Source organism: Kitasatospora sp. NPDC002551, assembly GCF_040296005.1.
In the GTDB taxonomy this organism is placed as follows: domain Bacteria; phylum Actinomycetota; class Actinomycetes; order Streptomycetales; family Streptomycetaceae; genus Kitasatospora.
In genome coordinates this window covers 15,766-99,688 of the sequence record NZ_JBEOWI010000035.1, presented here as the reverse complement: position 1 = coordinate 99,688, position 83,923 = coordinate 15,766, and the positions used below count along the sequence as shown (strand labels likewise).

The window sequence follows — 83,923 nt, the reverse complement described above, 5'->3', positions numbered from 1 at the left end:
CCGCGGAGACCACCACCGTGTGCGACACCCCGGGGGTGTTGTCCACGAAATTGGTGATCAGCCAGTTCAGGTTCTGTGCGGCCTGGCTCATCTGATTCAACTCAACGCTCCTGATGATCTGCGGCGTTGCCGTCGGTCCGGCCCCCGAAACTATCGAACCCGGGCTGCTGGGCACCATGGTGGAAACCGGCCTGGTTGCCCTGGTTGCCCTGGTCGGCCTGGCCCTGGTTGCCCTGCGCCGGGTTGCCCGGCGCCTGGCCGGCCGCCTGCTCGGCACCGGCCCGGCGGCCCTGCTGGATGCCGCGGCGCAGGTTGGTGAGGCGGCCGCGGACCTCCTCGGGTGCCCGGGAGACCTGCGGACCGGTCAGCGGGGACGCCTCGGCGGTGCCGGAGACCAGGTTGGCCTGCGGGGTGCGCCGGGGCAGGCCCGACATGGTCACCCCGCTGGTCGACGGCTCGCGGACCTGCTCGGCGCGGCGCCAGCGCTCGTCGTTGGCCGACGGGCGCCACGGGGCGTCACCCGGCTGCTGCTGGGCCTGCTGCTGCGGCTGCTGGGTCTGCTGCTGGGTCTGCTGCTGGGTCCGGTCGGCCTGCGGCTGGGTGGCCGGCCGGCCGGGTGCCTGCGGCGGGTGGCCCGGGGCGGTGGTGCCGGGGCGGCGCGGCTGGTACGGCCGCGGCCGGCTCTGCTGCTGGGCCGGGCGGCCCTCCTCGCCGGGCCGGCCCTGCCCGGCCGGGGCCCCGCCGTCGGACGGTCCGGTCGGCAGCGCCATCGGCTCAGGGCGGGCGGGCGGCTGCTGGACCGGCTGCTGCGGGGCCTGCGGCTGCTGCGGCCGGCCGGCCTGCTCCGGACGGACCGGGTTGGGCATGCTCGGCAGCACCGGCTCCACCAGGCCGAGGCCCAGCGGGTCGCGCGGGTCGATGTCGCTGGCCTCGAACCGGGGGCGGGCGAACTGCTGGGTGCTCTCCACCGGGGTGGGCTCGGCCGCCGGCAGCGGCTGGGCCTGCTGGACCTGCGGCAGCGGCTGGGTCTGCTGCTGCGGCTGCTGCCGGTCACCCGGCGCGGGCCGCTGCGGACGGCCGCCCTGGCCCTGCGGGCCCTGCGGACCGCCCTGGGGGCCCTGCGGCGGACGGCCCTGGCCGGGCCGCTGACGCTGCGGCAGCCCCTCCTGCGGACGCTCACCGGGGCGGGCGCCCTGCGGCGCGCCCGGGCGGCCCGACTGGTCGGCCCAGCCGTGCTGGGGCTGCTCGCCGCCGCGGGCGGCGGGGACGCCGTCGCCCTGCGGGCGCTCCTGGCCGGGACGGCGTCCGCCCGGGCCGCCCTGCTGCGGGCCGCCCTGCTGGGCACCGGGCTGCTGGCCGCGGCGGGGCAGGCCGCCGGGGCCGCCCTGCTGCGGGCCCCCTCGGCCCGGGGTGCGCTGCGGCAGGCCGCCCTGCTGGGCGGGACCCTGCTGGTGGGGGGCCTGCTGGGCGGGACCCTGCTGGCCGGGGGCACCCGGCCGCCCGCCCTGCTGCGCCGGGTTCTCGCGCAGCGACTGGCCGGCCTGACGGGTCGGCAGACCGCCGCCCGCGCCCTGTCCGCCCTGTCCGCCCTGTCCGCCGGACGGGCCGGGCCCGCCCTGGCCGAGCTGCGGCCGGCCCTGCGGGGCACCGCCCGCCGGACCCTGGCCGAGCGCCGCCGGGGCGCCGGGGCGCCCGCCCGGACCGGCCGGGACCTGGCGCTGCTGGCGCGGCGTCGGGGTGACCCCGCGCTGCTGCTTGGGCTGGCCGCCACCGGAGCGGCCGGGGCCGCGGCGGTCGGCGGAGTTGGTGACGTCCACCGGGAGCATGACCAGCGCGGTGGTGCCACCGGAGTCGCTGGGGCGCAGCTGGATGCGGATGCCGTGGCGCAGCGACAGGCGGCCGACCACGAACAGGCCCATGCGGCGGGAGACCGAGACGTCCACCGTCGGCGGGTTGGCGAGGCGCTCGTTGATCTCGGCGAGGTCGTCGGGGCTCAGGCCGATGCCGGTGTCGTGGATCTCGACGAGCACCCGGCCGTCCGGCAGCGCGTGGCCGGTGACCCGCACGCGGGTCTGCGGGCTGGAGAACGAGGTGGCGTTCTCCAGCAGCTCGGCGAGCAGGTGGACGAGGTCGTTGACGACGCGGCCGGCGACCTCGGCCGACGGCACGGCGGCGAGCTCGATGCGCTCGTACTGCTCCACCTCGGAGGCGGCGGCGCGCAGCACGTCGACCAGCGGGACGGGGCGGGTCCAGCGGCGGCCCGGGTCCTCACCGGCGAGGACGAGCAGGTTCTCGCCGTTGCGGCGCATGCGGGTGGCGAGGTGGTCCAGCTTGAAGAGGTTGGCCAGCTGGTCCGGGTCGGCCTCGCGGCTCTCCAGCTCGGAGATCAGCGACAGCTGGCGCTGGATGAGGCCCTGGCTGCGGCGCGAGAGGTTGGTGAACATCGCGTTGATGTTGCCGCGCAGCAGGGCCTGCTCGGCGGCGAGGCGGACGGCCTCGCTGTGCACCATGTCGAAGGCGTGCGCCACGTGGCCGATCTCGTCCGCGGAGTCGACGGCGACCGGCTCGACGGTGACGTCCACGTCGTGCGGGTCGGACTCGGAGAGCGTCTTGACCAGCTCGGGCAGCCGCCGCTCGGCGACGTCCTCGGCCGCGGCCTGCAGACGGGTCAGCGAGCGCACCATCGAGCGGGCGATCAGACCGGCACCACCGAGGGCGACGAGCAGCACCAGCGCGACGGCGGCACCGATGATCAGGGCCTCGGTGTCGGCCTGGGACTGGAGCTCCTGGGCCTTGCCGTCGAGGTCCTCGATGAGCTTGGACTCGATCCGGCGCTCGGCGGCGATCTTGGCGGTGGACTGCTCGTACCAGTCCTTGTAGCTGACGGTCTCGGCCTGGCGGATGCCGCTCTGCTGGAGGATCGAGCGCGCGAAGCGGTCGGCCGCGGCGACCACCGAGTTGTAGCTCAGCTGGCCGCGCAGGTTGTCCAGGTCGTGCGAGGTGTAGATGTTGTTGAACCCGGTGAGCGCGTTGTCGTAGGACGACTTCAGCCGGATGCCGAAGGACTCGTCGCTGAGGCTGAGGTCCGGGCCGCCCGGGTTGGCGAGCGCGGCGCTGATCAGCGCGCGCTGCTGCGAGGTGGCGTTCTTGGCGAGCGAGAACTGCTGGAGGGCGCGGGTCGCGCGGACCAGCTCGCGGTTGTTGGACGCGAGCGCGATGTCCTGGGTGATCGACAGCAGGTCGCGGATGATCACGTCGTACGCGGTGATCGTCGCCTGGATGTTCTGGTTGTTCTGGTACGGGTTGCCGCGCGCGTCGGAGACCGAGTTCAGGTCCTTGCGGATCTGGAAGAGCAGCGCCTTTCCGCCGGAGAGTTCGAGGTTCTCGAACTTGTCCGAGGACGCGGTGAAGGTGCGGCTGAGGTCGTCGGTGACCTTGCGGGCGGCGACGATGTCGTCGTCCAGCGGCGCGTTGGGCTTGGCGGTGATCGGGCCCGCGCTGACGTCCCGCTCGTTCTGCAGGGCGTTGGCGAGGTCGGTCGCCTTCTTGGCCAGGTCCGAGAGGTTGGCCATCTGGGCCAACTGCTGCGAGGTCTCGAGCGAGGTCTGGATGCGCAGGCCACCGAGGACCAGCGCGACCAGGACCGGGAGCGCGAGCAGGGCGATGAGCTTGCTGCGGATGCGCCAGTTGCGCATGGCGAGGCGGCTCATGCCCTTGGCGCGCCGGCGGGTCAGGGAGCTGCGGAGCTTGCCGCGGGTCGACTTCCGCTCCGCCCCGTCCTCCTCCGGCCCGCCGACCACGTCGGGTGCCGGTTCGGCCGGGCCGCCGGGGGCCGCCGCCTGCTGGGGGGCTGCCACGGGCTCACGCGACTCCGGGTCACCCGCGGCGCCGCTACCCCTTTTGAAACGTCCCTGCACTGGCGTCGCAACCTCTGGACCGGGCGTCCCGCCGCGTCGCCACGGCCTGGACGGTGTCGAGTTTCCATCCGCACCCCGGCCGGTCCGGGAGAGCGGGTCACCGGGGTGGACAGCTCCCTACCCACGGTCCGTGGCATTCCAGCACAGCCGGGGAATCCCAACAAGGGCGGACGGGGCACACCGGACGGCACTACGCACCGCGCGCGGTAACTCACCGACTGTGCGGCAAACGGACCGGAATACCGCCTTTTTCGGACACTCGCCGGATACATGCCAAGCAGACCCGAGATCAACACGATGGGCGGAGCTTCGGGTATGCCCGATATTTCCGATATGCCAGTAAAGGGCGATGCAGCGATATGTCGGATATCAGAGATATGTTCCGTGTTTTGTGACCAAAATCACAGACGAATGTGTAGCTTTGGTCACGGTGGCTGTGGAAAGAGATCCGTAATCTTGCTGTATCCGGAGCACGGCCCCTGATCAGCCTGCCCAGAATCTCCCCGAATCACTCAGGCCGGTGCCGATCGTGGTCGGTCGCCCGGCCGCGACCTTGAGGTGCTGACGAGATGTCCCAGGCGAAGAAGGCCACCAGGTCCACGCTGACCAGCCGCTCCACGGCGAACCCGCGCCGGACGACGCTGGCCTCGGTCGAGGACTTCGGCCAGATCCCCGGCGCCCGCAAGCCCGAGGACGTCGTGACCTACGCGGCCGAACTGCCGGCCGCCACCGCCAACCCGCGCCGCACCCAGCTGATGGTCGCCCCGGTGGTGAACGTCCCGCAGGACTGAGGCGTTCCGCGTACGCCCCGACGGGCGCCGTCACCCTGGTGACGGCGCCCGTCGTGTCTTCGCCCGCTCGCGGCGGCGGGCCAGGTCAGGGCCCACGCGATAGCCTGGGCAGCGATCGAGCGGGGCCGGGTCCGAAGGGGCCGCGGCACCCACCAGCGCCCGGGCGCGCCCCGGGCGGCCGTCGAAGCGAGGGGTAGCCCAGCCGTGCGCATTGCCAGGTTTTCCGTCCGGGAAGGGAGCCCTGCCGCCGGCAGCGTCTCCTTCGGTGTGGTCGAGGGGGACCCGGCCCGGCCGGAGTCGCTGGTGGTCCACGCGCTGGCCGGCCACCCGTTCGGTCAGCCCCAGCCGACCGGCGAGAGCTACCGCTTCCAGGACGTCCGGCTGCTCAGCCCGATGCTGCCCAACAAGATCGTCGCGGTCGGCCGCAACTACGCCGCGCACGCCGCCGAGCTGGGCAACGACGTCCCGGACGTCCCGCTCACCTTCTTCAAGCCGTCCACCTCGGTGATCGGCCCGACCGAGTCCATCGCCTACCCGCCGTTCTCCTCGGACGTCCAGCACGAGGCCGAACTGGCCGTGGTGATCGGCCGGATGTGCCGCGAGGTGCCGCTGGACCGGGTGCCCGAGGTGATCCTCGGCTACACCTGCGCCAACGACGTCACCGCGCGCGACGTGCAGCAGCGCGAGGGCCAGTGGGCCCGGGCCAAGGGCTTCGACACCTCCTGCCCGCTCGGCCCGTGGATCGAGACCGACCTCGACCCCTCCGACCTCGCCGTCACCTGCACGGTCAACGGCGAGCTGCGGCAGACCGGCCGCACCTCGCTGATGGTCCGCTCGGTCGCCGAGCTGATCGTGCACGTCTCCGAGGCCATGACGCTGCTGCCCGGTGACGTCATCCTCACCGGCACCCCCGCCGGGGTGGGGCCGCTGAACGTCGGCGACGAGGTCGCCGTGACCGTCGAGGGCATCGGCACCCTGGCCAACAAGGTGGTCAAGCGTGGCTGACGCCCCGGCCGTGCGGGTGCGCTTCTGCCCGTCCCCGACCGGCAACCCGCACGTGGGCCTGGTCCGCACCGCCCTGTTCAACTGGGCCTTCGCCCGCCACCACGGCGGCACCCTGGTCTTCCGCATCGAGGACACCGACGCGGCCCGCGACTCCGAGGAGTCCTACGGGCAACTGCTCGACGCGATGAAGTGGCTCGGTTTCGACTGGGACGAGGGCCCGGAGGTCGGCGGCCCGCACGCGCCCTACCGCCAGTCGCAGCGGATGGACGTCTACGCGGACGTCGCCCGCCGGCTGCTGGAGGCCGGCCACGCCTACCACTGCTACTGCTCCACCGAGGAGCTGGACGCCCGCCGCGAGGCCGCCCGCGCGGCCGGCCGGCCCTCCGGCTACGACGGCCACTGCCGCGACCTGACGGACGAGCAGCGCGCCGTCTTCGCGCTGGAGCGCCGCGAGCCGATCCTGCGCTTCCGGATGCCGGACACCACCATCGCCTTCGACGACCTGGTGCGCGGCACGCTCTCGTTCGAGCCGGAGAACGTCCCCGACTACGGCATCGTCCGGGCCAACGGCGCGCCGCTCTACACCCTGGTCAACCCGGTGGACGACGCCCTGATGGGCATCACCCACGTGCTGCGCGGCGAGGACCTGCTCTCCTCGACCCCGCGCCAGATCGCGCTCTACGCCGCGCTCGCCGACATCGGCGTCGGCGACGGCTCCACCCCGCGCTTCGGCCACCTGCCGTACGTCATGGGCGAGGGCAACAAGAAGCTCTCCAAGCGCGACCCGCAGGCCTCGCTCAACCTCTACCGGGAGCGCGGCTTCATCCCCGAGGGCCTGCTCAACTACCTGTCGCTGCTGGGCTGGTCGCTCGCCGAGGACCGCGACGTCTTCACCGTGGACGAGCTGGTCGCGGCCTTCGACATCACCAAGGTCAACTCCAACCCGGCCCGCTTCGACCTGAAGAAGTGCGAGGCGATCAACGCCGAGCACCTGCGCCGGCTGGCCCCGGAGGACTTCGTCCGCCGCCTGGTGCCGTACCTGCAGGCCCCCGGACTGCTGCCGGCCGAGCCGAGCGCCGGGCAGCTGGAGCTGCTGGCGAAGGTGGCGCCGCTCACCCAGGAGCGGATGGTGGTGCTCGGCGAGATCGTCGGCATGGCCGGCTTCCTGTTCGTCGCGCCCGAGGACTTCGCCGTCGACCCGCAGGACGCGGCCAAGGTGCTCACCGCGGACGCCAGGCCGGTGCTGGAGGCGAGCATCGCGGCGCTGGGGACGCTCGGCGACTTCGAGCCGGAGGCGATCCAGGCCGCGCTGCGCGAGGCCCTGGTGGAGGGCCTGGGCATCAAGCCGAAGTTCGCCTTCACCCCGCTGCGGGTGGCGGTGACCGGCCGGCGGGTCTCCCCACCGCTGTTCGAGTCGATGGAGCTGCTCGGACGCCCGGAGACGCTGCGCCGGCTGACCGCCGCCGCGGCGGCCCTGCCGGCGGCCTGACCCCGCCCGCGGGCCCGGTCGCGCGCCGGGCCCGCGGCCTCCCCGGACGTCACCGGACAGCCCCCTGCCCGCTGCCTGGGGTTATCGATTTTGGAGCCGGGGCGGACGTCGGGTAATGTTCTTTCTGCGCCGCCCGGGAGGGCAACGACGAGGGAGCGAAACCCACGCCGGAGCCGGACGGGAGGCGCAAGCCCGAGCGGATCCCCGACAGGGGTTCAACTCTGGTGGGGTATGGTGTAATTGGCAGCACGAGTGATTCTGGTTCATTTAGTCTAGGTTCGAGTCCTGGTACCCCAGCGCAGTACCGCGGTCCACCCGGATCGCACAACAGAAGAGCAAGCCCCCGTTGTGTAGCGGCCTAGCACGCTGCCCTCTCACGGCAGTAGCGCCGGTTCGAATCCGGTCGGGGGTACTGGTCCCGCAAGGGACCGCCTGGAAAGCCCCCGTTGTGTAGCGGCCTAGCACGCCGCCCTCTCAAGGCGGTAGCGCCGGTTCGAATCCGGTCGGGGGTACTGATCTCGCAAGGGATCGCCAGGAAGCCCCCGTTGTGTAGTGGCCTAGCACGCCGCCCTCTCAAGGCGGTAGCGCCGGTTCGAATCCGGTCGGGGGTACCGAAGCGTGAAGCCGATGGGCCAGCTCATCGGCTGATTGCTTTGTTGGGGTATGGTGTAATTGGCAGCACGAGTGATTCTGGTTCATTTAGTCTAGGTTCGAGTCCTGGTACCCCAGCCAGAAAATGAAGGCCCCGGTCCCCGGGGTCTTTCTTGTTTCCCGGCCCGGGAATTCCACCGACCCGAAGGGCCCCGCTCGGCATCGAGCGGGGCCCTTTTCGGTATTCCGTGGGGGAGTGGGGGAAACGGGGAGTGGGGGCGGGGGAAGGGCCGGGGGGTCAGCTGCGGCGCAGGGCCTCGGTGAGGCGGTTGGCGGCCTCGATGATGGCCTGGGCGTGCAGCCGGCCCGGGTGGCGGGTCAGGCGCTCGATCGGGCCGGAGACCGACACGGCGGCCACGACGCGGTTGGAGGGTCCGCGGACCGGCGCGGAGACGGACGCCACGCCCGGCTCCCGCTCGCCGATCGACTGGGCCCAGCCGCGCCGCCGGACGCCGCTGAGCGCGGTGGCGGTGAAGCGGGCGCCCTGCAGGCCCCGGTGGAGCCGCTCGGGCTCCTCCCAGGCGAGCAGGACCTGGGCGGCCGAGCCGGCCTTCATCGGCAGGGTGCTGCCGACCGGGACGGTGTCCCGCAGACCGGAGAGCCGCTCGGCGGCCGCGACGCAGATCCGCATCTCGCCCTGCCGGCGGTAGAGCTGTGCGCTCTCGCCGGTGACGTCGCGCAGGTGGGTCAGGACCGGGCCCGCGGTGGCGAGCAGCCGGTCCTCGCCCGCCGCGGCGGAGAGTTCGGACAGGCGGGGGCCGAGGATGAACCGGCCCTGCATGTCCCTGGTGACCAGACGGTGGTGTTCGAGTGCGACGGCGAGTCTGTGGGCCGTGGGGCGCGCCAGACCGGTGGCGGCGACCAGCCCCGCCAACGTGGCGGGGCCCGACTCCAGTGCGCTCAGCACCAGAGCGGCCTTGTCGAGAACGCCGACGCCGCTAGAGTTGTCCATGCGCTAAGACTGCAGTCTCATTCCGCGAGACGCAAGTTCAATCTTCCGCGAAAAGCGCCACTCTGGATGCAGCAGCCCGGGAGACATCCAGGATGCGGCCCCGGCCGGGTGTCCGCATCGTGGACACCGATCCGGCGTGCAGGTCGCGCGACGCGCCGCACAGGGCGGCGACAGCTTCGACCCCGACGACACGAGAAGGCCGGCAACGCGGCCGGCTGGAGGGAACCCGATGGGACGGACACTCGCAGAGAAGGTCTGGGACGACCACGTCGTCCGGCGCGCGGAGGGCGAGCCCGACCTGCTCTTCATCGACCTGCACCTGCTCCACGAGGTGACCAGCCCGCAGGCCTTCGACGGCCTGCGGCTGGCCGGGCGCACGGTCCGCCGCACCGATCTCACGATCGCCACCGAGGACCACAACACCCCGACCCTGGACATCGACAAGCCGATCGCCGACCCGGTCTCCAGGGTCCAGCTGGAGACCCTGCGCAGGAACGCGGCCGAGTTCGGCGTCCGGATCCACTCGCTGGGCGATGTCGAGCAGGGCGTCGTGCACGTGGTCGGCCCGCAGCTGGGCCTGACCCAGCCCGGCACCACCGTCGTCTGTGGCGATTCCCACACCTCCACCCACGGCGCCTTCGGCGCGCTGGCGTTCGGCATCGGCACCAGCCAGGTCGAGCACGTGCTGGCCACCCAGACCCTGCCGCTGGCCCCGTTCCGGACCATGGCGATCACCGTCGAGGGCGAGCTGCCCGAGGGCGTCACCGCCAAGGACCTGATCCTGGCGATCATCGCCCGGATCGGCACCGGCGGCGGCCAGGGCTACGTCCTGGAGTACCGCGGCTCGGCGATCCGCGGCCTCTCCATGGAGGCCCGGATGACCGTCTGCAACATGTCCATCGAGGCGGGTGCCCGGGCCGGCATGATCGCCCCCGACGAGACCACCTTCGCGTACCTCAAGGGCCGCCCGCACGCCCCGCAGGGCGAGGACTGGGACGCCGCCGTCGAGTACTGGAAGACCCTGGTCACCGACGAGGACGCGGTCTTCGACCACGAGATCTTCATCGACGCCTCCGAGCTGACCCCGTTCGTGACCTGGGGCACCAACCCCGGCCAGGGCGCCCCGCTCGGCTCCGCCGTCCCGGACCCGGCCTCCTTCGCCGACCCGCAGGAGCGGATCGCCGCCGAGAACGCCCTGGCCTACATGGGCCTGGAGGCCGGCACCCCGCTGCGCGAGGTGGAGGTCGACGCGGTCTTCGTCGGCTCCTGCACCAACGGCCGGATCGAGGACCTGCGCGCCGCCGCCGAGCTGCTGCGCGACCGCCGGGTCGCCGACGGCGTGCGGATGCTGGTCGTGCCCGGCTCCGTCCGGGTCGCCCTGCAGGCCGTCGAGGAGGGCCTGGACAAGGTGTTCACCGCGGCCGGCGCCGAGTGGCGGCACGCGGGCTGCTCGATGTGCCTGGGCATGAACCCCGACCAGCTCGCCCCCGGCGAGCGCTGCGCCTCCACCTCGAACCGCAACTTCGAGGGCCGCCAGGGCAAGGGCGGACGCACCCACCTGGTCTCGCCGCAGGTCGCCGCCGCGACCGCCGTCCTGGGGCGCCTGGCGGCCCCCGCCGATCTGGTGGCCGACGCCGCCGTGGAGGTCTGAGCAGCATGGAGAAGTTCACCACCCACACCGGCCGGGCCGTGCCGCTGCGCCGCAGCAACGTCGACACCGACCAGATCATCCCCGCCCACTGGCTCAAGAAGGTCACCCGTTCCGGTTTCGAGGGCGGGCTGTTCGAGGCCTGGCGCAAGGACGAGTCGTTCATCCTCAACCGGCCCGAGCGCCAGGGTGCCACCGTCCTGGTGGCCGGCCCCGAGTTCGGCACCGGCTCCTCCCGCGAGCACGCCGTCTGGGCCCTGCAGAACTACGGCTTCCACGCGGTGATCTCCTCGCGCTTCGCCGACATCTTCCGCGGCAACTCGCTGAAGAACGGCCTGCTGACCGTGGTCCTCCCGCAGGAGACCGTGGAGCGGCTCTGGGAGCTCACCGAGGCCGACCCGGCCGCGGAGATCACCGTCGACCTGGAGGCCCGCGAGGTGCGCGCCGAGGGCGTCACCGCGCCCTTCGAACTGGACGACAACGTGCGGTGGCGGCTGCTCAACGGCCTGGACGACATCAGCATCACCCTGCGGAACGAGGCCGACATCGCCGCGTTCGAGGAGCGTCGTCCCGCGTTCAAGCCGCGTACCCTGCCGGTGGCCTGAGCTCCCCTTCTGAACAAGCATTCTGACGAACCGCCGGATGGCCCGCTCCCCCCTCGGGGGGGCGGGCCATCCGCCGTTCCGGGGCGGGAGTTGTGCCCGCCCGCCGCCCCCGGATTGGGGATTCGGTTTTGCGGCAGAGGGCCCCCGAGCATGCACAACTGCGTGTAGATGGCACAATCAGTGCATGCACCGGCACCATGAACCTCCGTACGCGGGCGGCGAACCCGCGTCACCGGAGTCCACGGGCCGGGGATCCGAACGCCGAATTGACGATCGGCCGGACGCCGCAACCTCACCTGCTGAGGGGCCGGACGACCCGGAAGTCGCAGCGCTCTTCGCGCTTGTGGCCGAGCGGTTGAAGCAAGCTCACGACCGCGTGCATGCGCTGAACGTGTCTGCCGATGCAAAGACCGCTCTCACCCGTCAACTGCTCATCGTCACGGAGACCGCCAAGCGCGATCTTCCGGAGGCGGCGCGGCGGTTGAGTCGCTTTGTGCAGGACCTCGACGAGGGGCGCCCGCCCGTCGACTGAGGTCGCCGACGCGCAAATCCATTGCGACACTAGGGTGATTCGCGCGTTTGGTAATTGAAAGTCCGCAGATACATACCTAACGTGCGAAATGAACGGATGGAATCATCCGGCGCCCGTTTCCGAAGGGGAAGACGTGAACAAGGCTCAGCTTGTCGAAGCGGTGGCCGAGCAGCTGGGCGGTCGCAAGGCTGCCGCAGAGGCCGTCGACGCAGTGCTCGACACCATGGTGCGCGCCGTCGTGGCCGGCGACCGCGTTTCGGTCACCGGTTTCGGCACCTTTGAGAAGGTGGAGCGCTCCGCGCGCTTCGCCCGCAACCCGCAGACCGGCGAGAAGGTCAAGGTCAAGAAGACCTCGGTGCCCCGCTTCCGCCCGGGCCAGGGCTTCAAGGACCTGGTCAGCGGTGCCAAGAAGCTGCCGAAGGAAGGCCCCTCGGTGAAGAAGGCCCCCAAGGGCTCCCTCACCCCGGGCAAGAGCGGCGTCGCCGCGACCCCGGCCGCCAAGCGGGCTGCCACCAAGCGTTCCGCCACGGCCGCCGCCGCTGCCGCCGCCACCCCGGCGAAGAAGGCCGCCGCCAAGAAGGCGACCGCCACCAAGGCCACCGCCACCAAGGCGACCGCCGCCAAGACGGCCACCGCGGCGAAGAAGACCACGGCTGCCGCCAAGAAGGCGGCGACCGCCACCAAGAAGACCACCGCCGCCGCCGCGAAGAAGACCACCGCGGCCGCGACCAAGAAGACCACGGCCGCCGCCAAGAAGACGGCGACCACGGCTGCCGCCAAGAAGACCACCGCGACCGCCAAGAAGGCGACCGCCACGGCCAAGAAGACGGCTCCGGCGAAGAAGACCGCCACCCGCAAGACCACCGCGCGCAAGACCACCGCCAAGTAGTCACCGCGCGTCCGCGCCGGACGGCCTTCGAGAGCCGTGGCACCGCCATCCCCCGGAATTCCGGGCAGGGCGGGGCCACGGCTCTTCGCTTTTCCGGGATTTCCGGGGCGGGCCGGGGAGAGGGGGCCGCGGCGGGCCGGGGATCAGCCCGCGGCCGGGTCCGGGAAGGTCTGCAGCGTCACGAAGACCACCCGGCGGGCCTCGCCGGTGCCCTCGGTGCGGATCCGCACCCGCTGGCCGGGGCGCAGCAGCCGCAGGCCGCCGGCGTCGAAGGCGTCCGCGCCGAACGGCACCGGGGTCCCGTCGTCGAGCAGCACGGAGCCGGCCCGGGTGGCGGGGTCGAAGGTGAACGCGGTGGCCTGCATGGCAGCAGCATAGCGAGGGCCACCGACAGTTCCCCGCGCCGTCTCAGCGGGGCCGCCGCGGGGGCAGGTAGCCGAGCCGGGCCGCCAGGGCGGTGGTGTGCGGGCCGACGCCGAGTGCCAGGGCCTCGGCCAGGTCCTCCCCGGTGTCGACGTCCCGGCGGACCGACTCCACGCGGGGCAGGCGCAGTTCGCGGGCGCCGCCGGCCGCGTGCCGGGCCCGCGAGCCGCCCCCGAACGCGGGGGCGAGCACGCTGCCCGGGGCGCAGGCCAGCAGGGTGGTGCCCACGCCCGGGGCGTCCGCCAGGAAGGCCCGGCCGGTCGCGGGCGCGGCGCCGAGCACCCGGGCCAGCTCGTCCGGGCGCAGCGCCGGCAGGTCCGCCGAGAGCGCGGCCAAGGGCGCGCGGGGCGCGAGCAGCAGCGCGGTCGCCGCGCCGTGCGCCAGTGCCTCGTTGAGGCCGCCCCCGGGCTCGTCGTCGACGATCAGGGCGCCGAGCGCGGCCAGCCGCGCACCGGCCCCGGCGTCCCGGGTCACCACCAGGACCCGGCCGACCCCGGGCGCGGCCAGCGCGGCGCCGACGGTGTCCAGGGCGAAGGAGAGCGCGAGGTCCGGGCGGTGCGGGCCGGCGAACGGGGCCAGCCGGGACTTGGCCCGGGCGAGCGGCTTGAGCGGCAGCACCAGCGACCAGCCGGCGGCGGGTGCGGCGGGCGCGGCGGGCCCGCTGGGGCGTACGGTGTCCTGGGTCATCGGCGTCATTGTGGCGCTGGTCCCGGAGCCCTCGCCAGGCCGTCCGAGCTGTGCGGACGTGCGTTTGATCACGCCCGCGCGGCGGGCGGGCGGGGTTGCTCGACAGCCGGTGAGCGGTCGGGCGAGACTGTTCCGCGCCCGCGCCCCGAGAGGCCGCGGACGCGAGATCGACCGCGGCACCCCGGCGTGCCGCACGGATGAGGAGGATCTGGGGTGGCCCGCCGCTCGTACGCCAGCTTCGGCAATGCCGACTACGGCTTCTGGTACCGCTTTGCGGCCGTGCTGGTGAAGCCGGTGACGACCGCCCTGGTCAAGCCCGACTGGCGGGGCTGGGAGCACCTCCCGAAGGAGGGCGGCTTCATCGCCGCCGTCAACCACAACTCGATCATCGACCCGGTGGTGTACGCGCACTGGCAGTACAACAGCGGGCGGCCGCCGCGGATCCTCGGCAAGTCCTCGCTGTTCTCGGTCCCGTTCATCGGGTTCATGCTCCGCAAGACCGGCCAGATCCCGGTGTTCCGCGAGTCGACCGACGCCGCGCAGGCGTTCCGGGCGGCCATCGACGCGGTCGACCAGGGGCAGTGCGTGCAGTTCTACCCGGAGGGCACGCTCACCCGGGACCCGGACCTGTGGCCGATGACCGGCAAGAGCGGCGTCGCCCGGGTGGCGCTGATGACCGGCGCCCCGGTCATCCCGGTCGCCCACTGGGGCGCCCACGAGATCATCCCGCCGTACGGCAGGGGCGCTTCGGGCAAGGGCAGGTTCAACCTGTTCCCGCGGCACCGGGTGACCGTCGCGGCCGGTCCGGCCGTCGACCTGAGCAAGTACCGGGACCAGGAGCTGACCGCCCAGGTGCTCAGGGACGCCACCGAGGACATCATGACGGCGATCACCGCCGTGCTGGCCGACATCCGCGGCGAGGAGCCGCCCGCCGAGCGGTACGACATGCGGGAGGCCGCCCGCAGACGGGCCGCCGCCGCGGCGGCCCGCCGGCCCGCCGCGGCCCGGGGCACCGACGGCACCGGGGAGGGCGACAAGTGACCCGCTGCGCCGTGTTCGGCACCGGCTCCTGGGGCACCGCGTTCGCGATGATCCTCGCCGACGCCGGCTGCGAGGTGACCCTCTGGGGCCGCCGCCAGGAGCTGGCGGACGCCGTCAACGCCACCCACACCAACCCGGACTACCTGCCCGGCGTCCGGCTGCCCGACTCCGTCCGGGCCACCACCGACCCCGCCGAGGCGCTGGCCGGCGCGGACTTCGCGGTGCTGGCGGTCCCCTCGCAGACGCTGCGCGAGAACCTGGCCGCCTGGGCGCCGCTGCTGGAGCCGCGGACCGTCCTGGTCAGCCTGATGAAGGGCATCGAACTCGGCACCGCCAAGCGGATGACCGAGGTCGTCGCCGAGGTCGCCGGGGTCGGTCCGGAGCGGATCGCCGTGGTCAGCGGACCGAACCTGGCCCGGGAGATCGCCAACCGGCAGCCGGCCGCCAGTGTGGTCGCCTGCACCGACGAGGCGGTCGCCAAGCGGCTCCAGGCGGCCTGCCACACGCCGTACTTCCGGCCGTACACCAACACCGACGTGATCGGCTGCGAGCTCGGCGGGGCGGTCAAGAACGTGATCGGCCTGGCGGTCGGCATGGCCGACGGCATGGGCCTGGGCGACAACACCAAGGCGACGCTGATCACCCGCGGGCTCGCCGAGACCACCCGGCTGGGGCTGGCGCTCGGCGCCGACCCGTACACCTTCGCGGGGCTGGCGGGCATGGGCGACCTGGTGGCGACCTGCTCCTCGCCGCTCTCCCGCAACCACACCTTCGGCGTCAACCTGGGCCGGGGCATGTCGCTCGCGGAGACCATCGCGGCCACCCGGCAGACCGCCGAGGGCGTCAAGTCCTGCGAGTCGGTGCTCGACCTGGCCCGCCGCAACGGCGTCGACATGCCGATCGTCGAGGCGGTGGTGGACGTCGTCCACAGCGGCCGGCCCACCCAGGAGGCGCTGCAGGCGCTGATGTCCCGCTCCGCCAAGCCCGAGCGCAGGTAGCGGGCCGGGTCGGTCACCGGCCGGAAACCCGCCTCGGGGTACCCTTCCTCGCGATATGAGCATCGAACAGACCTCCCAGAACCCGTCCACGAAGCCGCGGGTCGCCGTCGTGTTCGGCGGCCGCAGCTCCGAGCACGCCATCTCGGTCTCGACCGCGGGCAGCGTGCTGAAGGCGATCGACCGCGACAAGTACGAGGTGCTGCCGATCGGCATCACCCAGGAGGGCCGCTGGGCGCTGGTCAGCGACGAGCCGGCCCGGATGGCCATCACCGACGGCCGGCTGCCGAGCGTCGACCACGTCGCCGAGTCCACCGAGGGCCAGGTCGCGCTGCCGGTCGGCCCCGGCAGCCGCGAGGTGGTCTGGAGCGAGCCCGGCAGCGCCCCCAAGGCGCTCGGCGAGGTGGACGTGGTCTTCCCGCTGCTGCACGGGCCGTGGGGCGAGGACGGCACCCTGCAGGGTCTGCTGGAGCTCTCCGGCGTGCCCTACGTCGGCAACGGCGTGCTCGCCAGCGCGGCCGGCATGGACAAGGAGTTCACCAAGCGCCTGCTGGCCTCGCACGGCCTGGGCGTCGGGCGGTACACCGTGGTCCGGCCGCGCGAGTGGGAGACCGAGGAGGGCCGCGCCGCCGTCCGCGAGCGCGCCTCGGGCCTCGGGCTGCCGCTGTTCGTCAAGCCCTGCCGGGCCGGCTCCAGCATGGGCATCACCAAGGTCAAGGACCTCTCCGACCTCGACGCCGCGATCGAGGAGGCCCGCCGGCACGACCCCAAGCTGATCATCGAGGCGGGCGTCTCCGGCCGCGAGATCGAGTGCGCGGTGCTCGAGTTCGAGGACGGCCCGCGCTCCAGCGTGCCGGCCGAGATCCTGGTCGGCGGCGGCTACGAGTTCTACGACTTCGAGGCCAAGTACATCGACTCCTCCGAGGTCCGGATCCCGGCCGAGCTCTCCGCGGAGGAGACCGCCGAGATCCGCCGGCAGGCGATCGCCGCGTTCGAGGCGCTCGGCTGTGAGGGCCTGGCCCGGGTCGACTTCTTCCTGCTGGAGGACGGCGGCTGGATGGTCAACGAGGTCAACACCATGCCCGGCTTCACCCCGATCTCGGCCTACCCGAAGATGTGGGAGGCCACCGGGCTGTCGTACCCCGAGCTGATCGACCGGCTGCTGCAGGCGGCGCTGCGCCGCCCGACCGGCCTGCGCTGACCGCGCGACGACGGACGAGGGCGGTCCCGGAAGCCCGGGACCGCCCTCGGCGCGTGCGGGCCGCGGTCAGGGGATGGTGGCCCTGACCACGTCGGAGAGCGCGGCGGCGGCGTCCAGCGGGATGGCGGTGGCCCCGCCGGGGACGGTCACCTCGACGAAGACGGCGCGCTGGGTGGCGGTGAACCGGTAGCCGCCGTCGCCGAGCGGCTCCGGCCACCAGGTGACCTCGTTGACCGTCGGCGAGATCTCCTTCTGCTTCTCGTCGACCAGCGCCTCGGGGTGCGGCACGCCGCAGCGCAGCACGATGCGCGGCGAGGAGGCCCAGGCGGCGACGTACGGGGAGGCCGGGGAGGGGTCCTTGCGCGGATGGCCGAGCAGTTCCCCCGGCAGGGCGGCGGCGAGCGCCCGGCAGTACTCGGCGGCCTTGCCGCGCGGCTCGGGCGTCTCGACCTTCGGGTCGGCGGGCGCGCTCCAGCTGCCGAGCAGCACCACGACGGTGCAGGCGAGCGCGGTCGGCACCGCCAGCCACCGGACGGGGGCCGGCAGTGCCGCCAGGAAGCGGGGGACGCGCAGTTCTCGGGTCACCCGCCGATGGTATGCGCGTCTTACAGGTGGACGACCGGACAGGTGAGGGTGCGGGTGATGCCCTCGACCTGCTGGACCTTCGCGACCACCAGACGGCCGAGGGCGTCCACGGTGTCCGCCTCGGCCCGGACGATCACGTCGTACGGGCCGGTGACGTCCTCGGCCTGGAGGACTCCGGGGATCTTGGCGATGGAATCGGCGACGGCGCTGGCCTTGCCGACCTCGGTCTGAATCAGGATGTAGGCCTGTACCACGGGGACCTCCCGGCGGCTGGGTACGGGGATCACCGCCGTGATCGCCCGGTCGGGCGTCGGGTGGGGAGAACGGGCTCACGGCAGACTGATCACCACGCTACCTCCCGGCGGGCCGGGGAGGGGAGACCCCTGCGCCTTCGGAGGGCGTACGCTGCGCGCGGAGGCGGCGTGACCGCAGGACGTACGCGCCCGGCCGGGCGCAACCGAGAGGACGGCAGATGCAGGGGACCGTGGGCGAGCTCGGCGAGTTCGGACTCATCAGGGAGCTGACCGCCCGGGTACCGCTCACCGACGCGGTCGACCTCGGCCCGGGTGACGACGCCGCCGTGGTGAAGGCCCCGGACGGCCGGGTGGTGGCCACCACGGACGTGCTGATCGAGAACCGGCACTTCCGCCGGGACTGGTCCACCGCCTACGACGTGGGCCGCAAGGCGGCCGCGCAGAACCTCGCCGACGTGGCCGCGATGGGCGCGGTGCCGACCGCGCTGCTGCTCGGCCTGGTCGCGCCGGCGGACCTGCCGACCACCTGGGCCACCGAGCTGATGGACGGGCTGCGCGACGAGTGCCAGGTGGCCGGCGCGACGGTGGTCGGCGGCGACGTGGTGCGCGGGGACACCATCACGCTGGCCATCACGGCGCTCGGGGACCTCCAGGGGCGCGCGCCGGTGACGCGCGCCGGTGCCCAGGTGGGCGACGTGGTCGCGGTCACCGGCTGGCTCGGCTGGTCCGCGGCCGGACTGACGGTGCTGCAGCGCGGCTTCCGCTCGCCGCGGGCCTTCGTCGAGGCGCACCGCCGCCCGGAGCCGCCGTACCACGCGGGACCGGCCGGGTCGGAGCTGGGCGCCACCTCGATGATCGACGTGAGCGACGGCCTGGTCGCCGACCTCGGGCACGTGGCCGGGGCCAGCGCGGTGGACATCGACCTGCGGGCGGCCGACTTCGACGTGCCCGCGCAGATGGCGGACATCGGCCAGGCGGTCGGGGTCGACCCGCTGGTCTGGGTGCTGTCCGGCGGTGAGGACCACGCGATCGCCGCGACCTTCCCGCGCGGGGTGCAACTGCCCGCCCGCTGGCGGGTGGTGGGCGAGGTCGTCGGCCGGGCCCGGGCGGCCCGCGGCGGCCGGGTGACGGTGGACGGCGAGGCCTGGGACCGGGTCGGCGGCTGGGACCACTTCTCGGAGTGACAACCGGCCCGCGCCGGGCGGCGGTTGACGGTTGCCCGGCCGGGGCGCGGGGCGGCCGGACGGCGTACGGCGGGGCGCGCCGCGGTGGCGTCGCGGCGCGCGGGCGGTCTCGGGGCGGGGGAGTGCGTAGGCTTGACCCACAGCCGGACCGCCCGCTGTTCTCGCGAGTGGTCTGGACCACTGTGGTCTGAACCACTTCGAGCGGGAGAGCCCACCACCATGCGAATCGGAGTCCTGACCAGCGGCGGCGACTGCCCCGGCCTGAACGCGGTGATCCGTTCCGTGGTGCACCGGGGCACCGATGTGCACGGCGACGAGATCATCGGCATCGAGGACGGCTTCCTGGGCCTGATCGAGGGCCGCACCCGCCCGGTCTCGCACGACGACGTCACCGGCCTGCTGACCCTCGGCGGCACCATCCTCGGCTCCGCCCGGGTGCAGCGCGACCGGATCCGGTGGGCGGTGGAGAACGCCAAGACCCTCGCCCGGGACATCGGCATCGACGCGCTGATCGCCATCGGCGGCGAGGGCACCCTGACCGCCGCCCGGTTGTTCAGCGAGGCCGGACTGCCGGTGGTCGGCGTCCCGAAGACCATCGACAACGACATCGACGCCACCGACGTCACCTTCGGCTTCGACACCGCGGTGCACGTCGCCACCGAGGCGATCGACCGGCTCAAGACCACCGCCGAGTCGCACCAGCGCGTCATGGTCGTCGAGTTGATGGGACGCCACACCGGCTGGATCACCCTCACCGCCGGCATGGCGGGCGGCGCGCACGGCATCCTGATCCCGGAGAAGCCGTTCGACATCGAGGCGGTGGCCCGGATGGTCGAGGACCGGTTCGCCCGCGGCAAGAAGTTCGCCATCATCGCCGTCGCGGAGGGGGCCTCCCCGATGCCCGGCACCATGCGCTTCGACCACGGCGAGGTCGACCGGTTCGGGCACCGGACCTTCGGCGGGATCGGCAACCGCCTCGCCCACGAGCTGGAGAACCTGCTCGGCAAGGAGGCCCGCCCGGTCATCCTCGGCCACGTCCAGCGCGGCGGCACCCCCACCGCCCGCGACCGGGTGCTCGCCACCCGGTTCGGCTGGCACGCCGTGGAGGCCGTCCACCGCGGCGCCTTCGGCCACTTCACCGCGCTGCGCCGCAACGACATCCGGCTGGTGCCGATCGCCGACGCGGTGACCCGGCTCAAGACCGTCCCCGAGGACCACTGGGCGGAGTCCGAGGCCGTGCTGTGACCGCGTAGGTTGGGGGCATGTCCACCACCGCACCCCCCCGCGTCCTCACGGTCGCCGGCTCGGACTCCGGCGGCGGCGCCGGGATCCAGGCCGACCTCAAGGCGATGCTCGCCCTCGGCGTCCACGGCATGAGCGTGATCACCGCCGTCACCGCGCAGAACTCGCTCGGCGTCCAGGGCTACTGGGAACTGCCCGCCGAGGCCGTCCGCGCCCAGTTCCGCAGCGTGGCCGACGACATCGGCGTCCAGGCCGTGAAGACCGGCATGCTCGCCTCGACCGAACTGGTCGAGACGGTCTCCGAACTGCTGGCCGGGATCGACGCGCCGGTCGTGGTCGACCCGGTCGGCGTCTCCAAGCACGGCGACGCGCTGCTCGCCGCCGAGGCCGTCGCCACCGTCCGGGAGCGGCTGCTGCCGGTCGCCACCCTCGCCACGCCCAACCTGCACGAGGTGACGCAGCTCACCGGCCGGGTGGTCGAGGACGAGACGCGGATGCTGGACGCCGCGAAGGCGCTGCTCGACCTCGGGCCGCGCTGGGTGCTGGTCAAGGGCGGGCACCTGGCGGGCGAGGCGGCCGACCTGCTGTACGGCGGGGCGGGGGAGGAGCACTGGTACCGGGCGCCGCGCTACGACAACCGGCACACCCACGGCACCGGCTGCACCCTGGCCAGCGCGATCGCGGCCGGTCTGGCCAAGGGCGAGGAACTGCCCGAGGCGGTGGCCTCGGCGAAGGAGTACATCACCGGCGCGATCGCCGGCGGCTTCGCGCTCGGCGCCGGCATCGGACCGGTCGACCACGCCTGGCGCTGGCGCTGAGGCTCCCCGCACACGCCTGTGGGCGGGCCCGAGGGCCCGCCCACATCGGATCGGTCACATGCCGGAACGACAGAAAGCCGGTTCACCCGAGGATGAACCGGCTCACTGGAGGACCGGCATGCCGGTCTGCGCGTCAGCGCGAGACCTTACCGGCCTTGATGCACGAGGTGCAGACGTTGAGCCGCTTCGGCGTCCGCCCAACCACAGCGCGCACCGTCTGGATGTTGGGGTTCCAGCGACGGGGGGTACGGCGGTGCGAGTGGGAGATGCTGTTGCCGAAGCCCGGCCCCTTGCCGCAGACGTCGCAGTTGGCAGCCACAGGAGTCACTCCAAGACTTCAGATCATTTACGTGAGACAACCCCGCCAGACCAGCGGAGCACTCGCGTGAACCGAACCGGACCAAGGGGTGAGCCTGAACCTGTTCCAGGCAACCGGAAGAGCATACAACGCTTGCTTCCGTTCGACGAAACTACCATGACCGGCCGGGTGATCGCTCCGGCCGCCGTGTCCGCCGCCCCCTCCCGGCCCCCGATAACCTGCCGGTACCACCCCTCGCCGTTCACCCTCAGGCCATCACGGCGTCCCACTCCGGAGGAGACCTGGTGCTGCACACGCTCGACGCCCCGGCCGTGCGCAGCTGGTGCCAACTGGCGCTGCGCGCGCTCGGCCAGGCCCGCGAGGAGATCGACGCACTCAACGTCTACCCGGTCCCGGACGGCGACACCGGCACCAACCTGTACCTGACCGTGGAGTCGGCCGCCGCCGAGGTGGAGAGCCGGTTCACCGACCCGGGCCCGGAGCCGGCGCCCGGCCTGGCCGAGACCGCCCGGGCGATGGCCCGCGGCGCCCTGGTCGGCGCCCGCGGCAACTCCGGGGTGATCCTCGCCCAGTGGCTGCGCGGCACCGCCGAGAAGCTCGCCGAGGGCGGCGGCGCCGACCAGTTGCGGGCCGCCCTCCAGCGGGCCTCCGACGCCGCCTACCAGGCCGTCGCCGAACCGGTCGAGGGCACCCTGCTGACCGTCGCCCGGGTCGCCGCCCGGGAGGCCGCCCGGGCCGGCGGCGGGCTCGGGCAGGTCGCCGAGGCCGCCTACCGGGCCGCCCGCGACGCGCTGCGGCACACCCCCGAGCAGCTCCCCGTGCTCGCCGAGAACGGTGTGGTGGACGCCGGCGGCCGCGGCCTGGTCGCCGTCCTCGGGGCGCTCGCCGACGCGGTGGCCGGCCACCAGCCGATGGGGCCGGTCGCGCTGCGCGGCGACGTCGGGCTGGCGGAGAGCTGCGAGCTGCACGTGCGGCCGCCCGGCCCGGGGCACCCGGCGTTCGAGGTGATCTACCTGCTGGACGCCCCCGACGAGGCGCTGCCCGCGCTGCGGACCCGGCTCGGCGAGCTGGGCGACTCGCTGGTGGTCGGCGGCGGCGACGGGCTGTGGAACGTCCACGTCCACGTCGACGACGCGGGCGCCGCCGTCGAGGCCGGGGTCGAGGCCGGGCGCCCGCACCAGATCCGGATCACCCACTTCGCCGAGGCCGCCGCCCGCTCCGGCGCCGCCACCGACCGGGGCGAGCCCGAGCGGCCCGCCCGCGCGGTGCTCTCGGTGGTCTCCGGCGAGGGCCTGGCCGAGCTCTGCGAACAGGCCGGCGCGGTCGTCCTGCACGCCGAGCCCGGCCGTCCGCCGGCCAGCGCCGAACTCACCGCCGCGGTGCGCCGGGCCGCCGCCCGCGAGGTGGTGCTGCTGCTCAACGACCCCGAACTGCGGGCCGCCGCCGGCGCCGCCGCCGACCAGCTGCGCGAGGAGGGCGTGCGGATCGCCGTGCTGCCCACCCGCTCCCCGGTGCAGGGCCTGGCCGCGCTCGCCGTGCACGAGGCCGGGCGGCGCTTCGACGAGGACGTGGTCGCCATGACCTCGGCGGCCGGTGCCACCCGGTACGCCGAACTGGCCGTCGCCGAGGGCGAGTCCTGGACCATGGCCGGGGTCTGCCAGGCCGGTGACGTGCTCGGCCTGATCGACGGGGACGTCGCGGTGATCGGCACCGGCCTGGCCGGGGTCGGCCGCAGCGTGCTGGACCGGATGCTCGGCGGCGGCGGCGAACTGGTCACCCTGATCCTCGGGGAGGGCGCCCCGGAGAGCCTCGCCGAGGGCCTCGTCGCGCACGCCCGGCAGAGCCGGCCCGAGGTGGACGCGGTGGTCTTCCACGGCGGCCAGGAGTCGGCGCCGCTGCTGATCGGCGTGGAGTGAACGCCTGGATTGTCGGTTCGGTGGTGTAAACAGGGGCCTTGATGGGCGCTCTCGATGAACCACTGACCAAGCTCGTCGGCGACCGGACCGCCAAGGTGCTCGCCGACAGCCTGAAGCTGCGCACGGTCGGGGACCTGCTGCACCACTATCCGCGCCGCTACGTCGAACGCGGCCAGCTCACCAGCCTGGACGAGCTGGAGATCGACGAGCACGTCACCGTGCTGGCCCGGATCGAGAAGGTCACCCTGATCCCGTTCCGCGGGCGCAAGGGCGACCGGCTGGAGGTGGTGGTCACCGACGGCCGCAGCCGGCTCTCGCTGGTCTTCTTCAACCAGGGCTGGCGGCAGAAGGAGCTGCGGCCGGGGACGCAGGGCCTGTTCGCGGGCAAGGTCGGGATGTTCAACCGGACCCGCCAACTGGCCTCCCCCGACTACCAGCTGCTCGACGAGACGGACGGCGACAACGCCGCCGCCCAGTTCGCCGGGCGGCTCATCCCGGTCTACCCGGCCAGCGCCCAGATGCCCAGCTGGAAGCTCTCGCTCTGCGTGGAGACGGCGCTCACCAAGCACCTGTCCGACGTCGGCGAGCCGCTGCCCGCCGAACTGCGCGAGCGCCACGGGCTCATCCCGCTGCCCGAGGCGCTCGAACTGATCCACCGCCCGCGCGGCCAGGCCGACCGCGAGCGCGCCCAGGAGCGGCTGCGCTGGGACGAGGCGTTCGTCCTGCAGGTCGCCCTCGCCCAGCGCCGGGCCGCCGACTCCGCCCTGCCCGCCAAGCCGCGCGAGGCCCGCCCGGGCGGCCTGCTGGACGCCTTCGATGCCCGGCTCCCGTTCACCCTCACCGAGGGCCAGCGGAAGGTCTCCGCCGAGATCGCCGCGGACCTCGCGAGCGAGCACCCCATGCACCGCCTCCTCCAGGGCGAGGTCGGCTCCGGCAAGACCCTCGTCGCGCTGCGGGCGATGCTGGCGGTGGTCGACGCGGGCGGCCAGGCGGTGCTGCTGGCGCCCACCGAGGTGCTCGCCCAGCAGCACCACCGGTCGATCGTCGAGATGATGGGCGACCTGGCGGAGGGCGGCATGCTCGGCGGGTCCGACCTGGGGACGCGGGTGGTGCTGCTCACCGGGTCGATGGGCGTCCCGGTCCGGCGGCAGGCACTGCTCGACATGGCCTGCGGGGACGCCGGCATCGCGATTGGCACCCATGCGCTGATCGAGGACAAGGTGCAGTTCCAGGACCTCGGCCTGGTGGTGGTCGACGAGCAGCACCGCTTCGGTGTCGAGCAGCGGGACGCGCTGCGCGCCAAGGGCGAGCAGCCGCCGCACCTGCTGGTGATGACGGCCACCCCGATCCCGCGCACCGTCGCGATGACCGTCTTCGGGGATCTGGAGACCTCCGTCCTGGACCAGCTGCCGGCCGGCCGCTCGCCGATCTCCACCCACGTGGTGCCGGCCGTCGAGAAGCCCAACTTCCTGACCCGCGCCTGGGAACGGGTCCGCGAGGAGGTGGCCAAGGGCCACCAGGCGTACGTGGTCTGCCCGCGGATCGGCGACGAGGAGCCGGACGAGGGGAAGGGCGCCAAGGGCGCGCGGAAGAAGCGCCGCGCCGAGGACCTGGAGGAGCTGCTCGACGACGCGCCGGACGAGGGCGCCGCGGCCGAGGGCGACCGGCGGCCCCCGCTGTCCGTCGTGGAGACCGCCGGGAAGCTGGTCGCCGGCCCGCTGGCCGGGCTGCGGGTGGAGATCCTGCACGGGCGCCTCGCGCCGGAGGCGAAGGACGAGGTGATGCGCCGGTTCGCGGCCGGCGAGGTGGACGTGCTGGTCGCGACCACGGTGATCGAGGTCGGCGTCAACGTCCCGAACTCCACCGCGATGGTGATCATGGACGCGGACCGGTTCGGCGTCTCCCAGCTCCACCAGTTGCGCGGCCGGGTCGGCCGGGGCTCCGCCCCCGGGCTCTGCCTGCTGGTCACCGACATGCCGGCGGCCAGTGCCGCCCGGGCCCGGCTGGACGCGGTGGCGGGCACCCTGGACGGCTTCCAGCTGTCCCGGATCGACCTCGAACAGCGCCGCGAGGGCGATGTGCTGGGCCAGGCGCAGTCCGGGGTGAAGTCCTCGCTCAAGGTGCTCTCGGTGCTGGAGGACGAGGAGGTCATCGTCACCGCCCGCGCCGAGGCCACCCGGCTGGTCGCGGAGGACCCGGACCTCACGGCCCACCCGGACCTGCGCACCGCGCTGGAGAGCCTGCTCGACGAGGACCGCGCGGCCTACATGGAGAAGGGCTGAGGGCACGCAGGAACAGCCCGATTGTCAGACCCCCGGGAGAGAATGAAGGTGTTCAGGGCGCACCCCCAAGGTGCGCTCCTGACACGACACTTGGGGGTTTAGCCATGGCATTCCGTCATCTCAACGAGCTCCCGCTGGGCGACAAGGTCTTCCGGATCGAACTCGCCAGCGACGACGACCGCGAGGTCACCCTCACCCTCACCGGCTGGCGCGAGGGGGCGGCGGCGGCCCCGCTCGCCTCCGGCAAGCTGCGGCTGCCGGTGGAGGACGTCGCCTCGCTGCGGATCGCGCTCAACCGCGCGCTCCGGGCGCTGGCGATCGTCGCCGACGTCTCCGAGCCCATCCCCGACCGCGACGTGCTGCGCGAGCTCTACCCCGGCCACGGCGCCCCCTGGGTGCCGCAGCACGAGGAGGAGCTGGTGCGGCGCTTCCACGAGGGCGAGACCGTCGCCCGGATCGCCGCCCGCTTCGGCCGCACGCCCGACTCCGTCCGCACCAAGCTGCGCGAGCTCGGCCACGACCCGCGCCGCCCCGAGTACTGCCCGCCCGACGGCTGCCTCTCCTGGTCCCGCTACGCCTCGCCGTCGCTGCTGGGCGCGGCCGTCCCGCCCCAGGCGGCCGGATCCGAGGCGAGCTGATCACCCGACCGCGTGAGCGCGGCCCCCGCCGGGCGGACCGGCGGGGGCCACGGCCGTATAGCGTGGTCGGGCAGCGACGAAAGGACCTCCCACCACCATGACCCGCGTGATCGCCGGGGCGGCCGGCGGCCGCCGGCTGGCCGTACCGCCCGGCCGGGGCACCCGCCCGACCTCCGACAAGGCCCGTGAGGCGATGTTCTCCACCCTGGAGGCGCTGCGCGGCACCACCCTGCACGGCGCCCGGATGCTGGACCTGTTCGGCGGATCGGGCGCGGTCGGCCTGGAGGCGCTCTCGCGCGGCGCCGAGCACGTCCTGCTGGTCGAGGCGGACGCCCAGGCGGCCCGGGTGATCCGGGAGAACGTCCGGACGATCGGTCTGCCGGGCGCGCTGGTGAAGGCCGCCAGGGCGGAGAAGGTGATCGCCGGGCCCGCCCCCCAGGCCCCGTACGACCTGGTCTTCCTCGACCCGCCGTACGTCGTCACCGACGACGAGGTGCGCGAGATGCTGATCACAATGTCAGCTGGAGGCTGGCTCGCGGAGGACGCACTCGTCACCGTGGAGCGGAGCACCCGCGGCGGCGAGTTCGGCTGGCCCGAGGGCTTCGAGGTGCTGCGCTCCCGCCGCTACGGCGAGGGCACGCTCTGGTACGGTCGCGCCGCCGCGGAGACCCGCCACCACCCCTAGCGGGCCCGGGCCCGCAGGATTCCCGTCACCCCACGAGGGAGCACACACGCCATGCGCCGCGCCGTCTGCCCCGGGTCGTTCGACCCGATCACCTACGGTCACCTCGACATCATCGGGCGGGCCTCGAAGCTGTACGACGTGGTGCACGTCGCGGTGCTGGTCAACCGGAACAAGCAGGGCATGTTCAGCATCGAGGAGCGGATCGAGCTGATCGAGGAGACCACCGCCCAGTACGGCAACGTGGTGGTCGAGTCGCACCTCGGCCTGCTGGTGGACTTCTGCCGGGAGCGGGAGATCCCGGCGATCATCAAGGGCCTGCGCGCGGTCAGCGACTTCGACTACGAGCTGCAGATGGCCCAGATGAACCACGGCCTGACCGGCGTCGAGACGCTCTTCGTGCCGACCTCGCCGACCTGGAGCTTCCTCTCCTCGACGCTGGTGAAGGAGGTCGCCTCCTACGGCGGCGACGTCTCGCACCTGCTGCCGGAGGTCGCGCACCGCCGACTGGTCGAGCGGATCGCCGAGCGGCGCGCCCAGCAGTAGCCGACCCGGGGTGACCGGCCGTCCGTTTCTGCCGGTTCGTCACGGTTTGCCCGAGGAGTGGAAAGACGGCCGGGTCCGGGCGTTGTGACCTCGCCCGGCAGTGGCCGTACAGTCTGTATTCCAGCCCTGCGGTGACGTCCACCGCGCCGGGCGCTGCCTCCGCCGGACCTCGGCGGCACACGGAAAGACGAAGCCCCGTGGACGTGCAGAACAAGGTCGACGAGATCGTGGCCGCCGTCGAGAACGCCCGCTCGATGCCCATGTCGGCCTCCTGCGTGGTGAACCGTGCCGAGCTGATCGGACTGCTCCAGGAGCTCCGGGCGTCCCTGCCCGCCGAGCTGGCCCAGGCCCAGTCGGTGATGGCCGACCACGAGTCGGTGGTCGCGGACGCCCAGGCCGAGGCCGACCGGATCATCCAGGGCGCGCACGCCGAGCGCGGTTCGCTGATCTCCGACACCGAGGTGGTCCGCCGGGCCCGGGCCGAGGCGGACCGGATCCTCGCCGAGGCCCGCGCCGAGATCGAGACCAAGCGCGCCGAGGCCGACGACTACGTCGACAGCAAGCTCGCCAACTTCGAGGTCGTGCTGACCAAGACGCTCGGCGCGGTCGGCCGGGGCCGCACCAAGCTGCGCGGCGACGCGAGCGTCTTCGAGACCGAGTACGAGGGCGAGACCGACGGCGAGGAGTTCCAGCCGCAGCGGATCAGCCCCAGCCCCGAGGTCGACGAGTACGTCGATGTGAAGCTCGCCACCCTGGAGAACGTGCTCAGCGCGACCCTGGAGGCGGTCGGCAAGGGCCGCGACAAGCTGACCGGCAAGCGGCCCATCGACGAGCTCGGCGCCTACCTGGCCGCCGCCGACGAGGCGCAGCAGGCCAAGGAGCGGGCCGAGGCGGTCGCGGCCGGCTTCGCCGCCGACGCGGACGGCAGCGAGCTGGCCTGGTACCGCGAGGAGGTGCCGCAGCAGCAGTCCTGGCCGGAGCAGACCCCGGCCGCGGCCGGCTGGCAGACGCCCGGCGCGGACCAGTACGCGGCCGCGCAGCAGGGCGGAGCCCAGTACGCCGAGGTGTACGGCGGCGGCTTCGACCCGGCCGGCGGCCAGAGCGCGGACCCGTACGGGGGCCAGTACGGCTACCAGCAGCAGGGGCAGCAGCCCGGGTACGATGCCGGGCAGGGCGCCGGCTACGGCTACCCGCCCCAGCAGCAGCAGGGCTACCCGGAGCAGCAGCAGTACGGCGGCGGCTACGGCTACCCGCAGCAGCCGGCCAACCCGCCCGCGCCCGTGCCGCAGCAGACCCAGGCCGGGCTGGACGAGACCAGTTTCTTCGACACCAGCATGATCGACATGACCCGGCTGCGGGAGCTCGGCGGCCGGTAGCGCCCGGGCACGAAGTTGGGCCTGGCGGGAGACTCGGGTAGTCTGACCACTCCGGCCTCTCCGTGTCGGGCCGTCGGTCTGCCCGCGCATCCTCCGACGAGCAGCGCCGCGCATCGGTACCCCCCCAGGAAGTCAGGACACTTTGAACCGCCTCGACCACCGCGACCCCCTCGTGTTCGACACGCACGAGCTGGGCCGTCGTCCGGGTGCGCTGCGCAAGGTGTCCCGGACCCTGGAGGCCCCCGGGGGCCTCGGGATCATCGACGTGATCGGCGTCCCGGAGAAGAGCGAGATCACCCTGGACCTCCGCCTGGAGTCCGTGGTCGAGGGCGTGCTGGTCACCGGCACCGCCGAGACCCGGGTCGAGGGCGAGTGCGTCCGGTGCCTGGAGCCCGTCGAGTTCGACCTCGACGTGGACTTCCAGGAGCTGTACTACTACCCGGAGTCCGACGAGCGTCACCGCGCCCGGACCGCCGGGGCGGAGGACCTCGAAGAGGACTCCGAGGAAGAGACTTACCGCCTGGAGGGCGATTACTTCGACCTCCAGCCGGTGCTGCGTGACGCGGTGGTGCTCGCACTGCCGCTGCAGCCGGTGTGCCAGGAAGACTGCCTGGGCCTGTGCTCCGAGTGCGGAGCGCGCCTGAGTGACGACCCGGCCCACCACCACGATGCCGCCGACCCCCGGTGGGCGGCTCTGCAGGGACTCTCCGCCGCCCACGGCGACGAGGGTGACGGAATCAAGTACAGCGACACCCGTGAGGGTCTCGCCGAGAACCAGGAGAAGTAGCCGTGGCTGTTCCGAAGCGGAAGATGTCGCGCAGCAACACGCGCCACCGCCGGTCCAACTGGAAGGCCGTTGCCCCGGCCCTCGTGGCGTGCGACCGCTGCCACGAGCCGAAGCTCTCGCACATCGCGTGCCCGAGCTGCGGCACGTACAACCGCCGCCAGGTCCTCTCGGTCTGATCGGCGGGGTGTACGGATCGATGTCGGACGGTAACTCCTCCCGCAAGGCGACCGCGGTCCCGAAGGCTCCTTCGGGCGGCGGCAAGGCCGGCGGGCCGGCTTCGACCGAATACGACGTTCTGGAAGGGCGCCTCGGGTACTCGCTCGAGCGCGCCCTTCTGGTACGCGCCCTGACCCACCGCTCGTACGCGTACGAGAACGGTGGTCTGCCCACCAACGAGCGCCTGGAGTTCCTCGGCGACTCGGTGCTGGGCCTGGTGGTGACCGACACCCTCTACCGCGTCCACCCGGACGTCCCGGAGGGAACGCTCGCCAAGCTGCGCGCCGCGGTGGTCAACTCGCGCGCGCTCGCCGACGTCGGCCGCGGCCTGGAGCTGGGCGCGTTCATCCGGCTCGGCAAGGGCGAGGAGGGCACCGGCGGCCGCGACAAGTCGTCGATCCTCGCCGACACGGTCGAGGCGGTCATCGGCGCGGTCTACCTGGACCGGGGCCTGGACGCCGCCACCGAGTTCGTCCACCGGCTGTTCGACCCGCTGATCGAGGAGTCCTCTCAGCTGGGTGCCGGTCTGGACTGGAAGACCAGCCTCCAGGAGCTCACCGCCTCGGTGGGCATCGGAGTGCCGGAGTACGTGGTCGAGGAGTCCGGTCCGGACCACGAGAAGACCTTCACCGCCGCGGCCCGGGTGGCCGGCGAGGACTTCGGCAGCGGCGTCGGCCGCTCGAAGAAGGAAGCCGAGCAGAAGGCGGCGGAGAGCGCCTGGCGGGCGATCAAGGAGAAGTACGCCGACCGCCTGCCGAGCGGCGCCTGACCACGCAGTAGCCTTCCTCCTGCAGAGCCGAGTCGTTGTGCTGGAGGCGTGTTTCCCGTGCCCGAACTTCCCGAGGTCGAGGTCGTCCGCCGCGGTCTGGCGAACTGGGTCGCCGGGCGGACCGTCGCCGGCGTCGAGGTGCTGCACCCCCGTGCGGTGCGCCGCCAGCCGGCCGGCGCCGCGGACTTCACGGCCCGGCTCACCGGCACCACCCTCGGCGCGGCGCAGCGCCGCGGCAAGTACCTCTGGGTCCCGCTGGCCGGTACGGGTGAGGGCTTCTCGCTGATCGGCCACCTCGGGATGAGCGGCCAACTGCTGGTCCAGGACCCGGCGGTGCCGGACGAGACGCACCTGCGGGTGCGGCTGCGGTTCACCGACGGCGGGCGCGAGCTGCGCTTCGTCGACCAGCGGACCTTCGGCGGGCTGGCCGTCGAGGAGGCCGAGGACGGCGATCCGGAGGGCACCCCGGTGTCCATCGCGCACATCGCCCGTGATCCGCTCGACCCCCGCTTCGACGACGCCGCCTTCGCGGCGGCGCTGCGCGCCCGGCGCACCACGGTCAAGCGGGCGCTGCTGGACCAGACGCTGATCAGCGGGGTCGGCAACATCTACGCCGACGAGGCGCTGTGGCGCTCCCGGCTGCACTACGACCGGCCGACCGCGACGCTGACCCGGCCGCAGGCGCTGCTGCTGCTGGCCAGCGCCCGGGACGTGATGACGGCGGCGCTGGCCGTCGGCGGCACCAGCTTCGACAGCCTGTACGTGAACGTGAACGGCGAGAGCGGCTACTTCTCCCGCGACCTGGACGCCTACGGGCGGGAGCACGAGCCCTGCCGGCGCTGCGGCACCGCCATGCGGCGGGCCGCCTGGATGAACCGCTCCAGCTACTTCTGCCCCCGCTGCCAGCGCGTTCCGCGCGTGCGCAGCGGGGGCTGAACCCGCGCCGGGGCCGAACCCGGGAGCTCAGCTCCTGGCGAGCTCCGGTTCGGCCGGTTCGGCCTCCGGCAGTCCGCCGTGGGTGTCCTGGCCGAAGTAGGCGACGCCGACCGCCGCGACCACCGCGAGCAGGAAGCCGGCCACGCCGAGCCAGCCCAGCCCGGCCTTGGAGGAGTCGCCGAGCCAGAGCACGCCGACCGCGCCGGGCAGCACCGTCTCGCCGACCACCAGGGCGGCGGTGGCACCGTTCACCGAGCCGATCTGCAGGGCCACGGTGTGCACGTACATCCCGCCGATGCCGCCGACCAGGATCGCGTACAGGGCCGGGTCGGAGAGCAGCGCGCCGAGGTCGAACGGCTCCACGCCGTTGAGGATGCGCACGCCGACGCCGAGCGCGCCGAAGCCGAGGCCGGAGAGCAGACCGGCGACGATCGCGCCGTTGGAGCCCATCCGGCGCACCAGCAGGGCGCCGCCGACCAGCAGCACGGTGGTGACCGCCAGCAGCCACCAGTGGAACGCCATCGCGGCGTGGTGGCCGCCCTCGGGCCCGGCGGAGACCGCGAGCAGCACCAGCGCCGAGCAGAGCACGCCGATCGAGGCCCACTCCAGCTGCTTGAGCCGGATGCCGAGCAGCTTGATCGAGAGCACCGCGGTGATCACCAGGTTGGCGCTGATGATCGTCTGGGAGAGGAACAGCGGCAGCAGCCGGGCGGCCAGCGCCCCGAGCCCGAAGCCGATGAAGTCCAGCACCGTGCCGAGGATGAACTCCCAGGTCACGGCGGCCTTGGCGGTGGAGGCGAGGCTGGGCCCGCCGTGCGCGGTGGTGCCGGCGGAGCCACCGCCCTTGGCGGCCTCCTCGCGGGCGGAGCGCCGGGAGCCGACCGCCTGCAGGACCGAACCGGTGCCGTAGCAGGCGGAGGCCGCCACGGCGGTGACGAGGCCGATCAACACGCGGAGCTCCGATCAGGGGGTGGTGCGGATGGTCAAGAGAAGGTCATGGCGGGGCGGTACGGCCCCTACTATGCCCGGTCGCGCGGTACGGTCGGGACGCCTGCCCGGGCGGCCTGCCCGGTCCGGTTTCCGCCGGGAGGTACGCGCGGGGCCGGTGACCGGGTTCCCGTCCCGGGGGCGCCTCAGGGGCGGCCGGTCGGAAGATCATCCCGCAGGAGGGGGCCCACCCCGGCGGACGGTGGGGGTGCCCGGCCGCGCGGTGCCCGGCCGGTATGCCGGTGAGCGGGGCCGTTCGGGGTAGCGTCGAGATATGAGAACCCTTGCACGACGACGTTCCCGGGGCGCCGGGCCGCTGGCACTGGTGTCGGCGCTGCTCGGGCTGCTGCTCCTGCTGGCACCGGCGGCCTCGGCGGCCGGCGGTCTCGACGACGCGGCCGCGACGCTCAAGCAGGGCCGGGTGTACGTCGACCCGGCGATGGCGGGCCGGTTCGGCCAGGGCCAGGCCGACGCCCTGACCGAGAAGATCCGCGAGGCGGACAAGCCGATCTTCGTGGCGGTCGTCCCGGCCGCCGATCCGTACGGCGCCAGGACGGTCTTCGAGGACCTGCGCACCAAGGTCGGCATCACCGGCACCTACGCGGTCTGGCGCGGCGACCAGTTCCAGGCCCGCTCCGACAAGGCCGCGCTGCCCAGCGCCAGCGCCGAGCGGATCGCCGGCGCCGCCTTCCGCTCGCACCCCGGCGACATCGACGCCACCCTGAACGACTTCGTCGACACCGCCGCCCCGCAGATCAAGGGGCACGCGGTGAACAGCGACAAGGGCGGGGTCTCCACCGCCGCGGTGGTCGTCCCGCTGGCTCTGCTGGCGCTCGCCGGCACCGGCGTCTTCCTGCTGTTCCGGCGGGCCAAGCGGCGCAAGGAGGAGCAGCGCCGGGCCGAGCTGGCGCAGCTGCGCCAGGTGGTCGACGAGGACATCACCGCCTACGGCGAGGAGCTGGACCGGCTCGACTTCGCCCCCTCCGCGCCGGACGCCGACGACGTGCAGCGCGGCGACTACACCCACGCCCTGGACTCGTACGAGAAGGCCAAGCGGCTGATGGACGAGGCCAGGGGGCCGGAGGACGTGCGGCCGGTCACCGAGGCGCTGGAGGACGGCCGGTTCGCGCTGGCCACCCTGGCGGCCCGGCGGGAGAAGCGGCCGCTGCCCGAGCGCCGCCCGCCGTGCTTCTTCGACCCCCGGCACGGCCCCTCCGTGGTGGACGCCGAGTGGTCCCCGGCGGGCGGGGCGGCGCGCTCCGTGCCGGTCTGCCGGGCCGACGCGGACCGGCTGGCCACCGGCCTGGCCCCGGACGTCCGGACCGTCCCGACCGAGCACGGCCCGCAGCCGTACTGGAACGCTGGCCCGGCCTACGGCCCCTGGGCCGGCGGCTACTTCGGCGGCTTCGGCGGCGGCGGCCTGCTGCCGGGGCTGCTGGTCGGCACCATGCTCGGCTCGATGATGGCCACCCCGGCGTACGCGGCCGGCCCGGTCGACGCGGGCTCCGGCTACGACGGCGGCGACTACTCCGGCGCCGACTACAACTCCTCCGACTTCGGTGGCGGCTTCGACGACGGCGGCGGCGGTGGGGACTTCGGTGGCGGCGGCGACTTCGGTGGCGGTTTCTGACCCTGTCCCGCACCCCCGGTCGATGCGATGATCGGCCCACGGCCCCCGCCGGGCGACCGGCGGGGGCCGTGGTGTGTCGGGGACATCGTGTGCCGGGGCGTCGTCGGAGGGGGCGGGGAAATGGCACCGGACCGTGCACTGGCGGAGCCGTGGCTACGGGCGGGGGAGGAACTGCTCGGGCTGGTCGAGGTCCGGCTGAGCGCGCTGGTCCCGCGGCCCCCGAAGCCGTACCGGCAGCACGGGCGCGACGTGGACACCGGGGCGGAGATCGCGCTGAACCACGGTCTCGACGTCCTGGACCCCGAGGGCCTGGTGGTCCTGGCGGGTCTGACCGTCGCCCTGGTCGGCGGGCGGCTGTTCACGCCCCCGGTGCGGGGCGGCTGGGAGAGCACCGCGGGCCGGTTCGCCGCCGCGGCCCGCGAGGCCGAGCTCTCCCGCACCTCGGAAACCTTCGGCTGCGTGCTGCTCGCCGTCACCGACCGCCGGACGCTGCTGCTCAAGCGGCGCGGCGCGCTGGGGACGGACCACCTGGTCGACCTCGGCCCGTTCCGGTTGCGCGGCCCGGGTGCCGCGCGTCGGCGGCGCGGCCGTCCCCGACGGGTGGGGCTGCGGTTCACGGACGGGTCGACGGTGGCCGTGCGGGTGGCGCCGGAGCGGCTCAAGGCGCTGGCCGGACTGGCCTTCCTGAGCGGGAGGGGTTGAGAACGAAACCCGCTGGGGCAGGCTGTCGGACATGACCTCCGCCCCGCGCGTCCCGTCCTGCCCGTCCTGCCCGGTCGGCCGTGCTCGATCGCCGCCGCGCTGCACGTGGTGGGGGAGAAGTGGGCGCTGCTCGCGGTGCGGGAGCTGTTCTACGGCAACCACCGCTTCGACCGGATCGCCCGGAACACCGGAGCCCCGCGCGACCGGCTCACCGCGCGGCTGCGGACGCTGGAGGAGGCGGGCGTGGTCGAGCGGCGGGCCTACAGCGAGCGGCCCCCGCGGTACGAGTACCACCTGACCGAGGCCGGCCGCGACCTCGCCCCGCTCACCCAGGCGCTGCTCGTCTGGGGCGACCGCTGGGTGCTGCCCGAGGCGCCGGTGGTCTTCGAGCACCGGCCCGAGGGGCACCCGCCGCACCCGTACGACCCGCGGTGGGTCTGCCGGACCTGCGGCGAGCCGGGGCGCGGCGGCGGGCTGCGGGCCGGGATCCGCAGCCCGGGCTGGACCGCCGAGGGCCCCGCCGGCCCGTGACGCGCGCCGCCGTCCGGGCGGATAGGGTCGGGGGCATGCACGGTCGCGACGCCCACAGTGACGAGCCGGTCCGGGTCACGGCCTGGGTGCGCGGCAGGGTCCAGCAGGTCGGCTTCCGCTGGTGGACCAGGGCACGGGCGCTGGAGATCGGCCTGACCGGCTACGCGAGCAACCTCGGCGACGGCCGGGTGCAGGTGGTCGCCGAGGGCCTCGCCGCGGACTGCGAGCGGCTGCTCGCCCTGCTCAGGGGCCCGGACACCCCGGGCCGGGTCAGCGGGGTGACCGAGATCTGGACCGCCGTCGGGTCCGGCTACGGGACCTTCGAGATCCGCTGAGGGCGCCTGCCGCAACGGCCCCCGGGGGGCCGTGCGGAAATCGATCGGCAACCGGCGGTGTCGTACGGTTGCCATCCGGGCAGACTCGTGGTTGACTCCGCATCGAACGATGATCCACGAGCATGTGGTGGACCCCCCTTCGTGACCGCCCGGCGTGGCGACACCGCCAGGCAGGTGACAGGGGCGCGGTAGCGTGCGGTGATCGTGTTGACCCGTACCGTCTTTGGTGAGACGCTGGAAGCCCGCGCACACGATCGCGTCATCCCGGTAGGCACATGCCCCCGCGAGCGCAGCTCACGGTGGTCGTGTCGTAGTGCCCAGCCAGCACTGCCGGTGCGCGCCGCGCGTGCGTCCCCCTTCCCCCTAGACCTGTACCGTTCCGGTTCGGTCACTCAGCGTGGAGGACCATTCATCATGGCAAAGGCGCTTCTCGGGTACGTCGGCGGCCCCGACCCGCGAATGCTCTCCGAGATGCGACGGCTGCAGCAGCGCGTCCAGGATCTCGAAGCCGAGCTCCTTCGGATGCAGGCTGAGAACGACGCTCTCACCGCTGTCGCCGGCGAGCACTCGCTGCTCAACAGCATCGATCTGGACCAGCGGGAGCCGGCTCTCACCTGAGTCCCGCCCGATCCCCCGATCGACGCCGCTGTGCACTGAGCCGCCCCGAAAGGGACGCAGCTTGCAAGGGACGCCCCGCGTGGCGTCCCTTCGTCGTGTCCGGACGTCGTCGTGTCCGGGGATCGCCGTGTCCGGGCGCCGGTCGCCGGGCCGCCGGGGGATACAGTCGCCGCTGGAGCCCCTGGCGAGCGAGGTGAGGAGACCGGCGCGTGCACCTGAAGAGTCTGACCCTGCGCGGGTTCAAGTCCTTCGCCTCCGCCACCACCCTCCGCTTCGAACCCGGCATCACCTGCGTGGTCGGACCCAACGGCTCCGGCAAGTCCAACGTCGTCGACGCGCTCTCCTGGGTGATGGGCGAGCAGGGGGCCAAGTCGCTGCGCGGCGGCAAGATGGAGGACGTCATCTTCGCCGGGACCAGCGGGCGCGCCCCGCTCGGCCGCGCCGAGGTCAGCCTCACCATCGACAACACCGACGGCGCCCTGCCGATCGAGTACTCCGAGGTGACCATCACCCGGACGATGTTCCGCAACGGCGGCAGCGAGTACGCGCTCAACGGCGACACCTGCCGCCTGCTCGACATCCAGGAGCTGCTCTCCGACTCCGGCATCGGCCGGGAGATGCACGTCATCGTCGGCCAGGGCCGGCTCGACTCCGTCCTGCAGGCCGATCCGATGGGCCGGCGCGCCTTCATCGAGGAGGCGGCCGGCGTCCTCAAGCACCGCAAGCGCAAGGAGAAGGCGCTGCGCAAGCTGGACGCGATGCAGGTCAACCTCAACCGCGTCCAGGACCTGGTGGCCGAGCTGCGCCGCCAGCTCGGTCCGCTCGGCCGGCAGGCCCGGATCGCCCGGCGCGCCGCCGGCATCCAGGCCGACCTGCGCGACGCCCGGCTGCGGCTGCTCGCGGACGACCTGCTCGCGCTGCGCACCGCCGTCGAGGCGGAGATCGCCGACGAACTGGCCCTGCGGCTGCGCCGCTCCACCGTCGAGCAGGAACTCGGCCACGCCATCCGGCGCGAAGCCGTGCTGGAGGCGCAGGTCCAGCAGCTCGGCCCGGGCCTGGAGGCCGCCCGGCAGACCTGGTACCGGCTCTCCGCGCTGGCCGAACGCACCCGCGGCACCATCGGGCTGGCCGAGGCGAAGGCCCGGCACGCCGCCACCGGCGGGCGGACCGAGGAGCGGCCCGGCCGGGACCCGGAGGAGCTGGAGCGCGAGGCCGGGCGGGTCCGGGAGGAGGAGGCCGCGCTGGCCGAGGCCCTGGAGCAGGCCCGGGAGGCGCTCGACGAGGCCGTCGAGGCCAGGACGGAACTGGAACGCGCCCTCGCCGCCGAGGAGCGCCGGCTCAAGGACGCCGCCCGGGCCATCGCCGACCGCCGCGAGGGGCTGGCCCGGCTCCAGGGGCAGGCCGCCGCCGCCCGCTCCAAGGCCGCCGCCGCCGAGGCCGAGACCGGCCGGCTCGCCGAGGCCCGCGACGAGGCGCTGCTGCGGGCCGAGGCCGCCCGGCAGGAGTACGAGGAACTGCGCGCCCGGGTCGGCGACGGCAGGGCGGACGGCGAGCGGGCCGACACCGCGCACGACAGCGCCCGGGAGCGGCTCGCCGCCGTCGAGCAGGAGCTCACCGCCGCGCGCGAGGCCGCCGGCGCCGCCGAGCGCGAACGGGCCGCGCTGACCGCCCGGCACGAGGCGCTGGCGCTCGGCCTGCGCCGCAAGGACGGCAGCGGCGCGCTGCTCGCCGCCGGGGACCGGCTGACCGGACTGCTCGGACCGGGCGCCGCACTGCTGCGCTCGGCCCCCGGCCACGAGACCGCCGTCGCCGCCGCCCTGGGCGCCGCCGCCGACGCGGTGGCCGTCGACTCGCCCGGCTCCGCCGCCGAGGCGCTGCGGCTGCTGCGCAAGGAGGACGCCGGCCGGGCCGCCCTGCTGATCGCCGACGCCCCCGAACCGGCCGGACCGGCGGGGGAGTTGCCGCCCGGCGCTCGCTGGGCCGCCGACCTCGTCGACGGACCGGCCGCGCTGCGGGCCGCCGTCGACCGGCTGCTGGCCGGCGTCGCGGTGGTCGACACCCTCGACCAGGCCCTCGCCCTGGTCGCCGCGCACCCCGCGCTGAGCGCCGTCACCGCCGACGGCGACCGGCTCGGCTCCGGCTTCGCGCACGGCGGCTCCGGCGCCGCCCCCAGCCTGCTGGAGACCCAGGCCGCGGTGGACGAGGCCGCCCGGGCGATCGCCGAACTCGACGTCCACTGCGCCGAGTCGGCCGGGCGACTGGCCGAACTCACCGAACGGCGCCGGGAGTCGGCCGCCGAACTGGAGCAACTCGCCGTCCGGCGGCGGCAGCTGGAACGCGAACGGGCCGAGGTGGCGGGCACCCTGGGCCGGCTCGGCGGACAGGCCCGGGCCGCCGCCGGCGAGGCCGAACGGCTGACCGCGGCCGCCGGCCGCGCCGAGGACGGCCTGGCCCAGCTGCTCGCCACCGCCGAGGAGCTGGCCGAGCGGCTGGAGGTCGCCGAGGAGACGGCCGCCGACGGGGAGGACGAGCCGGACGCCGCCGAACAGCAGCGGCTGGCCGGGGCCGCCACCGCCGCCCGGCAGAGCGAACTGGAGGCCCGGCTCGCGGTGCGCACCCACGAGGAGCGGGTCCGCGCCCTGGCCGGCCGGGCCGACCAGCTGGACCGGGCCGCCCGCGCCGAGCGCGAGGCGCGCGCCCGGGCCGCCGAGCGCCACCGGCGCGCCGAGCACGACGCCGCCGTCGCGGGCGCCGTCGCCGCGGGCGCCCGGCAGCTGCTCGCCTGCCTGGAGGTGTCGCTGGCCCGCGCGGACGCCGAACGGGCCGCCGTCGAGCAGGCGCGGACGGCGCGCGAGGCGGAGCTGAAGGAGCACCGCGAGCAGGGGCGCGCGCTCAAGGACGAGCTGGACAAGCTGGTCGACGCCGGCCACCGCGACGAGGTGCTGCGGGCCGAGAAGCGGCTGCGGATCGAGCAGCTGGAGGGCCGGGCGCTGGAGGAGTTCGGCATCGAGGGCTCCGAGCTGCTGGCCTCCTACGGGCCGGACCGGCCGGTTCCCCCGTCCACGCCGGAGGAGGGGCAGGAGCCGGGCGAGCCGCGGCCCTACGTCCGCGCCGAGCAGGAGCAGCGGCTGCGCGCGGCCGAGCGGGCGTACCAGCAGCTGGGCAAGGTCAACCCGCTGGCGCTGGAGGAGTTCGCCGCGCTGGAGGAGCGCCACACCTTCCTCGGCGAGCAGCTGGACGACCTCAAGCGCAGCCGGCGCGACCTGCTCGACATCGTCAGGGACGTCGACCAGCGGGTCGAGCAGCTGTTCACCGCGGCCTACCACGACACCGCCGCCCAGTTCGAGGGCGTGTTCTCCCGGCTCTTCCCGGGCGGCGAGGGCCGGCTGGTGCTCACCGACCCGGAGTCCATGCTGACCACCGGCGTCGAGGTGGAGGCCCGCCCGCCCGGCAAGAAGGTCAAGCGGCTGTCGCTGCTCTCCGGCGGCGAGCGCTCGCTGACCGCGGTGGCGCTGCTGGTCTCGATCTTCAAGGCCCGGCCCAGCCCGTTCTACGTCATGGACGAGGTGGAGGCGGCGCTGGACGAGACCAACCTGCGCCGGCTGATCGCGATCATGGAGGAGCTGCGGGAGAGCTCCCAGCTGATCGTGATCACCCACCAGAAGCTGACCATGGAGTCCGCCGACGCCCTGTACGGGGTGACCATGAAGGGCGACGGCATCTCGCAGGTGATCAGCCAGCGGCTGCGGGAGGACCGGAAGGAACGGCGGCCCTGACCGGTTCCGGATCCATCCGGCGGCCTGCGGTCCGCGCGGACCGGTGTCGCGGATACTGGTTGGGTTATGGAATACGTGATTCTTGCCGTAGTCATCGCGGTGATCGCCGTAGGCGCGATCGCCGGACTCGTCGTTTCCGGCAGACGACGCCAGCAGCTGCCCCCGAAGTCGCAGGCGCCCGTCATCACGGCGCCCCCGACCCCGCGCGAGCCCGCCGTCGGCGAGGAGGCCGCGCCGCCCACCGAGGAACCGCGCCGCACCGTCGAGGAGGTGGAGCTCCCGGCCGCCCCCGAGGAGGTGGAGGAGGCCGCGCCCGCCGAGCCGGCGGCCCCCGCCATCGAGGTCCCCGAGCCCACCGCCGGCCGTCTGGTCCGGCTGCGCTCGCGGCTCTCCCGTTCGCAGAACTCGCTCGGCAAGGGCCTGCTCTCGCTGCTCTCCCGCGAGCACCTCGACGAGGACACCTGGGAGGAGATCGAGGAGACCCTGCTGACCGCCGACGTCGGCGTGGCCCCCACCCAGGAGCTGGTCGAGCGGCTGCGCACCCGGGTCAAGGTGCTCGGCACCCGCACCCCGGACGAGCTGCGCAGCCTGCTGCGCGAGGAGCTCGTCGAGCTGATCGGCAAGGACGCCGACCGCACCGTGCACTCCACCAAGCACGAGGAGGGCCCCGCGGTCGTCCTGGTCGTCGGTGTCAACGGCGTCGGCAAGACCACCACCACCGGCAAGCTGGCCCGGGTGCTGGTCGCCGACGGCCGTACGGTGGTGCTCGGCGCGGCCGACACCTTCCGTGCCGCCGCCGCCGACCAGCTGCAGACCTGGGGCGAGCGGGTCGGCGCGCGCACCGTGCGCGGGCCCGAGGGCGGCGACCCGGCGTCGATCGCCTTCGACGCGGTCAAGGAGGGCATCGCCGAGGGTGCGGACACCGTGCTGGTGGACACCGCCGGGCGTCTGCACACCAAGACCGGCCTGATGGACGAGCTGGGCAAGGTCAAGCGGGTCGTCGAGAAGCACGGCCCGGTGGACGAGGTGCTGCTGGTGCTGGACGCCACCACCGGTCAGAACGGGCTCATCCAGGCCCGGGTCTTCGCCGAGGTGGTCGACATCACCGGCATCGTGCTGACCAAGCTGGACGGCACGGCCAAGGGCGGCATCGTCGTCGCCGTCCAGCGCGAGCTGGGCGTGCCGGTCAAGCTGATCGGCCTCGGCGAGGGTGCCGACGACCTGGCGCCGTTCGAGCCGGGCGCGTTCGTGGACGCGCTGATCGGGGACTGAGCACCGCCCGGTGCCACCGGTGAAGGGTCCGCTCCCGCAAGGGGCGGGCCCTTCGGCGTTCCCGCCGGGGCGACCGGCGACTCAAGCGATCCAGGCGGGTTCGCGGGTGCGTTCGCGGCCGCGGTGGCAGGCGTAGGCGAGGGTGCCGAGCAGCAGGCGGGCCTCGGGCGGGCAGCCGGCGTTGTCGCGGGTGGGGCGGCGCAGCCAGCGGACCGGGCCGAGCCCGGCGAGCACGGTGGGCGGCGCGGCGACGAAGCTGCCCTCGCCGTGGCAGGTGAGGTCGAGCGCGGCGTCGTCCCAGCCCATCCGGTAGAGCAGGTCCGGCAGCCGGCGGGCGGTGCCGGGCGCGACCAGGAACTGCAGCCGCCCGGTGGGCGAGGAGAGCACCGGGCCGACCTGGGTGCCCATCCGCTCCAGCCGGACCAGCGCCTGCAGGCCGGCCGACTCGGGGACGTCGAGGACGTCGAAGGCGCGTCCGGTGGGGAACAGCACCGAGACCTCGCTGCCGGGGCGGGCGGCCGGTCCGGCGCCGGGGACGGGGTGCAGGCCGGGGGCGGCGCAGCGCGGCGTGCCGCAGTGGCAGCGGTCCGGGGTGCCGGCCGTGCGGGCGGGCTCGCCGACGACGACGGCCCAGCCCCAGCGGCCGGTGTACTCCGCGGCGGCCTGGCGAGCGGTGGCGCGGGTGCGGCGGCGCGCTCCCAGCGGTGACAGCCGCAGGTGCCCCAGTCGAAGTTCGCCGAACAGGTTCTCCATGCCTCCCCCAACAGGTTCTCGTTGCCGATGGTTACGGGACGGTGACTGTGTGTTGCTTTTTCTGTGCGTGGTGCGTGGTGCGGTAGCGGCGCGCAGCGCGCGGTGTGCGCCAGTTGCCCTGGTGCGCCCCGAGCGCCGCCTTGTGGTCGGCGGCGTCGATGCCGGATCGTCTGTGCGCGGGAGGGTCGTCGGTCGGTGCGGGTGCGAAATCCGCCCGTGGCGGCGGCGGTTCGCCTGAAAAGCCGGGTACCGTCGGGGACTTGGCGGCCTGCATATGCCGGGCCGCCGGGACTTCCCAGTGAACCGCCTGCGGGCTGGGTTCGGTTCACTCATGGGGGTGGCGAAAGGTGGCGTTTCGCCAGGGCCGCTCCCCGGGGCGGTGCGCGGGCGTTACGTTCAGCACACGGACCTCGTCGGCGAGTCCGCTTCCGGCCATGGCGGGCCGGGAGTTGGTGAACTGACGGTCCGTCTGTGGCGGCAGCGCCGCAGTCCGGTACGAAACACGTCTGGCAAGAGCCCGCAACCGTCGGGCGGTCACGATCGGGGCCCCGGGGGCCCGGGCGGGATGGGGACGGACCCATGGCAGAGAAGCAACCCAACGAGAAGCTGACCACGTGGTTCGCCCGTAGCGGCTGGTCCAAGGGGGAGTTGGCCCGCCAGGTCAACCGCCGGGCCCGGCAGATCGGGGCCCACCACGTCTCCACGGACACCTCGCGGGTGCGGCGCTGGCTCGACGGCGAACAGCCGCGCGAGCCGATCCCGAAGATCATGTCCGAACTGTTCTCCGAGCGGTTCGGCTCGGTGGTCTCCATCGAGGACCTCGGCCTGCGCGCCGCCGTGCCGGTCTCCACCGTCGGCGGCGGCGTCGACCTGCCGTGGAGCGCGCCGCAGACCGTCCAGCTGATCAGCGACTACTCGCGCAGCGACCTCATGCTCAACCGGCGCGGCTTCCTGGGCACCTCGCTCGCCCTGACCGCCGGCGCCGCGCTGATCGAGCCGATGCAGCGCTGGCTGGCGCCCGGCCCGACCGGCACCCCCACCCCGATCCTCACCGCGGCCAACGGCGGCGAGCCGTTCACCGGCCGGCTCTCCGAGCCCGAGCTGGAACTGCTCGAGCAGACCACCGTCATGTTCCGGCAGTGGGACGCGCAGAACGGCGGCGGACTGCGCCGCAAGGCCGTGGTCGGCCAGCTCCACGAGGTCACCGACCTGCTCCAGGAGACCTACCCCGAGGCGACCACCAAGCGGCTGTTCCGGCTCACCGCCGAGCTGGCGCACCTGGCCGGCTGGATGTCCTACGACGTCGGCATGCACCCGAGCGCGCAGAAGTACTACGTGCTGGCGCTGCACGCCGCCAAGGAGGCCGGCGACCGCCCGTTCGGCGCCCTGATCCTCACCGACATGAGCCGGCAGATGATCCACCTCAACCGGGGCGAGGACGCGCTGGAGCTGATCCACCTCGCCCAGTACGGCAGCCGTGACACCGCCACCCCGCGCCAGCAGTCCCTGCTGTACGCGATGGAGGCGCGGGCGTACGCCACGATCGGCGAGGTGAACCGGTGCGCCCGGGCGATCCGGCTGGCCGAGGACACCTTCACCGACATCCGCGAGGGCGACGCCGACCCGGACTGGCTGAAGTTCTTCTCGCCGGCCGAGCTGAACGCGGAGAACGCGCACTCCTTCCGCGACCTCGCCTACCACTCGGACAACGCCGAGCTGTACGCCTCGATGTCGGCGCCGGTGATGGAGCGCGCGGTCGACCTGTTCCGGCAGGACGGCGACCACGTCCGCTCGTACGCCTTCAACCTGGTCGGCATGGCCAGCGTGCACCTGCTGCAGAAGGAGCCGGAGCAGGCGGCGGTCTTCGCCGAGCAGGCGGTGGACATCGCCACCAAGGTCCGCTCCGAGCGGCTCAACTCGCGGGTCCGCAAGACCACCGAGGCCGCCGCCTCCCGCTTCAAGGGCGTGGACGCGGTCAGCCGGCTCAAGGAGCGGGTGGTCCAGGACATCCCCGAGTACGTCTCGGTGGTCTGAGCCCCACCGCGACACCCCTCACCGACCGTGCCGGCCGCCGACGGCACGGTCGGTGCCGTGTTCACGCGGGCGTAACCCCGCGGTCGCCCTCGTCACGGAGGTGAAACACCCGGCCGCATCGGCCGAAACCGGCCTTCGGCACGCTCCTGGTCAACGCCGACGCCCCGGGCGCAACGGGACAGCACCCGGGTGCGGATCGGCTTCCAGTCAGGAGGAGAGGCCGATGCCGGACGGTTTCAGCGCGGGCGACACCGCCTTCGTACTCATCAGTGCCGCCCTGGTCATGGTGATGACCCCGGGGCTGGCGTTCTTCTACGGGGGGATGGTCCGGGCCAAGAGCACCCTGAACATGCTGGCGATGAGCTTCCTGTCACTGGGCATCGTCAGCGTGCTGTGGGTCCTCTACGGCTACTCGCTCAGCTTCGGGCCCGACGCGGGCGCCGGCCTGATCGGCAACCTGGACTTCCTCGGGATGCGCGGCGTCGGCCTCACCGACCTCACCGGGACGATCCCGGTGACCGCCTTCTCCGCCTTCCAGCTGATGTTCGCGGTCATCACCCCGGCGCTGATCAGCGGGGCGATCGCGGATCGCGCGAGATTCGCGGCCTGGGGCCTGTTCGTGGCGCTCTGGGTGACCGTGGTGTACTTCCCGGTCGCCCACTGGGTGTTCTTCTTCGACGGCGGCCACGGCGGCTGGCTCGGCGACCGCAACGGTGTGATCGACTTCGCCGGCGGCACGGCCGTCCACATCAACGCCGGGGTCGCGGGCCTGGCGCTCTGCCTGGTGCTCGGCAAGCGGATCGGCTTCCGCAAGGACCCGATGCGCCCGCACTCGCTGCCGCTGGTGATGCTGGGCTCCGGGCTGCTCTGGTTCGGCTGGTTCGGCTTCAACGCCGGCTCGGCGCTGGCCGCCAACGGCGTGGCGGCGATGGCCCTGCTCAACACCCAGATCGCCACCGGCGCCGCGCTGGTCGGCTGGCTGGTCTACGAGAAGCTGCGGCACGGCGCGTTCACCACACTGGGCGCCGCCTCCGGCGCGGTGGCCGGACTGGTGGCCGTCACCCCGGCCTGCGGCTCGGTCTCCCCGCTCGGCGCGGTGGCGATCGGCCTGGTCGCCGGTGCCGTCTGCGCGGCCGCGATCAGCCTCAAGTACCGCTGGGGCTTCGACGACTCGCTCGACGTGGTCGGCGTGCACGCCGTCGGCGGGGCGATCGGCTCGCTGCTGGTCGGCCTGTTCGCGACCGGGACGGTCGGCCAGAGCGCCAAGGGCCTGTTCTACGGCGGCGGGTTCGGGCAGCTGGGCAAGCAGGCGATGGGCGTGGCGGTGGTCGCCGTCTACTCCTTCGTGCTCTCCTGGCTGCTGGCCAAGGCGGTCGACCGGGTGATCGGCTTCCGGGTCGCCGAGGAGGTCGAGCTGGCCGGCATCGACCAGGCCGAGCACGCGGAGTCCGCGTACGACTTCAGCGCGCTGGGCTCGGGTCTCGGCCGGACGGCCGCCCCGGCCGCGGCCCTGGTCGCCGCGGCGACGGCCGCCGTGCCCGCCCCCGTACCCACTGCCGTGCCGACGGCGAACAGCACCGAGAAGACCGAGGTGGACGCCCGATGAAGCTCATCACCGCCGTCATCAAGCCCTACCGCCTGGACGAGGTGAAGGCCGCCCTGCAGGCCTTCGGCGTGCACGGCCTGACCGTCTCCGAGGCCAGCGGCTACGGCCGGCAGCGCGGCCACACCGAGGTCTACCGGGGCGCGGAGTACACCGTGGACCTGGTGCCCAAGGTCAGAGTCGAGGTCCTGGCCGAGGACGAGGACGTCGAGCCGCTGATCGACGTCCTGGTCGACGCGGCCCGGACCGGCAAGATCGGCGACGGCAAGGTGTGGGCGGTGCCGGTCGACACGGCCGTGCGGGTCCGCACCGGCGAACGCGGCCCCGACGCCCTCTGAGGCCCGGGCGCATGGCCACCGCACCCGACGCCCCCGGGCCCGGCCCCGCCGCCGCGGCCCGGGCCCGGCTGCTCGCCGCTCCCGGCCCCGGCGGCCGGGAGCGCCGCGCCGCGCTGTCCGCGCTCACCGACGACTGGCTGGCCGGCCTGTTCGCCGAGGCCGGCGCCCCCGCCGGGGTCGCGGTGGTCGCGGTCGGCGGCTACGGGCGCGGCGAGCTCTCCCCGCGCAGCGACCTCGACGTCCTGCTGCTGCACGAGGGCCGGCTGGACCCGGCCCTGCCCGAGCGCCTCTGGTACCCGGTGTGGGACTCCGGGGCCTCGCTCGACCACGCGGTGCGCACCCCGGCCGAGGCCCGGTCGGTGGCCGCCGCCGACCTGAAGGCCCAGCTCGGGCTGCTGGACGCCCGGCACGTGGCGGGCGACCCGGCGCTCACCGCCGCGCTGCGCTCCGCCGTCCTCGCCGACTGGCGGGCGGGCGCCCCGCGCCGGCTGCCCGAGTTGCGCGAGCTGGGCCGGGAGCGCGCCGAGCGGCACGGCGAGCTGTCCTTCCTGCTGGAGCCCGACCTGAAGGAGGCCCGCGGCGGCCTGCGCGACGTCGTCGCGCTCGGCGCGATCGCCGCGAGCTGGCTGGCCGACGCGCCCCGGGAGGGTCTGGACGCCGCCGCGCTCCGGCTGGCGGACGTCCGGGACGCCCTGCACCTGGTCACCGGCCGGTCCACCGAGCGGCTCTCCCTCCAGGACCAGGACCAGGTCGCCGAGCGACTGGGCGTGCCGGACGCGGACGCCCTGCTGCGCCGGGTCTACCGGGCGGCGCGGACCGTGGCCTACGCCTCCGACCTCGCCTGGCGCTCGGTGGAGCGGGTGCTGGCCGCCCGCTCGGGCCGGGGCCGCCGACCGCACCGGCGCTTCCCGTTCGGAGGCCCGTTCGCCGGCCCCGGCCGGGGCGCGGTGGCCCGGGGAGCGGTGGAGCGCCGGCCGCTCGCCGAGGGCGTCGTCGAGCAGGACGGCGAGGCGGTGCTCGCCCAGGGCGTCCGCCCGGCCGCCGACCCGGTGCTGCCGCTGCGCGCCGCGGCCGCCGCCGCGCAGAACGGCCTCCCGCTCTCGCACGCGACGGTGCGCCGGCTGGCGGCGGAGTGCCGGCCGCTGCCGGTGCCCTGGCCGGACGAGGCGCGCGAGCAGCTGGTCACCCTGCTCGGCGCGGGCGAGGCCTGCCTGCCGGTCTGGGAGGCGCTGGAGTCGCAGGGGCTGGTCACCCGGCTGCTGCCGGACTGGGAATGGGTGCGCTGCCGGCCGCAGCGCAACGCGGTGCACCGCTGGACGGTCGACCGGCACCTGGTGGAGACCGCGGTGCGGGCCGCCGCGATGACCCGCCGGGTGGCCCGGCCGGACCTGCTGCTGGTCGCCGCGCTGCTGCACGACATCGGCAAGGGCCGGCCGGGTGACCACAGCGAGGCGGGCGAGGCGGTCGTCCGTGCCCTGGCCGCCCGGATGGGCTTCGACCCGGAGTCGGTGGAGACCCTGGCGGTGCTGGTCCGCCACCATCTGACCCTGGTGGACACCGCGACCCGGCGGGACCCGGACGACCCGGCCACCGTGGAGGCCGTCACCAAGGCGGTCGGCTCGGTGCCCCGGCTGGAGCTGCTGCGGGCGCTGACCGAGGCGGACGCGCTGGCCACCGGGCCGGCCGCGTGGAGCGGCTGGCGGGCCTCGCTGGTGGACGGCCTGACCGCCCGGGCCGCCGCCGTGCTGACCGGGGCGGGCGGCGGCCGGCCCGGCCCCGTCGAGGCCGAGCCGACCGCCGAGCAGGAGCGGCTGGCGGTGGAGGCGGCCAGGACCGGCGGCCCGGCGCTGTCGCTGTCGGCCCGCAGCGAGTCGGCCGCGGCCGGCACCGGGCCGATGGGTGTGCGGCTGCTGCTGGCCGTCCCGGACCGCCCGGGGCTGCTGGGCACCGTCGCCGGGGTGCTGGCCCTGCACCGGCTGGCGGTCCGCTCGGCGGGGCTGCGCGAGCTGGACCCGATCGGCGCCGGGCCGGTGCTGCTGCTCTCCTGGACGGTGGCCGCGGAGTTCGGTGAGCTTCCGGAGGCGGCGCGGCTGCGGGCGGACCTGCGCCGGGCGCTGGACGGCTCGCTGGACGTCGCCCGGCGGCTGGCCGAGCGGGACGCGGCGGCCCCGCGGCGGCGGGGCGTGCCCGCGCCGCCGCCGGTGGTCGTGGTGGCGCCGCCGGTGGCCTCGGCGAGCGCGACGGTACTGGAGGTGCGCGCGCACGACGCCCCCGGGCTGCTGCACCGGATCGGCCGGGCGCTGGACGGCGCCGGGGTGCGGGTGCGGACCGCGCACGTCTCCACGCTCGGCGCGGACGCCGTCGACGCCTTCTACCTGACCGACGCGGCGGGCCGCCCGCTCGGCGCGCGGAGGGCGGGGGAGGTGGCGGACGCGGTCCGGGCGGCGCTGGGCTGAGGCCGTTCGCGGGGCCGTCCGCGAGACCGCTCCCGAGGCCCGCCGGAGACCGGTCGAACCCGGGTGGAGACCGTCACCGGGGCGGACGGATACCCTTGGGGACGACGACCGTACTCACACCGATGCCGCAGAGGACCCGCGACGACGTGTTCGACACCCTTTCCGATCGCCTCGCAGCGACGTTCAAGAACCTCCGGGGCAAGGGCCGCCTCAGCGAGGCGGACATCGACGCCACCGCCCGCGAGATCCGCATCGCGCTGCTGGAGGCGGACGTCGCGCTGCCGGTCGTCCGGGCCTTCATCAAGCAGGTCAAGGACCGCGCGCTCGGCGTCGAGGTCTCCGGCGCGCTGAACCCGGCACAGCAGATCATCAAGATCGTCAACGAGGAGCTCATCGCCATCCTCGGTGGCGAGACCCGCCGGGTGCGGTTCGCCAAGAACGGCCCGACGGTGATCATGCTCGCCGGTCTCCAGGGTGCCGGTAAGACCACCCTCGCCGGCAAGCTCGGCCACTGGCTCAAGAAGCAGAAGCACACCCCGCTGCTGGTCGCCTGCGACCTCCAGCGCCCCAACGCCGTCAACCAGCTGCAGGTCGTCGCCGAGCGCGCGGGCGTCGCGTTCTACGGCCCCCAGCCGGGCAACGGCGTCGGCGACCCGGTCCAGGTGGCCCGGGACTCGATCGAGTACGCCAAGCAGAAGCAGCACGACGTCGTCATCGTCGACACCGCCGGCCGCCTGGGCATCGACGCCGAGCTGATGCAGCAGGCCGCCGACATCCGGGCCGCCGTCAACCCGGACGAGGTCCTGTTCGTCGTCGACGCGATGATCGGCCAGGACGCGGTCACCACCGCGCAGGCCTTCCTCGAGGGCGTCGACTTCACCGGTGTGGTGCTCTCCAAGCTCGACGGCGACGCCCGCGGCGGTGCCGCGCTCTCGGTCGCGCACGTCACCGGCCGGCAGATCATGTTCGCCTCCAACGGCGAGAAGGTCGACGACTTCGACGCCTTCCACCCGGACCGGATGGCCTCGCGCATCCTGGGCATGGGTGACGTCCTCTCGCTGATCGAGAAGGCCGAGCAGACCTTCTCGCAGGCCGAGGCCGAGAAGATCGCCGCCAAGCTGCGCGGCGGCCCGAAGCAGTTCACCCTGGACGACTTCCTGTCCCAGCTGGAGCAGGTCCAGAAGATGGGCTCGATCTCCAAGCTGCTGGGCATGCTGCCGGGGATGGGCCAGATCCGCGAGCAGATCAACAACATCGACGACAAGGACGTCAACCGCGTCGGCGCGATCATCAAGTCGATGACCCCCACCGAGCGCGCCGAGCCGGAGCTGATCAACGGCTCCCGGCGGGCCCGCATCGCCAAGGGTTCGGGTGTCCAGGTCGGCGAGGTGAAGAACCTGGTCGAGCGGTTCTTCGAGGCCCGCAAGATGATGTCGGCGATGGCCTCCGGCAAGGGCGTCCCCGGGATGCCGGGCATCCCGGGCATGGGCGGCGGCGGCAAGAAGTCCGCCAAGAAGGCCCCGGTCGCCAAGGGCAAGCGCAAGAGCGGCAACCCGCTGAAGCGGGCGCAGGAGGAGGCCGCGGCCGCCGAGCGCCGCGCGCTCGGTGGCGGTCAGGCGCCCGCCGAGGGCGGCGCGTTCGGCCTCGGCGCGGGCAAGGGCCCGGCCGACTTCGAGCTGCCCAAGGAGTTCAAGGACCTGCTGTAGCCGGTCCTGCCGCAGTCCCGCCGCCGTGCCGGCGGCCCCGCACGGTCCCGGAACGGGCCGCGGGAACGGCCTGCGGGAACGGCCCGCCGCCCGGTTGTCCCCGGGCGGCGGGCCGTTCGCACGCCCGGTGGGCATCCGAGATGATGGTCCGATGCGAGTGACGATCAGGGCCCCGCGGGTCGGGGACGAGGCGGCGTACGCCGAGGCGGTCCGCCGGTCCGCCGAGCACATCGGCCGGTGGAACCCGGTGGAGCCGGACGCGCTGCCGGATCTGATGGAGCGCCAGGGGCCGTCCTTGCGGACCTACCTGATCGTGGACCGGGAGACCGGTGGACTGGTCGGCAAGGTCAACGTGGCCAACATCGTGATGGGCCGGTTCTGCAACGGCGCGCTCGGCTACGACTCGTTCCTGCCGTTCGCCGGCACCGGGCGGATGACCGAGGGCATGCGGCTGGTGCTGGACCGCTGCTTCGCCCCCCTGACGGAGGGCGGGCTCGGGCTGCACCGGCTGGAGATCAACGTCCAGCCCGACAACGACCGGTCGATCGCGCTGGCCAAGCGGCTGGGCTTCCGGCACGAGGGGTTCACCCCGCGGATGCTGTTCCTCCAGGGCTCCTGGCGGGACCACGAGCGGTTCGCGCTGACCGCCGAGGAGTGGCCGGCGCCGGCCGACGCGGAGGAACGGGACTGAGCGGGATTGATCGGGACCGAGCGGCGCCGCGCGGGGACGGGCGCCCCGTCCCGCGGGCGCCCCGCCCGGTCCCGCGTGCCCGGGCGGGGCGGCGTTGCGCTTGGAGGTGCCGAGCGGATGTCCGTATTGTCCGATGGGTGACTGATCCCGTGCCACCGCGCCAGACCCCCGACCAGCCGTGGCGATCCGAGGGCGCCCCGCCCCCGCCGCCCCCGCGGCGCAAGATGCCCGGCGGCTGGCTGGGTCTCGTCCTCACCGCCCTCGTGGTGTTCCTGATCAGCGACGTGCTGCTGTCCTTCTTCGGCCCCGGCGGCGCCACCACGATCTCCTACACCGAGTTCAACAACCAGCTGAACAAGGGCAACATCACCAAGATCTACTCCAAGGGCGACGCGATCGAGGGCACCCTCAAGAACGCCGAACCGAAGCCGGACGGCGGCAAGGGGACGTACACCGAGTTCGACACCCAGCGGCCGGTCTTCGCCGGGGACAACCTCTGGACCACCCTCCAGCAGCAGGGCGTCGAGGTCACCGCCGAACCGGTGGTCCAGCAGCGCAGCTTCCTCGCCAACCTGCTCATCTCGCTGGCCCCGATGCTGCTGCTGATCCTGGTCTGGGTGCTGCTCGCCCGGCGAATGGCCGGCGGGCTCGGCGGCGGGGCGCTCGGCCGCAAGGCCCCGCCCAAGCCGGTCGCCGAGGCCGGCCGTCGCACCACCTTCGCCGACGTGGCCGGCATCGACGAGGTCGAGGCCGAGCTCACCGAGGTGGTCGACTTCCTGAAGAACCCGGACCACTACCGCCGGCTCGGCGCCAAGATGCCGCGCGGCGTGCTGCTCAGCGGCCCGCCCGGCACCGGCAAGACCCTGCTGGCCCGGGCCGTCGCCGGCGAGGCGGACGTGCCGTTCTTCTCCGCCTCCGCCTCCGAGTTCATCGAGATGATCGTCGGCGTCGGCGCCAGCCGGGTGCGCGAGCTGTTCGCCGAGGCCCGCAAGGTCGCCCCGGCGATCATCTTCATCGACGAGATCGACACCATCGGCCGCCAGCGCGGCGGCGGCGGTGGCCTGGGCGGTCACGACGAGCGCGAGCAGACGCTCAACCAGATCCTCACCGAGATGGACGGCTTCACCGGCTCCGAGGGCGTCATCGTCATCGCCGCCACCAACCGGGCCGACGTGCTCGACCCGGCGCTGCTGCGCCCCGGCCGCTTCGACCGGCGGATCACCGTCAGCCCGCCGGACCGCGACGGCCGCGCGGCGATCCTGCGCATCCACGCCCGGCAGGTCCCGCTGGCCGGCGACGCCGACCTGAACCAGCTCGCCAAGGTCACCCCCGGGATGACCGGCGCCGAACTGGCCAACCTGGTCAACGAGGCCGCCCTGCTCGCGGTCAAGCGCCGCCAGGACGCGGTGAACGAGCGGGACCTCTCCGACGCGCTGGAGAAGGTCCAGCTCGGCGCCGTCCGGCCGCTGGTCATGCCGCAGGCCGAGCGGGAGCGGACGGCGTACCACGAGAGCGGCCACGCCCTGCTCGGCATGCTCCAGCCGGGCGCCGACCCGGTCCGCAAGATCACCATCGTGCCGCGCGGCCGCGCCCTCGGCGTCACCCTCTCCACCCCGGAGACCGACCGGTACTCCTACACCGAGCCCTACCTGCGCGGCCGGATCATCGGCGCGCTCGGCGGGATGGCCGCCGAGCAGGTGGTCTACGGGGTCATCACCACCGGCGCGGAGAGCGACCTGGAGCAGGTCACCAACATCGCCCGCGGCATGGCCGGGCGCTGGGGCATGAGCGAGCGGGTCGGCCGGCTCACCGCCGTCCCCTCCGACCCGCAGGGCGCGTACGGGCTCTCCGCGGCGCCGACCACGCTGGACGCGGTGGACGAGGAGGCCCGGCGGATCGTCGCGGAGTGCTACGAGGAGGCGGTGCGGCTGCTGACCGAGCAGCGGGCCCGGCTGGACGCGCTGGCGGCGGCGCTGCTGGAGGCGGAGACGCTGGACGAGGAGGCGGCCTACCGCGCGGCGGGGGTGCCCCGGAAGGCGCTCGACCAGGCCTGAGGGCCCGAAGGCCTGAGGCCGGGCGCCCGGGGTCGGGGGCCGGCGGGTCGGGGCCGGCGGGCCGGACGGCCGGATCGAGGGGCGCATGCCATGTCGGCGCGCGCCCCTCGGCCGTCGCGTGCCACGGCCGGGCCGATGCGCCGCCCGGCCCCGCGCGCGTCCGGCTCAGCGGGGCCGTTCGGCGATCAGGTAGCGGAAGACGTTGGTCATCCGCACCGCGCCGTCCGGCCGCAGGTAGGGCTGCAGCGACTCCTCCAGCTCCTTCGTCACCAGCGCCGGCCCGGAGAACTCCGCCGCCGCGTCGTACAGCCCGGTGGAGAGCAGCCCGCGCACCGCGCTCTCCAGGTCCGGGTAGGCGAACGGGCAGCCGACCCGGCCGCCGCCGGCCGGGCGCAGGCCGGTCCCGGCGAGCAGGTCCTCCAGCGCGCCGGGCGGGCTCAGCTCGAAGGGGTCGCGCGCCCCGCTGCGCCGGGCCATCCGCCGGGCGACGTCCAGCACGGCCGCGCTCTCGCAGCGCTCCCGCGGCCCCCAGGCGGCCAGCACCACGTGCCCGCCGGGCAGGACCAGCCGGGCCGCCCGGGCCACCGTCCGGCGCGGTTCGGCGCCCGTCGGCGGCTGCTCGAAAACGGTGACCAGCGAATAGGCCGAGCGGGCGACCTCCGGCTGCGGCCGGTGGTCCGCGCCGACCCGCAGCCGGCGCTCCCGGGCCAGCCCGCGCAGCTCGTCGTCGGGCTCGAGTCCGGCCACCTGCGCGCCCCGGCCGGCGGCCAGCAGCAGGGCGAGGCCGGAGCGGCAGCCCAGGCCCAGCACGCTGGTCGCCGGACCGACCTCCAGGCGGTCGTGGACGGCCTCGTAGAGCGGCACCAGCATCCGCTCCTGGATCTCCGCCCAGTCCCGTGCCCGGGCGGCGGCCCGCCCGGTGCCGGGGGGTGCTGCGGTCGTGCCGGTCACCCGCGCTGAAGCCATCGCGGCCTCCCATCCGGTCCTTCGGTGTGCTGCTCCGACCCCCCTCGACGTCCCGCCCCCACTCCAGCGAACAGCGGCTCGGGCCCGGCGTCCAGAGGGGTGGGGGGTGGTGCGCGCGTGTCGGGGGCGTGCGCCCCCGGCGGGTCGCCGGGCGGAACGGATTCGAAGTCCGGGGCCCGCTCCCCGTACGATTCGCCCATGGCTAAGGCACCCGTTCTCACCCCCCAGGCGGAAGACTTCCCGCGCTGGTACCAGGACCTCATCAACAAGGCCGAGCTGGCCGACAACGGTCCGGTGCGCGGCACCATGGTCATCCGACCGTACGGCTACGGTCTGTGGGAGCGGATGCAGCAGGAGATGGACGCCCGGATCAAGAAGGCCGGCGCCCAGAACGCCTACTTCCCGATGTTCATCCCGCAGTCCTACCTGACCAAGGAGGCGGAGCACGTCGAGGGCTTCGCCCCCGAGCTCGCGGTGGTCACGCACGGCGGCGGCAAGCAGCTGGACGAGCCGGTCGTGGTCCGGCCGACCTCCGAGACGATCATCAACGAGTACTTCTCGAAGTGGGTCCAGAGCCACCGGGACCTGCCCCTGCTGATCAACCAGTGGGCGAACGTGGTCCGCTGGGAGCTGCGCCCGCGCGTCTTCCTGCGCACCACCGAGTTCCTCTGGCAGGAGGGCCACACCGCCCACGCCACGTACGAGGACGCCCGTGACTACGCCTCGATGATCCACACCGAGGTCTACGGCGACTTCATGACCAACGTGCTCGGCATCGACGTCGTGCTCGGCCGCAAGACCGCCAAGGAGCGCTTCGCGGGCGCCATCAACACCCTCACCCTCGAGGGCATGATGGGCGACGGCAAGGCGCTGCAGATGGGCACCAGCCACGAGCTGGGCCAGAACTTCGCCAAGGCGTTCAACACCACCTACCAGCTGCAGGGCGCCGAGCGCGAGTACGTCTGGCAGACCTCCTGGGGCGTCTCGACCCGCATGGTCGGCGGCCTGATCATGTCCCACGGCGACGACAGCGGCCTGCGCGTCCCGCCGCGGCTGGCGGCCGTCCAGGCCGTCGTCCTCGCCATCAAGGGCGACGACGCGGTGATCGCCAAGGTCCGTGAGATCGGCGCCGCGCTGGAGGCCGCCGGCGTCCGCGTGGTCGTCGACGACCGCACCGACACCCCGTTCGGCCGCCGGGCCGTCGACTGGGAGCTCAAGGGCGTGCCGCTGCGGATCGAGGTCGGCCCGCGCGACCTGGAGAACGGCACCGCGATGCTGGCCCGCCGGATCCCGGGCGGCAAGGAGCCGGTCTCGATCGACTCCCTGGCGGCGACCCTCCCGGGGATCCTGGAGGAGGACCAGGCCCTGCTGCTGCGTCAGTCGCGCGAGCGCCGCGAGGCCCGCACGGTCGACGTCAAGACCATCGACGAGGCCGTCGAGGCCGCCTCCACCGGCTGGGGCCGGATCTCCTGGGCCGAGCTGGGCGCGGAGGGCGAGGCCAAGCTGGCCGAGCAGGGCGTCTCGGTGCGCTGCATCGTGGCCGCCGACGGCTCGGTCCCGCAGACGGACGACCAGGAGGGCAACGTCGCGCTCGTGGCGCGTGCCTACTGACCGTTCGGTGGCTTCCGCGGGAGCGGACGATCACGAAGGATGTCGCCGCAAAACGATGTCCGACGACGTGTTCTGACGGCCGCTGACCTGCCTGACGGGAAATTCGGACGGCCGATGACCGGCGTTGTTCCGAACATGTCTCACATGCCGACATCCCTACTGGTCGGTCAACTGCCGGTATTAACGGAATAGCGGTACGGTGTACGGCCCGTGGCCCTGTCAACTCGGCAGGACCACGGGCCGTACGTCCTGGGGGCGACAGCCCGCCCCCGGGCGGAATTGACGAGCCCGCCGCGCCGGCGGGCCCAAACCTGCAGGGGGTTGGTCTTGCGTCAGATCCGGAACGCGCATTTCGCGCGTAGTCGCACATTCCTGAGAGTTTCCTGGGAATTCCCGGGGAACCGGAACGCGCGGAACATCAGCTCCTACTCCATCGTTGGTCTAGCGTGAGCACGACACAGCCCCTCGTTCTCGCGGCCGAACTGGCCGCCGCCTGGAGTGACATCCAGGCCTATCATCAGGACCTCCCCGACCTCGCCTCGCCCGAGGCGCTGATCGGCGAGTCCTCCTCGGCCTGTGGCACCCGGCTCGGTTTCGAGCGGCTCCTCCACGAGGCTGCCCATGGTCTGGCCGCGGCCCGGGACATCCGGGACACCTCGCGGGCCGGCCGCTACCACAACCGGCGCTTCCTGCTCCTGGCCTCCGAGCTGGGCCTGGCGCACCCGGTCGAGCCGCACGCCAGCAGCGGCTTCTCCCAGGTGACCATGCTCAAGGAGACCCGCGAGCGGTACGCCGAGACCATCGAGCGCCTGGACCGCGCCCTCGGCGCGCACCAGGAGGCGGTGGCCGGCGAGGGATCCTCGCGCGCCTTCCGCGGCCCGGCGGCCCGGCACGGCTCCTCCGGGGGAGGCGTCCGGGTCAAGGCGGTCTGCGGATGCGGGCGCAACGTCCGGGTGGTGCCGTCGGTGCTCGCGCAGGCGTCCATCGTCTGCGGCGCGTGCCAGCAGCCGTTCAAGATCGCGTAGTTTCGGTTCGCACCTCGTCGCACGAACCCGGGGAGCCTCACGGCTCGGGGAACCGGGGGAGACCGGCGGGCGGCTGTGCGGGCAGTGGCCCGACCGGAGCGATCCACCACCACCGATCCACCGATCCACTGATCCACTGATCCACCGATCCACACCAATGCACCACTGATCCACCGATGATTCGCCAGTGAGGTGCACCGCGCAGGTGCGAGTTGGGCTGACCGGGAGCGGGGGCTCCCGGTCGACCTGTTTTCGGGGGGCGGCGCCCCGTGTGGCAGAATGGACCGCTGAGTACTCGGCAGCCGGGCAGGACCCCTCTCTCCTTCGGCTGGCGTGTCCCTTGAACGGCCCACCGCGCAACCCCACGCGAGGGCGGGGCCGCTCACCCACGTCAACACCAGGAGATTCCACTCCCGTGGCAGTCAAGATCAAGCTGAAGCGTCTCGGCAAGATTCGCTCCCCGCACTACCGCATCATCGTCGCCGACGCCCGCACCAAGCGTGACGGCCGTGCGATCGAGGAGATCGGCATCTACCAGCCGACCTACAACCCCTCGAAGATCGAGGTCGACGGCGACCGCGCCCAGTACTGGCTGTCCGTCGGCGCCCAGCCGACCGAGCCGGTGCTCGCCATCCTGAAGCTGACCGGCGACTGGCAGAAGTTCAAGGGCCTGCCGGCTCCGGAGCCGCTGAAGGTCGCCGAGCCGAAGGTCGAGGACTTCTCGCACCTGTTCGCCAAGGCCGTCGCCGGCTTCGAGGACGCCACCACCGGTGTCGCCATCACCCCGAAGGCCAAGAAGTCGGACAAGGCCGAGGCTGAGGCCGACGCCGCCGCCGAGGCCTGAGCGTGATCGAGGACGCCCTCGACCACCTGGTGAAGGGCATCGTCGAGCACCCCGACGAGGTGCAGGTGCGCTCGCGCAACCTGCGTCGGGGCAACACCATCGAGGTGCGGGTGCACCCCGATGACCTCGGCAAGGTGATCGGCCGGGGTGGCCGCACGGCGCGCGCCCTGCGCACCGTGGTCGGCGCCCTCGGCGGTCGCAACGTCCGGGTCGACCTGGTCGACGTGGACAACATTCGCTGACCAGGCTGCTCGTTCAGCCGTCAGGGTTTTCGAGGCCGGCCGGGACGCATGTCGTCCCGGCCGGCCTTCGCCGTTCTCGCGGCATCCGCAGCATGTGCGGCACCCTTCCGCACCCGCAGCACTCCGCAGCACCAGTACTTTGCAGCACCAGTACTTTGCAGCACCAGCACTCCGTAGCACTCCGAGCACTCATCCAGGAGAACGATCACCGTGCAGCTCGTCGTCGGCAAGATCGGCCGCGCCCACGGCATCAGGGGGGACGTCAGCGTCGAGGTCCGTACCGACGAGCCGGAGCTCCGGCTCGGCCCCGGTGCCGTCCTGCTCACCGACCCGGCCTCGGCCGGCCCGCTGACCGTCGAGTCCGGCAAGGTGCACAGCGGGCGGCTGCTGCTGCGGTTCGCCGGCGTCAAGGACCGCAACGCCGCCGAGGCGCTGCGTGGCACGATCCTGATCGCCGAGGTCGACCCGGAGGAGCGTCCGGACGACCCGGAGGAGTACTACGACCACCAGCTGATCGGCCTGGACGTGGTCCTGCTCGACGGCACCCCGGTCGGTGAGCTCACCGAGGTGGTCCACCTGCCCTACCAGGACCTGCTCACCGTGAAGAAGCCGGACGGGACGGAGGTGCTGGTGCCCTTCGTCAGCAGGATCGTGCCGACCGTCGACCTGGAGAACCAGCGCGCCGTCATCGACCCGCCGGCCGGCCTGATCGACCCCGAGGACGCCGAGGTCGTGCGCGGCGAGGCGGAGCCGGGCGCGGAGGACGCGGAGGACGCGCGGTGAGCTCCGAGGAGGCCGTGGAGACCACGGAGGCCGTCGAGAGTGCCGAGGCCGTGGAGACTGCGGAGGCCGTCGAGGCTTCGGCGCCGGCCGTGCGGCACGGGATGCGGATCGACGTCGTGTCGATCTTCCCCGAGTACCTGGAGCCGCTGAACATCTCGCTGGTCGGCAAGGCGCGCGCCCGCGGCCAGCTCGACGTGCACGTCCACGACCTGCGCGACTGGACGCACGACGTGCACCGGACCGTCGACGACAGCCCGTACGGCGGCGGCCCCGGCATGGTGATGAAGCCCGAGCCGTGGGGCGAGGCCCTCGACGCGGTGCTCGCCCGGGGGCCGGAGGGGGAGGTGCCGACCCTGGTGGTGCCCACCCCCAGCGGCCGGCCGTTCACCCAGGAGCTCGCGCAGGAACTGGCCGGCCGCCCCTGGCTGGCGTTCACCCCGGCCCGGTACGAGGGCATCGACCGGCGGGTGATCGAGGAGGCGGCCACCCGGATGCCGGTGGTCGAGGCGTCGATCGGCGACTACGTGCTGGCCGGCGGCGAGGTCGCGGTGCTGGTCATGGTCGAGGCGATCGCCCGGCTGCTGCCCGGCGTGCTCGGCAACGCCGAGTCCCACCGGGACGACTCCTTCGCGCCCGGCGCGATGGCCGACCTGCTGGAGGGCCCGGTCTACACCAAGCCCGCCGAATGGCGCGGCCGCACGGTGCCGGACATCCTGCTGAGCGGCAACCACGGCAAGATCGCCCGCTGGCGCCGCGACCAGGCCTTCGCCCGCACCCTGGCCAACCGGCCCGATCTGGTGGCGCGCTGGCGGAACGCGGACTTCGACAAGAAGGACCGTGCGGCGCTCGCCGGGCTCGGCCTCGCCTGGGACGAGGAGCTCGGCCGATTTCGGTCCGCGGCCGGTGGTGTGGAAGAATAGGCCGCTGCTGTCTGTCGCTGGGCTCCTCCCGCAGGGGTCACGTGGTTCGGCGCCCCCGCCACGGGGGGATCGCCGGTAGCCGGTGCGGCCCGCAGCAGACCCCATTTCTGACGACTTCCGTGGGCGGCCCGTGGCGCCTGCGATGGAGAGCAACATGAGCAACAAGCTCGCTGCTGTCGACGCGGCCTCGCTGCGTAGCGACATTCCGGCGTTCCGCGCCGGTGACACCCTGAAGGTGCACGTCCGGGTCATCGAGGGCAACCGCTCCCGTGTCCAGGTCTTCCAGGGCGTCGTCATCCGCCGCCACGGCGCCGGCGTCGGTGAGACCTTCACCGTTCGCAAGGTCAGCTTCAACGTCGGTGTCGAGCGCACCTTCCCGGTGCACACCCCGGTCGTCGAGAAGATCGAGGTCGTGACCCGCGGTGCGGTCCGCCGCGCCAAGCTGTACTACCTGCGTGACCTCCGCGGCAAGGCCGCGAAGATCAAGGAGAAGCGCGACCGCTGATCCACCGGCCCCCGGTACCGCCGGGGGATCGGATCGCTCTGGGGGGCCGGGCTGCCGCACGGTAAGCTCAGCCCCCGATGAGCACGCACGAACCACCCGCGGACCGCGACGGCCGTCCCGCACCCATCGGTGCGGGTTCGCCGACGCGGTCCGCGGTCGTTTCCGCGGCCCGCTCCGAGGAGGACGCTGCCGCGGGGACCGACACCCCCGCCGGCGCCGAGTCCGAGTCCGAGTCCGAGTCCGATTCTTACGTCGAGGGTGACACCGACACGGATACCGACGTCGAGGCCGAGACCGGCGCGGAGGGGGCGGGCAGGGGCTCGCGCTCGCGGGACCTGCTGGTGCTCACCGCGATCTGCCTGTTCGTGCTGCTGCTGGTGAACGCCTTCGTGGCGCGTCCGTTCTCGGTGCCCTCCGGGTCGATGGAGAACACCCTGCGCCCGGGCGACCGCCTGGTCGTGAACCAGCTGTCCTACGCCTTCGGCGGCCACCCGCAGCGCGGTGACGTGGTGGTGTTCGACGGTACGGGCTCCTTCCTCCGCAAGCCGCTGGAGCGCGACGGCCTCTGGAAGTCGCTGCGCTCCTTCGGCCGTGACATCGGACTGGTCCCGGCCGGTGACTCGGTCTACGTGAAGCGGGTCATCGGCGTCGGCGGCGACCGGGTCACCAGCGCCGGCCCGGGCCACCCGCTCACCGTCAACGGTGTGCCGGTCGACGAGTCCGGCTACCTGTACCCCGGCGACGAGCCGTCCGCCGTGGCCTTCGACGTGGTGGTGCCGCCCGGCAAGCTCTTCGTGATGGGCGACCACCGCAGCGCCTCCCGGGACTCCCGCGACCATCTCGGCGACCCCGGCGGCGGGTTCGTCCCCGAGTCCAGGGTGATCGGCCGGGCCGCCTGGGTGGTCTACCCGGTCGGGCACTGGGCCGCTGTGGACCGGCCGGCGGCCTTTGCCGCGACAGGGGGGACCGGTGGCCATGGGGACCAGAGGTAGGGGGCGGCTCGCCGACCACCCGCCCGCCGGACCCGCGTCCGGCTCCCCGACCGGCCCGGCGGACGACTCGGCGACCGGATCGGCGACCGGCCCGGGGAACGACTCGGGGAGTGCCCCGGGGAGCGGCCCCGCGCCCGGGGCGACGGAGGGGACCGCGCCCGCCCCGGTGGCGCGCGGGCGCGCCGAACGCCGGCGTACCGCCCGCCGTGCCGCCCGCCGCCGCAGACGCTCCCGCCTGCGCGAGATCCCGCTGGTCGTCGTGGTGGCGCTGCTCGTGGCGCTGGTGATGAAGACCTTCCTGGTGCAGGTCTTCGTCATCCCCTCCGGCTCGATGGAGCAGACCATCCAGGTCGGGGACCGGGTACTGGTGGACAAGTTCACCCCCTGGTTCGGCGCCGAGCCGGAGCGCGGCGAGGTGGTGGTGTTCAAGGATCCGGGCGGCTGGCTGGAGAACGCGCACGGATCCTCGACGGACGGGGTGGTCCTGCGGGCGGCCAAGCAGGTGCTGACCTTCGTCGGGCTGCTGCCCTCCGACAGCGAGCAGGACCTCATCAAGCGGGTGATCGGGGTCGGTGGTGACACCGTCGAGTGCTGCGACGAGCGGGGCAGGGTCAGCCTCAACGGCAGTCCGCTGGACGAGCCCTACCTCGCGCCGGGCAACCCGCCGTCCCGGCAGCCGTTCAAGGTGAAGGTGCCGCAGGGCCGGCTCTGGGTGATGGGCGACCACCGGGACGTCTCCGCCGACTCCCGTTTCCACATGGGCAATCCGGGGCAGGGCACCATCCCGGTGAGCGGTGTGGTGGGAAGGGCGTTCATGATCGCCTGGCCCCTCGGCCGGGTTCATCAACTTGAGGTGCCGGTTTCACTCTCCTCGGTGGCACGGGCTCCGGCGCACGGCGCGACCGCGCCGGACTCGCCGGGCAGGGGGCCGGTTCCTGAGGAACCTCCGCTCGTTATGGGTGTGTTGGGCATCCTTCCGCTCGTCGGCCGCCGGGTGGGGCGGGTCAGGTCGTAGGCCCGGGCGGCCGTTCGCAGGCGGGACCGCGCGTGTGGGACCGCGAGCCGGATGCCCGGGAGTGATAGAGAAGTGCTGGGTGCGGCCGACTCCTGTCGGGGGGCCGTGCCCGAAGGCCGCGCCGGTGTCAGGCGGACCCGTCCGGGGCCGTTCCTGGCGGGTGTGGCCGGCGGTGGAGCGTGGTGCCCGCTGTGCGGCACTGTGAGCGCGGACGCACAGGCGTCCGCACAGCAGGGAGGAGACGTTGTGGGGGATTTGGTGATCGGCGCCCGCTCAGGCGCCGGCGAGCCCGAGGGCTCCGGCGCCCGGGCGGCCCGGTCCGCGGAGGCCTCGGCGCCCTCGGCTTCGGCCGAGGAGGCGGCGGCCCAGTCCGCGGACGGGCACGGCGACGGTTCGGGCGAAGCCCCGCCGCCCCTCCCGGGAGCCTCCGGACCGGCGGACGGTACCGAGGAGCAGCCGCCACCGAGCGAGCGCAAGCCGCGTTCGTTCTGGAAGGAGCTGCCGATCCTCATCGGCATCGCCCTCGTCCTGGCGCTGGTGATCAAGACGTTCTTCGTCCAGGCGTTCTCCATTCCGTCGGAGTCGATGCAGAACACGCTGCAGGTCGGTGACCGCGTCCTGGTGGACAAGCTCACCCCGTGGTTCGGCGCCGAGCCCGAGCGCGGCGAGGTCGTCGTGTTCCACGACCCGGGCGGCTGGCTGGCCGACGAGCCCACCAAGGAGAGCAGCAACTCCTTCGTCCGGGGCGTCCAGGACGTGCTGAGCTTCGTCGGCCTGATGCCCTCCGACAACGAGAAGGACCTCATCAAGCGGGTCATCGCGGTCGGCGGGGACACCGTCGAGTGCGAGGGCGAGGGCCCGGTGAAGGTCAACGGGGTCGCGCTCGACGAGCCCTACGTCTACCCCGGCAACACCCCGTGCGGGACGAAGCCGTTCGGCCCGTTGAAGGTTCCCGACGGCCGGATCTGGGTGATGGGTGACCACCGCGCGGACTCGCTCGACTCGCGCTTCCACATGGACCAGCCGGGCGGTGGCTCCGTCCCGGTGGACGAGGTGATCGGGCGCGCCTTCGTGGTGGCCTGGCCGGTCAACCACTGGTCGACGCTGCCGGTTCCGGACACCTTCGACCAGAAGGGCCTGGCGGCGGCCGTGCCGGCGGTGCCCGCCGCGGCCGGTGCCGTGGGCGCCGTCGCCCTGCTCCCGCTGGTCCGCCGACTGCGGAACCGGCCGGACCGCGACCGGCGGTCCTGACCCCGGCCGGGGGCTCCCGGGTCTTGCGCGGGCCGTGGTACCGACGAGTAATCTGCTCGGACGTGCCACGGCCCGCCGGGTTTTCCGCCCGTGGCCCGAGCGCGCCGCCATGAGCGTTTCCGGGTCGGTCGGGGTTTGGACGGTGTCGATGAGCAGTGCCGTGGAACGGACGACCGACGACCGACCGGCCGCCGCCCGCCCCCGGCGCGGACCCGGAGCCGTCGCCCAGGGCGTGCTGCTCGCCCTCGGACTGGTCCTGCTGATCGGCGGCTTCGCGGTGATCGCCGCGAGCTACCGGCCGTACAGCATCCCCACCGCCTCGATGGAGCCCGCCCTCCAGGCCGGCGACACCGTCCTGGCCCGCAGGACCGACGGCGGGGACGTCCGGCGCGGTGACGTGGTGGTCTTCCGCGACCAGGCCTGGGGCGGCCGGCTCATGGTCAAGCGCGTGGTCGCGGTCGGTGGTGACACGGTCGCCGTCGGCGGCGGCGACCAGCGGCTGACCGTCAACGGCAAGCCGGTGGACGAGCCCTACCTCGCGGACCAGGGCGCCCAGGGCGCCGCCTTCAGCGTGGAGGTCCCGCCGGGCCGTCTCTTCCTGCTCGGCGACAACCGGCTCGGCTCGCTCGACTCCCGCGTCCACCTGGAGGTCGACGGCGGGACCGTCCCGGCCACCGAGGTGCAGGCCAGGGTCGAGGCCACCGTGCTTCCGCTCGGCCGGGCGGGGTTGCTGGCCGGCACCTCGGCGTTCGAAGCGGTCGGCGGGGACCGCTCGGCGGGCCCGGGACCGCTGGAGCCCGCGTTCTGGGCGAGCGTTGTAGGCGCGGCGACGATCCTCGTGACCACGGCGGTGAGCGGGGTGGCGGGCCTGGTGCACCGTCGCCGCCGCGCGGTCTGACTCCGGCCGGCCCGGTGCGCGCCGGGACCGCTCTTCCCAACCTCGCCCCGGACGACCGCGCCGGGTGGCAGGATCGGGGGAGCGACCGGGGCGGACGAAGGGAGCGTGGAGGCTCGTCATGGCGGCACAGCGGCGCAGGGCCTCGCGGATCCTGCTGCTCGACGGGCAGGACCGGCTGCTGCTCTTCCACGGCTCGGACCCCGCGGTCCCCGGCGTGACCTGGTGGTTCACCCCCGGCGGCGGCTTGGAACCGGGGGAGGACGTCCGGGAGGCCGCCGAGCGCGAGCTCCTGGAGGAGACCGGGCTGCACGGCGTGGAGCTGGGACCGGTGGTGGCGTACGGCAAGGCTTCGTTCTCCTATCGGGGGCGGCGCTACGAGCAGGATCAGTGGTTCCACCTGGCCCGCACGGCGGAGACGGCGCTGGACCACTCCGGCATGGGCGAGGACGAACACGCCCAGTTGCTCGCGGCACGCTGGTGGACGGTCGGGGAATTGCGGGCCACCGCCGAGACGGTCTATCCGGTCGGGTTGGTGGACTTTCTGGAGCGGCTGTTGACCGAGGGGCCGCCGGCTTCCCCGGTGAGGCTCTGAGGGTGAGTGCGGTGGTCCACAATGGGTGGACGTGACAAGTTGAGGGGACGCCTGGATGAGTGCCGAAGATCTCGAAAAGTACGAGACCGAGATGGAGCTCAAGCTCTACCGGGAGTACCGGGACGTCGTCGGCCTGTTCAAGTACGTGATCGAGACCGAGCGACGGTTCTACCTCACCAATGACTACGAGCTGCAGGTGCACTCGGTGCAGGGCGAGGTGTTCTTCGAGGTGTCGATGGCGGATGCGTGGGTCTGGGACATGTACCGGCCGGCCCGGTTCGTCCGCAAGGTCCGGGTGCTGACCTTCAAGGACGTGAACATCGAGGAACTCGCGAAGAGCGACCTGGAGCTGCCCTCGGACGAGTCCGGCTTCGGGAACTGACGGTGGACCGCCCGGTCCCCGGATGTCCAGGGGAATTTCGGGTATTCCGGGATAATCACCCCCGAGGGTGACAGGAGTTATCCACAGGCCCGGGTTTTCCACAGGCGAGAACAACTCTCTGGTCCGCTTCCGGACCGCACGGCAACCTCCACGGCGGAGGTGGTCACCGTGCAGGAGATCGAGCGCGCCACGCGCAAGCAGACCGCGAAGGCCCGGCGGGAGGGGCAGCCGCGCCGGAGGGCGACGCGGGCCCCGGCGGGCGGCCCGCCCCCGCCGCCCGGGCCGGGACCGGAGCGGCCGACCAACACCGGCCTCGGCCGCTACGGCGAGCAGGTCGCCGCCCGCCGGCTCGCCGAGGACGGGCTGCGCATCCTCGACCGCAACTGGCGCTGCGTCGAGGGCGAACTGGACATCGTCGCCCTCGACGGCGACACCGTGGCGGTCTGCGAGGTCAAGACCCGCTCCGAGCGGGGCTTCCAGCAGCCCAGCGAGGCCATCGGCCCGACCAAGGCGGACCGGCTGCGCCGTCTGGCCGAGCGCTGGATGGCCGAGCGCTGGCCGGGCCACTTCGCCCGGCTGGCCGGCCCCGAGTACCGGCCCGGCAGTACCGACCCGCCGTGGGCGCCCGTCCCGCCCGGCGGCGTCCGGATCGACCTGATCGCCGTCATCAACCGGACCCGTGGCGCCGCCTCGGTCGACCACCTGCGGGGGGTGGTCTGAGATGGCCTTCGCCCGGACGTGTTCCGTGGCCCTGGTCGGCGTCGACGGGGTGATCGTCGAGGTCCAGGCCGATCTGGAGCCCGGGGTGGCGGCGTTCACCCTGGTCGGCCTGCCCGACAAGGCGCTCTCCGAGGCCCGCGACCGGGTGCGCGCGGCGGTCGTCAACAGCGGCGAGGCCTGGCCGCAGCGGAAGCTGACCGTCGGGCTGAGCCCGGCCTCGGTGCCCAAGAGCGGCAGCGGCTTCGACCTCGCGGTGGCCTGCGCCGTGCTGGCCGCCGCCGAACGGCTCGACCCCTCCTCGATCGCCGACCTGCTGCTGATCGGCGAACTCGGGCTGGACGGGCGGGTGCGCCCGGTGCGCGGGGTGCTCCCGTCGGTGCTGGCCGCCGCCGACGCCGGCTACCGGCGCGTCGTGGTCGCCGACCAGACCGCCGCCGAGGCCGAGCTGGTCCCCGGGGTGACCGTCCTCGGCGTGCGGAGCCTGCGCCAGCTGATGGCCGTGCTCACCGGTGCCCCGGAACCGGAGGAGCCCGCCGACCGCCCCGGCGGGCACCCCGACCCGTTGATGGCGGGCCTGATGCTCCCCAGCGCGGGGGTGCGCGGCCTGCCCGACGAGGCGAGCGCCCGCACCGACCTCGCCGACGTGGCCGGCCAGTACGAGGCCCGCCGGGCCCTGGAGATCGCCGCCGCCGGCGGCCACCACCTCTATCTCAAGGGACCGCCCGGCGCGGGCAAGACCATGCTGGCGGAGCGGCTGCCGTCGCTGCTCCCGCCGCTGACCCAGAAGGAGGCACTGGAGGTCACCGCGGTCCACTCGGTCGCGGGGCTGCTCCCGGCCGGGCGGCCGCTGGTCGACCGCGCGCCCTACTGCGCCCCGCACCACTCGACCACCATGCCGGCGATCGTCGGCGGCGGCAGCGGGCTGCCGAGACCGGGTGCGGTCTCGCTGGCCCACCGGGGCGTCCTGTTCCTCGACGAGGCGCCGGAGTTCCCCGTCCGGGTGCTGGACGCACTGCGCCAGCCGCTCGAATCGGGCGAGGTGGTGATCGCCCGGTCGGCCGGATCGATGCGGCTGCCGGCCCGGTTCCTGCTCTGCCTGGCCGCCAACCCCTGCCCGTGCGGGAGGCACTCGCGGCGGGGCGAGGGCTGCGAGTGCACCCCCGCGATGGTCAGCCGCTACCAGGGCCGGCTCTCCGGGCCGCTGCTCGACCGGGTCGACCTCCAGGTCCAGGTCGCCCCGGTGACCAGGGTCGAACTGATGCAGCGCGACGCCTCGGCGGAGACCACCGAGGTCGTCGCGGCCCGGGTGCTGGCGGCCCGCGAGCGCGCGGCCACCCGACTGGCCGGCACACCGTGGCGGACCAACGCCGAGGTCCCCGGCCACGAGCTGCGCACCCGCTGGCAGCTGGCGCCGAACGCGCTGAACGACGCCGCGCGTCAGCTGGAGCGGGGCCTGCTGACCGCCCGCGGCCTGGACCGGGTGCTGCGGGTCGCCTGGACGGTCGCCGACCTGGCCGGCCGGGACCGGCCGGAACAGTGCGACGTCCGGACGGCCCTCGTCCTGCGCACCGGAGTCGAGCAGGGGCTCCCGCTGACGGAGCGCTTCCTCGGCCGACCGGACACCGCCCGGGAGCCGACCGGCGCCCGCTTCGACGACCGGCCCGACGACCGGTCCGAGCGCCGCCCGGCCCGCTCCCGGTCCGCCCCCCGGAAGCCCGATCCGCAGCCCGAACCCGAGGAGGCCGGCCCGTGAACCGCACCATCGACGACCTCGCCCCGGGCCCGCCCGCGGACCCGGGAACCGCCACCCGACCCGGGGCAGCGCCCGAGCCGGCGCCCCGGCCGCAGCCCGGGCCCGAGCCCGAGCACGAATCCGGCCCCGAGCCCGAGCCGGAACCCGCTCCCGAGCCCGAGCGCATCGCACGCGCGGCGCTCAGCCGGCTCAGCGAACCCGGGGACGCCGCCCTCGGCCGCTGGCTCGCCGGCTCCGGCGCCCTCGACGTCGTCCGGGCGATCCGCGACGGTACGGCACCCGGCCGTCCGGGCCCGGACGGCACCCGCCTGGCGGCCTACCGGGCCCGGCTGACCGGCCTCGACCCGGTCGCCGACCTGGAACGGGTGCGGGCGGTCGGCGGACGCTTCATCATTCCGGGCGACACGGAGTGGCCGAGCCAGCTGGACGACCTCGGCGAGACCCGGCCCACCGGCCTCTGGGTGGTCGGCACCGGCTCGCTGCGCCTGCTCGCGCTGCGCTCGGTCGCGGTGGTGGGCGCCCGGGCGTGCACGGCGTACGGCGCGCACGTCGCCGGGGACCTCGCCGCCCAGCTCGCCGAGCGGGGCTGGGTGGTCGTCTCCGGCGGCGCCTACGGCATCGACGCGGCCGCCCACCGGGGCGCGCTGGCGGTCGGCGGCCCGACCGTCGGCGTGCTCGCCTGCGGGGTGGACGTGGCGTACCCGCGGGGCAACACCGGGCTGATCCGCCGGATCGCCGAGCAGGGGCTGCTGCTGAGCGAACTCCCGCCGGGGGAGCACCCGACCAGGTTCCGGTTCGTGCTGCGCAACCGGGTGATCGCGGCGCTGACCCGCGGCACCGTGGTGGTCGAGGCGGCGCTGCGCAGCGGGGCGCTCAGTACCGCCAGACGCGCCCGGGACCTCAACCGGCACACCATGGGCGTGCCCGGCCCGGTGACCTCGGAGCTGTCCGCCGGGGTGCACGCCCTGATCCGCAGCGGCGCCGCCGCCGTGGTGACCGACGCCGCCGAGGTCGCCGAACTGATCGGCGCGATCGGCGAGGACCTGGCGCCGCAGCGCGGCGGCCCGGTGCTGCCGAGGGACCTCCTGGAACCGGCGGCGGCCCGGGTCCTGGAGGCGGTGCCCGCCACTCCGGACGGCGCACCGGTGGAACGGCTGGCCCGGCAGTCCGGGCTCCCGCCGGACGAGGTGCTCCAGCGGCTCTACGAGCTGGGCTCGCTCGGCTACATCGAGCGGCACGGCGCGCACTGGCGCCTGGTGCGCAGGAGGTGACGGCGGCTCCGGAGGCCCGGCGGCGCGGGTGGACCACACGGACGAGTGGGAGGAGGGCCGGGGATTGACGGACCGGGCGGGTGCGGCGCGGCCCGGCGTCCGGCTCGTGGACCTCCGGCGGCCCCGGTGAGGCGGCACGAACGCCACCGGATCGGGGGACGACCGAGTGGCGGTAGCACTGCGCAGTGACTCGGTCACGCTACGCTCGCCATGCCTTCCCTATCAGCACATGACTCGGCAGAACGGCGCAGACCAACGTATGCCCACACACATTCCCGGACACCGAGTGACCGGTGGCGCCCGGTCCTCGGGAGGGCCGCGCACCGAGCGGCGCACCGTGACCGAGTTCCCGCCCAAGGGCACGGGTGGGATGGGGGCCCTCGCACGGCAGGGCGGCCGCCCGGCGCACCCCGGGGCGCACGACGACCGGCCGGACGCGCCCGGCGCTTCCGCCGACACGGCCGCCCCCGGGCCGGCCGAGGCGCCGGGTGTCCGCCGGGAGGCGGGCGGCCGGGAGCGCACGGCGCTCGAGGAGCTCTGGCGCGCCTACAAGGAGACGGCCGACCAGCGGCTGCGGGAGCAGCTGATCCTGCACTACTCACCGCTCGTCAAGTACGTGGCGGGCCGGGTCGGGGTCGGCCTGCCCTCCAACGTCGAGCAGGCGGACTTCGTCTCCTCCGGGGTCTTCGGGCTGATCGACGCGATCGAGAAGTTCGACATCGAACGTGCCATCAAGTTCGAGACCTACGCCATCAGCCGGATCCGCGGCGCGATCATCGACGAGCTGCGGGCACTGGACTGGATCCCGCGCTCGGTGCGGCAGAAGGCGAAGGCGGTCGAGCGCACGTACGCGACGCTGGAGGCCCGGCTGCGGCGGACGCCGAACGAGCCCGAGGTGGCGGCCGAGATGGGCATCGCCATCGAGGACCTGCACGCCATCTTCAGCCAGCTCTCGCTCGCCAACGTGGTGGCGCTCGACGAACTGCTGCACCCGGTCGGCGAGGGCGGCGACCGGCTCAGCCTGATGGACACCCTGGAGGACCACGGCGCCGACGACCCGGTCGAGGTGGCCGAGGACCGCGAGCTGCGCCGGCTGCTGGCGCAGGCCGTGAACACGCTCCCCGAGCGGGAGAAGACCGTGGTGACGCTCTACTACTACGAGGGGCTGACCCTCGCCGAGATCGGCCAGGTGCTCGGCGTGACGGAGAGCCGGGTCAGCCAGATCCACACCAAGTCGGTGCTCCAGTTGCGCGCCAAGCTGTCGGACATCCGATAGCTCCGCGGGGTGCGCCGCGCACGTCCGTACCGCGCCCCGCGCCCCGGTACGCAACCCTCCGCATCGCGGCGGTGCGCGGCACCGTACCGGCGGGATGTAGGGCTCCGTACAGTGGAGTGCGTGCCGAAGATCCGAGCGGCCAGTGTGGCCGAGCACCGTCAGATGCAACGGGCAGCCCTCCTCGACGCTGCCCGCAGTCTCCTCACCGAGGGAGGCACGGAGGCCCTGACCTTCCCCGCGCTCGCCGCTCGCACGGGGCTCGCGCGGTCCTCGGTGTACGAGTACTTCCGCTCGCGGGGGGCCGTGGTCGAGGCGCTCTGCGAGACCGACTTCCCGCTCTGGGCCGCCGAGATCGAGGCCGGGATGGCGAGCCGGGACACCGCGGCCGAGCGGATCGAGGCCTACGTCCGCGGCCAGCTCGCGCTGGCCGCCGACCCGCGCCACCGGGCGGTGGCCGCGATCTCCGCGCTGGAGCTGGACGACGCGGCCCGTGAGCGCATCCGGGCGGCCCACGGGACGCTGGTGGGACTCGTGGTCCAGGCTCTGGAGGACCTCGGCCACGAGCAGCCCCGGCTGGCCGCGGCGCTGCTCCAGGGCATCGTGGAGGCGGCCGTCCGGCAGTCGGAGCAGCGGGCCGCGGGCGGCCGGGCGGAGAGCCCCGAGGTGATCGCGGACGCCGCCGTCGCCCTCGCCCTGCACGGTCTCGGCCCGGGCTGACCCGCCGGGCCGGGTCCTGGGGGAGCGGGTCGGCGAGCGGCAGCAGCCGGGCCCGGCCGGTGCCGAACAGCGCCGGCGGATCGAGGTAGCGCCGCCCGCGCAGCAGGCCCCAGTGCAGGCAGGCGCCGTCGCCGCAGTGCCCGGACCCGCCGGTGAGCCGTCCGATCACCTGGCCCGCCGCCACCGCCGTGCCCACCGGGAGGGTGCCGGTCACCGGGAGATAGGTGGTCCGCAGCGGGGGTGCCGGGGGAGCGCCCGCCGTCGCATGGGTGACCGTGACCACCGGCCGCCCGGCCACCGGCCCGGCGAACGTCACCACCCCGGGAGCCGCCGCCCGGACCTCCGCACCGGGAGCGGCGGCCAGGTCGACACCCCGGTGTCCCGCACCCCACGGCCGCGCCGGTGCCTCGAAGCGGCGGGCCACGGCGCCGGGCCCGCCACCCGGTCCGTCCACCGGCCACGCCCGCCCGGTACCCGCACTCCCGCCCGCCGCGAGCCCGAGCGCCCCGGCCCGCCCGGCCGGCACGAGCACCAGCAGCACGCCCAGCACCAGCACCAGCACCATGACCATCGCCAGGCCTGGGACCAGGAGCGGAGGGACCGGCCGGTCCGGTCGCCGACCGCCCGGCGGAGCGTTTGAGGCCCCCGGCGCCACGGGGCCGGCCGGAACCCGAGCAGCAGCAGTCATGGAGCCGAGGCTCCCCGGCCCGCGCCGGCCCGGCCACCCCCGCCCCGCTTCCTGTGGACAACCGGCCCCTGTGGACGGTGGCTGTCCCTCCAACGGGCGTACCCCGCCGGGTGGACAGGGGCCCAACAGAGCCGTCCGGGCGCCCCGGACCAGGGGTGTCCCCGGCCGCCCGCTCCCCGCGGAGTCGCCCGGCGCTCGGCGCTTCCCGTACACTTCACACGCGACCCGGTCCGCCGGGTCGACTTCGCACGCCCCGCCACCGGTGGTCAGAAGCGGCTCCGCCGCCACCCCTGCCAGGTGCGAGTGCCGCTCGGTCCGCCGAGCCCGGCCGGTCCTCGGACCACCGGGTGGAAGCGGCTCGGCACGTTCGGGGCGTCAGGCGTGGCTGTCACCTGGCCGCCACGGACAAACCGAGCCTGACCCGGCCGTACGCACGCGCCGAGCGGGGAGCGCCACCGCGCGCCGACCGCGACGCCTGCGCCGATGCCGGGCGTAACACCTGAGGAGCACGGCCATGGCCGTCGTCACGATGCGGGAGCTGCTGGAGAGCGGCGTCCACTTCGGTCACCAGACCCGCCGCTGGAACCCGAAGATGAAGCGCTTCATCATCACCGAGCGCAACGGCATCTACATCATCGACCTCCTGCAGTCGCTGAACTACATCGACCGCGCCTTCGAGTTCATCAAGGAGACCGTTGCCCACGGCGGCAGCGTCCTCTTCGTCGGCACGAAGAAGCAGGCCCAGGAGGCCATCGCCGAGCAGGCCACCCGCGTGGGCATGCCCTACGTGAACCAGCGCTGGCTCGGCGGCATGCTGACCAACTTCTCGACCGTCTACAAGCGTCTGCAGCGCCTCAAGGAGCTGGGCGAGCTGGACTTCTCGGACGTGGCCGGCTCCGGCCTCACCAAGAAGGAGCTCCTGGTCCTCCAGCGCGAGCACGACAAGCTGGAGAAGACCCTCGGCGGTATCCGCGACATGCAGCGCGTTCCCAGCGCCGTCTGGATCGTGGACACCAAGAAGGAGCACATCGCGGTCGGCGAGGCCCGGAAGCTCAACATCCCGGTCGTCGCCATCCTCGACACCAACTGCGACCCCGACGAGGTCGACTACAAGATCCCGGGCAACGACGACGCGATCCGCTCCGTCACCCTGCTGACCCGTGTGATCGCCGACGCCGTCGCCGAGGGCCTCAAGTCCCGCGCGGGTGTCGCCAAGGGCGACGTCAAGGCCGAGCCGGGTGCCGACCAGCCGCTGGCCGACTGGGAGAAGGACCTCCTGGAGGGCGAGAAGAAGGCCGACGAGGCCCCCGCCGCTGAGGCCCCCGCCGCCGAGGCGCCGGCCGACGAGGCCCCCGCTGCTGAGGCCCCCGCCGCCGAGGCGCCGGCCGAGCAGGCCTGACGTACCAAGGGTGAGGGGCACCCGCCGGTACGACACCGGTCGGTGCCCCTCTCTCCCGTGCCTGGGCCGAACCACCGGCCCGGGCACTACCCCACGCAGACACGCGAGACGCGAGAAGAGATTCACACCATGGCGAACTTCACCGCCGCGGACGTCAAGAAGCTCCGTGAGCTCACCGGCGCCGGCATGATGGACTGCAAGAAGGCCCTGGACGAGGCCGAGGGCAACGTCGAGAAGGCCGTCGAGATCCTTCGCATCAAGGGCCAGAAGGGCGTTGCCAAGCGCGAGGGCCGCGACGCCTCCAACGGTGCCGTCGCCGCGCTGATCGCCGAGGACAAGAAGTCCGGCGTCCTGGTCGAGCTGAACTGCGAGACCGACTTCGTCGCCAAGGGTGACAACTTCGTCAAGGTCGCCGACGCGATCGCCGCCCACGTCGCCGCCACCGCCCCGGCCGACCTGGACGCCGCCCTCGCCTCCGAGATCGAGGCCGGCAAGACCGTCCAGCAGTTCGTCGACGAGGCCAACGCGACCCTGGGCGAGAAGATCGTCTTCCGCCGCTTCGCGCAGTTCGGCGGCGACGGCTTCGTCGCGGTCTACCTGCACAAGACCAGCCCCGACCTGCCGCCGGCCGTCGGCGTCCTGGTCGAGCTGGACAAGGAGAACGCCGAGGTCGCCAAGGACGTCGCGCAGCACATCGCCGCCTTCGCGCCGAAGTTCCTGTCCCGCGAGGACATCCCGGCCGAGGACCTCGAGAACGAGCGCCGCGTCGCCGAGGCCACCGCTCGCGAGGAGGGCAAGCCGGAGGCCGCCCTGCCGAAGATCGTCGAGGGCCGCGTCACCGGCTTCGTGAAGGAGAACTCCGTCCTGGAGCAGGCCTTCGCGAAGGACAACAAGAAGACCGTCGCCAAGGTCCTCGAGGAGAACGGCGTCGCCCTCAAGCGCTTCGCCCGCTTCCGCGTCGGCGCCTGAGCCACGTTCCACCCGGGCTTCCGGCCGTAGGCTGGAAACCGCCCCCGCCCCGCTGACCGGGGCGGGAGGGAACGCGCCGTACGGGCTCACCCAGCGCCATCCGTCCATGGGCGAGCCACGTCGGCAGCATGAACGACGAGGAGGCCATTGCCGTGCAGGACACCGAACCGGTTCCCGCGGCAGTGGCCTCCTCGCGTGTACGCGCAGGCCGGGGATTCGCACGTCCGCGCCTGTGAACCAGTAGGTGTAGAAGGAGAAGTCCATGCAGGAGACGCAGGAGACCGCGCAGGACACCCACGACGGCACGCGCCGCCGGGTGCTGCTGAAGCTGTCCGGTGAGGCCTTCGCCGGCGGCGGCGGGCTCGGCGTCGATCCGGACGTCGTGCACGCGATCGCCCGCGAGATCGCCACGGTCGTCCGCGCGGGCACCGAGGTCGCCGTGGTGATCGGCGGCGGCAACTTCTTCCGCGGCGCAGAGCTCCAGGTCCGCGGCATGGACCGGGCCCGTTCGGACTACATGGGCATGCTCGGCACGGTCATGAACTGCCTCGCGCTCCAGGACTTCCTGGTCAAGGAGGGCATCGAGACCCGGGTCCAGACCGCCATCACGATGGGCCAGGTCGCCGAGCCGTACCTGCCGCTGCGCGCCGTCCGGCACCTGGAGAAGGGCCGCGTGGTGATCTTCGGTGCCGGTATGGGCATGCCGTACTTCTCGACCGACACCACGGCGGTGCAGCGGGCCCTGGAGATCCACGCCGACATCCTGCTGATGGGCAAGAACGGCGTGGACGGCGTCTACGACGCCGACCCCCGGACCAACCCCGACGCGGTCAAGTTCGACGCGCTGGAGTACTCCGAGGTCATCGCGCGCGACCTCAAGGTCGCCGACCTCACCGCGATCACGCTGTGCAAGGACAACAACCTCCCGATGCTGGTCTTCGAGCTGCTCGCGGAGGGCAATATCGCCCGGGCGGTGAAGAGTGAGAAGATCGGCACACTCATCAGCCAGGATTCTGTCCGGGCCTGAGCAGCCACCAGCCGCACCGGACGGCGCCGCGGCCGCGAGGCCCCGCCGCCGACACCGGTCGGGACAACCGCAGATGAACCGGACAGGGAGATCACAGTGATCGAAGAGACCCTCCTCGACGCCGAGGAGAAGATGGAGAAGGCCGTCGCCCACGCCAAGGACGACTTCGCCGCCATCCGCACCGGCCGCGCGCACCCGGCGATGTTCGCCAAGATCGTCGCGGAGTACTACGGCGCCGTGACGCCGATCAACCAGCTGGCCTCCTTCTCCGTGCCGGAGCCCCGGATGGCGGTCGTCTCGCCGTTCGACAAGACCGCGCTGAAGGCGATCGAGCAGGCGATCCGCGACTCCGACCTGGGCGTCAACCCGTCGAACGACGGCTCCATCATCCGGGTCGTGCTCCCCGAGCTGACCGAGGAGCGCCGCCGCGAGTTCATCAAGATCGCCCGCGGCAAGGGCGAGGACGCCAAGGTCTCGATCCGCGCCGTGCGCCGCAAGGCCAAGGACGCCATCGACAAGCTGGTGAAGGACGGCGAGGTCGGCGAGGACGACGGCCGCCGCGCCGAGAAGGAGCTCGACGACACCACGGCCAAGTACGTGGCCTCCGTCGACGAGCTGCTGAAGCACAAGGAAGCCGAGCTGCTCGAGGTCTGATGAACGACGCCCCTGACGCCCCTGGCTACTGGGGCCCGTCCGACCAGCAGTACCAGCCGTACCGGCCGCACCGGCCTGCGCAGGGACCAGCCGCCCCTGCGCAGGCCTCCGGCATACCCGGGCACCCGGCGCCGCAGCCCGGACCGTACGGGCAGTACGGCGCGGGTGACCCCGGCCACCGAACGGGTCACTCCCAGCAGCCTCCGGTGTACTGGGACCCGGACGCGGAGGAGACTCAGGTCATGCCTCCCGTACCGGCCGACCCGGGCCCCCAGCCCGCGCCCGCGCCCGGGGCCGACCCCGCCGAGGGGCCGGCCCGGGAGGCGGGTCGGCTGAGCGGACCGCTGTTCCGCGACGAGCAGCCCGGGGCGGCGGAGCCGGGTGCGTCGGAGACGGTCGTGCTGCGCGCGATCACCGACGACACCCCGCCCGCCCCCGCGGGCGGGCCGTACCCCGGCACGCCGGGCGGACCGGTGGCGGGGCAGCCCTTCCTCGTGCCGTCGTCCCACCCAGCGCAGGAGACACCCGTGGCCCAGGCCGATCCGCAGCCTCAGCCGCCGCAGCGCAAACAGCGCGGCGGCCGCAACCTCCAGGCCGCGATAGGCGTGGGCGTCGGCCTCGGCGCGGTGATCGTCGCCTCGCTGTTCGTCGTCAAGGCGCTGTTCCTGGTCGTGGTGATCGCGGCGGTGTCGGTCGGCGTCTGGGAGCTGACCAGCAGGCTGGCCGAGCGCAAGGAGATCAAGGCGCCGCTGATCCCGCTGGTCGCGGGTGGCATCGCCATGGTCGCCACCGGTTACTGGTCGGGCATCCAGTGGGCGGCGGCCTCGCTCGCGCTCACCGGGCTCACGGTGATGGTCTGGCGGATGACCGAGCCGCCCGAGAACTACCTGCGGGACATAACGGCGGGCATCTTCACCGCCTTCTACGTCCCGTTCCTCGCGACCTTCGTGGCGATGATGCTGGCCGCCGACGACGGTCCGCAGCGGATCGTGCTCTTCCTCATCGTCACGGTGTGCAGCGACACCGGGGCGTACGCGGTGGGCTACAAGTTCGGCAGGAACAAGCTGGCGCCGACGATCAGCCCGGGAAAGACCCGCGAGGGCCTGGCCGGCGGCATCGGCCTGTCGATGCTGGCGGGCGCGCTGCTGATGGAGCTGATCATCGACGGCGGCAGCTGGTGGCAGGGCCTGATCCTGGGCGGCTGCGCGGCGGTCACCGCGACCCTGGGCGACCTGGGCGAGTCGATGATCAAGCGCGACCTGGGCATCAAGGACATGGGCACCCTGCTGCCCGGCCACGGCGGGATCATGGACCGGCTGGACTCGCTGCTGCCGACCGCCCCGGTGGTCTGGCTGCTGCTGGCGGCCTTCGTCGGCAGCTGAGCCGCCGACCCGCGCCCACGGGCCCCGGACGCACGGCGTCCGGGGCCTTCGCGCGTCTGCGACACTGGAACAACCATGCCTAAGCCCGGAGAACTCACCTTTGTCGCGCCGCGCGGCGCCAAGCCCCCGCGACACCTCGCCGACCTGAGCCCCGCCGAGCGCAAGGAGGCCGTCGCCGAGCTGGGCGAGCAGCCGTTCCGCGCCAAGCAGCTCTCGAACCACTACTTCGGCCGGATGTCGAACGACCCGGCGAGCTGGACGGACATCCCCGCCGCCAGCCGGGAGAAGCTCACCGGGAGCCTGCTGCCCGAGCTGATGTCGGTGGTGCGGCACGTGTCCTGCGACGACGACACCACCCGCAAGACGCTCTGGAAGCTCTTCGACGGCACGCTCGTCGAGTCGGTGCTGATGCGCTACCCGGACCGGGTCACCATGTGCATCAGCTCGCAGGCCGGCTGCGGCATGAACTGCCCGTTCTGCGCCACCGGCCAGGCGGGGCTGACCCGCAACCTGTCCACCGGCGAGATCGTCGAGCAGATCGCCGCCGGGATGCGCGCGCTCAAGGCCGGCGAGATCCCGGGCGGGGAGGCCCGGCTCTCCAACGTGGTCTTCATGGGCATGGGCGAGCCGCTGGCCAACTACAACCGGGTGCTGGCCTCGATCCGCCGGCTGACCGACCCGGCGCCGGACGGCTTCGGCCTCTCCCAGCGCGGCATCACCGTCTCCACCGTCGGCCTGGTCCCGGCGATGCACCGCTTCGCCGACGAGGGGCTCAGCTGCCGCCTGGCGCTGTCGCTGCACGCGCCGGACGACGAGCTGCGCGACGAGCTGGTGCCGGTCAACACCCGCTGGAAGGTCGCCGAGGTGCTGGACGCGGCGTGGAACTACGCCGAGAAGTCCGGCCGCCGGATCTCCATCGAGTACGCCCTGATCAAGGACATCAACGACCAGGCGTGGCGGGCGGACCTGCTCGGCCGGCTGATCAAGAACCAGCGGGTGCACGTCAACCTGATCCCACTGAACCCCACCCCGGGCTCGAAGTGGACGGCCTCCCGGCCCGAGGACGAGCGCGAGTTCGTCCGGCGGCTCCAGTCGCACGGCGTGCCGACCACCGTCCGCGACACCCGCGGCCAGGAGATCGACGGCGCCTGCGGCCAGCTCGCGGCGGCCGGCTGACCGCGAGGCCGTCCGGCGGATCAGGTCAGGACCTGACCTGACCGGACCGGACCCGCCGGGTCAGCACCGGGTCAGTACGGGCGTCAGCGCAGTCCGGCGGCGGCCAGGGCGGCGGTCGCCCCGCCGGTGACCAGCAGGACGGTGCCGGCCATCAGGGTCCGCAGTACGACGGCGCCGACCAGCAGCCGGGGCGCCGTGCCGAGCCGCAGCAGCGCCTCGCAGACGCCCCGGCGCGCGGTGCGCAGCTCGGCCAAGCGGACGGCCACCGCGCCCGCCGCGCAGCCCAGCACCAGGCCGGCCTCGATCGCGGGCAGCACGTCGGCGCTGCCGGGCTCGCCGAGCCAGTAGCGGATGGTGGTGAGCACCATCGCGAGCGCCAGGGTGAGTACGGCCAGCGGCGCACCGAGCCGGCGGGCCTGCGCGGTGAGGCCGCGTCCGGCCAGCAGCCGCAGCGGGGTCGGCCGGCCGACCGCCAGCAGCCGGCCGGCCCAGCCGAGCAACGGGCCGGTGAGCAGGGCGAGGCCGAGCGCGCAGGCCGCCCAGCCGCCGAGCGCGGCGGTGCTGGTGGTGCCGAGACCGGCCGGCAGGTGGATCGGGCGGCCGTCTGCCGCGGCGCCGGGGCGCAGCGCGATGAGTTCCAGGGCGAGCCCGAGCACGACGAGGCCGATCGGAAGGGCGAGCCGCCACGGTCCGAAGCCGGTCGGCTCGGGCCGCGGCCGGCCGGGCAGCGTCTCGGCGTGCGGCACGGCGCCGGCCGCGGCGAGGCCCGCGGTGAGCGGGACGAGCGCGAGCAGGGCGACCGGCGCGGCGGCCGGCAGCGCCACGCCCATGCCGAGTTCGTCGGCGAGAGCGGGGCCGGCGATGTCGTTGCGCAGGATCAGGAAGAGCAGCAGGGTCAGGCCGGCGCCGGTGCCGCAGGCGAGCGCGACCTCGCCGGCGATCAGGGCGCGGATCCGGGCGGCCCCGGCCCCGGCGGTGGTGAGGCCGGTGATCCGTTCGGCCCGCCGGGCGGGCAGCGCGCGGGCGGCGACGGCGGCGAACCAGGCGACCGCGGCCAGCGGGGGCAGGCACCAGAGCAGCCGGACGAGCGCGTCGGAGCCGGCGACCGGGTCGCTCATCGCCCGGCCGAGGGCGCGCAGCAGGAAGGCGGCGACGACGGCCCCGGCCAGGGCGGTCAGCAGCCAGCGGCCGAGGTCGAGGGCCCGGTAGCCGCGGGCCAGACGGAGGTAGAACACGTCCGGCCCCCTCAGTGGCCGGCGGCCGGGACGGCGGTGGTCCCGGCGGTGCCGGGGGCGGCGGGGGCGCGCGGCACGGGTGCGACGGGGCCGGTGAGGCGTCCGTCGACGAGGGCGACGGCGCGGTCCGCGTACCGGACGAGCTCGGGGTCGTGGGTGGCCAGCACGAGGGTGAGCTGGTGGGAGCGGGCCGCGCTGGTCAGTATCCGCAGGACCTGGTCGGCGGTCTCGCGGTGCAGCGGCGCGGTGGGGTCGTCGGCGAAGACGACCGGGGGGAGCGGGGCGAGGGCCCGGGCGACGGCGATCCGCTGGCGCTGGCTCTGCAGCAGCCGGTCGGGCCGGACCTTGGCGAGCTCGCCGATGTCCAGGCGTTCGAGCCACTCGTCGGCGGCGGTGTGGGCGGCCTTGCCGCCGGCACCGGCCAGCAGCAGCGGCAGGGCGACGTTCTCCCGGGCGGTCAGTTCGGGCACCAGGTGGGGCTCGGAGCCGACGAAGCCGAAGCGGTCGCGGCGCAGCCGTTCCCGGCCGGCCCGGCCGAGGGTGTGCACGGGGGCGCTGTTGAACCAGACCTCGCCCTCGTCGACGGGGAGCAGGGCGGAGAGGCAGCCGAGCAGTGTGCTCTTGCCGGAGCCGCGCGGGCCGGTGACGGCGAGGACCTCGCCCTCCCGGACCCCGAGCGAGACGCCGCGCAGGGCGGGGGTGCCGTGATGGGACTTGACGATCCCCCGGGCCCACAGCACGTCGTTGTCAGGAGGGGCCGCTGCCATGAGGTTCCGTCCTGGGGGCCGCAGGGATATGACAGTCGTCAGATTAGAACGATCGGGCCTGGGCGCGGGCGCGGCACACTGCTCCATCCAGGGCAAATCACCCGCAATCAGGCGTGTTTGATCCGAAGAGCGGTCCGAAGAGCGCTCCGAAGAGCGGGTCGGTGGCAGGTGCCGCGGGTGGCCGGGGACCGGGCCGGGAACGCCGCAGGGCGGCCCCGCCGAAGCGGGACCGCCCTGTGACGGAGGGTGGGAAAGGAAAGCCGGGGATCAGAGCTTCGCCCACGCGTCGGTGAGGCTGGTCCGCAGGATCTGCTCGATCTCGTCGAAGGTCGACTGGTCGGAGATCAGCGGCGGGGCCAGCTGGACGACCGGGTCGCCACGGTCGTCGGCGCGGCAGTACAGGCCGTTGTCGAAGAGGGCCTTCGACAGGAAGCCGTAGAGGACGCGCTCGACCTCATCGTCGTTGAAGGACTCCTTGGTGACCTTGTCCTTCACGAGCTCGATGCCGTAGAAGTACCCGTTGCCGCGGACGTCGCCGACGATCGGCAGGTCGCGCAGCTTGCTCAGGGTGCCCAGGAAGGCGGCCTCGTTGTCGAGCACGTGCTGGTTCAGGCCCTCGCGCTCGAAGATGTCGAGGTTGGCCAGCGCCACCGCGGAGGAGACCGGGTGGCCACCGAAGGTGTAGCCGTGCAGGAAGGTGTTGTCGCCCTTGTAGAACGGCTCGGCGATGCGGTCCGAGATGATCGTGGCGCCGATCGGGGAGTAGCCCGAGGTCATGCCCTTGGCGCAGGTGATCATGTCGGGCTGGTAGCCGAACTTGTCGGCGCCGAACATGGTGCCCAGGCGGCCGAAGGCGCAGATGACCTCGTCCGAGACCAGCAGCACGTCGTGGCGGTCGCAGATCTCGCGCAGGCGCTGGAAGTACCCGGGCGGCGGCGGGAAGCAGCCGCCGGCGTTCTGCACCGGCTCGACGAAGACGGCGGCGACGGTCTCGGCGCCCTCGTTGAGAATGGCCACCTCGATCTCGTCGGCGCACCAGCGGCCGTAGGCCTCGGGGTCGACCGTGCCGTCGGGGCCGGCGAGGAAGGCCGGGGCGCGGTAGATGTTGGTGTTCGGGGCCTTGTGGGTGCCCGGCACCAGCGGCTCGAACGGGGCCTTCAGGCCCGGCAGGCCGGTGATGGACAGGGCGCCCTGCGGGGTGCCGTGGTAGGCGACGGCGCGCGAGATGACCTTGTACTTGGTCGGCTTGCCGATCAGCTTGAAGTACTGCTTGGCGAGCTTCCAGGCGGTCTCGACGGCCTCGCCGCCACCGGTGGAGAAGAAGACCTTGTTCAGGTCGCCCGGGGCGTAGTTGGCCAGACGCTCGGCCAGCTCGACGGCCTTCGGGTGGGCGTAGCTCCACACCGGGAAGAAGGCGAGCTCCTTGGCCTGCTTGGCGGCGGCCTCGGCGAGCTCCTCACGGCCGTGGCCGGCCTGGACGACGAACAGGCCGGCGAGGCCGTCGAGGTACTTGCGTCCCTTGTCGTCCCAGACGTAGGTGCCCTCGCCCTTGACGATCGTCGGCACGGGGGAGTTCTCGTACGACGACATGCGGGTGAAGTGCATCCACAGGTGGTCGTAGGCGGTCTTGGAAAGGTCCTTCTGCGCCGGGTCGGCTGTCATCGGGTGCCCCAGGTGTAGGTCTGTTTCCGGAGCTTCAGGTAAACGAAGCTCTCGGTGCTCCGCACGCCGGGAAGCGCGCGGATGCGCTTGTTGATCAGTTCGAGCAGGTGCTCGTCGTCCTCGCAGACCAGTTCGGCCAGGAGGTCGAACGAGCCCGCGGTGCAGACGACGTAGTCGACCTCGTCGAGGGCGGCCAGCGCGTCGGCGACGGGTTCGATGTCGCCCTCGACCCGGATTCCGACCATCGCCTGGCGGGTGAAGCCGACGGTGAGCGGGTCCGTGACGGCGACGATCTGCATCACGCCCTGGTCGAGCAGCTTCTGGACGCGCTGCCGCACGGCCGCCTCGGACAGGCCGACGGCCTTGCCGATGGCGGCGTACGGGCGGCGCCCGTCCTCCTGGAGCTGCTCGATGATCGCCTTGGAGGCGGCGTCGAGGGGAACGCTGGCGTTCCGGTCGCGGTTGGCCACGCCGCCACTGTGCCCGATCGTTCCCGTGTTCGCAAGCGCGGAAACTGCTGATTTCGTCGTGATCTTGGAAAACCCATGCGGATTTCATCGTCTGTGCGCGGCCGGCCTGTCGATACCGGCAGTCGTCGGGCTACCCTGGCTGCGGTACGCGCGCGGCCCCGCAGCGCCGCGCGCATTCCGCCAAACCAGTGGACCGCGGCACTTCCGGCGCGGCCACTCGGCGCCCTTCGTCGGCCGGTCCGGCCGACGTACCATGGCGCCGGATTCTGCAACGCCGCAGGCCGAGACCGAGGAGAGACCCGTGAGCGACCTTCGCACGCTGCGCAACTACATCAACGGTGAGTTCGTCGATGCGGCCGACGGCCGCACGCTCGACATCGTCGACCCCACCACCGGCGAGGTCTACGCGACGTCCCCGCTGTCCGGCGCCTCCGACGTGGACGCCGCCATGGACGCCGCCGCGGCCGCGTTCCCGATCTGGCGCGACACCACCCCGAGCACCCGGCAGAAGGTGCTGCTCAAGGTCGCCGACGCGGTCGAGGCCCGTGCCGACGAGCTGGTGGACGCCGAGTGTCGCAACACCGGCAAGCCGCGGGCGCTGACCCTCTCCGAGGAGATCGGCCCGATGGTCGACCAGATCCGGTTCTTCGCCGGCGCCGCCCGCCTGCTGGAGGGCAAGGCCGCCGGTGAGTACATGGACGGCATGACCTCGATCGTCCGCCGTGAGCCGGTCGGTGTCTGCGCCCAGGTCGCGCCGTGGAACTACCCGATGATGATGGCGGTCTGGAAGTTCGCCCCGGCCATCGCCGCCGGCAACACCGTCGTGCTGAAGCCCTCCGACACCACCCCGGCCTCCACCGTGCTGCTGGCCGAGATCATCGGCGGCGTCCTCGCGGAGCTGGAGCTGCCGGCCGGCGTCTTCAACGTGATCTGCGGCGACCGCGAGACCGGCCGTCTGATGGTCGAGCACAGGACCCCGGCGATGGCCTCCATCACCGGTTCGGTGCGCGCCGGCATCCAGGTCGCCGAGTCCGCCTCCAAGGACGTCAAGCGCGTCCACCTGGAGCTGGGCGGCAAGGCCCCGGTCGTGGTCTTCGAGGACGCCGACATCGCCGAGGCCGTCGAGGGCATCTCGATGGCGGGCTTCTTCAACGCCGGCCAGGACTGCACCGCCGCCACCCGCGTGCTGGTGCACGAGTCGATCCACGACGCCTTCGTCGAGGCGCTGGCCAAGGCCGCGGCGGAGACCAAGACCGGTGGCGTGGACGACGAGGACGTGCTGTACGGCCCGCTGAACAACGCCAACCAGCTGAAGCAGGTCTCCGGCTTCATCGAGCGCCTGCCGGAGCACGCCAAGGTCGAGGCCGGCGGCCACCGGGTCGGCGACAAGGGCTTCTTCTACGCCCCGACCGTCGTCTCCGGCCTGCGGCAGGACGACGAGATCATCCAGAACGAGGTCTTCGGCCCGGTCATCACCGTGCAGAGCTTCTCCGACGAGGAGCAGGCCGTCGGCTACGCCAACGGCGTGGAGTTCGCGCTGGCCTCCTCGGTGTGGACCAAGGACCACTCCCGCGCCATGCGGATGTCGCGCCGCCTGGACTTCGGCTGCGTCTGGATCAACACCCACATCCCGCTGGTCGCCGAGATGCCGCACGGCGGCTTCAAGAAGTCGGGCTACGGCAAGGACCTGTCCTCCTACGGCTTCGAGGACTACACCCGCGTGAAGCACGTCATGACCGCGATCTGAGCGGGTCATGACCGTCGGGCGCGGTATGACCGCGATCTGAGCGGGTCATGACCGTCGGGCGCGGTATGACCGCGATCTGAGCGGGTCATGACCGTCGGGCGCGGTATGACCGCGATCTGATG

At 73.5% G+C, this 83,923-nt stretch carries 76 protein-coding genes, 5 tRNA genes and 2 pseudogenes; 67 read left to right on the top strand and 16 right to left on the bottom strand.

Features of this window, described 5'->3' with window-relative positions; translation table 11 throughout:
* Both ABT093_RS26705 and ABT093_RS26700 read right to left on the bottom strand, forming a co-directional pair.
* Positions 1-91: pseudogene (locus ABT093_RS26705) on the bottom strand (roadblock/LC7 domain-containing protein); the annotation flags it as partial.
* A 10-nt stretch (positions 92-101) separates the two neighbouring features.
* Positions 102-3,857 (bottom strand): nitrate- and nitrite sensing domain-containing protein, encoded by a 3,756-nt coding sequence (locus tag ABT093_RS26700; protein WP_350568775.1) that lies wholly within the window; start codon positions 3,855-3,857, stop codon positions 102-104.
* 629 nt (positions 3,858-4,486) lie between these two features.
* On the opposite strand from ABT093_RS26700, the gene ABT093_RS26695 reads away from it, so the two are divergent.
* The 8 genes from ABT093_RS26695 to ABT093_RS26660 all read left to right on the top strand — a co-directional run bounded on the left by ABT093_RS26695 (position 4,487) and on the right by ABT093_RS26660 (position 7,934).
* Positions 4,487-4,708, top strand: coding sequence for a hypothetical protein (locus ABT093_RS26695; protein ID WP_350568773.1), 222 nt, complete (start codon positions 4,487-4,489; stop codon positions 4,706-4,708).
* A gap of 204 nt (positions 4,709-4,912) precedes the next feature.
* A complete protein-coding gene (locus tag ABT093_RS26690) occupies positions 4,913-5,713 on the top strand; it encodes a fumarylacetoacetate hydrolase family protein (RefSeq protein WP_350568771.1) in 801 nt (266 codons plus the stop codon).
* On the top strand, positions 5,706-7,202 hold the full coding sequence (gene gltX, locus ABT093_RS26685; protein WP_350568769.1) for a glutamate--tRNA ligase: 1,497 nt from the start codon (positions 5,706-5,708) through the stop codon (positions 7,200-7,202). Before ABT093_RS26690 ends, gltX begins: the two co-directional genes overlap by 8 nt.
* Positions 7,203-7,427: 225 nt before the next feature.
* Positions 7,428-7,499 (top strand) — tRNA-Gln (locus ABT093_RS26680).
* 42 nt (positions 7,500-7,541) lie between these two features.
* A tRNA-Glu gene (locus ABT093_RS26675) sits at positions 7,542-7,614 on the top strand.
* A gap of 27 nt (positions 7,615-7,641) precedes the next feature.
* Positions 7,642-7,714, top strand: a tRNA-Glu gene (locus ABT093_RS26670).
* A gap of 26 nt (positions 7,715-7,740) precedes the next feature.
* Positions 7,741-7,813, top strand: a tRNA-Glu gene (locus ABT093_RS26665).
* A gap of 46 nt (positions 7,814-7,859) precedes the next feature.
* Positions 7,860-7,934, top strand: a tRNA-Gln gene (locus ABT093_RS26660).
* 157 nt (positions 7,935-8,091) lie between these two features.
* Here ABT093_RS26660 and ABT093_RS26655 read toward each other — a convergent pair.
* Complete coding sequence (locus ABT093_RS26655; RefSeq protein WP_030306825.1) at positions 8,092-8,805, bottom strand: IclR family transcriptional regulator; 714 nt, start codon at positions 8,803-8,805, stop codon at positions 8,092-8,094.
* Between the two features lie 229 nt (positions 8,806-9,034).
* On the opposite strand from ABT093_RS26655, the gene leuC reads away from it, so the two are divergent.
* From leuC to ABT093_RS26635, 4 genes are all read left to right on the top strand, one after another.
* Positions 9,035-10,456, top strand: a complete 1,422-nt coding sequence (gene leuC / locus ABT093_RS26650; protein WP_350568767.1) for a 3-isopropylmalate dehydratase large subunit — start codon at positions 9,035-9,037, stop codon at positions 10,454-10,456.
* Between the two features lie 5 nt (positions 10,457-10,461).
* Positions 10,462-11,058 (top strand): 3-isopropylmalate dehydratase small subunit, encoded by a 597-nt coding sequence (gene leuD / locus ABT093_RS26645; RefSeq protein WP_350568766.1) that lies wholly within the window; start codon positions 10,462-10,464, stop codon positions 11,056-11,058.
* Positions 11,059-11,242: 184 nt separating this feature from the next.
* Positions 11,243-11,590 (top strand): SCO5555 family protein, encoded by a 348-nt coding sequence (locus tag ABT093_RS41040; RefSeq protein WP_380764579.1) that lies wholly within the window; start codon positions 11,243-11,245, stop codon positions 11,588-11,590.
* Between the two features lie 133 nt (positions 11,591-11,723).
* Positions 11,724-12,479 carry an HU family DNA-binding protein gene (locus tag ABT093_RS26635; RefSeq protein WP_350568765.1) on the top strand — a complete coding sequence of 252 codons (756 nt, stop codon included), beginning with the start codon at positions 11,724-11,726 and terminating at the stop codon, positions 12,477-12,479.
* A gap of 143 nt (positions 12,480-12,622) precedes the next feature.
* Here ABT093_RS26635 and ABT093_RS26630 read toward each other — a convergent pair whose 3' ends face one another.
* A complete protein-coding gene (locus ABT093_RS26630; RefSeq protein ID WP_350568763.1) occupies positions 12,623-12,844 on the bottom strand; it encodes a hypothetical protein in 222 nt (73 codons plus the stop codon).
* A gap of 43 nt (positions 12,845-12,887) precedes the next feature.
* Entirely contained in the window at positions 12,888-13,589 is a 702-nt protein-coding gene (cofC, locus tag ABT093_RS26625) for a 2-phospho-L-lactate guanylyltransferase (RefSeq protein WP_350568761.1), read from the bottom strand.
* A 213-nt stretch (positions 13,590-13,802) separates the two neighbouring features.
* Between cofC and ABT093_RS26620 the strand changes: the two genes are divergently transcribed.
* From ABT093_RS26620 to ABT093_RS26610, 3 genes are read left to right on the top strand one after another with little or no spacing between them, the layout of a single operon-like run.
* On the top strand, positions 13,803-14,630 hold the full coding sequence (locus tag ABT093_RS26620) for a lysophospholipid acyltransferase family protein (RefSeq protein ID WP_350568759.1): 828 nt from the start codon (positions 13,803-13,805) through the stop codon (positions 14,628-14,630).
* Complete coding sequence (locus ABT093_RS26615; protein ID WP_350568758.1) at positions 14,627-15,628, top strand: NAD(P)H-dependent glycerol-3-phosphate dehydrogenase; 1,002 nt, start codon at positions 14,627-14,629, stop codon at positions 15,626-15,628. Before ABT093_RS26620 ends, ABT093_RS26615 begins: the two co-directional genes overlap by 4 nt.
* A gap of 55 nt (positions 15,629-15,683) precedes the next feature.
* Positions 15,684-16,826, top strand: coding sequence for a D-alanine--D-alanine ligase family protein (locus ABT093_RS26610; RefSeq protein WP_350568757.1), 1,143 nt, complete (start codon positions 15,684-15,686; stop codon positions 16,824-16,826).
* Positions 16,827-16,892: 66 nt separating this feature from the next.
* Here the strand turns inward: ABT093_RS26610 and ABT093_RS26605 are convergent, their stop codons facing one another.
* Together ABT093_RS26605 and ABT093_RS26600 are read right to left on the bottom strand one after the other, a co-directional pair.
* Positions 16,893-17,411 carry a DUF3515 domain-containing protein gene (locus ABT093_RS26605; protein ID WP_350568756.1) on the bottom strand — a complete coding sequence of 173 codons (519 nt, stop codon included), beginning with the start codon at positions 17,409-17,411 and terminating at the stop codon, positions 16,893-16,895.
* 20 nt (positions 17,412-17,431) lie between these two features.
* Positions 17,432-17,665, bottom strand: a complete 234-nt coding sequence (locus ABT093_RS26600; RefSeq protein WP_350568755.1) for an Lrp/AsnC family transcriptional regulator — start codon at positions 17,663-17,665, stop codon at positions 17,432-17,434.
* Between the two features lie 218 nt (positions 17,666-17,883).
* On the opposite strand from ABT093_RS26600, the gene ABT093_RS26595 reads away from it, so the two are divergent.
* The 3 genes from ABT093_RS26595 to thiD all read left to right on the top strand — a co-directional run bounded on the left by ABT093_RS26595 (position 17,884) and on the right by thiD (position 20,909).
* Positions 17,884-18,849 carry a thiamine-phosphate kinase gene (locus tag ABT093_RS26595; RefSeq protein ID WP_350568754.1) on the top strand — a complete coding sequence of 322 codons (966 nt, stop codon included), beginning with the start codon at positions 17,884-17,886 and terminating at the stop codon, positions 18,847-18,849.
* 219 nt (positions 18,850-19,068) lie between these two features.
* A complete protein-coding gene (locus ABT093_RS26590; RefSeq protein ID WP_350568752.1) occupies positions 19,069-20,094 on the top strand; it encodes a 6-phosphofructokinase in 1,026 nt (341 codons plus the stop codon).
* A gap of 17 nt (positions 20,095-20,111) precedes the next feature.
* Positions 20,112-20,909, top strand: coding sequence for a bifunctional hydroxymethylpyrimidine kinase/phosphomethylpyrimidine kinase (gene thiD / locus ABT093_RS26585; RefSeq protein ID WP_350568750.1), 798 nt, complete (start codon positions 20,112-20,114; stop codon positions 20,907-20,909).
* Positions 20,910-21,042: 133 nt separating this feature from the next.
* Here the strand turns inward: thiD and rpmB are convergent, their stop codons facing one another.
* Positions 21,043-21,228, bottom strand: a complete 186-nt coding sequence (gene rpmB / locus ABT093_RS26580) for a 50S ribosomal protein L28 (protein ID WP_073813963.1) — start codon at positions 21,226-21,228, stop codon at positions 21,043-21,045.
* 284 nt (positions 21,229-21,512) lie between these two features.
* Between rpmB and ABT093_RS26575 the strand changes: the two genes are divergently transcribed.
* From ABT093_RS26575 to mutM, 10 genes are all read left to right on the top strand, one after another.
* Entirely contained in the window at positions 21,513-23,144 is a 1,632-nt protein-coding gene (locus ABT093_RS26575) for a DAK2 domain-containing protein (protein WP_350568749.1), read from the top strand.
* A 41-nt stretch (positions 23,145-23,185) separates the two neighbouring features.
* On the top strand, positions 23,186-25,426 hold the full coding sequence (recG, locus tag ABT093_RS26570) for an ATP-dependent DNA helicase RecG (RefSeq protein WP_350568748.1): 2,241 nt from the start codon (positions 23,186-23,188) through the stop codon (positions 25,424-25,426).
* Positions 25,427-25,530: 104 nt separating this feature from the next.
* Positions 25,531-26,064, top strand: coding sequence for a hypothetical protein (locus ABT093_RS26565; protein ID WP_350568746.1), 534 nt, complete (start codon positions 25,531-25,533; stop codon positions 26,062-26,064).
* A gap of 97 nt (positions 26,065-26,161) precedes the next feature.
* The gene (gene rsmD / locus ABT093_RS26560; protein ID WP_350568745.1) at positions 26,162-26,749 is read left to right on the top strand and encodes a 16S rRNA (guanine(966)-N(2))-methyltransferase RsmD; all 588 of its coding nucleotides are present in this window, start codon (positions 26,162-26,164) and stop codon (positions 26,747-26,749) included.
* Positions 26,750-26,800: 51 nt separating this feature from the next.
* Positions 26,801-27,292 (top strand): pantetheine-phosphate adenylyltransferase, encoded by a 492-nt coding sequence (coaD, locus tag ABT093_RS26555; RefSeq protein ID WP_350568744.1) that lies wholly within the window; start codon positions 26,801-26,803, stop codon positions 27,290-27,292.
* 197 nt (positions 27,293-27,489) lie between these two features.
* Complete coding sequence (locus tag ABT093_RS26550) at positions 27,490-28,668, top strand: F0F1 ATP synthase subunit B (protein WP_350568742.1); 1,179 nt, start codon at positions 27,490-27,492, stop codon at positions 28,666-28,668.
* Between the two features lie 142 nt (positions 28,669-28,810).
* Positions 28,811-29,455: a YceD family protein gene (locus ABT093_RS26545; protein WP_350568740.1), complete on the top strand. Its 645-nt coding sequence runs from the start codon at positions 28,811-28,813 to the stop codon at positions 29,453-29,455.
* A 2-nt stretch (positions 29,456-29,457) separates the two neighbouring features.
* The gene (rpmF, locus tag ABT093_RS26540) at positions 29,458-29,631 is read left to right on the top strand and encodes a 50S ribosomal protein L32 (RefSeq protein WP_097236113.1); all 174 of its coding nucleotides are present in this window, start codon (positions 29,458-29,460) and stop codon (positions 29,629-29,631) included.
* Positions 29,632-29,651: 20 nt separating this feature from the next.
* Positions 29,652-30,440: a ribonuclease III gene (rnc, locus tag ABT093_RS26535; protein WP_350568738.1), complete on the top strand. Its 789-nt coding sequence runs from the start codon at positions 29,652-29,654 to the stop codon at positions 30,438-30,440.
* A gap of 57 nt (positions 30,441-30,497) precedes the next feature.
* Entirely contained in the window at positions 30,498-31,376 is an 879-nt protein-coding gene (mutM, locus tag ABT093_RS26530; RefSeq protein WP_350568736.1) for a bifunctional DNA-formamidopyrimidine glycosylase/DNA-(apurinic or apyrimidinic site) lyase, read from the top strand.
* A 27-nt stretch (positions 31,377-31,403) separates the two neighbouring features.
* Here mutM and ABT093_RS26525 read toward each other — a convergent pair whose 3' ends face one another.
* Positions 31,404-32,327 carry a DMT family protein gene (locus ABT093_RS26525; protein ID WP_350568734.1) on the bottom strand — a complete coding sequence of 308 codons (924 nt, stop codon included), beginning with the start codon at positions 32,325-32,327 and terminating at the stop codon, positions 31,404-31,406.
* Between the two features lie 310 nt (positions 32,328-32,637).
* Between ABT093_RS26525 and ABT093_RS26520 the strand changes: the two genes are divergently transcribed.
* The 7 genes from ABT093_RS26520 to ftsY all read left to right on the top strand — a co-directional run bounded on the left by ABT093_RS26520 (position 32,638) and on the right by ftsY (position 41,227).
* A complete protein-coding gene (locus ABT093_RS26520; protein WP_350568732.1) occupies positions 32,638-33,993 on the top strand; it encodes a hypothetical protein in 1,356 nt (451 codons plus the stop codon).
* Positions 33,994-34,113: 120 nt separating this feature from the next.
* Positions 34,114-34,695, top strand: a complete 582-nt coding sequence (locus ABT093_RS26515) for a hypothetical protein (RefSeq protein WP_350568731.1) — start codon at positions 34,114-34,116, stop codon at positions 34,693-34,695.
* Between the two features lie 108 nt (positions 34,696-34,803).
* Complete coding sequence (locus tag ABT093_RS26510; protein ID WP_350568730.1) at positions 34,804-35,226, top strand: winged helix-turn-helix transcriptional regulator; 423 nt, start codon at positions 34,804-34,806, stop codon at positions 35,224-35,226.
* A gap of 35 nt (positions 35,227-35,261) precedes the next feature.
* A complete protein-coding gene (locus ABT093_RS26505; protein WP_350568729.1) occupies positions 35,262-35,561 on the top strand; it encodes an acylphosphatase in 300 nt (99 codons plus the stop codon).
* A 414-nt stretch (positions 35,562-35,975) separates the two neighbouring features.
* Complete coding sequence (locus ABT093_RS26500; RefSeq protein ID WP_270143783.1) at positions 35,976-36,179, top strand: hypothetical protein; 204 nt, start codon at positions 35,976-35,978, stop codon at positions 36,177-36,179.
* A gap of 209 nt (positions 36,180-36,388) precedes the next feature.
* The gene (smc, locus tag ABT093_RS26495; RefSeq protein WP_350568728.1) at positions 36,389-39,955 is read left to right on the top strand and encodes a chromosome segregation protein SMC; all 3,567 of its coding nucleotides are present in this window, start codon (positions 36,389-36,391) and stop codon (positions 39,953-39,955) included.
* 66 nt (positions 39,956-40,021) lie between these two features.
* Complete coding sequence (gene ftsY / locus ABT093_RS26490; RefSeq protein WP_350568726.1) at positions 40,022-41,227, top strand: signal recognition particle-docking protein FtsY; 1,206 nt, start codon at positions 40,022-40,024, stop codon at positions 41,225-41,227.
* Positions 41,228-41,308: 81 nt separating this feature from the next.
* Here the strand turns inward: ftsY and ABT093_RS26485 are convergent, their stop codons facing one another.
* Positions 41,309-41,980, bottom strand: coding sequence for a bifunctional DNA primase/polymerase (locus tag ABT093_RS26485; RefSeq protein ID WP_350568725.1), 672 nt, complete (start codon positions 41,978-41,980; stop codon positions 41,309-41,311).
* 579 nt (positions 41,981-42,559) lie between these two features.
* Here ABT093_RS26485 and nsdA point away from each other — a divergent pair.
* The 7 genes from nsdA to ftsH all read left to right on the top strand — a co-directional run bounded on the left by nsdA (position 42,560) and on the right by ftsH (position 52,862).
* On the top strand, positions 42,560-44,014 hold the full coding sequence (gene nsdA / locus ABT093_RS26480; RefSeq protein ID WP_350568724.1) for a transcriptional repressor NsdA: 1,455 nt from the start codon (positions 42,560-42,562) through the stop codon (positions 44,012-44,014).
* A 223-nt stretch (positions 44,015-44,237) separates the two neighbouring features.
* Positions 44,238-45,620: an ammonium transporter gene (locus tag ABT093_RS26475; RefSeq protein WP_350568723.1), complete on the top strand. Its 1,383-nt coding sequence runs from the start codon at positions 44,238-44,240 to the stop codon at positions 45,618-45,620.
* Complete coding sequence (locus ABT093_RS26470) at positions 45,617-45,955, top strand: P-II family nitrogen regulator (protein ID WP_350568722.1); 339 nt, start codon at positions 45,617-45,619, stop codon at positions 45,953-45,955. Before ABT093_RS26475 ends, ABT093_RS26470 begins: the two co-directional genes overlap by 4 nt.
* Before the next feature lie 11 nt (positions 45,956-45,966).
* Positions 45,967-48,411: a [protein-PII] uridylyltransferase gene (locus tag ABT093_RS26465; RefSeq protein WP_350568721.1), complete on the top strand. Its 2,445-nt coding sequence runs from the start codon at positions 45,967-45,969 to the stop codon at positions 48,409-48,411.
* 146 nt (positions 48,412-48,557) lie between these two features.
* Positions 48,558-50,117, top strand: a complete 1,560-nt coding sequence (gene ffh, locus ABT093_RS26460; protein ID WP_350568783.1) for a signal recognition particle protein — start codon at positions 48,558-48,560, stop codon at positions 50,115-50,117.
* A 151-nt stretch (positions 50,118-50,268) separates the two neighbouring features.
* Positions 50,269-50,808 carry a GNAT family N-acetyltransferase gene (locus tag ABT093_RS26455; RefSeq protein ID WP_350568720.1) on the top strand — a complete coding sequence of 180 codons (540 nt, stop codon included), beginning with the start codon at positions 50,269-50,271 and terminating at the stop codon, positions 50,806-50,808.
* Between the two features lie 137 nt (positions 50,809-50,945).
* On the top strand, positions 50,946-52,862 hold the full coding sequence (gene ftsH, locus ABT093_RS26450) for an ATP-dependent zinc metalloprotease FtsH (RefSeq protein WP_350568719.1): 1,917 nt from the start codon (positions 50,946-50,948) through the stop codon (positions 52,860-52,862).
* Between the two features lie 165 nt (positions 52,863-53,027).
* Here ftsH and ABT093_RS26445 read toward each other — a convergent pair whose 3' ends face one another.
* Positions 53,028-53,828, bottom strand: coding sequence for a class I SAM-dependent methyltransferase (locus tag ABT093_RS26445; RefSeq protein ID WP_350568717.1), 801 nt, complete (start codon positions 53,826-53,828; stop codon positions 53,028-53,030).
* 198 nt (positions 53,829-54,026) lie between these two features.
* Between ABT093_RS26445 and proS the strand changes: the two genes are divergently transcribed.
* From proS to ABT093_RS26355, 18 genes are all read left to right on the top strand, one after another.
* Positions 54,027-55,439: a proline--tRNA ligase gene (proS, locus tag ABT093_RS26440; RefSeq protein ID WP_350568716.1), complete on the top strand. Its 1,413-nt coding sequence runs from the start codon at positions 54,027-54,029 to the stop codon at positions 55,437-55,439.
* 446 nt (positions 55,440-55,885) lie between these two features.
* Positions 55,886-56,464 (top strand): hypothetical protein, encoded by a 579-nt coding sequence (locus ABT093_RS26435; protein WP_350568714.1) that lies wholly within the window; start codon positions 55,886-55,888, stop codon positions 56,462-56,464.
* Between the two features lie 415 nt (positions 56,465-56,879).
* A complete protein-coding gene (rpsP, locus tag ABT093_RS26430) occupies positions 56,880-57,308 on the top strand; it encodes a 30S ribosomal protein S16 (RefSeq protein ID WP_344337896.1) in 429 nt (142 codons plus the stop codon).
* 2 nt (positions 57,309-57,310) lie between these two features.
* Entirely contained in the window at positions 57,311-57,550 is a 240-nt protein-coding gene (locus ABT093_RS26425) for an RNA-binding protein (RefSeq protein WP_030056773.1), read from the top strand.
* Positions 57,551-57,760: 210 nt separating this feature from the next.
* On the top strand, positions 57,761-58,333 hold the full coding sequence (gene rimM / locus ABT093_RS26420; RefSeq protein WP_350568712.1) for a ribosome maturation factor RimM: 573 nt from the start codon (positions 57,761-57,763) through the stop codon (positions 58,331-58,333).
* Between the two features lie 101 nt (positions 58,334-58,434).
* Positions 58,435-59,253, top strand: coding sequence for a tRNA (guanosine(37)-N1)-methyltransferase TrmD (gene trmD / locus ABT093_RS26415; RefSeq protein WP_350568781.1), 819 nt, complete (start codon positions 58,435-58,437; stop codon positions 59,251-59,253).
* 154 nt (positions 59,254-59,407) lie between these two features.
* Entirely contained in the window at positions 59,408-59,758 is a 351-nt protein-coding gene (rplS, locus tag ABT093_RS26410; RefSeq protein WP_063347674.1) for a 50S ribosomal protein L19, read from the top strand.
* Between the two features lie 77 nt (positions 59,759-59,835).
* Positions 59,836-60,750: a signal peptidase I gene (gene lepB / locus ABT093_RS26405; protein WP_350568710.1), complete on the top strand. Its 915-nt coding sequence runs from the start codon at positions 59,836-59,838 to the stop codon at positions 60,748-60,750.
* The gene (gene lepB / locus ABT093_RS26400; RefSeq protein ID WP_350568709.1) at positions 60,734-61,765 is read left to right on the top strand and encodes a signal peptidase I; all 1,032 of its coding nucleotides are present in this window, start codon (positions 60,734-60,736) and stop codon (positions 61,763-61,765) included. The genes lepB (ABT093_RS26405) and lepB (ABT093_RS26400) overlap by 17 nt, the downstream gene beginning before the upstream one ends.
* 246 nt (positions 61,766-62,011) lie before the next feature.
* Positions 62,012-63,016 carry a signal peptidase I gene (gene lepB / locus ABT093_RS26395; RefSeq protein ID WP_350568707.1) on the top strand — a complete coding sequence of 335 codons (1,005 nt, stop codon included), beginning with the start codon at positions 62,012-62,014 and terminating at the stop codon, positions 63,014-63,016.
* A 148-nt stretch (positions 63,017-63,164) separates the two neighbouring features.
* A complete protein-coding gene (gene lepB / locus ABT093_RS26390) occupies positions 63,165-63,914 on the top strand; it encodes a signal peptidase I (protein WP_350568705.1) in 750 nt (249 codons plus the stop codon).
* Positions 63,915-64,032: 118 nt separating this feature from the next.
* Positions 64,033-64,506 carry an NUDIX hydrolase gene (locus tag ABT093_RS26385; RefSeq protein ID WP_350568703.1) on the top strand — a complete coding sequence of 158 codons (474 nt, stop codon included), beginning with the start codon at positions 64,033-64,035 and terminating at the stop codon, positions 64,504-64,506.
* A 55-nt stretch (positions 64,507-64,561) separates the two neighbouring features.
* Positions 64,562-64,888 carry a DUF2469 domain-containing protein gene (locus ABT093_RS26380; protein WP_030056781.1) on the top strand — a complete coding sequence of 109 codons (327 nt, stop codon included), beginning with the start codon at positions 64,562-64,564 and terminating at the stop codon, positions 64,886-64,888.
* Between the two features lie 177 nt (positions 64,889-65,065).
* On the top strand, positions 65,066-65,608 hold the full coding sequence (locus ABT093_RS26375; protein ID WP_502884321.1) for a YraN family protein: 543 nt from the start codon (positions 65,066-65,068) through the stop codon (positions 65,606-65,608).
* Position 65,609: 1 nt separating this feature from the next.
* On the top strand, positions 65,610-67,361 hold the full coding sequence (locus ABT093_RS26370; RefSeq protein WP_350568701.1) for a YifB family Mg chelatase-like AAA ATPase: 1,752 nt from the start codon (positions 65,610-65,612) through the stop codon (positions 67,359-67,361).
* On the top strand, positions 67,358-68,632 hold the full coding sequence (dprA, locus tag ABT093_RS26365; RefSeq protein ID WP_502884320.1) for a DNA-processing protein DprA: 1,275 nt from the start codon (positions 67,358-67,360) through the stop codon (positions 68,630-68,632). Before ABT093_RS26370 ends, dprA begins: the two co-directional genes overlap by 4 nt.
* A gap of 370 nt (positions 68,633-69,002) precedes the next feature.
* Positions 69,003-69,908, top strand: a complete 906-nt coding sequence (whiG, locus tag ABT093_RS26360; RefSeq protein WP_350568700.1) for an RNA polymerase sigma factor WhiG — start codon at positions 69,003-69,005, stop codon at positions 69,906-69,908.
* Between the two features lie 144 nt (positions 69,909-70,052).
* Positions 70,053-70,625 carry a TetR/AcrR family transcriptional regulator gene (locus ABT093_RS26355; RefSeq protein WP_350568779.1) on the top strand — a complete coding sequence of 191 codons (573 nt, stop codon included), beginning with the start codon at positions 70,053-70,055 and terminating at the stop codon, positions 70,623-70,625.
* A gap of 136 nt (positions 70,626-70,761) precedes the next feature.
* Here the strand turns inward: ABT093_RS26355 and ABT093_RS26350 are convergent.
* Positions 70,762-71,190, bottom strand: a pseudogene (locus ABT093_RS26350) (peptidoglycan DD-metalloendopeptidase family protein); the annotation flags it as partial.
* 637 nt (positions 71,191-71,827) lie between these two features.
* Between ABT093_RS26350 and rpsB the strand changes: the two are divergent.
* From rpsB to rlmN, 6 genes are all read left to right on the top strand, one after another.
* A complete protein-coding gene (rpsB, locus tag ABT093_RS26345) occupies positions 71,828-72,712 on the top strand; it encodes a 30S ribosomal protein S2 (RefSeq protein WP_350568698.1) in 885 nt (294 codons plus the stop codon).
* 129 nt (positions 72,713-72,841) lie between these two features.
* Positions 72,842-73,681 (top strand): translation elongation factor Ts, encoded by an 840-nt coding sequence (gene tsf / locus ABT093_RS26340; protein WP_350568696.1) that lies wholly within the window; start codon positions 72,842-72,844, stop codon positions 73,679-73,681.
* A gap of 262 nt (positions 73,682-73,943) precedes the next feature.
* Positions 73,944-74,708: a UMP kinase gene (gene pyrH, locus ABT093_RS26335; RefSeq protein WP_350568694.1), complete on the top strand. Its 765-nt coding sequence runs from the start codon at positions 73,944-73,946 to the stop codon at positions 74,706-74,708.
* A gap of 96 nt (positions 74,709-74,804) precedes the next feature.
* Positions 74,805-75,362 carry a ribosome recycling factor gene (gene frr, locus ABT093_RS26330; protein ID WP_350568693.1) on the top strand — a complete coding sequence of 186 codons (558 nt, stop codon included), beginning with the start codon at positions 74,805-74,807 and terminating at the stop codon, positions 75,360-75,362.
* A gap of 242 nt (positions 75,363-75,604) precedes the next feature.
* Positions 75,605-76,744 (top strand): phosphatidate cytidylyltransferase, encoded by a 1,140-nt coding sequence (locus ABT093_RS26325; RefSeq protein ID WP_350568692.1) that lies wholly within the window; start codon positions 75,605-75,607, stop codon positions 76,742-76,744.
* Positions 76,745-76,819: 75 nt separating this feature from the next.
* A complete protein-coding gene (rlmN, locus tag ABT093_RS26320) occupies positions 76,820-77,920 on the top strand; it encodes a dual-specificity RNA methyltransferase RlmN (RefSeq protein WP_350568691.1) in 1,101 nt (366 codons plus the stop codon).
* Positions 77,921-78,003: 83 nt separating this feature from the next.
* Here the strand turns inward: rlmN and ABT093_RS26315 are convergent, their stop codons facing one another.
* From ABT093_RS26315 to ABT093_RS26300, 4 genes are all read right to left on the bottom strand, one after another.
* Positions 78,004-79,155, bottom strand: a complete 1,152-nt coding sequence (locus ABT093_RS26315; RefSeq protein ID WP_350568689.1) for a hypothetical protein — start codon at positions 79,153-79,155, stop codon at positions 78,004-78,006.
* A gap of 11 nt (positions 79,156-79,166) precedes the next feature.
* A complete protein-coding gene (locus ABT093_RS26310; protein WP_350568687.1) occupies positions 79,167-79,922 on the bottom strand; it encodes an ABC transporter ATP-binding protein in 756 nt (251 codons plus the stop codon).
* 267 nt (positions 79,923-80,189) lie between these two features.
* The gene (locus tag ABT093_RS26305) at positions 80,190-81,584 is read right to left on the bottom strand and encodes an aspartate aminotransferase family protein (RefSeq protein WP_350568685.1); all 1,395 of its coding nucleotides are present in this window, start codon (positions 81,582-81,584) and stop codon (positions 80,190-80,192) included.
* On the bottom strand, positions 81,581-82,054 hold the full coding sequence (locus ABT093_RS26300; RefSeq protein ID WP_030243538.1) for an Lrp/AsnC family transcriptional regulator: 474 nt from the start codon (positions 82,052-82,054) through the stop codon (positions 81,581-81,583). The genes ABT093_RS26305 and ABT093_RS26300 overlap by 4 nt, the downstream gene beginning before the upstream one ends.
* A gap of 253 nt (positions 82,055-82,307) precedes the next feature.
* Between ABT093_RS26300 and ABT093_RS26295 the strand changes: the two genes are divergently transcribed.
* Positions 82,308-83,801 (top strand): gamma-aminobutyraldehyde dehydrogenase, encoded by a 1,494-nt coding sequence (locus ABT093_RS26295; protein ID WP_350568684.1) that lies wholly within the window; start codon positions 82,308-82,310, stop codon positions 83,799-83,801.
* Positions 83,802-83,923 lie beyond the last annotated feature (122 nt).

Bases quoted from the DNA above. Each gene is read 5' to 3' on its own strand.
- ABT093_RS26695 (WP_350568773.1), top strand. From the start codon at position 4,487: ATGTCCCAGGCGAAGAAGGCCACCAGGTCCACGCTGACCAGCCGCTCC.
- ABT093_RS26655 (WP_030306825.1), bottom strand. From the start codon at position 8,805: ATGGACAACTCTAGCGGCGTCGGCGTTCTCGACAAGGCCGCTCTGGTG.
- leuC (WP_350568767.1), top strand. From the start codon at position 9,035: ATGGGACGGACACTCGCAGAGAAGGTCTGGGACGACCACGTCGTCCGG.
- leuD (WP_350568766.1), top strand. From the start codon at position 10,462: ATGGAGAAGTTCACCACCCACACCGGCCGGGCCGTGCCGCTGCGCCGC.
- ABT093_RS41040 (WP_380764579.1), top strand. From the start codon at position 11,243: ATGCACCGGCACCATGAACCTCCGTACGCGGGCGGCGAACCCGCGTCA.
- ABT093_RS26630 (WP_350568763.1), bottom strand. From the start codon at position 12,844: ATGCAGGCCACCGCGTTCACCTTCGACCCCGCCACCCGGGCCGGCTCC.
- cofC (WP_350568761.1), bottom strand. From the start codon at position 13,589: ATGACCCAGGACACCGTACGCCCCAGCGGGCCCGCCGCGCCCGCCGCA.
- ABT093_RS26610 (WP_350568757.1), top strand. From the start codon at position 15,684: ATGAGCATCGAACAGACCTCCCAGAACCCGTCCACGAAGCCGCGGGTC.
- ABT093_RS26595 (WP_350568754.1), top strand. From the start codon at position 17,884: ATGCAGGGGACCGTGGGCGAGCTCGGCGAGTTCGGACTCATCAGGGAG.
- ABT093_RS26590 (WP_350568752.1), top strand. From the start codon at position 19,069: ATGCGAATCGGAGTCCTGACCAGCGGCGGCGACTGCCCCGGCCTGAAC.
- thiD (WP_350568750.1), top strand. From the start codon at position 20,112: ATGTCCACCACCGCACCCCCCCGCGTCCTCACGGTCGCCGGCTCGGAC.
- recG (WP_350568748.1), top strand. From the start codon at position 23,186: ATGGGCGCTCTCGATGAACCACTGACCAAGCTCGTCGGCGACCGGACC.
- ABT093_RS26565 (WP_350568746.1), top strand. From the start codon at position 25,531: ATGGCATTCCGTCATCTCAACGAGCTCCCGCTGGGCGACAAGGTCTTC.
- rsmD (WP_350568745.1), top strand. From the start codon at position 26,162: ATGACCCGCGTGATCGCCGGGGCGGCCGGCGGCCGCCGGCTGGCCGTA.
- coaD (WP_350568744.1), top strand. From the start codon at position 26,801: ATGCGCCGCGCCGTCTGCCCCGGGTCGTTCGACCCGATCACCTACGGT.
- rnc (WP_350568738.1), top strand. From the start codon at position 29,652: ATGTCGGACGGTAACTCCTCCCGCAAGGCGACCGCGGTCCCGAAGGCT.
- ABT093_RS26520 (WP_350568732.1), top strand. From the start codon at position 32,638: ATGAGAACCCTTGCACGACGACGTTCCCGGGGCGCCGGGCCGCTGGCA.
- ABT093_RS26515 (WP_350568731.1), top strand. From the start codon at position 34,114: ATGGCACCGGACCGTGCACTGGCGGAGCCGTGGCTACGGGCGGGGGAG.
- ABT093_RS26505 (WP_350568729.1), top strand. From the start codon at position 35,262: ATGCACGGTCGCGACGCCCACAGTGACGAGCCGGTCCGGGTCACGGCC.
- ABT093_RS26500 (WP_270143783.1), top strand. From the start codon at position 35,976: ATGGCAAAGGCGCTTCTCGGGTACGTCGGCGGCCCCGACCCGCGAATG.
- ftsY (WP_350568726.1), top strand. From the start codon at position 40,022: ATGGAATACGTGATTCTTGCCGTAGTCATCGCGGTGATCGCCGTAGGC.
- ABT093_RS26485 (WP_350568725.1), bottom strand. From the start codon at position 41,980: ATGGAGAACCTGTTCGGCGAACTTCGACTGGGGCACCTGCGGCTGTCA.
- nsdA (WP_350568724.1), top strand. From the start codon at position 42,560: ATGGCAGAGAAGCAACCCAACGAGAAGCTGACCACGTGGTTCGCCCGT.
- ABT093_RS26475 (WP_350568723.1), top strand. From the start codon at position 44,238: ATGCCGGACGGTTTCAGCGCGGGCGACACCGCCTTCGTACTCATCAGT.
- ABT093_RS26470 (WP_350568722.1), top strand. From the start codon at position 45,617: ATGAAGCTCATCACCGCCGTCATCAAGCCCTACCGCCTGGACGAGGTG.
- ABT093_RS26465 (WP_350568721.1), top strand. From the start codon at position 45,967: ATGGCCACCGCACCCGACGCCCCCGGGCCCGGCCCCGCCGCCGCGGCC.
- ABT093_RS26455 (WP_350568720.1), top strand. From the start codon at position 50,269: ATGCGAGTGACGATCAGGGCCCCGCGGGTCGGGGACGAGGCGGCGTAC.
- ABT093_RS26445 (WP_350568717.1), bottom strand. From the start codon at position 53,828: ATGGCTTCAGCGCGGGTGACCGGCACGACCGCAGCACCCCCCGGCACC.
- proS (WP_350568716.1), top strand. From the start codon at position 54,027: ATGGCTAAGGCACCCGTTCTCACCCCCCAGGCGGAAGACTTCCCGCGC.
- trmD (WP_350568781.1), top strand. From the start codon at position 58,435: ATGCGGATCGACGTCGTGTCGATCTTCCCCGAGTACCTGGAGCCGCTG.
- rplS (WP_063347674.1), top strand. From the start codon at position 59,408: ATGAGCAACAAGCTCGCTGCTGTCGACGCGGCCTCGCTGCGTAGCGAC.
- lepB (WP_350568710.1), top strand. From the start codon at position 59,836: ATGAGCACGCACGAACCACCCGCGGACCGCGACGGCCGTCCCGCACCC.
- lepB (WP_350568709.1), top strand. From the start codon at position 60,734: ATGGGGACCAGAGGTAGGGGGCGGCTCGCCGACCACCCGCCCGCCGGA.
- lepB (WP_350568705.1), top strand. From the start codon at position 63,165: ATGAGCAGTGCCGTGGAACGGACGACCGACGACCGACCGGCCGCCGCC.
- ABT093_RS26385 (WP_350568703.1), top strand. From the start codon at position 64,033: ATGGCGGCACAGCGGCGCAGGGCCTCGCGGATCCTGCTGCTCGACGGG.
- ABT093_RS26380 (WP_030056781.1), top strand. From the start codon at position 64,562: ATGAGTGCCGAAGATCTCGAAAAGTACGAGACCGAGATGGAGCTCAAG.
- ABT093_RS26370 (WP_350568701.1), top strand. From the start codon at position 65,610: ATGGCCTTCGCCCGGACGTGTTCCGTGGCCCTGGTCGGCGTCGACGGG.
- whiG (WP_350568700.1), top strand. From the start codon at position 69,003: ATGGGGGCCCTCGCACGGCAGGGCGGCCGCCCGGCGCACCCCGGGGCG.
- rpsB (WP_350568698.1), top strand. From the start codon at position 71,828: ATGGCCGTCGTCACGATGCGGGAGCTGCTGGAGAGCGGCGTCCACTTC.
- tsf (WP_350568696.1), top strand. From the start codon at position 72,842: ATGGCGAACTTCACCGCCGCGGACGTCAAGAAGCTCCGTGAGCTCACC.
- pyrH (WP_350568694.1), top strand. From the start codon at position 73,944: ATGCAGGAGACGCAGGAGACCGCGCAGGACACCCACGACGGCACGCGC.
- ABT093_RS26325 (WP_350568692.1), top strand. From the start codon at position 75,605: ATGCCTCCCGTACCGGCCGACCCGGGCCCCCAGCCCGCGCCCGCGCCC.
- rlmN (WP_350568691.1), top strand. From the start codon at position 76,820: ATGCCTAAGCCCGGAGAACTCACCTTTGTCGCGCCGCGCGGCGCCAAG.
- ABT093_RS26310 (WP_350568687.1), bottom strand. From the start codon at position 79,922: ATGGCAGCGGCCCCTCCTGACAACGACGTGCTGTGGGCCCGGGGGATC.
- ABT093_RS26305 (WP_350568685.1), bottom strand. From the start codon at position 81,584: ATGACAGCCGACCCGGCGCAGAAGGACCTTTCCAAGACCGCCTACGAC.
- ABT093_RS26295 (WP_350568684.1), top strand. From the start codon at position 82,308: ATGGCGCCGGATTCTGCAACGCCGCAGGCCGAGACCGAGGAGAGACCC.